This window comes from Massilia jejuensis (genome assembly GCF_042656795.1).
GTDB classification, from domain to species: Bacteria; Pseudomonadota; Gammaproteobacteria; order Burkholderiales; family Burkholderiaceae_D; genus Telluria; species Telluria jejuensis.
On sequence record NZ_JBHSMS010000034.1, the window covers coordinates 1 to 110,867 of the forward strand.

General features: G+C 65.9%; 108 protein-coding genes and 1 pseudogene (1 of these 109 running past the window's edge). 46 read left to right on the forward strand and 63 right to left on the reverse strand.

From position 1 onward, the window contains the following. Nucleotides 1-116: 116 nt before the first annotated feature. Nucleotides 117-416: a hypothetical protein gene (locus ACFPOU_RS09650; protein WP_379719910.1), complete on the reverse strand. Its 300-nt coding sequence runs from the start codon at nt 414-416 to the stop codon at nt 117-119. 433 nt (nt 417-849) lie between these two features. Between ACFPOU_RS09650 and ACFPOU_RS09655 the strand changes: the two genes are divergently transcribed. Beyond that, complete coding sequence (locus ACFPOU_RS09655; protein ID WP_379719913.1) at nt 850-1,875, forward strand: IS1595 family transposase; 1,026 nt, start codon at nt 850-852, stop codon at nt 1,873-1,875. A gap of 18 nt (nt 1,876-1,893) precedes the next feature. Here the strand turns inward: ACFPOU_RS09655 and mtgA are convergent, their stop codons facing one another. The 7 genes from mtgA to mpl form a co-directional block, all read right to left on the reverse strand. After that, complete coding sequence (gene mtgA / locus ACFPOU_RS09660; RefSeq protein ID WP_379719916.1) at nt 1,894-2,616, reverse strand: monofunctional biosynthetic peptidoglycan transglycosylase; 723 nt, start codon at nt 2,614-2,616, stop codon at nt 1,894-1,896. Between the two features lie 9 nt (nt 2,617-2,625). Further along, nucleotides 2,626-3,435 (reverse strand): shikimate dehydrogenase, encoded by an 810-nt coding sequence (gene aroE, locus ACFPOU_RS09665; RefSeq protein WP_379719919.1) that lies wholly within the window; start codon nt 3,433-3,435, stop codon nt 2,626-2,628. After that, entirely contained in the window at nt 3,432-4,283 is an 852-nt protein-coding gene (locus ACFPOU_RS09670) for an energy transducer TonB family protein (protein ID WP_379719922.1), read from the reverse strand. The genes aroE and ACFPOU_RS09670 overlap by 4 nt, the downstream gene beginning before the upstream one ends. Before the next feature lie 167 nt (nt 4,284-4,450). After that, nucleotides 4,451-6,478 carry a ribonuclease catalytic domain-containing protein gene (locus tag ACFPOU_RS09675; protein ID WP_379719925.1) on the reverse strand — a complete coding sequence of 676 codons (2,028 nt, stop codon included), beginning with the start codon at nt 6,476-6,478 and terminating at the stop codon, nt 4,451-4,453. Between the two features lies 1 nt (nt 6,479). After that, the gene (locus ACFPOU_RS09680) at nt 6,480-7,070 is read right to left on the reverse strand and encodes a chorismate--pyruvate lyase family protein (protein ID WP_379719928.1); all 591 of its coding nucleotides are present in this window, start codon (nt 7,068-7,070) and stop codon (nt 6,480-6,482) included. Continuing rightward, nucleotides 7,067-7,678 carry a YqiA/YcfP family alpha/beta fold hydrolase gene (locus ACFPOU_RS09685; RefSeq protein ID WP_379719931.1) on the reverse strand — a complete coding sequence of 204 codons (612 nt, stop codon included), beginning with the start codon at nt 7,676-7,678 and terminating at the stop codon, nt 7,067-7,069. The genes ACFPOU_RS09680 and ACFPOU_RS09685 overlap by 4 nt, the downstream gene beginning before the upstream one ends. Continuing rightward, nucleotides 7,675-9,057, reverse strand: a complete 1,383-nt coding sequence (mpl, locus tag ACFPOU_RS09690; RefSeq protein WP_379719934.1) for a UDP-N-acetylmuramate:L-alanyl-gamma-D-glutamyl-meso-diaminopimelate ligase — start codon at nt 9,055-9,057, stop codon at nt 7,675-7,677. The genes ACFPOU_RS09685 and mpl overlap by 4 nt, the downstream gene beginning before the upstream one ends. A 76-nt stretch (nt 9,058-9,133) precedes the next feature. On the opposite strand from mpl, the gene ACFPOU_RS09695 reads away from it, so the two are divergent. The 8 genes from ACFPOU_RS09695 (at nt 9,134) to ACFPOU_RS09730 (ending at nt 16,255) form a co-directional block, all read left to right on the forward strand. Then, nucleotides 9,134-9,766, forward strand: coding sequence for a hypothetical protein (locus ACFPOU_RS09695; protein WP_379719937.1), 633 nt, complete (start codon nt 9,134-9,136; stop codon nt 9,764-9,766). Next, nucleotides 9,763-10,329, forward strand: a complete 567-nt coding sequence (locus ACFPOU_RS09700; protein WP_379719940.1) for a TlpA family protein disulfide reductase — start codon at nt 9,763-9,765, stop codon at nt 10,327-10,329. The genes ACFPOU_RS09695 and ACFPOU_RS09700 overlap by 4 nt, the downstream gene beginning before the upstream one ends. 130 nt (nt 10,330-10,459) lie before the next feature. Then, the gene (gene aroQ / locus ACFPOU_RS09705) at nt 10,460-10,891 is read left to right on the forward strand and encodes a type II 3-dehydroquinate dehydratase (RefSeq protein WP_379719943.1); all 432 of its coding nucleotides are present in this window, start codon (nt 10,460-10,462) and stop codon (nt 10,889-10,891) included. Nucleotides 10,892-10,990: 99 nt separating this feature from the next. Then, nucleotides 10,991-11,455 (forward strand): acetyl-CoA carboxylase biotin carboxyl carrier protein, encoded by a 465-nt coding sequence (accB, locus tag ACFPOU_RS09710; protein ID WP_379719949.1) that lies wholly within the window; start codon nt 10,991-10,993, stop codon nt 11,453-11,455. 96 nt (nt 11,456-11,551) lie between these two features. After that, nucleotides 11,552-12,940 (forward strand): acetyl-CoA carboxylase biotin carboxylase subunit, encoded by a 1,389-nt coding sequence (accC, locus tag ACFPOU_RS09715; RefSeq protein WP_379719955.1) that lies wholly within the window; start codon nt 11,552-11,554, stop codon nt 12,938-12,940. Continuing rightward, nucleotides 12,937-13,893 carry a 50S ribosomal protein L11 methyltransferase gene (prmA, locus tag ACFPOU_RS09720; RefSeq protein ID WP_379719958.1) on the forward strand — a complete coding sequence of 319 codons (957 nt, stop codon included), beginning with the start codon at nt 12,937-12,939 and terminating at the stop codon, nt 13,891-13,893. Before accC ends, prmA begins: the two co-directional genes overlap by 4 nt. Before the next feature lie 9 nt (nt 13,894-13,902). Beyond that, complete coding sequence (locus ACFPOU_RS09725) at nt 13,903-15,306, forward strand: zinc-ribbon and DUF3426 domain-containing protein (RefSeq protein WP_379719961.1); 1,404 nt, start codon at nt 13,903-13,905, stop codon at nt 15,304-15,306. 7 nt (nt 15,307-15,313) lie between these two features. Then, nucleotides 15,314-16,255: a carbohydrate kinase family protein gene (locus ACFPOU_RS09730; protein ID WP_379719964.1), complete on the forward strand. Its 942-nt coding sequence runs from the start codon at nt 15,314-15,316 to the stop codon at nt 16,253-16,255. Between the two features lie 66 nt (nt 16,256-16,321). On the opposite strand, the gene ACFPOU_RS09735 is transcribed toward ACFPOU_RS09730, so the two are convergent. Next, nucleotides 16,322-16,849: a YggT family protein gene (locus ACFPOU_RS09735; RefSeq protein WP_379719967.1), complete on the reverse strand. Its 528-nt coding sequence runs from the start codon at nt 16,847-16,849 to the stop codon at nt 16,322-16,324. Nucleotides 16,850-16,929: 80 nt separating this feature from the next. Further along, a complete protein-coding gene (locus ACFPOU_RS09740; protein ID WP_379719970.1) occupies nt 16,930-17,478 on the reverse strand; it encodes a histone in 549 nt (182 codons plus the stop codon). Between ACFPOU_RS09740 and ACFPOU_RS09745 the strand changes: the two genes are divergently transcribed. Then, nucleotides 17,462-18,481: a hypothetical protein gene (locus ACFPOU_RS09745; RefSeq protein WP_379719973.1), complete on the forward strand. Its 1,020-nt coding sequence runs from the start codon at nt 17,462-17,464 to the stop codon at nt 18,479-18,481. The two genes, ACFPOU_RS09740 and ACFPOU_RS09745, sit on opposite strands and share 17 nt — an antisense overlap. Nucleotides 18,482-19,162: 681 nt before the next feature. On the opposite strand, the gene ACFPOU_RS09750 is transcribed toward ACFPOU_RS09745, so the two are convergent. The 7 genes from ACFPOU_RS09750 to ACFPOU_RS09780 all read right to left on the reverse strand — a co-directional run bounded on the left by ACFPOU_RS09750 (nt 19,163) and on the right by ACFPOU_RS09780 (nt 28,254). Then, complete coding sequence (locus ACFPOU_RS09750; protein ID WP_379719976.1) at nt 19,163-20,275, reverse strand: ribonucleotide-diphosphate reductase subunit beta; 1,113 nt, start codon at nt 20,273-20,275, stop codon at nt 19,163-19,165. Between the two features lie 128 nt (nt 20,276-20,403). Next, nucleotides 20,404-23,328 (reverse strand): ribonucleoside-diphosphate reductase subunit alpha, encoded by a 2,925-nt coding sequence (locus ACFPOU_RS09755; RefSeq protein ID WP_379719979.1) that lies wholly within the window; start codon nt 23,326-23,328, stop codon nt 20,404-20,406. Between the two features lie 529 nt (nt 23,329-23,857). Then, nucleotides 23,858-24,025 (reverse strand): hypothetical protein, encoded by a 168-nt coding sequence (locus ACFPOU_RS09760; protein ID WP_379719982.1) that lies wholly within the window; start codon nt 24,023-24,025, stop codon nt 23,858-23,860. Between the two features lie 2 nt (nt 24,026-24,027). Further along, nucleotides 24,028-25,440: a sigma-54-dependent transcriptional regulator gene (locus tag ACFPOU_RS09765; RefSeq protein WP_379719985.1), complete on the reverse strand. Its 1,413-nt coding sequence runs from the start codon at nt 25,438-25,440 to the stop codon at nt 24,028-24,030. Further along, nucleotides 25,437-27,194, reverse strand: a complete 1,758-nt coding sequence (locus tag ACFPOU_RS09770) for a sensor histidine kinase (RefSeq protein WP_379719988.1) — start codon at nt 27,192-27,194, stop codon at nt 25,437-25,439. Before ACFPOU_RS09770 ends, ACFPOU_RS09765 begins: the two co-directional genes overlap by 4 nt. Beyond that, entirely contained in the window at nt 27,191-27,448 is a 258-nt protein-coding gene (locus tag ACFPOU_RS09775; protein WP_379719991.1) for a PP0621 family protein, read from the reverse strand. Before ACFPOU_RS09775 ends, ACFPOU_RS09770 begins: the two co-directional genes overlap by 4 nt. Beyond that, a complete protein-coding gene (locus tag ACFPOU_RS09780; protein ID WP_379719994.1) occupies nt 27,445-28,254 on the reverse strand; it encodes a cytochrome C assembly family protein in 810 nt (269 codons plus the stop codon). Before ACFPOU_RS09780 ends, ACFPOU_RS09775 begins: the two co-directional genes overlap by 4 nt. Nucleotides 28,255-28,439: 185 nt before the next feature. Here ACFPOU_RS09780 and ffh point away from each other — a divergent pair, with 185 nt between their 5' ends. Continuing rightward, on the forward strand, nt 28,440-29,810 hold the full coding sequence (gene ffh, locus ACFPOU_RS09785) for a signal recognition particle protein (RefSeq protein WP_379719997.1): 1,371 nt from the start codon (nt 28,440-28,442) through the stop codon (nt 29,808-29,810). A 253-nt stretch (nt 29,811-30,063) separates the two neighbouring features. Then, complete coding sequence (locus ACFPOU_RS09790) at nt 30,064-30,465, forward strand: SWIB/MDM2 domain-containing protein (RefSeq protein ID WP_136221207.1); 402 nt, start codon at nt 30,064-30,066, stop codon at nt 30,463-30,465. Between the two features lie 115 nt (nt 30,466-30,580). Here ACFPOU_RS09790 and ACFPOU_RS09795 read toward each other — a convergent pair whose 3' ends face one another. The 4 genes from ACFPOU_RS09795 to ACFPOU_RS09810 form a co-directional block, all read right to left on the reverse strand. Further along, complete coding sequence (locus tag ACFPOU_RS09795; RefSeq protein ID WP_379720000.1) at nt 30,581-31,975, reverse strand: alkaline phosphatase; 1,395 nt, start codon at nt 31,973-31,975, stop codon at nt 30,581-30,583. A gap of 23 nt (nt 31,976-31,998) precedes the next feature. Beyond that, nucleotides 31,999-33,426 (reverse strand): alkaline phosphatase, encoded by a 1,428-nt coding sequence (locus ACFPOU_RS09800; protein WP_379720003.1) that lies wholly within the window; start codon nt 33,424-33,426, stop codon nt 31,999-32,001. A 96-nt stretch (nt 33,427-33,522) separates the two neighbouring features. Further along, on the reverse strand, nt 33,523-34,170 hold the full coding sequence (locus ACFPOU_RS09805) for a lytic transglycosylase domain-containing protein (protein WP_379720006.1): 648 nt from the start codon (nt 34,168-34,170) through the stop codon (nt 33,523-33,525). Further along, on the reverse strand, nt 34,170-35,900 hold the full coding sequence (locus ACFPOU_RS09810) for a proline--tRNA ligase (RefSeq protein WP_379720008.1): 1,731 nt from the start codon (nt 35,898-35,900) through the stop codon (nt 34,170-34,172). The genes ACFPOU_RS09805 and ACFPOU_RS09810 overlap by 1 nt, the downstream gene beginning before the upstream one ends. 202 nt (nt 35,901-36,102) lie before the next feature. On the opposite strand from ACFPOU_RS09810, the gene ACFPOU_RS09815 reads away from it, so the two are divergent. Further along, nucleotides 36,103-36,723: an RNA pyrophosphohydrolase gene (locus tag ACFPOU_RS09815; protein ID WP_379720011.1), complete on the forward strand. Its 621-nt coding sequence runs from the start codon at nt 36,103-36,105 to the stop codon at nt 36,721-36,723. 141 nt (nt 36,724-36,864) lie between these two features. Next, nucleotides 36,865-37,293 carry a DUF1841 family protein gene (locus ACFPOU_RS09820; RefSeq protein ID WP_379720014.1) on the forward strand — a complete coding sequence of 143 codons (429 nt, stop codon included), beginning with the start codon at nt 36,865-36,867 and terminating at the stop codon, nt 37,291-37,293. A gap of 74 nt (nt 37,294-37,367) precedes the next feature. Here the strand turns inward: ACFPOU_RS09820 and ACFPOU_RS09825 are convergent, their stop codons facing one another. Together ACFPOU_RS09825 and ACFPOU_RS09830 are read right to left on the reverse strand one after the other, a co-directional pair. Further along, nucleotides 37,368-37,709: a c-type cytochrome gene (locus ACFPOU_RS09825; protein WP_379720017.1), complete on the reverse strand. Its 342-nt coding sequence runs from the start codon at nt 37,707-37,709 to the stop codon at nt 37,368-37,370. 13 nt (nt 37,710-37,722) lie between these two features. Continuing rightward, on the reverse strand, nt 37,723-38,073 hold the full coding sequence (locus ACFPOU_RS09830) for a c-type cytochrome (protein ID WP_379720020.1): 351 nt from the start codon (nt 38,071-38,073) through the stop codon (nt 37,723-37,725). Nucleotides 38,074-38,275: 202 nt separating this feature from the next. Here ACFPOU_RS09830 and ACFPOU_RS09835 point away from each other — a divergent pair, with 202 nt between their 5' ends. Further along, a complete protein-coding gene (locus ACFPOU_RS09835; protein ID WP_379720023.1) occupies nt 38,276-39,130 on the forward strand; it encodes an AAA family ATPase in 855 nt (284 codons plus the stop codon). A gap of 91 nt (nt 39,131-39,221) precedes the next feature. Further along, nucleotides 39,222-40,394, forward strand: a complete 1,173-nt coding sequence (locus ACFPOU_RS09840) for a vWA domain-containing protein (protein WP_379720026.1) — start codon at nt 39,222-39,224, stop codon at nt 40,392-40,394. Between the two features lie 27 nt (nt 40,395-40,421). Here ACFPOU_RS09840 and ACFPOU_RS09845 read toward each other — a convergent pair whose 3' ends face one another. Continuing rightward, nucleotides 40,422-41,030, reverse strand: a complete 609-nt coding sequence (locus ACFPOU_RS09845; RefSeq protein ID WP_379720029.1) for a CPBP family intramembrane glutamic endopeptidase — start codon at nt 41,028-41,030, stop codon at nt 40,422-40,424. Nucleotides 41,031-41,261: 231 nt separating this feature from the next. On the opposite strand from ACFPOU_RS09845, the gene ACFPOU_RS09850 reads away from it, so the two are divergent. Together ACFPOU_RS09850 and ACFPOU_RS09855 are read left to right on the forward strand one after the other, a co-directional pair. Next, a complete protein-coding gene (locus ACFPOU_RS09850; protein WP_379720032.1) occupies nt 41,262-42,464 on the forward strand; it encodes a cation:proton antiporter in 1,203 nt (400 codons plus the stop codon). Further along, the gene (locus ACFPOU_RS09855) at nt 42,454-43,590 is read left to right on the forward strand and encodes a YbdK family carboxylate-amine ligase (RefSeq protein WP_379720035.1); all 1,137 of its coding nucleotides are present in this window, start codon (nt 42,454-42,456) and stop codon (nt 43,588-43,590) included. Before ACFPOU_RS09850 ends, ACFPOU_RS09855 begins: the two co-directional genes overlap by 11 nt. 12 nt (nt 43,591-43,602) lie before the next feature. On the opposite strand, the gene ACFPOU_RS09860 is transcribed toward ACFPOU_RS09855, so the two are convergent. The 3 genes from ACFPOU_RS09860 to ACFPOU_RS09870 form a co-directional block, all read right to left on the reverse strand. Further along, a complete protein-coding gene (locus ACFPOU_RS09860; protein ID WP_379720038.1) occupies nt 43,603-43,932 on the reverse strand; it encodes a hypothetical protein in 330 nt (109 codons plus the stop codon). Between the two features lie 112 nt (nt 43,933-44,044). Continuing rightward, nucleotides 44,045-44,998 (reverse strand): gamma-glutamyl-gamma-aminobutyrate hydrolase family protein, encoded by a 954-nt coding sequence (locus tag ACFPOU_RS09865; RefSeq protein WP_379720365.1) that lies wholly within the window; start codon nt 44,996-44,998, stop codon nt 44,045-44,047. A gap of 102 nt (nt 44,999-45,100) precedes the next feature. Beyond that, entirely contained in the window at nt 45,101-45,916 is an 816-nt protein-coding gene (locus ACFPOU_RS09870) for a PleD family two-component system response regulator (protein WP_379720041.1), read from the reverse strand. A 278-nt stretch (nt 45,917-46,194) separates the two neighbouring features. Between ACFPOU_RS09870 and ACFPOU_RS09875 the strand changes: the two genes are divergently transcribed. Continuing rightward, entirely contained in the window at nt 46,195-48,192 is a 1,998-nt protein-coding gene (locus ACFPOU_RS09875) for a DNA topoisomerase IV subunit B (protein WP_379720044.1), read from the forward strand. Nucleotides 48,193-48,235: 43 nt separating this feature from the next. Continuing rightward, nucleotides 48,236-50,578: a DNA topoisomerase IV subunit A gene (gene parC, locus ACFPOU_RS09880; RefSeq protein WP_379720047.1), complete on the forward strand. Its 2,343-nt coding sequence runs from the start codon at nt 48,236-48,238 to the stop codon at nt 50,576-50,578. A gap of 68 nt (nt 50,579-50,646) precedes the next feature. Here parC and ACFPOU_RS09885 read toward each other — a convergent pair whose 3' ends face one another. The 3 genes from ACFPOU_RS09885 to ACFPOU_RS09895 form a co-directional block, all read right to left on the reverse strand. Further along, nucleotides 50,647-51,216, reverse strand: a complete 570-nt coding sequence (locus tag ACFPOU_RS09885; protein WP_379720050.1) for a hypothetical protein — start codon at nt 51,214-51,216, stop codon at nt 50,647-50,649. A gap of 149 nt (nt 51,217-51,365) precedes the next feature. Beyond that, nucleotides 51,366-52,790 (reverse strand): IgA Peptidase M64, encoded by a 1,425-nt coding sequence (locus tag ACFPOU_RS09890; RefSeq protein ID WP_379720053.1) that lies wholly within the window; start codon nt 52,788-52,790, stop codon nt 51,366-51,368. A 59-nt stretch (nt 52,791-52,849) separates the two neighbouring features. Beyond that, entirely contained in the window at nt 52,850-53,059 is a 210-nt protein-coding gene (locus ACFPOU_RS09895; RefSeq protein ID WP_379720056.1) for a hypothetical protein, read from the reverse strand. Between the two features lie 28 nt (nt 53,060-53,087). Here ACFPOU_RS09895 and ACFPOU_RS09900 point away from each other — a divergent pair. After that, a pseudogene (locus tag ACFPOU_RS09900) lies at nt 53,088-53,920 on the forward strand (helix-turn-helix domain-containing protein). Between the two features lie 11 nt (nt 53,921-53,931). Here ACFPOU_RS09900 and ACFPOU_RS09905 read toward each other — a convergent pair. From ACFPOU_RS09905 to ACFPOU_RS09915, 3 genes are all read right to left on the reverse strand, one after another. Continuing rightward, complete coding sequence (locus ACFPOU_RS09905; protein ID WP_379720059.1) at nt 53,932-55,143, reverse strand: cyanophycinase; 1,212 nt, start codon at nt 55,141-55,143, stop codon at nt 53,932-53,934. 70 nt (nt 55,144-55,213) lie between these two features. Next, nucleotides 55,214-55,651: a GNAT family N-acetyltransferase gene (locus ACFPOU_RS09910; protein WP_379720062.1), complete on the reverse strand. Its 438-nt coding sequence runs from the start codon at nt 55,649-55,651 to the stop codon at nt 55,214-55,216. 66 nt (nt 55,652-55,717) lie between these two features. After that, a complete protein-coding gene (locus ACFPOU_RS09915) occupies nt 55,718-56,317 on the reverse strand; it encodes a hypothetical protein (protein WP_379720065.1) in 600 nt (199 codons plus the stop codon). A gap of 135 nt (nt 56,318-56,452) precedes the next feature. Between ACFPOU_RS09915 and argH the strand changes: the two genes are divergently transcribed. After that, complete coding sequence (gene argH / locus ACFPOU_RS09920) at nt 56,453-57,850, forward strand: argininosuccinate lyase (RefSeq protein WP_379720068.1); 1,398 nt, start codon at nt 56,453-56,455, stop codon at nt 57,848-57,850. Nucleotides 57,851-57,905: 55 nt separating this feature from the next. Here the strand turns inward: argH and ACFPOU_RS09925 are convergent, their stop codons facing one another. Both ACFPOU_RS09925 and ACFPOU_RS09930 read right to left on the reverse strand, forming a co-directional pair. After that, complete coding sequence (locus tag ACFPOU_RS09925) at nt 57,906-58,871, reverse strand: TerC family protein (RefSeq protein WP_379720071.1); 966 nt, start codon at nt 58,869-58,871, stop codon at nt 57,906-57,908. Nucleotides 58,872-58,883: 12 nt separating this feature from the next. Beyond that, on the reverse strand, nt 58,884-59,276 hold the full coding sequence (locus tag ACFPOU_RS09930; protein WP_379720074.1) for an HPF/RaiA family ribosome-associated protein: 393 nt from the start codon (nt 59,274-59,276) through the stop codon (nt 58,884-58,886). A 113-nt stretch (nt 59,277-59,389) separates the two neighbouring features. Here ACFPOU_RS09930 and nhaR point away from each other — a divergent pair, with 113 nt between their 5' ends. The 5 genes from nhaR to ACFPOU_RS09955 all read left to right on the forward strand — a co-directional run bounded on the left by nhaR (nt 59,390) and on the right by ACFPOU_RS09955 (nt 62,415). Further along, nucleotides 59,390-60,307 (forward strand): transcriptional activator NhaR, encoded by a 918-nt coding sequence (nhaR, locus tag ACFPOU_RS09935; RefSeq protein ID WP_379720077.1) that lies wholly within the window; start codon nt 59,390-59,392, stop codon nt 60,305-60,307. Nucleotides 60,308-60,392: 85 nt separating this feature from the next. Then, a complete protein-coding gene (locus ACFPOU_RS09940) occupies nt 60,393-60,995 on the forward strand; it encodes a DUF1294 domain-containing protein (protein WP_379720080.1) in 603 nt (200 codons plus the stop codon). A 91-nt stretch (nt 60,996-61,086) separates the two neighbouring features. Then, nucleotides 61,087-61,314 (forward strand): hypothetical protein, encoded by a 228-nt coding sequence (locus ACFPOU_RS09945; protein WP_379720083.1) that lies wholly within the window; start codon nt 61,087-61,089, stop codon nt 61,312-61,314. 85 nt (nt 61,315-61,399) lie between these two features. After that, nucleotides 61,400-61,717, forward strand: coding sequence for an H-NS histone family protein (locus ACFPOU_RS09950; protein ID WP_379720086.1), 318 nt, complete (start codon nt 61,400-61,402; stop codon nt 61,715-61,717). A gap of 29 nt (nt 61,718-61,746) precedes the next feature. After that, nucleotides 61,747-62,415 carry an HAD-IA family hydrolase gene (locus ACFPOU_RS09955; RefSeq protein WP_379720089.1) on the forward strand — a complete coding sequence of 223 codons (669 nt, stop codon included), beginning with the start codon at nt 61,747-61,749 and terminating at the stop codon, nt 62,413-62,415. A gap of 121 nt (nt 62,416-62,536) precedes the next feature. Here the strand turns inward: ACFPOU_RS09955 and ACFPOU_RS09960 are convergent, their stop codons facing one another. The 12 genes from ACFPOU_RS09960 to paaA form a co-directional block, all read right to left on the reverse strand. Then, complete coding sequence (locus tag ACFPOU_RS09960) at nt 62,537-63,073, reverse strand: cupin domain-containing protein (protein WP_379720092.1); 537 nt, start codon at nt 63,071-63,073, stop codon at nt 62,537-62,539. A gap of 111 nt (nt 63,074-63,184) precedes the next feature. Further along, nucleotides 63,185-65,236: a phenylacetic acid degradation bifunctional protein PaaZ gene (gene paaZ, locus ACFPOU_RS09965; protein WP_379720095.1), complete on the reverse strand. Its 2,052-nt coding sequence runs from the start codon at nt 65,234-65,236 to the stop codon at nt 63,185-63,187. Between the two features lie 57 nt (nt 65,237-65,293). Beyond that, entirely contained in the window at nt 65,294-65,893 is a 600-nt protein-coding gene (locus ACFPOU_RS09970) for a phenylacetic acid degradation protein PaaY (protein ID WP_379720098.1), read from the reverse strand. A gap of 13 nt (nt 65,894-65,906) precedes the next feature. Next, complete coding sequence (paaK, locus tag ACFPOU_RS09975) at nt 65,907-67,223, reverse strand: phenylacetate--CoA ligase PaaK (RefSeq protein ID WP_379720101.1); 1,317 nt, start codon at nt 67,221-67,223, stop codon at nt 65,907-65,909. A 14-nt stretch (nt 67,224-67,237) separates the two neighbouring features. Further along, nucleotides 67,238-67,702 (reverse strand): hydroxyphenylacetyl-CoA thioesterase PaaI, encoded by a 465-nt coding sequence (paaI, locus tag ACFPOU_RS09980; protein WP_379720104.1) that lies wholly within the window; start codon nt 67,700-67,702, stop codon nt 67,238-67,240. Beyond that, a complete protein-coding gene (gene paaH / locus ACFPOU_RS09985) occupies nt 67,695-69,257 on the reverse strand; it encodes a 3-hydroxyacyl-CoA dehydrogenase PaaH (RefSeq protein WP_379720107.1) in 1,563 nt (520 codons plus the stop codon). Before paaH ends, paaI begins: the two co-directional genes overlap by 8 nt. A gap of 2 nt (nt 69,258-69,259) precedes the next feature. Then, nucleotides 69,260-70,051 carry a 2-(1,2-epoxy-1,2-dihydrophenyl)acetyl-CoA isomerase PaaG gene (gene paaG / locus ACFPOU_RS09990; RefSeq protein WP_379720110.1) on the reverse strand — a complete coding sequence of 264 codons (792 nt, stop codon included), beginning with the start codon at nt 70,049-70,051 and terminating at the stop codon, nt 69,260-69,262. A 31-nt stretch (nt 70,052-70,082) separates the two neighbouring features. Continuing rightward, complete coding sequence (gene paaE / locus ACFPOU_RS09995; protein ID WP_379720113.1) at nt 70,083-71,159, reverse strand: 1,2-phenylacetyl-CoA epoxidase subunit PaaE; 1,077 nt, start codon at nt 71,157-71,159, stop codon at nt 70,083-70,085. A gap of 20 nt (nt 71,160-71,179) precedes the next feature. Continuing rightward, entirely contained in the window at nt 71,180-71,698 is a 519-nt protein-coding gene (gene paaD, locus ACFPOU_RS10000; protein WP_379720116.1) for a 1,2-phenylacetyl-CoA epoxidase subunit PaaD, read from the reverse strand. Beyond that, entirely contained in the window at nt 71,698-72,450 is a 753-nt protein-coding gene (gene paaC, locus ACFPOU_RS10005) for a 1,2-phenylacetyl-CoA epoxidase subunit PaaC (protein ID WP_379720119.1), read from the reverse strand. The genes paaD and paaC overlap by 1 nt, the downstream gene beginning before the upstream one ends. Nucleotides 72,451-72,471: 21 nt before the next feature. Further along, nucleotides 72,472-72,756, reverse strand: a complete 285-nt coding sequence (paaB, locus tag ACFPOU_RS10010; protein WP_093556464.1) for a 1,2-phenylacetyl-CoA epoxidase subunit PaaB — start codon at nt 72,754-72,756, stop codon at nt 72,472-72,474. A gap of 89 nt (nt 72,757-72,845) precedes the next feature. Beyond that, nucleotides 72,846-73,835: a 1,2-phenylacetyl-CoA epoxidase subunit PaaA gene (paaA, locus tag ACFPOU_RS10015; RefSeq protein WP_379720122.1), complete on the reverse strand. Its 990-nt coding sequence runs from the start codon at nt 73,833-73,835 to the stop codon at nt 72,846-72,848. 105 nt (nt 73,836-73,940) lie between these two features. Here paaA and paaX point away from each other — a divergent pair, with 105 nt between their 5' ends. From paaX to ACFPOU_RS10040, 5 genes are all read left to right on the forward strand, one after another. After that, complete coding sequence (paaX, locus tag ACFPOU_RS10020) at nt 73,941-74,879, forward strand: phenylacetic acid degradation operon negative regulatory protein PaaX (protein WP_379720125.1); 939 nt, start codon at nt 73,941-73,943, stop codon at nt 74,877-74,879. Nucleotides 74,880-74,920: 41 nt separating this feature from the next. After that, the gene (locus ACFPOU_RS10025; RefSeq protein ID WP_379720128.1) at nt 74,921-76,054 is read left to right on the forward strand and encodes a M14 family metallopeptidase; all 1,134 of its coding nucleotides are present in this window, start codon (nt 74,921-74,923) and stop codon (nt 76,052-76,054) included. A 57-nt stretch (nt 76,055-76,111) separates the two neighbouring features. Further along, the gene (locus tag ACFPOU_RS10030; protein WP_379720131.1) at nt 76,112-76,348 is read left to right on the forward strand and encodes a hypothetical protein; all 237 of its coding nucleotides are present in this window, start codon (nt 76,112-76,114) and stop codon (nt 76,346-76,348) included. 153 nt (nt 76,349-76,501) lie between these two features. Further along, on the forward strand, nt 76,502-78,019 hold the full coding sequence (locus ACFPOU_RS10035; RefSeq protein ID WP_379720133.1) for an ATPase domain-containing protein: 1,518 nt from the start codon (nt 76,502-76,504) through the stop codon (nt 78,017-78,019). Beyond that, nucleotides 78,006-79,730 carry a response regulator gene (locus ACFPOU_RS10040; RefSeq protein WP_379720136.1) on the forward strand — a complete coding sequence of 575 codons (1,725 nt, stop codon included), beginning with the start codon at nt 78,006-78,008 and terminating at the stop codon, nt 79,728-79,730. Before ACFPOU_RS10035 ends, ACFPOU_RS10040 begins: the two co-directional genes overlap by 14 nt. 31 nt (nt 79,731-79,761) lie before the next feature. Here the strand turns inward: ACFPOU_RS10040 and ACFPOU_RS10045 are convergent, their stop codons facing one another. After that, nucleotides 79,762-80,001, reverse strand: a complete 240-nt coding sequence (locus ACFPOU_RS10045) for a hypothetical protein (RefSeq protein WP_379720139.1) — start codon at nt 79,999-80,001, stop codon at nt 79,762-79,764. 12 nt (nt 80,002-80,013) lie between these two features. Continuing rightward, a complete protein-coding gene (gene pmbA, locus ACFPOU_RS10050) occupies nt 80,014-81,366 on the reverse strand; it encodes a metalloprotease PmbA (RefSeq protein WP_379720142.1) in 1,353 nt (450 codons plus the stop codon). Between the two features lie 95 nt (nt 81,367-81,461). On the opposite strand from pmbA, the gene yjgA reads away from it, so the two are divergent. Genes yjgA through ACFPOU_RS10070 form a run of 4 tightly spaced genes read left to right on the forward strand, consistent with a single transcriptional unit; the run spans nt 81,462 to nt 83,600 of the window. Beyond that, nucleotides 81,462-82,055, forward strand: a complete 594-nt coding sequence (yjgA, locus tag ACFPOU_RS10055) for a ribosome biogenesis factor YjgA (RefSeq protein ID WP_379720146.1) — start codon at nt 81,462-81,464, stop codon at nt 82,053-82,055. Then, a complete protein-coding gene (gene mog, locus ACFPOU_RS10060) occupies nt 82,036-82,683 on the forward strand; it encodes a molybdopterin adenylyltransferase (protein WP_379720149.1) in 648 nt (215 codons plus the stop codon). Before yjgA ends, mog begins: the two co-directional genes overlap by 20 nt. Further along, on the forward strand, nt 82,680-83,348 hold the full coding sequence (locus ACFPOU_RS10065) for an alpha/beta hydrolase (RefSeq protein ID WP_379720152.1): 669 nt from the start codon (nt 82,680-82,682) through the stop codon (nt 83,346-83,348). The genes mog and ACFPOU_RS10065 overlap by 4 nt, the downstream gene beginning before the upstream one ends. Before the next feature lie 51 nt (nt 83,349-83,399). After that, nucleotides 83,400-83,600 (forward strand): hypothetical protein, encoded by a 201-nt coding sequence (locus ACFPOU_RS10070; RefSeq protein ID WP_379720155.1) that lies wholly within the window; start codon nt 83,400-83,402, stop codon nt 83,598-83,600. A 2-nt stretch (nt 83,601-83,602) separates the two neighbouring features. Here the strand turns inward: ACFPOU_RS10070 and ACFPOU_RS10075 are convergent, their stop codons facing one another. Next, complete coding sequence (locus ACFPOU_RS10075; protein ID WP_379720158.1) at nt 83,603-84,157, reverse strand: carboxymuconolactone decarboxylase family protein; 555 nt, start codon at nt 84,155-84,157, stop codon at nt 83,603-83,605. 120 nt (nt 84,158-84,277) lie between these two features. Between ACFPOU_RS10075 and ACFPOU_RS10080 the strand changes: the two genes are divergently transcribed. After that, nucleotides 84,278-85,603: an aspartate aminotransferase family protein gene (locus ACFPOU_RS10080; RefSeq protein ID WP_379720161.1), complete on the forward strand. Its 1,326-nt coding sequence runs from the start codon at nt 84,278-84,280 to the stop codon at nt 85,601-85,603. Nucleotides 85,604-85,616: 13 nt separating this feature from the next. Here the strand turns inward: ACFPOU_RS10080 and ACFPOU_RS10085 are convergent, their stop codons facing one another. The 3 genes from ACFPOU_RS10085 to ACFPOU_RS10095 form a co-directional block, all read right to left on the reverse strand. Continuing rightward, nucleotides 85,617-86,465 (reverse strand): fumarylacetoacetate hydrolase family protein, encoded by an 849-nt coding sequence (locus ACFPOU_RS10085; RefSeq protein ID WP_379720164.1) that lies wholly within the window; start codon nt 86,463-86,465, stop codon nt 85,617-85,619. Between the two features lie 74 nt (nt 86,466-86,539). After that, nucleotides 86,540-86,905: a c-type cytochrome gene (locus tag ACFPOU_RS10090; protein ID WP_379720167.1), complete on the reverse strand. Its 366-nt coding sequence runs from the start codon at nt 86,903-86,905 to the stop codon at nt 86,540-86,542. Next, nucleotides 86,902-87,486, reverse strand: a complete 585-nt coding sequence (locus tag ACFPOU_RS10095) for a c-type cytochrome (protein WP_379720170.1) — start codon at nt 87,484-87,486, stop codon at nt 86,902-86,904. Before ACFPOU_RS10095 ends, ACFPOU_RS10090 begins: the two co-directional genes overlap by 4 nt. A 91-nt stretch (nt 87,487-87,577) precedes the next feature. Here ACFPOU_RS10095 and ACFPOU_RS10100 point away from each other — a divergent pair, with 91 nt between their 5' ends. From ACFPOU_RS10100 to ACFPOU_RS10115, 4 genes are read left to right on the forward strand one after another with little or no spacing between them, the layout of a single operon-like run. After that, on the forward strand, nt 87,578-87,976 hold the full coding sequence (locus ACFPOU_RS10100) for a c-type cytochrome (RefSeq protein WP_379720173.1): 399 nt from the start codon (nt 87,578-87,580) through the stop codon (nt 87,974-87,976). Next, on the forward strand, nt 87,973-88,914 hold the full coding sequence (locus ACFPOU_RS10105) for a cytochrome c oxidase subunit II (RefSeq protein ID WP_379720176.1): 942 nt from the start codon (nt 87,973-87,975) through the stop codon (nt 88,912-88,914). Before ACFPOU_RS10100 ends, ACFPOU_RS10105 begins: the two co-directional genes overlap by 4 nt. Continuing rightward, nucleotides 88,911-91,439 (forward strand): cytochrome c oxidase subunit I, encoded by a 2,529-nt coding sequence (ctaD, locus tag ACFPOU_RS10110; RefSeq protein ID WP_379720179.1) that lies wholly within the window; start codon nt 88,911-88,913, stop codon nt 91,437-91,439. The genes ACFPOU_RS10105 and ctaD overlap by 4 nt, the downstream gene beginning before the upstream one ends. Before the next feature lie 3 nt (nt 91,440-91,442). Then, nucleotides 91,443-91,775, forward strand: coding sequence for a hypothetical protein (locus ACFPOU_RS10115; RefSeq protein ID WP_379720182.1), 333 nt, complete (start codon nt 91,443-91,445; stop codon nt 91,773-91,775). A gap of 96 nt (nt 91,776-91,871) precedes the next feature. Here the strand turns inward: ACFPOU_RS10115 and ACFPOU_RS10120 are convergent, their stop codons facing one another. The 3 genes from ACFPOU_RS10120 to ACFPOU_RS10130 all read right to left on the reverse strand — a co-directional run bounded on the left by ACFPOU_RS10120 (nt 91,872) and on the right by ACFPOU_RS10130 (nt 95,105). Then, nucleotides 91,872-93,188: a PQQ-dependent sugar dehydrogenase gene (locus tag ACFPOU_RS10120; RefSeq protein WP_379720185.1), complete on the reverse strand. Its 1,317-nt coding sequence runs from the start codon at nt 93,186-93,188 to the stop codon at nt 91,872-91,874. A gap of 97 nt (nt 93,189-93,285) precedes the next feature. Further along, on the reverse strand, nt 93,286-94,575 hold the full coding sequence (locus tag ACFPOU_RS10125; protein WP_379720188.1) for an MFS transporter: 1,290 nt from the start codon (nt 94,573-94,575) through the stop codon (nt 93,286-93,288). Nucleotides 94,576-94,580: 5 nt separating this feature from the next. Further along, entirely contained in the window at nt 94,581-95,105 is a 525-nt protein-coding gene (locus ACFPOU_RS10130; protein ID WP_379720191.1) for a hypothetical protein, read from the reverse strand. Between the two features lie 285 nt (nt 95,106-95,390). Here ACFPOU_RS10130 and ACFPOU_RS10135 point away from each other — a divergent pair, with 285 nt between their 5' ends. The 3 genes from ACFPOU_RS10135 (at nt 95,391) to ACFPOU_RS10145 (ending at nt 98,288) form a co-directional block, all read left to right on the forward strand. After that, the gene (locus ACFPOU_RS10135) at nt 95,391-95,840 is read left to right on the forward strand and encodes a cache domain-containing protein (protein WP_379720194.1); all 450 of its coding nucleotides are present in this window, start codon (nt 95,391-95,393) and stop codon (nt 95,838-95,840) included. Nucleotides 95,841-96,099: 259 nt separating this feature from the next. Further along, a complete protein-coding gene (locus ACFPOU_RS10140; protein ID WP_379720197.1) occupies nt 96,100-96,555 on the forward strand; it encodes a cache domain-containing protein in 456 nt (151 codons plus the stop codon). Nucleotides 96,556-96,608: 53 nt separating this feature from the next. Then, nucleotides 96,609-98,288: a methyl-accepting chemotaxis protein gene (locus ACFPOU_RS10145; RefSeq protein WP_379720200.1), complete on the forward strand. Its 1,680-nt coding sequence runs from the start codon at nt 96,609-96,611 to the stop codon at nt 98,286-98,288. Here the strand turns inward: ACFPOU_RS10145 and ACFPOU_RS10150 are convergent. Beyond that, complete coding sequence (locus ACFPOU_RS10150; protein WP_379720203.1) at nt 98,269-98,838, reverse strand: DNA-3-methyladenine glycosylase; 570 nt, start codon at nt 98,836-98,838, stop codon at nt 98,269-98,271. The two genes, ACFPOU_RS10145 and ACFPOU_RS10150, sit on opposite strands and share 20 nt — an antisense overlap. 158 nt (nt 98,839-98,996) lie before the next feature. On the opposite strand from ACFPOU_RS10150, the gene ACFPOU_RS10155 reads away from it, so the two are divergent. Both ACFPOU_RS10155 and ACFPOU_RS10160 read left to right on the forward strand, forming a co-directional pair. Next, complete coding sequence (locus ACFPOU_RS10155) at nt 98,997-99,896, forward strand: HDOD domain-containing protein (RefSeq protein WP_379720206.1); 900 nt, start codon at nt 98,997-98,999, stop codon at nt 99,894-99,896. A 62-nt stretch (nt 99,897-99,958) separates the two neighbouring features. Further along, the gene (locus ACFPOU_RS10160; protein WP_379720209.1) at nt 99,959-101,128 is read left to right on the forward strand and encodes a tetratricopeptide repeat protein; all 1,170 of its coding nucleotides are present in this window, start codon (nt 99,959-99,961) and stop codon (nt 101,126-101,128) included. A 116-nt stretch (nt 101,129-101,244) separates the two neighbouring features. On the opposite strand, the gene infA is transcribed toward ACFPOU_RS10160, so the two are convergent. From infA to ACFPOU_RS10190, 6 genes are all read right to left on the reverse strand, one after another. Then, nucleotides 101,245-101,514, reverse strand: coding sequence for a translation initiation factor IF-1 (infA, locus tag ACFPOU_RS10165; protein ID WP_193688260.1), 270 nt, complete (start codon nt 101,512-101,514; stop codon nt 101,245-101,247). Nucleotides 101,515-102,091: 577 nt separating this feature from the next. Further along, nucleotides 102,092-104,521: a PAS domain-containing protein gene (locus tag ACFPOU_RS10170; protein ID WP_379720214.1), complete on the reverse strand. Its 2,430-nt coding sequence runs from the start codon at nt 104,519-104,521 to the stop codon at nt 102,092-102,094. 64 nt (nt 104,522-104,585) lie between these two features. Then, nucleotides 104,586-105,098 carry a DNA-deoxyinosine glycosylase gene (locus ACFPOU_RS10175; protein ID WP_379720368.1) on the reverse strand — a complete coding sequence of 171 codons (513 nt, stop codon included), beginning with the start codon at nt 105,096-105,098 and terminating at the stop codon, nt 104,586-104,588. Between the two features lie 362 nt (nt 105,099-105,460). After that, nucleotides 105,461-106,939, reverse strand: coding sequence for an efflux transporter outer membrane subunit (locus ACFPOU_RS10180; RefSeq protein WP_379720217.1), 1,479 nt, complete (start codon nt 106,937-106,939; stop codon nt 105,461-105,463). After that, nucleotides 106,936-110,115, reverse strand: a complete 3,180-nt coding sequence (locus ACFPOU_RS10185) for an efflux RND transporter permease subunit (RefSeq protein WP_379720220.1) — start codon at nt 110,113-110,115, stop codon at nt 106,936-106,938. The genes ACFPOU_RS10180 and ACFPOU_RS10185 overlap by 4 nt, the downstream gene beginning before the upstream one ends. A gap of 3 nt (nt 110,116-110,118) precedes the next feature. After that, nucleotides 110,119-110,867, reverse strand: the 3' portion of a protein-coding gene (locus ACFPOU_RS10190; RefSeq protein WP_379720223.1) for an efflux RND transporter periplasmic adaptor subunit. The gene runs 439 nt beyond the window's last position; the window shows 749 of its 1,188 coding nt (coding positions 440-1,188); its start codon lies off the right edge, out of view; the stop codon is at nt 110,119-110,121.

Consider the following 110,867-nt stretch of genomic DNA (forward strand, 5'->3'; position numbering starts at 1 on the left):
ACGAAGCTCCGGCGTGTATGTTCTCGTTCGTTTCATAAATTCTCCCATCGGTGAAGTTTACCAAATAGGAGTGTCCGAAAAAATCAGGGTACCTCAGTCCATCGTACCGTCTGGCTTCAGCCCGCGTCGGAGAATACAAATTCGAAATGAGTCACCTCAGCAGGCGGATCAAGCACATCTCGCAGCATGGCAGAAAGTGGCGGTAGATCGTCCCATGACCAGCTCGCACTCCATTCCAAGTGCGGCTGAATTCGTCCATCGCTGTGTAAGGTGAAGCTATCGTAGCCGTGCAGGTGGCATTTCTGCTCAATCACCATTCGCAAGCACTCCTCTGCGTTTTCCTTGGCAACGAGCGTTACGCCACCATGAACCAGATGTGGAAAGTTCCACCCATGCAGTAGTTGTCGTCGGTTCATGTTGAGGCAATCCGGAATAAAGCACTGTCTAAGCGACCGCTTCTGGCCGGTAGCAGACCTGCCGGGACGTCTGCTTACGACCCGAAGCGGACTAAGCAAATTTCGGAAACTACCTCACTCGCTTTCCGGATAAAAACTCCAGTGAGGAGATTCAATGCGAATTACGTCCCCAGACTGAAGCTCGATCTCAAAAATTCCTTCTTGCGGCTGCGTCAGAGTATTGATCGATGAAGACGGTCCCCAGCTTTCACGCCTTGGAAACTCAAGGTGCGTGAACCCCTCAAAGACGAGCAGATGTTCTGGCAGGCCGACGGGACGTAGCCGTAAGTCACACCGTGCTGCCTCCCAGCTTATGTAAACGAATGCCAGCAAAGCATCATGAAGTGGGAGGGATGTAAAAGTCATCTACTCTTCCTACGAAATTTGACCGACGATGAAAGGTCCGCTCTTGGCCGATTGCGGACGGTCGGCACGGCTCAGTGTACTCGGCTGTTGCCTGCTGAGCAACCACAGGGTTTTGTTAGGCGTACTAAGGCAATTGAATACATTGACGAGGCGCCAGCATGCGCACCTCGTGCATGCGCTGCGGCCCTCGCTCGGGCTGGACCGGGTTTGCGAGGCGATCGACGGCGCAGCTTGCCTGCCACCGCCTTGCCCTGCTTGCAAGAGCGAGCGCAGCTACCGGCACGGCCACAGCCACGGCCTGCAGCGCTATCGCTGCCGCGCCTGCGGCAAGACCTTCACACGCCTGTCCGGAACACCCCTTTCCCGGCTGCGCCAGCGCGACAAGTGGCTCGACTATCTGGGCCAGATGCTCGAGGCGAAGAGCGTACGCAGGTCGGCAAGGCAGGTCGACGTGCACCGCAACACCAGCTTTCGCTGGCGTCATCGCTTCCTTGAACTGGCCAGGCACGACCGTCCCGCGCGCCTGGCGGGCATCGCCGAGGCCGACGAATTGTTCCTGCTCGAATCGCAGAAGGGCTCACGCCGCTTGAATCGCCCGGCGCGGCGGCGAGGCGGGGTCGCCGCAACGCGCGGCGTCTCCCACGAGCACGATTGCATCCTGGTTGCGCGCGATCGCGCCGGGCAGACCGTCGACGCGGTCACGGGCCGCGGCGCCGTTACCAAGGGACAGTTGCACCGGCATCTGTTGCCTGTGCTTGAGCCCCACGTTCTGCTGGTAACGGACGGGCATCGGGCGTACCGGAGCTTCGCGCGAGAAGCGGGCATCTCGCACCAGTACGTGAACCTGCGCCTGGGCGAGCGGGTCCGCGGCGCCGTCCATGTGCAAAACGTGAACGCCTATCAGCGCCGATTCAGGCAGTGGCTGGCACGCTTCCATGGCGTAGCTTCACGCTACTTGCCGAATTACCTGGGCTGGCGCTGGGCGCTCGATGGCGAGCGCATTGCGTCACCGGAGCGCTTCCTGCGAGCGGCAATGGGACTCGTCCACGCGTAACGGTGACAGCGCCAACAACTAGGGCAACTCGGCGGAGGCCATGCGCCGCTGGATCAGGCCGGTGCGCCTGACCAGGTAATTCGTGCTGCGGTGGCGGTCGTAGTAGCGCGGATTGGGCAGCATCACGGCCAGGCGCGCCGCCTGCGCGGGTGCCAGGTTCGCCGCCGGGGTGCGGAAGTAGTGGCGCGCGGCCGCTTCGGCGCCGAACACGCCGCGTCCGAATTCGACCACGTTGAGATAGACCTCGAGGATGCGCCGCTTGCCCATCACCGTCTCGAGCATGAAGGCGATGATCATTTCCTGCCCCTTGCGCAGGTAGCTGCGCGAGCCCGACAGGAACAGGTTCTTCGCCAGCTGCTGGGTGATGGTGGAGCCGCCGCCGACCACCCTGTGCTTGCGGTTGTTGCGTTCGTAGGCTTTTTCGAGCGCCACGAAGTCGACGCCCGGGTGATCGGCGAAATTCGCGTCTTCCGACGCCACCACCGCGCGTTTCAGGTTGTTCGAGATGCGCTCGTAGGGCACCCACTGGTGCTTCAATTGCGCCTCCGGATTCTTTTCCCGCAGTTCCGACAACTGCTGGCGCATGAAGCTGGTCGAGCCCGGATTGAAGTAGACGAACCAGCACACTTGCACAAAGAAATACAGCTGGATAAGGAAGAAGGCCAGGATCGGGCCCAGGAAGATCCACTTGATCCAGCGCCGCCCGCCCCCTGCCCTGCCGCTGTTGCCCCGTTTTGCCATTGTTATTGTTTATTTACGCAGTTGAGTAAGAACATCCTTCGTCTCCGGCCGCACGCCGCGCCAGGCCAGGAAGGCTTCGGCGGCCTGCTCGACCAGCATGCCGAGTCCGTCGCGCGTGGCGGCGCCCTGTGCTGCCGCGAAGGCCATGAAGGGCGACGGCGCGCTGCCGTACATCATATCCAAAGCCAGCGTGCCCTTGGCGAAAGCCGAGGCCGGCACCGGCGGCAGCGCGGCCGACAGGCTGCTCGACGTGGCATTGATGACGATATCGAACGGGCCCGCGATCTCGTCGACACCGCAGGCGGCCACCGCGGCGCCATGGCCGCCGAAGCCGGCGGCCAGGCTGTCGGCGCTGGCGCGGGTCCGGTTCGCCACCAGGATCGATTCCGGCCCCTGCTCGATAAAGGGCAGCATGATCCCGCGCGCCGCGCCGCCGGCGCCGAGCAGCAGGATGCGCTTGCCCGCCAGCGCCACGCCGGCGTTGCGGACGATGTCGGCCACCAGGCCGGCGCCGTCGGTGTTGTCGCCGACGATGTCGCCGCCGGCCAGGCTCAGGGTATTCACGGCGCCGGCCGCGCGCGCGCGCGCCGTCAGGCGCGTGGCCAGGGTGAACGCTTCGATCTTGAAGGGCACGGTGACGTTCGCCCCCGCGTAGCCCTGGGCGGCCAGGCTGCGCACCGTGTCGGCGAAACCGTCCAGCGGCGCCAGGCAGCGTCCATACTCGATATCCTGCCCGGTCTGGGCCGCGAAGGCCGCATGGATCTCGGGCGACTTGCTGTGGGCAATCGGGTTGCCGATGACGCAATAGCGGTCCGTCATGCCTGCTCCTGGAGTTCGGCCTTGACCTTTTCTTCGCGCGTAAACGTGAAGCGCGTGATCACGATCCAGAGGTCGTCCTTGCCGGCCGAGCGCATGTTCTGCGGGAAGGCGCCGAAGGGCGCGGCGCGGCGCACGATGTCCAATGCCGCCTTGTCGAGCGCCGGATTGCCGGACGAACGCTCGATGCGCGGCCCGCCTTCCTTCTGGTACAGGGTGCCGTCCTGGAAGACCGGGATCGAGATCACCAGTTCGCCATACAGCTTCTTGCCGTTTTGCTGGGGAAAATTGAGCGTGCCCACTTCCTCGACCTGCTTTTGCATCGCCTTGTAGTACAGCGCATAGCCGACCTGGCGCGTGCTGGGCGAAATGTGGGTGCGCTTCGGACGCTTGTTCTGGTCCTCGATGGTCTGCGTGATCTCGGCCGTCATGCGCGCGATCTGGCGCGTGGTGTCGACGTCGTCGGCCCCGGTGCGGGTGGGATCGGGCTTGTCCTTGTCGGTGACGGGCGCGGCGGCGAAAGCCGACTGCTTCACCTTGGTCAGCACGTTCTGCTGCAATTGTTCCAGTTCGACGATGCGCTTTTGCAGCGCCTTGATGCTATCGCCGTTCTCGTTCTTGCGCAAATCGGGCAAGGGCGACTTGGAGCGTCCGGCGTCCGCCGTGCCGCCGCCTTCCAGGTTGGCCTGGGCCAGCGCCTCGGCCTTGGCGGGCGCCTTGGCGTGCTTCGCGTTGACGAGGATGACTTCGAGCCCCGGATCGGCCGGCTCGAAGCGCAAGGCATCGGGCGCCGCGAAACGGATGGCGAGCAGGACCGCATGCGCCGCCACCGAAGCGGCCAGGGCAATCATAAGGGGACGGTTTTCTCGGGAATACTTCACGCGGGCGGCCGGACGGCTGTTGAATCTGGGAATTCAAGCATTCTACCGTGCGCGCGGGCGGCGTGGGAGCTTGGTGGCGCCACGGCAACGGATGGGGTTGCAGGGTGGGCACGCACTACCCACCCTGCCGGTCACGCTCAGCCCGGCGCAGGGTCGTCCGTGCTGACGGCGGCGACGGCACCTTCGGCTTCGACGGCTTCTTCCACCGCCGCCTCGCCGGCATCGCCCTCGTCGTCCGCGATCGCCGCCTCCGCGCCGGGCGCCGCCACCACTTCCAGCAGGCGCGCTTCGAGCGACAGGTCGACTTCGTCCCAGCGCACGATGTCGAGCTTGACCGGCGTGCCGCGCGCCACCTGCGGCATGCCGGCCAGGCGGATCACCAGCGGCACGTCGCTCAAGCGCAGCACGTCGTCCTTCAATACCACGGCGTCGGCCTGCCTGACGCCTTCCTGCCCCAGCCAGCGCAGGCACCAGTAGCGTTCCATCGTTTGCTGGAAATCGTTGTAGGCCGCATACGCCGCATCGAAGGCGGACACGATCGAGAACAGCGTCGCGTCGCGCGGCTTGAAAGGAGCGACCAGCGGGGCCGTCACGCCATGTCCGGCGCAGGCGATGATCTGCCACTGGTTCACCAGGTCCGTGTAGCGGCGCAGCGGCGAGGTGCTCCAGGCGTATTGATCGACGCCGAGGCCCTGGTGCGGCGCCGCGTGCGTGACCATGCGCACCTGCATCTTGGCGGCCCAGCCGGCGCCGCTGCCGGCGCCTTGCGAACGGTAGATGCCCGGCACGCCCGAGTCGTGCAGGAGCTTGCCCCAGGTGCTGTTGGCGAAGATCATCAGCTCGGCGACGATCTTGTCGAGCGGCGCGCCGCGCTTGCGGCGCACGATCGAGACCACGTCGTTGTCGACATAAAAGTTAAAGTCGACGCGGTTGCCCTGCTCCGGCTTCAAGCCGAACGCTTCGCGCTTGAGCATGCGCCCGGCTTCGAGCTTGAGCGCCCATTTCCAGAGCAGCCCCAGCTCCTCCTTGTGCGGATACTCGCCTGCGCCGTTTTCCAGCGTTTCCTCGTTGACCCGCGCGTCGAGGTCGTTGTGGCGCAGGTTGCTCTTGATCGGCACCAGTTCGGCGCGGGTCGTGGTCGAGATGGTCGACCAGTCGTCGCGGTTCAGGGTCGCGTACAGCGACAGGGCCGGGCAGGTCGTGCCTTCGGCCAGGGTGAACGCATTGACGACGTCGTCCGGCAGCATGGTGATCTTGTCGCCCGGCATGTACACGGTCGACATGCGGGCACGCGCGATCTTGTCGATCTCGTCGTCCGGCTTGATGGCCAGGCCCGGCGCGGCGATGTGGATGCCGACGCGCACGGTGCCGTCGGCGAGGTGCTCGACCGAGAAGGCGTCGTCGATCTCGGTGGTGGTCACGTCGTCGATCGAGAAGGCGGCGACGTTCGCCGTCGGCAGCGCCGTCGGCGCGCCCGGCACGGCAACCGGCGCGAACCCGGCGCCGCGCGGGAAGTTCTCGAACAGGAAGCGGCCCATGTGCAAGTCCTTGGGCGAGGCGATCCCCCTGGTGGCCAGCATCAGGCGCGGCGCGGTCGTCTGCAGCTCGTCGGCGGCCGCTTCCAGCGCCTTGTATTCGATCGTGTTCTTGTCCGGCTTGAACAGCAACTGCGCGACGATGGGCTGCATCGAGGCCGGCAGCGTGCCCGCTTTCAATTGCTCGACATAGCCGGCCTGGATCGCGGCCTGCTGCTTCTTCTTTTCGATGCCCGCTTGCGCCGCGCGCAGCGATTGCTCGGGCGCGGCCTTGTAGCGTCCGCGTCCCTTCTTGTAGAAGTAGATCGGGGCGTTGTGCAGCGCCAGCACCAGGCCCGCCGCTTCGGCCGGCAAGGGGGCGTGGCCGAAATACTCGGCGCCCAGTTCGGGAAAGCCGAATTCTTCCGTGCCCGCCACTTCCCACAGGAAGTCGAGGTCGACATCGGCGGCGATCGCCCTGGCTTCGTCGAGCAGCACCTCGGGCGCCGGCTTGTCGAACTGCAGCAGCACGTCCTTGACCTTGACCTTGGTGCGCTTGCCGCTGGCGAGTTCCACCTGATAGGCTTCGCCCGCCGTCGAGAGCACGGTGCCGACCTTGAAGTCGCCCGATTCTTCAAAAAATAGATTCATCTTATGTCGCGTTCTTTGTTGTTGCGGCTGCCAGATCGAGTACCGCCGGCAAGAATACCTCGGTGACCATCAGCAAGCCTTGATGGCGGCGATAGACACAGCGCCGCGCATGGAAAACATGTCCGTCCAGGTCGGCCGCCCGCGCGCCCAGCGCGGCGTGGACACGCGCCAGCAGCGGATGGCTGCCGCGCAGCCGGGCAAACTCGAGCGGCCCGCGCTCCACCTGCGGGTCGTCGAACAGGATGCTGCCGAGCGAGCGTTCGCCCAGCGCCGAAAACAGCGGCCAGTCGCTCTGCGTGGCCGACATCGGCACGACGGTGTGGCCGAAGACGGCCGGCACGCCGTCGCAGCACAGGACGACCTCGCGCTCCCAGACCCGCACGCGGCGCGCCAGCCCGATCGGCGCCGCTTCCTCGAAGGAGCACAGCGCGGCCTTCTGGTGCAGGCGCCGCACGCGCAAGCGCTCGCAGTGGGCCGCCAGGCGCGCCGTCAGCGAGCCCTTCGCGGCCAGCCAGCTGCGCATGGCCGGCTCGGCGCCGACCGCGGCGACCCTGCGATGCCAGTTGGCCAGGCGCAGCGACTGCCCTTTCACGGGGCCCGCGTCGCCGGCCGGTCGAGGTCCGGCTGGCAAAAGGCGAGCACCGCGTCCACATGCTGCGGGTATGCGGACATCGCGTGGTCGCCGCCTTCGATCAAGTGCTGGCGCGCGCCCGGATAGTGGGCCAGCATGTCGCGGTAATCGAGTACTTCGTCGCCCGTCGCGGCGAGCAGGAAATAGCGCTCCGGCCGGGTGATGCGGGCGATCTTCAGCTCGGCCAGCTCGTCGATGTAGTCGCGGCGGAACTCGAAGGGCTCGTCGGAATGCCAGTTGGTGGTCACGCCGACATGCTGTTCGAGGTTCTTCAGGGGATCGACCGCGGGATTGAGCAGGACCGCGCGCACGCCCAGGCGTTCGGCCAGCCAGGTGGCGTAGAAGCCGCCCAGCGAGGAGCCGACGATCGCCAGATTGTGCGGCGCATGGCGCTCGGCCAGCAGCAGGGCCAGTTGCATCGCCGCTTTCGGCGAGGCCGGCAGCTGCGGGCAGATCAGCGCGCCGGCCCGCCCCAGCGCCGTCATCCGCTCCTGCATCACGCGCGCCTTGAAGGACCGGGGCGACGAGCGAAAGCCGTGCAGGTACAGGACGTGCGGGTAACCGGTCATGTCGCCAGCGCCTCGAGCAGCTTCTGGTGCACGCCGCCGAAGCCGCCATTGCTCATCACCAGGATGTGGTCGCCCGGCTGGGCCGCCTGCACGATCGCTTGCACCATGTAGTCGATCTGGTCGAAGCTGTGCGCGATCGTGCCCAGCGGTTTCAGGACATCGGCCAGCGACCAGCCCAGCGCCTGCTGGCTGCCGAAGCCGAACACCAGGTCCGCATCCTTCAGGCTGCCCGGCAGCGCGTCCTTCATGGCGCCCAGCTTCATCGTGTTCGAACGCGGTTCGAGCACGGCCAGGATGCGGCCCTGGGCGCCGATCTTCTGGTGCAGGCCGCCGACCGTGGTGGCGATCGCCGTCGGGTGGTGGGCGAAATCGTCGTACACGGTGATGCCGTTGACCACGCCGCGCACTTCCATGCGCCGCTTGACGCTCTGGAAGCGCGACAGCGCATCGATCGCCTGCGCCACCGGCACGCCGACGTGGCGCGCGGCGGCGATCGCGGCCAGCGCGTTGGAGCGGTTGTGCTTGCCCGTCAAGTCCCAGTGGACCGTGCCTTGGTAAGCGCCATCGAAGACGACGTCGAAGCTGGCGCCGCCCGGATGCTCGACCATCGCCCAGTCGACGCCGTCGGACACGCCGAAGCTTTCCTTCTCGCTCCAGCAGCCGCGCTTGATCACGCGCGCGAGCGAGGTTTCGTCGCCGTTCACGACCAGGCGCCCCACGCCGGGTACGGTGCGCACCAGGTGGTGGAACTGGGTCTCGATGGCGCCGATGTCCGGGAAGATGTCGGCATGGTCGAATTCGAGGTTGTTGAGGACCGCCGTTTTCGCGTGGTAGTGCACGAACTTGCTGCGCTTGTCGAAGAAGGCCGTGTCGTATTCGTCGGCCTCGATCACGAAGAAGTCGGATTGCGCCGTGGAGTCGGTGGCGCCCGACAGGCGCGCCGAAATACCGAAGTTCATCGGCACGCCGCCGATCAGGAAGCCCGGCGCATAGCCGGCGTCTTCCAGGATCCAGGCCAGCATCGACGAGGTCGTCGTCTTGCCGTGGGTACCGGCCACGGCCAGCACCCATTTTTCGCGCAAAATATGTTCGCCGATCCACTGCGGGCCGGAGGTATAGGGCAAGCCGCGGTTCAGGATCTCTTCGATCAGGGGATTACCGCGCGTCATCACGTTGCCGACGACGTACAGGTCGGGATTGAGCGAGACCTGCTCCGGTCCGTAGCCCTGGATCAGTTCGATTCCCTGGGCCTCGAGCTGGGTACTCATCGGGGGATAGACGTTGGCGTCGCAACCGGTGACGCGGTGACCGGCTTCTTTCGCCAAGACCGCCAGGCCGCCCATGAAGGTACCGCAAATGCCGAGGATGTGAATATGCATGATCGTGAGGAAAGAAGCGAATACGCGATTCTACCCGACGCGATGCGCTTTTTCGTTCAAGAGTATGATCGAGGTCATGATGCCCAGCCAGAATTATGACCTCCAACAGTTGCGCGCGCAGATCGCCGCGCTGGCCGCGCGCATGATCGCGCAGGACGGCGCCGACTACGCCACGGCGCGCAAGAAAGCGGCCCGCCAGGTGCTCGGCGTGGACCAGCCGCAACCGAACCTGATGCCCGACAATGCCGAGATCGAGGACGAGGTGCGGCGCTACCTGGCCCTGTTCGGCGGCGCCCTGCACGCCGAACGCTTGCAGGCCTTGCGCGAGACCGCCTTGCAGGTAATGGATGCGCTGGCCGAGTTCCGGCCCTACCTGACCGGCGCCGTGCTCAACGGTACTGCCGGCGAACACGACGATATTCATCTGCAATTGTTTGCCGACAGCGCCAAGGAAGTGGAGATATTCCTCCTGAACCGCAATGTCTCTATAGAGATTTCGGAAACGCCCCATTTCAAGGGCGCCCGCCACGATCCGGTTGAAACGGTGAGCTTCCTGTGGCATAAGGAGGCGGTGCATGCCGAGTTGTACGATTTTCATGATCTGCGCGGCGCACTCAAGCCCCGGGGCGATGGCCGCCTGCAGCGCGTCGATGCCGCCGGCCTGCGCGCCCTGATGACCTCCGATCCCTCCCTGGAACAGGACGAATGAATAAGAAGAAACTGGCCGCCGTCGCGGCCGTGGCTGTGATTTTTGGCGCCCTGGGCGTGGTATTCGGCAGCAAGACCAAGGAGGCCGCGCCGCTGACGACGACCATGGCGCCGACCGGCGGGCCGGCCCATAGCGCCACCACTAATCTATATGCGCGCTCCCTGGACGACCTGTCGGGCAAGCCGCAGGCGCTGAGCCAGTGGCAAGGCAAGCCCCTGCTCGTCAATTTCTGGGCCACCTGGTGCGGCCCCTGCGTGCAAGAAATGCCGGAGCTCTCGGCCATTGCCAACGAAGAGGCCGGCAAGGGAGCCGCACGGCGCTTCAGCATCGTCGGCGTCGGCATCGATGCGCCGACCGCGATGCGCGAATTCGCCGTCAAGCACGACATCAAGTATCCCCTGCTCGTCGGCGGCATGGGCGGCACCGACATCGCGCGCGAATTCGGCAATGCCAACGGCGGCCTGCCCTTCACGGTCCTGATCGGGGCCGATGGGCAGGTACGCAAGACCTACCTCGGCAAGCTGAAATTCGACGAGTTGAAGGCCGACCTGGCAGGGCTGTAAAAAGCCACGCACGGTCGTTCTTTTCCGAGTGCCGCCCGCGTCGCCAATATCCACGGAGAATTTTATCGCTTGCCAATAGCTGACGTTAGCGGCAAAATGCGACACTTTCGAGCAAAGACTCTAAGAAATAATGGCGAAAAAGCTACTGCTGCTCAACGGTCCGAATCTGAATTTATTGGGCACCCGGGAGCCTGCGGTGTATGGCGCGGCAACGCTGGCCGACATCGAAAGCGCTGCCACGACCCAGGTCGCGGCAGCGGGCGGATCGCTTTCCTGCTTTCAAAGCAACCATGAAGGTGCGCTGATCGACCGCATCCATGCCGCCCGCAGCGAGGGCGTGGAGGCGATCGTCATCAATCCCGGCGGGCTGACCCACACGAGCGTGGCCTTGCGCGATGCGCTGGCCGCGGTGGCGATCCCGTTCATCGAGGTCCACATCTCGAATATTTATCAGCGCGAAGAATTCCGCCATCATTCCTACCTGTCGGCGCTGGCCAGCGGCACTATCTGCGGGCTCGGCGTGGACGGGTATCGGTTTGCCATCGACTTCGCGCTTAAATAGCGTTAATCTACGTCAACTTCATGCATCATCCTCGGCTGCGCCCTCTTTTGGCGCGCTGTTTTACTCTCTTACCATCACAATAATTCCAAGGGGTTACACATGGATCTACGTAAACTCAAGACTTTGATCGACCTCGTTGCCGAATCGGACATTGCTGAACTCGAAGTGACCGAAGGCGAAAGCAAGGTTCGCATTGTCAAGTCGTCCGCCGCGCCCCAAGGCCAGATGATGATGATGCCATCAGGCATGCAGCAATACTCCGCGCCCGCGGCCGCCGCCGCGCCGGCCGTCGCGGCCGCGCCGAGCGCACCCGTGCCGGCAGTCGAGACCGGCCATGTCGTCAAGTCGCCGATGGTCGGCACCTTCTACCGTTCGTCCGCGCCGGGCGCCGCGGCCTTCGTCGAAGTCGGTTCCACCATCAAGGAAGGCGACACCCTCTGCATCATCGAAGCGATGAAGCTTCTCAACGAAATCGACGCCGACGTGTCCGGCGTGGTGACTAAAATCCTGGTGGAAAATGGCCAGCCGGTCGAATTCGGCCAGCCGCTGTTCGTGATCGGCTAAGGCGAAACATCCTTCCGGCCGAGTCTCTTCCCGGCCGCATGATCCCGAACCCAGGCCGGCGCACGACGCCGGCTCTCTCACACACCGAAGCTAACCATGTTTGAAAAAATTCTTATCGCCAATCGTGGTGAAATCGCGTTGCGTATCCAGCGCGCATGCCGCGAAATGGGCATCAAGACGGTGGTCGTCCACTCGGAAGCCGACAAGGACGCCAAGTATGTGAAGTTGGCCGACGAGTCCGTCTGCATCGGCCCGGCCGCGTCCTCGCTGAGCTACCTGAACATGCCGGCCATCATCAGCGCCGCCGAAGTGACCGATGCCGAGGCGATCCACCCCGGCTACGGCTTCCTGTCGGAAAACGCCGACTTTGCCGAGCGCGTGGAAAAATCGGGCTTTGTCTTCATCGGCCCGCGTTCCGATTCGATCCGCTTGATGGGCGACAAGGTTTCGGCCAAGCAAGCCATGATCCGCGCCGGCGTGCCCTGCGTGCCCGGTTCGGAAGGCGCGCTGCCGGAAGACCCGAAAGAGATCATCCAGACGGCCCGCAAGGTCGGCTATCCGGTCATCATCAAGGCGGCCGGCGGCGGCGGCGGACGCGGCATGCGCGTCGTCCACACCGAGGCCGCCCTGCTCAATGCCGTGGCGATGACGAAGACCGAAGCCGGTACCGCTTTCGGCAATCCGGAAGTCTATATGGAGAAGTACCTGGAAAATCCGCGTCACGTGGAAATCCAGATCCTGGCCGACGAACACAAGAACGCCGTCTGGCTGGGCGAGCGCGACTGCTCGATGCAGCGCCGCCACCAGAAGGTGATCGAGGAAGCGCCGGCCCCGGGCATCCCGCGCAAGCTCATCGAAAAGATCGGCGACCGCTGCGCCGAAGCCTGCCGCAAGATCGGCTACCGCGGTGCCGGCACCTTCGAGTTCCTGTACGAAAACGGCGAGTTCTATTTCATCGAAATGAATACCCGCGTGCAGGTCGAACACCCGGTCACCGAGATGATCACCGGCATCGACATCGTGCAGGAACAGATCCGCATCGCCTGCGGCGAGAAGCTGCGCTTCCGCCAGCGCGACATCATGCTGGCCGGCCACGCCATCGAATGCCGGATCAATGCCGAAGACCCGTTCAAGTTCACGCCGTCGCCGGGCCGGATCACCAGCTGGCATCCGCCGGGCGGCCCCGGCATCCGCGTCGATTCGCACTCGTATGCGGGATACTATGTGCCACCTCATTACGATTCGATGATCGGCAAGGTAATTTCCTACGGTGCAACTCGGGAACAAGCCATCCGCCGCATGCAAATCGCGCTGTCGGAAATGGTGGTCGAGGGTATCCTCACCAACATCCAGCTGCACCGCGAACTGATGGTCGATGCCCGCTTCATCGAGGGCGGCACCAACATCCATTACCTGGAACAGAAGCTGGCCAACCGCCCCGACACGAAGGTGGTCGTGGCACCGGAAAACAAGGCTGACGCATGAGCTGGACCGAAGTCATCATCGAAATCGCACGCGAGCACGCGGAAGGCTTGTCGGACGCCCTGATGGAAGCGGGCGCGCTGTCGGTTTCGGTGGAAGACGCGGACGAGGGGACGGACCAGGAAAAGCCGCTGTTCGGCGAGCCCGGCATGGAGCCGGCCGAAGCGGCCTGGGACCGCAGCCGGGTCGTGGCCCTGACCGATGTCGACGCCGACCAGGCCGCCATCATCGCCGAAGCCGCCGCCGCCATCGGACTGGCCAGCGTGCCGGGCTTCACCACGCGCGCCGTGGCCGATGCGGACTGGGTGCGCCTGACGCAATCGCAATTCGAGCCGATCCACATCGGCACCAATATCTGGGTCGTGCCGAGCTGGCACGAGGCGCCGGACCCGGACGGCTTGATCCTGGAACTCGATCCGGGCCTGGCCTTCGGCACCGGCAGCCATCCGACCACGCGCCTGTGCATGGAGTGGCTGGAAGCGCACCCGGCGCCGGGAAAATCGGTGCTGGACTACGGCTGCGGTTCCGGCATCCTGGCGATGGTCGCCAAGAAGCTGGGCGCGCTTGACGTGACGGGCGTCGACATCGATCCGCAGGCGATCGAATCGGCGCGCGCCAACGCCGAACGCAATGGCTGCGACATCACTTTCTATGTGCCGGACGAACTGGCCGTATCGGCCGACGAACGCCACCGCGGCGGCAAGTTCGACATCGTGGTGGCCAACATCCTGTCGAGCCCATTGAAGCTGATGGCGCCGATGTTGTCCGGCCGCGTCGCCGCTGGCGGTTCGCTGGTGCTGTCGGGCGTGCTGGCGCGCCAGGCCGAGGAAGTGGCCGCCGCCTATGCACCTTTCATCAAGCTGGGTGTCTGGGCCGAGCAGGACGGCTGGGTTGCCCTTCACGGGACGCTCGGCCAGGACACGGTACCGGCCGCGCGCTCTTCAACGAACGCGTAAGGAGCCGGCATGGCGCTTGCCACTCAATGCCCCCACTGCGGCACGATGTTCCGGGTCGCCTCGGACCAACTCAAGCTGCGTGGGGGGATCGTGCGTTGCGGCTCCTGCCAGGAGATCTTCGACGGCAGCGCCACGCTGGTCGACCTCGATGCGCTGCCGCCCAGGGCGCCTGCCGCGCCTGCTGCACCTGCCGCGCCTGCGTCAGCCCCCGTTCATCCTCCCGCGCCCGCGCCGGAACCTGCGGCGCAGGCCGAGGCGGCCGCCGACGCCCTCCCGGCCGCTCCCGGGGACGAGCCGCTCGCGCCCCTCGAAGTGGCCGTCGACCTGCCGAATTTCGACGACCAGCCGGTCTATACGCTCGACTTCGACCATACCTTCGATCCGTTCGGGATCTTGCCGAAGGTCGATGCGCCGGATGCCACGCTGCCGGCGCACGAGGCGCCCTCGCCCGAACCGGCAAAGCCTGCCCAGCCGGTGCTGCCGCCCTGGTCGCAGCCGCTGAAGCACCCCGGGCCGGCGGCCGGCGCCCCTGGCGCGCAGCCCGAGCCCGAACAGGCCGCTCCCGAAGCGCAGGAAGCGGCGCGCGTCGACCCCGTCCTCGACCTGCCGGTCGACGAAGAGCTGGTGGCCACCGCCCTGCCCGGCCACGAGACCGAGCCCGACCATGAACCCGCCGCCCCCGCCCCGACCGCCCAGCCGGCCGCCGCCGACGCGCCGCCGCTGCTCAAGCGCGAGTCGACCGCCGGCCGCGTCGCTCCGCCCTCGGCCGCGCACGTGCCGCCGGCGGCGCGCACGCCGGCCGCCAAGCGCGCCGACAAGGCCGCGGCGCGCCGTTCCAAGCTGACGCCGACGAAGATCGAATCGCAGCCGAAGCTGCGCGCGGCCGAAATCGACGAGCCTGACTTCGTCAAGCGCGGCCGCCAGCAGGAGCAGAACGGCCACACGCGAAAGATCGCGCTGCTGGCCGGCTCGCTCGCCCTGGCGCTGCTGCTGTCGGCGCAAGGCGCCTTCACCTTCCGCAACGCGCTCGCGGCGCGCTTCCCGGCCGCGAAACCGGCGCTGGTGTCGGGCTGCGCCATGTTCGGCTGCCGCGTCGAGCTGCCGGCGCAAGTCGACAACCTCGCCATCGAAACGGGCGAGTTGACCACCCTCGGCGGCGGCGCCTATTCCTTCACGACCGAACTGCGCAACACGGGCGCCACCGCCCAGGCCTGGCCCAGCCTGGAGCTGGCCCTGACGGACGCCAACGACAAGCCGCTGGCGCGCCGCGTGTTCGGCCCCAGCGACTACCTGGCCGCCGGCAGCGTGCTGGCCAACGGCATCGCTCCGCGCACCGAACAGGCCGTCAAGCTCCACTTCCGGGTCGACGACCTGAAACCTTCCGGCTACCACATCGCCGTCTTCTACCCTTGAATCCCCCATGACCCAACCTATCCTGATCTGCGGATCGCTCGCGTTCGACAAGATCATGCAGTACCACGGCCGCTTCGCCGAAACGCTGCTGGCCGACCAGCTGCACCGCGTGAACGTCTCCTTCCTGGTGCCGACCCTGCGCACCGAATACGGCGGCTGCTCGGCCAACATCGCCTACACCCTGAAGCTGCTGGGCGGCGATCCCTTGATCATGGCGACCATCGGCCAGGACGGCGGCGACTACCTCGAGCGCCTGCGCAACTTCGGCATCGAGACGCGCGCCATCAAGACGATCGAGGACGCCTACACCGCGCAATGCTTCGTCACCGCCGACCAGGACAACAACCAGATCAACGCCTTCCACCCAGGCGCGATGCAGTTCTCGCACGAGAACAGCGTGGCCGGCCAGGGCCCGCTGCGCGTGGCGATCATCGCGCCCGACGGCCGCGACGGCATGCTCAAGCACGCGCGCGACTGCGCCGCCCAGGGCCTGCCCTTCATGTTCGACCCGGGCCAGCAGCTGCCGATGTTCAGCGGCGAAGAACTGCTCACCTTCATCGAGCAAGCCACCTACCTGGCCGCGAACGACTATGAATTCGAGATGGTGATGGACCGCACCGGCCTGTCGCTGGCCCAGATCGCAGCGCGCCTGGACGCGCTGATCGTCACGCGCGGCGAAAAGGGTTCCGAGATCTATGCCGGCGGCGAGCGCCACGACATTCCGGCCGTCCCGGCCGCCGCCGTGGTCGACCCGACCGGTTGCGGCGACGCTTACCGCGCCGGCCTCCTATTCGGCATCGCGCAAGGCTACGACTGGAACACGACCGGCCGCCTGGCCAGCCTGCTCGGCTCCATCAAGATCGCCCACCAGGGCGGCCAGAACCACAGCTTCACCGCGCAAGAGATCGCCGACAGATTCGAAACCGCCTTCGGCTACCGCTTCAAGTAATACCGGCCGGCGCGCCAAAAAAAAATGGGCAGCCGACGCTGCCCATTTTCACATCCGTACCAGCCGTCAAACCGGCACGACCAGCCTCAACAAATACAAGGCAATCTGCAGCAGCAGCACCGCCACCAGCACCGACAGGTCCAGCCCGCCGATCGGCGGCACCACCTTGCGGACCGGCCTAAGCAGCGGATCGTTCAGCGCATGCACGAAGGGCGCCAGCGGCGCATGCGGATTGACCCAGCTGAAGATCGCCTCGATGATCAGGAGCGCGATGAAGCCGTAGATGATCCACTTCACGAAGCGCCCCAGCGCCATCAGGAACACCTGCTCGGCCGATGCCCCGACGATGAACAGCACCGAGGTCGCCAGCAGCACCACCACGAAGGCGCCGATCAGGCTGGCCCAGTCGTAGCCGCCCGCTCCCGGTACGATCCGGCGCAGCGGTTTGACCAGCCAATCGCTCAGCGTGAAGGTAAACTGCGCCACCGATGCCGGCGGACGCACGCGGATGGCCTGCATCCAGAACCGCAACAGGAGCACTGCCCCCAGCACAGTGGCAACGGTATCGACGATCAACTGAAGAATGGGCAGCACGACAACTCCTTGAAATAAAAAAACCGCTGTGTGACAGTCTCACACAGCGGTATTTTGCCCTAAGCGGGCACCACTTGCCGTTACGGACGGCTGCTGGTGGGGAACGGCCAGGCAGCCGCTGGTGCCAGCACGGTCTTGGCGGCCGGCGCCGGCGCAGCCGGCTTGGCTTCGCCCGCTTCCTGCGCGGGCTTGGCTTGCCCTTCCTTGGCAGCCGGCTTGTTCGCCGCAGCCTTCTTCGCTGCCGGCTTGGCCTCCGCCTTCACCGCGGCCACGGCCGGTGCTGCCGCCGTTGCCGACACTGCCGGCTTGGCTTCGGCCTTGTCGCCCTTGGCTTCCGGCTTCGCTTCGGCCTTCATCGCTTCGGGCTTGGCTTCGGCTTTCGCGGCTTCGGGCTTGGCTTCGGCCTTCATCGCTTCCGGCTTGGCTTCGGCCTTGGCGGCTGGCTTCGCGGCCGGCTTGGCCGCAACCGCCTTGACCGGCGCTGCCGCGGCGGCTTTGGTAGCGGCTGCCTTGGCAGGTGCCGGCGTGGTGGTCTTGGTCGCTGCTGGCTTGGCGGCGGTCTTGGTAGCTGCAGCCTTGGCTGGAGCTGGGGTGGCAGTCTTGGCGGCTGACTTGGCCGGCGCCTTCATGGCACTCTTGGCGGCGGCCTTGGCCGGTGCCTTGGCTGCGCTCTTGGCCGGCGACTTGGCTGGCGCCTTCGAGGCGGTCTTGGCCGAGGTCTTGGCGGCGCTCTTGGCTGCGGTCTTGGCCGGTGCCTTGGCCGGACCCTTCGAGGCCGACCTGGCTGCCGACTTGGCTGCGGTCTTCGCCGGCGCTTTTGCTGCCGACTTGCTTGCGGCGGCTTTCGCTACCGGCTTGGCGGCCGACTTGGCTGCGCCTTTGGCGGCTGGCTTGGCAGCCGACTTGGCCGCCGACCTGGCGACCGGCTTGGCGGCTGCGGTCTTCCTTGCAGCCGGCTTGGCAGCGGTCTTGGCTGCGGCTTTTGCCGGCGCCTTCGATGCTGCTTTCGCTGCTGGTTTCGCTGCCGATTTGGCGGCGGCCTTTGCCGGCGCTTTCGCTGCGGACTTCTTCGCAGCCGGCTTGGCTGCCGACCTGGTCGCGGCGGCTTTCGCTACCGGCTTGGCGGCCGCTTTCTTCGCCGCCGGCTTGGCAGCGGACTTCTTCGCAGCCGGCTTGGCTGCCGCTTTCTTCGCAGCCGGCTTGGCTGCCGCTTTCTTCGCAGCCGGCTTGGCTGCCGCTTTCTTCGCCGCCGGCTTGGCAGCGGTTTTCGCCGCCGATTTTGCCGGTGCCTTCGACGCAGCCTTCGCTGCCGGTTTCGCTGCCGACTTGGCAGCGGCTTTCGCCGGCGCCTTCGATGCAGCCTTCGCTGCCGGCTTGGTCGCCGCCTTGGCTGCAGGCTTGGCAGCGGCCTTGGCCGGTGCTTTCGCTGCGCTCTTGGCTGCCGATTTCGCGGCCGGCTTGTCTGCGGCGGCGGATTTCGCTGCCGGTTTTGCTGCTGGTTTCTTCGCGGCTGTTGCCATTTCGTTCTCCTTCTCTGCGATGAGAAAATACGCTACAAGGTTGAAACCCGTCCGTCCCGGATGGCCAGGCGGGTTATTCATCGGCAGCACCGTTTCCGGTAGCTGCCAATGAATCCGGCACCAGCTGAACTGCTGCAACTCCTCACCATTGCAGCGCTTCAGCGGATGACGTCGGGACACTCACCCATTACTTAGCTGCGCTTTCACATCGCTGCCCTTACGAGCACGAAAAGAAAAAGCCGCCTTGCCTGAATACGATCAGGCAGTGCGGCTTGTTCTTTTCGTTACGCTTATGTGCATGCTGGCTTGATCAGCGTCCCATTACGACAGTCCCGGACGATGCGCCGCGCCGCATTTTATTGGCGCCGCGCGTGGTGTCGAGACTCTCTTATTCAATCGGTTTCCTTTGCCCGCGAGCATGCGAAAAAATCCATGTTCACGTTTTGACAAATTCAATCACGTAAAGTACACGAAAACCTTGTCACTCCGCAACCCGTGCACAAGTAAATTCGTTCCTTCACTACGACTACAACAAATCCGCAACCGGAACCGCGGCCCGGACCGCGCCGCTCCATTTCAAAGCGCGCCTGATTCCATCAGGCTTCCCGCGATGTACATGGCTTCCAGGCGCTCGCTGAACCAGCGGCCGGCCGGATCCGGCGGCTGCTCTCCCTTGTGGGGGAAAGGTAAAGGGTTTCGCCTCCAACCGAATGCGTCCTGCCTGGCACATCAAAAAAAATGCCCGATGATTTCTCATCGGGCACTCTTCGCATCGATAGGGAGCGGCCGGGAATCAATCCCAGTTCAGCGCACCGCCGGTCTGGTACTCGGTCACGCGCGTCTCGAAGAAGTTACGTTCCTTCTTCAAGTCGATCATCTCGCTCATCCACGGGAACGGGTTCTCTTCGTTCGGGAACAGCGGCTCCAGGCCGATCTGCACCGCGCGGCGATTCGCGATGAAGCGCAGGTAACCCTTGAACATCGGGGCGTTCAGGCCCAGCACGCCGCGCGGCATGGTGTCTTCGGCGTAGCGGTATTCGAGGTCGACCGCCTGCAGGAACAGCGCCTTGATCTCCTCGCGGAAGGCGGGAGTCCACAGCAGCGGGTTTTCCATCTTGATCGTGTTGATCAGGTCGATGCCGAAGTTCACGTGCATCGACTCGTCGCGCAGGATGTACTGGTACTGCTCGGCGGCGCCCATCATCTTGTTCTGGCGACCGAGCGCCAGGATCTGGGTGAAGCCGACGTAGAAGAACAGGCCTTCCATCAGGCAGGCGAAGACGATGATCGACTTGAGCAGCTTCTGGTCGTTTTCCAGCGTGCCGGTCTCGAATTTCGGGTCCGTCAGGGTCTCGATGAACGGGATCAGGAACTGGTCCTTGTCGTGGATCGAGGCCACTTCGTTGTAGGCATTGAAGATTTCCTGCTCGTCCAGGCCGAGCGACTCGACGATGTACTGGTAGGCGTGGGTGTGGATCGCCTCTTCGAAGGCCTGGCGCAGCAGGTACTGGCGGCATTCCGGGGCCGTGATGTGGCGGTAGGTGCCCAGCACGATGTTGTTCGCCGCCAGCGAGTCGGCGGTGACGAAGAAGCCCAGGTTGCGCTTGACCAGGCGGCGTTCGTCCTCGCTCAAGCCGTTCGGGCTCTTCCACAGCTCGATATCGCGCTGCATGTTCACTTCCTGCGGCATCCAGTGGTTCGCGCAGCCGGCCAGGTATTTGTCCCAGGCCCACTTGTACTTGAAGGGCACGAGCTGGTTGACGTCGGTCTTGCCGTTGATGATGCGCTTGTCGTCGGCATTGACGCGCTTGGCGACCGAGGCTGCATCGACGGTTTCCGGCAGGTCGCCGGCTTGCGGTGGACGCGCAACTTGTGCGCCCGTTGGTTCATCGTCCCATGACAACATGATGGTTCCTCTTCTCTATTCTGTGACAGCAGCGCCCGGCGCGCGGGCCGGGCGTCATTTCATTCACCAAGCGGCTCGTCGGCAGCTTATCGGCACTTATTGGCACTTATTGGCAGCTTATTGACAACTTATTGGCAGGCTTCGCATTCGTCGAAACCGGCATCGCCCGGACGCAGGTAGCACGCCGCGCCGTCGGCCTCGCCGGCCGCCGCCACCGGCGCGGCGGCCGGCGTGGAAGCCGCCGCCGGTGCCGCGTGGCCCGTCAGGCCGCCCGAGACCGACACCGCGTTGAGCGCGCCGGTACGGCTGGTCGACTTCTCCATGTGCGTCGCCGCGATGGTGCGCAGGTAATAGGTCGTCTTCAGGCCGCGCAGCCAGGCCAGCTTGTAGGTCTCGTCGAGCTTCTTGCCCGAGGCGCCGGCCATGTAGATGTTCAGCGACTGGGCCTGGTCGATCCACTTCTGGCGGCGCGAGGCCTGCTCGACCAGCCACTTCGGCTCGACTTCGAAGGCGGTGGCGTAGATGTCGCGCAGGTCTTGCGGCACGCGGTCGATTTTACTCAGCGAACCGTCGAAATACTTCAGGTCGGCGATCATGACTTCGTCCCACAGGTCGCGCGCCTTCAGGTCGCGCACCAGGTAAGAATTGATCTCGGTGAATTCGCCCGACAGGTTCGACTTCACGTACAGGTTCTGGAAGGTCGGCTCGATGCAGGCCGACACGCCGATGATGTTCGAAATCGTCGCGGTCGGGGCGATCGCCACGCAGTTCGAGTTGCGCATGCCGAATTGCTTGATGCGGTTGCGCACCAGCGACCAGTCCATCGACTCGCTCGTATCCTGCTCGAGGTAGCCGCCGCGCTCCTGCGCCAGCAGCTTGATCGAGTCCTGCGGCAGGATGCCGCGGTCCCACAGCGAGCCGCTGTAGGACTCGTAGCGGCCGCGCTCTTCGGCCAGCTCGGTCGAGGCCAGGTAGGCGAAGTAGCAGACCGCTTCCATCGAGCGGTCGGCGAATTCCACCGCTTTGTCCGACGCGAACGGCACGCGCATCATGTGCAGGCAGTCCTGGTGCCCCATGATGCCCATGCCGACCGGACGGTGGCGCAGGTTCGAGTTACGGGCCTTGTCGACGGCGTAGTAGTTGATGTCGATGACGTTGTCGAGCATGCGCATCGCCGTGCGGATCGTCTTTTGCAGTTTCACATGGTCCAGGCCATCGCCCTTCATGTGCTGCGGCATGTTGATCGAACCCAGGTTGCAGACCGCGATTTCGTCGGCGCTGGTATTGAGGGTGATCTCGGTGCACAGGTTCGACGAGTGCACGACGCCGACGTGCTGCTGCGGCGAACGGATGTTGCACGGATCCTTGAAGGTGATCCATGGGTGGCCGGTTTCGAACAGCATCGACAGCATCTTGCGCCACAGGTCGAGCGCTTCGATCTTCTTGAAGACCAGCATCTCGCCGCGCTCGGCTTTCGCTTCATACGCGGTGTAGGCGGTCTCGAAGGCCTTGCCGACCAGGTCGTGCAGGTCCGGCGTCTCGCTCGGGGTGAACAGGGTCCAGTAGCCCTTTTCCATCACGCGCTTCATGAACAGGTCGGGAATCCAGTTGGCCGTGTTCATGTCGTGGGTGCGGCGGCGGTCGTCGCCGGTGTTCTTGCGCAGGTCGAGGAATTCCTCGATGTCCATGTGCCAGGTTTCCAGGTAGGCACACACTGCCCCCTTGCGCTTGCCGCCCTGGTTCACGGCCACGGCCGTGTCGTTGACCACTTTCAGGAAGGGCACCACGCCCTGCGACTTGCCGTTGGTGCCCTTGATGCGCGAGCCGAGCGCGCGCACCGGGGTCCAGTCGTTACCGAGGCCGCCGGCGAACTTCGACAGCAGCGCGTTTTCCTTGATCGCGTCGTAGATGCCTTCGAGGTCGTCGCCCACCGTCGTCAGGTAGCACGACGACAGCTGCGAGCGGCGCGTGCCCGAGTTGAACAGGGTCGGGGTCGAGCTCATGAAATCAAAGCTCGACAGCAGGTGGTAGAACTCGATGGCGCGCGCTTCGCGGTCCGCCTCGCGCAGGGCCAGGCCCATCGCCACGCGCATGTAGAAGGCCTGCGGCATTTCGATGCGGGTTTCGCGCACGTGCAGGAAGTAGCGGTCGTACAGGGTCTGCAGGCCGATATAGCCGAATTGCAGGTCGCGGTCGGCCACCAGGGCCTTGGCCAGGCGCTCGAGGTCGTAGTTGCCCAGTTCAGCGTCGAGGAGTTCGTTGGCGATGCCCTTGGCGATGTATTGCGGGAAATAGGTGATGTATTCGGCGGCCGCTTTCGCTTGCGCGACTTCCTTGCCGAAGACTTCCTTGCGGATCGTGTGCAGCAGGATGCGGGCCGTGACCTGGCTGTAGGCCGGATCGGTTTCCATCAGCGCGCGCGCGGCCAGGATGGCCGACTTGTGCAGCTCTTCGACCGGCACGCCGTCGTACAGGTTTTTCAGGGTCTCGGCGACGATCGCATCGGCGTCGACGTGCTTTTCCAGGCCGACGCAGGCGGCATCGACCAGGCCGCGCACCGCGTTCATGTCGAGCGGCTGGCGCTGGCCGTTGTCGAGCACGTGGATCCGGGGCGCCGCCGCCTGCGTCGTGCCGGCGGCTTCCTTGGCCAGGCGGCGCTCTTCCATCTGCTTGGCGCGGTACAGGACATAAGCGCGCGCGACATCGTGTTCGCCCGAGCGCATCAAGGACAGTTCCACCTGGTCCTGCACATCTTCGATGTGGAAGGTGCCGCCGTTCGGCTGGCGGCGCATCAGGGCGGCCACCACGTTGTTGGTCAGCGCTTCCACCAGCTCGCGGATGCGGGCCGAGGCGGCGCCCTGGCCGCCGGCGACCGCCAGGAATGCCTTGGTCATCGCGACCGAGATCTTGGTCGGCTCGAAGGGCACGACGGCGCCGTTGCGGCGCAGGATGCGGTAGTCGGCGCGCGCGGCCAGTGCGGCCGCGTTCTGCGCGCCGTCAGCCGTTCCCGGAGCCGCGTGCGGGTGGATGGAAATGTCTTGAGAAGTCTGCATGGGGCCTCCAGGAAGGGCAGTCGGACTGCCGCCTATGGTTATCGGTCGATCGCCCGCGGGACGGGCAGCCAGTAAATGTACGAAAAAATGCGAAGCAAAATCCACCCCTGCCAGCCCGTTGGACGGTGCCGGAAAACGTTGCCGCGGATGGATTTAAATTGCTTGAAAAAAATATGAAGCTGTTGAGCTATTGTTGTCCGTGTCAAGCACCAAATTGCGAATACTTGAGTCTGCTACCACTAGATCTAGTGCCTTGGTTTGACAATGGACTAATTGTAGTACTTGGTCAGCGCAAGTCGCAAGTGATTAAATTCTCAATTTCAGGGCTTTTTTGTGCGCGTGACCCTTGACATCGCGCTGTTGAACCCCGAATGCGCCATCGCCGGTAAGTGAGCACTAACCAGCTGCTTAAAGCTTGTTCAGCGCGGCGCGGTGTTGCCCAAAAGCAGTGCAACGCGCGTCATCTTGCACTGGCGAAAAGGCAACGTTTTTTGACAAGACCGCGCTTTGAGATGCGACAAGTTCGGCGTCAAGCCGGACGGCCACCCGCGGGCGCGGCCGGCACGCAGGCACTTGCCGCGTCGTCCCATTGCCCGCCCGCCTTGCGGCAGGCATCGGCATCGCGCTCGTGCTTCATCCACATGAGCGCGGCGACAATCGCAATGGCGAGAACCATGTAACGCAAGCGTTTTGGCATCGTTAATTCTCCGGGGCCTGGATATCGAGTTTCTGCATCTGGTAACGCAGCTGGCGCACGCTGATGCCGAGCAGGCCGGCGGTCTTCGTGCGGTTGAACTGGGTCTGCTGCAAGGCGCGCCCGATGATGTCGCGCTCGACCTGTTCCAGATAGGCCGGCAGGTTGCTCGGCAAGGATGCCGGGCCGGGTCCCGCCGGTTCGGCCACGGCAGAAGCGGCCGGGGCCATCGGCGGCGGGGCCGGCGGCACGGCCGCCACCGGCGGCGGGTCCGCCCGTGCCGCTTTCAAGGAGAGATCCTCGACCTGGATCGCACCGTCGTCGGCAAAGGCCAATGCGCGCTCGAGCACGTTTTCCAGCTCGCGCACGTTGCCGGGGAAGGAATAGGCACGCAAGGCGTCGAGCACGCCGGGCCCGAGCCAAGCACCGCCCGCGCCCGCCAGGCGCGCCAGGATGGCGCTGGCCAGTACCGGCACATCGTCCAGGCGCTCGCGCAGCGGCGGCAGCGCCAGTTCGATCACGTTCAGGCGATAGAACAGATCCTGGCGAAACACGCCGAGCTCGACGCACCTGGCCAGGTCCTTGTGGGTGGCGCTGATGATGCGCACATCGACCGGCTCCTCGGCGGTCGCGCCGATCTTGCGCACGCGCCGCTCCTGGATCGCGCGCAGCAGTTTCACCTGCATGGCCAGCGGCAGGTCGGCCACCTCGTCGAGCATCAGGGTGCCGCCGTTGGCCGCCTGGAAGAAGCCGTCGCGCTCCTCCCCCGCCCCGGTGAAAGCGCCCTTGCGGTGGCCAAAGAATTCCGACTCCATCAGGTTTTCGGGAATGGCGCCGCAGTTCACGGCCACGAAGGGTTTCGAGGCGCGCGAACTCTGGGCGTGGATTTCGCGCGCGGCCAGTTCCTTGCCGGCGCCGGATTCGCCGGTGATCGCGATCGGCGCCATCGAGCGCGCCAGGCGCCCGATCTGGGCGCGCAGCGACTGCATCGCCTGCGAATTGCCGATCAGGCGCGAGCCCGTATCCGCGCCCGCGCCCGCCGCGCCGCTGCCGTCGGAGAGCTTGAGCGCCGAGCGCACCATCACGCGCAATTCGTCCAGTACCACCGGTTTCGAGACGTAATCGAAGGCGCCGGCCTTCAGCGCGATGACCGCGTTCTCGGCGCTGCCGAAGGCGGTGATGACGGCGATCGGGGTCTTGCTGGCGCTCGACACTTCGCGCACCAGTTCCAGGCCCAGGCCGTCGGGCAGGCGCATGTCGGTCAGCACCAGGGCGTAATCGTTGTCCTCGACCAGGCGGCGCGCTTCGCGCAGCGTGGCCGCGCAGTCGACGTCCAGGCCCATCTTCAGGAGCGTGATCTCGAGCAGCTCGCGCAAATCGGCTTCATCGTCGACGACCAGGATGCGGGGTGAACTCATGGACTACCTCTTTGCTGAACCTGCGCGCCGCCGGCCGCCGGCTGGGCGAAGGTGATGACGAAACGGCCGCTGGCCTTGCGCGGCCCCGGCGCGGCGCGCTCCAAACCTGCATTGAAACGCGATTCGTAATCGAGTTTAGCGCCGTTATTCAGGCACAGCTCGCGCGCCAGGTACAGGCCCAGGCCGGTGCCCTTGCTCGAGGTCGTGTAGAACGGCTCGAACAGGTGGGCGCGCACCTCGGGCGTGATGCCGGGGCCGTCGTCCTGCACGTGCAGTTCGAGTGTACCGAAAGCGTCGAGCTCGGGCCAGATGCGGATGCTGGCGGGCGCGCGGCTGGCGTAGCGGATCGCGTTGCCCAGCAAATTGACCAGCACTTCGCGCAGGTGCAGCGCGTCGAACCGCACCTCGATCGCGCCGGCGCCGCCCAGCCAGACCATCTCGTCCGGCAAGGCCTGGGTTTCGCAGAACTCGTTCTTGAGTTCGAGCAGGAAGGCGGCCAGCTGCACCGGCTCGGCATACGGCTGGGCCTTGCGCGAGAGCTGCAGGATGTCCTCGACCATGCGGTTCACGCGCGTCACGTTGTCGCCGATAATTTTCAATAGACGCACTTCGGCCTTGCCGTGCAGGTCCTCGGCCAGCAAGGCCGTGGCGTGGCCGATCGCCGACAAGGGGTTGCGCACCTCGTGCGCGATGCTCGCCGTCAGGCGGCCCATCGACGCCAGTTTCAGTTGCTGCGCCTGGTTTTCGATGGCGCTCACGTCCTGCAGGAAGATCACGCTGCGCGCCGGCGTCGCGCCGCCGCCGGCCACGCGCGCAAAGCGCAGCTTCAGGTGCGCCGGCTGGTCGCGCCGGGCACGCGGGCCGGCTTCGCCGACCGCAGCTTCCTGGTAGGGCTTGAGGATCACATAAGCGGCATCGGGCCCGGCTTCGCCCGGCACCGGCTCGACCGCGGCCAGGGTCGGCGGCGCGGCCGCCGTGCCCATCCAGCCGGCAAAGGCGTGCGCCACCGGTTCCAGGCCGGGCAGGCCGTCGAGCTGCAACCCGGCCGCCGCGTCCATACCGAGCATGCGCCGCGCAGCCGGATTGGCCGTGTGGATACAGCCGTCGCCGCCCACCACCAGCACGCCGTCGCCCACGTCGGCGATGACGATCTCGTTGATCGCCTGCTGCACCTGCAGGTCGACGCCGCGCTGGGCCGCCAGTTCTTCCTGGCCGATCAGGCGCGCCGCCAGCCGGTTGACCAGCCAGACCACGGCGAAAAAGGCGATGCCGACCATCCCGGCCTGCATCAGGGCCGGTTCGCCCTCGCGCATGACGAAGCGCCAGGCAGCGTCGGAGAGGACGAACAGGGTGGCCAGCGCGGCCGAGAACAGGGCCGGCACCAGCGGCGCCAGGATGGCCGCGCCGGCCAGCGGAAACAGGTAGAGGATGCCCAGGCCGCTGCGCACGCCGCCGGCGGCCAGGTAGAGCAGCGAGATCACGGCCAGGTCGAGCGCGATCTGGGCGGTCAGCTGGAGCGCGAAGCGGCGCCGCCAGAACAGGGTCAGCGCGCCGAAGCAGAACGCGGCGCCGAGGTAGAAGAGGCAGATGCGCGCATAGGCCGGCGCAGGCTGGACGCCGCCGTCGCGCACCTCGAAGGCCAGGTACAGCATGAGTACCAGGGCGATCACGATGCGGGTGGCGGTCAGCGCCTGCAGCGAGCGCCAGAAGGTCGCGCGCGACTGCGTCGAGAGTACTTTCCAGCTCGTCTTCAAAGCTGCGCCGGCGGCCGGCGCACGTGGGCCGGGCTGCAGTAATCGCGCCCGTCGGCGTGCACCGCTTCCGAAACCGGGAAATGCAGGCCGCAGTGGGCGCAGCTGGTCATGTTTTCGATGGCCACCGGCGGCGCCGTGCCCGGCCCCTGCGGCGGCACCTGCATCCGGCTGTCGCGGGCGGCGGCGCGCAGCTTCGCGCGCACCGCGAAATAGACCAGCACGGCCAGCAGGATCCAGAATATTGCGCGGCTCATGCGCCCCCCCTGTGCAGCACCACTTCCAGTACAAAACGGCTGCCGACATAGGCCAGCGCCAGCGTCGCGAACCCGGCCAGCGTGAAGCGCAGCGCGGTCTTGCCGCGCCAGCCGCGCCAGCGCCGTCCGGCCAGCAAGGCGGCGAACAACAGCCAGGACAGCAGCGCGAACACGTTCTTGTGGTCCCAACGCAGCGCCCGGCCGAACAGCTGTTCCGAGAACACGACCCCCGACAGCACGGTCAGGCTGAGCAGGACAAAGCCGATCCAGATCAGGCGAAACAGCAGCTTTTCCATCGTCAGCAGGGCCGGCAGCTGGTCGAGCGCGCCGCCGAACCAGCCGCCCGTGGACGGCACGGTGCGCGCATGCAGGCGCGTTTCCTGCAGCGCCATCAGCACCGCGTGGAAGGCGGCGATGGTCAGCGTGCTGTAGGCCAGCACGGCCACGGCCACGTGCCAGCCGAAGGCGCTCGACTGGTCGTGCAGCGCCATGACCGAGCCCGGGAATACCATCGGCAGCAGGGCGGCGGCGCAGGCGCAGGGCATGATCAGGCGGCGCAGGCCGTCGAGCGCGAAGTTGCGGTTTTCAAACCAGTAGGCGGCCACCGAGACCCACAGCGCGGCCGAGAGCATGATGGCGAAACCGATGCGCAGGCTGCCCGGCGCGAACGCGTCGCTCCACAGGGCGACCCCGTGCACCGCCCAGGCCAGCGCGGTGACGCCGGAAATGACGGCACCCTGGCGCAGCGGCAGCAGGGCGCAAGCCGCGTACAGGATGGCAGCGGCAAAAAAGAGGGTGTTTTGCATAGCGCGAGTCTACACTATTGGACCGCGGCAGGCGTAGCGCCCCTCCCCGTTCGCGATGCGCGCCAGGCCGCGCGCGGTGCAATTGAAAATTCGCATTTTGCGCACCGCATTGCCCGGCCAGGCGCCCCGGCGCAGGGTAAAATGGCGGATTCCGAATGCCGTCCCTCCATATAGTCAGGTAGAACATGCTAGATAACCTTACCCAACGCCTTGCCAAGGTCGTCAAGACGATGCGCGGCGAGGCCCGTCTGACCGAGGCCAACACCGCCGAGATGCTGCGCGAAGTGCGCATGGCCCTGCTCGAGGCCGACGTGGCTCTGCCGGCGGTGCGCGAATTCATTGCCAAGGTCAAGGAAAAAGCGCTGGGCGAAGAAGTCATCGGTTCGCTCAGCCCGGGCCAGGCCCTGGTCGGCGTGGTCCAGCGCGAGATGGCGGCCCTGATGGGCGCCGACCTCGGTCCCGAAGCGACCCAGCTGTCGTTCGCGCAGCAGCCGCCGGCGATCATCCTGATGGCCGGCCTGCAGGGCGTGGGTAAAACCACGACCGTTGGCAAGCTGGCCAAGTACCTGAAGGAACAGAAGAAGAAAAAGGTCTTGACCGTCTCGGCCGACGTCTACCGTCCCGCCGCGATCGCCCAGCTCGAATCGGTGACCAAACAGGTCGGCGCCGACTTCTTCCCGTCGACCTCGACCGACAAGCCGGTCGACATCGCGCTGGCCGCGCTCGACTGGGCCAGGAAGCACTACCACGACGTCCTGATCATCGACACCGCCGGCCGCCTCGGTATCGACGAAGCGATGATGCAGGAGATCAGGGCCGTCCACGGCGCCGTCAAGCCGATCGAAACCCTGTTCGTGGTCGATGCCATGCTGGGCCAGGATGCGATCAACACGGCCAAGGCCTTCAACGACGCGCTGCCGCTAACGGGCATCGTGCTGACCAAGCTCGATGGCGATTCACGCGGCGGCGCGGCCCTGTCGGTGCGCCACGTGACCGGCAAGCCGATCAAGTTCGCCGGCGTGTCCGAGAAGCTCGATGGCCTGGAGGCCTTCGATCCGACCCGCATGGCCAGCCGCGTGCTGGGCATGGGCGACATCCTGGCGCTGGTCGAAGAGGCGCGCAAGGGCGTCGACGAGAAAGCCGCCGCCGACATGGCCAGCAAGATCAAGGCGGGCGGGCGCTTCGACATGAACGATTTCAAGTCGCAGTTGGCGCAGATGAAGAAGATGGGCGGCATGTCGGGACTGCTGGACAAGCTGCCGGCGCAGTTCCAGCAAGCCGCGGCGGGCGCCAACATGGACCAGGCCGAGAAGCAGGTCAAGCGCATGTGCGGCATCATCGATTCGATGACGCCGCTGGAGCGCGCCAAGCCGGAGCTGATCAAGGCCAACCGCAAGCGCCGCATCGCCGCCGGCGCCGGCGTGCAGGTGCAGGAAGTCAATCGCATGCTGACGCAGTACGACCAGATGCAGACGATGATGAAAAAGCTGAAGGGCGGCGGCCTGATGAAGATGATGCGGGGAATGAAGGGGATGATGCCGGGCGGGATGCGTTAAGGCCTGCGCCGTTTCCGGACCCTTTTGTTCGCTTGGAACGCCGCGTCCGCCACAACGGCGGCGCGGCGTTTTTTATCGCGTTTTCCGGCGCTTTTTCACTCTATGAAGAAGAGTTACGAATATTCCCTGTTTTTTGGGCTTGTCAGAGTGAAAAAATGGCGAAAAAGACTTGCAGGAACAGTAAAACGCCACCAATATAAGCTGTGCGATGTATAGCGCAATTTCCAATATTGTTCGTTTAGGAGGCTCGAAGATGGCAACAGCCAAGAAATCCCCAGCAGCGCCGGCAAAGAAGGCAGCCGCCAAACCGGCCGCCGCGGCCAAGCCTGCAGCGAAGAAGGCGGCAGCTCCTGCCAAGGCAGCAGCCCCGAAAGCCGCGGCAGCAAAGAAACCGGCCGCAGCACGCAAGCCGAATGCAGCGTTCATGAAAGAGCTGACGCCGTCGGCCGAACTGGCTGCAGTGGTCGGCAACAAGCCGCTGCCACGCACCGAAGTGACGAAGAAAGTCTGGGAATACATCAAGAAAGCGGACCTGCAAGCTGCCGACAACCGCCAGATGATCAATGCCGACGACAAGCTCAAGGCCGTTTTCGGTGGCAAGGCCCAAGTCTCGATGTTCGAAATGACCAAACTCATTTCGAACCACCTGAAATAAGAATACCTGGCTCCTGGCCGAACGTTGAAAAGCCCCGCTCGCAAGACCGGGGCTTTTGTTTTATGGGCGTGCGGCAGGCCGGGTGGCCGCCTACCTGGCGCCGCCCGCATCCTCCCTACAACCCGAACGCCGCCTTCATCAGCGTGAACACCTGCGTATTCTCGATCGTCCCGCGAAACGGCGCCGAGCCGGCCCCTGCCGCATGGAGCTTGACGTCGCCGCCGCCGTGCGACTCGCTCGACCATTTCACGCCCGCCTCCTGGCGGTAGTCCGGCGCCAGCGCCTGGGCGCTGTCGACATCGAGGCGCAGGTCCGGGCGGTTCGGGCCGTTGCCGAAGACGAGTGTCGTATACGTCTTGCCGTCGGCGTCGCGGGCCGGTTCGCCGTCGGCGTAACCGCGCACGATGTCGAGCACCGGGTTGCCGCGCCTCGGGTAGCCGTTCATGACCATCGTGTGGTCGTGGTCGGCGGTGACGACGACCAGGGTGTTGTCCAGGCCCGGGTCGATGGCGCGCATGCGCGCGAGCGCGGTCTGGACCGCTTCGTCGAAGGCCACCGTCTCGCGCATGGCGTTGCGCGCGTTCGTGTCGTGCAGCGCGTGGTCGATCCTGCCGCCTTCGACCATCAGGAAGAAGCCCTTCGGATTGGCCGACAGCAGCTCGATCGCCTTGGCCGTCATCTCGGCCAGCGTCGGCTGCTCGGGATGGCGCCTGGCCGCGTAATCGAGGTGGCCCTCGGCGCTGAACAGGCCGAGCAATTTCCGGCCCGGACGGCTGGAGGCCATGTCGGCACGCGTGCCGGCGATGAAATAGCCTTGCCGTTCGAGTTCGGCCACCAGGTCGCGCCCGTCGCCGCGGCCCTTCGGGTTGCGCTTCGCGTCGAAGGACGTGAAGTGGTTGCGCCCTCCTCCCATCAGCACGTCGACGCCGTCGCCGAGGCGCGTATTGAAGCCGGCGCCGCCGGGCACGACCTGCTGCGCGATGGCATAGGCCATGTCGCGGTCGCAGACGTGCGCGAAGGTCGCCGCCGGCGTGGCATGCGTCAGTTCGGTGTTGGTGACGGCGCCGACCGACTTGCCGGCCGCCTTGGCCAATTCCAGGATCGTCGGCGGCGCGCTGCCGTTGCCGGCGCCGCAGCGGTCGATGCTCAAGTTGCCGTTGGCGTCCTTGCCAGGCGCGACAGGCCTGGCGTCCTTCAGCGAAACGACGTCGTTATTGATCTTCACGCCGGTCATGTAGGCGCCCATCGAGGGCGCGCTGTCGGTCACCTGCGCGTCGGCCGAATAAGTCTTGATGCGCGCGGTGCGGTCGAGGCGCTCGAAGTCGAGCAGGCCGTCCTCGCCGGCCTTGAAAATGCGGGCGGCGGTGATCGTGGTCGGGCCCATGCCGTCGCCGAGGAAGAAGAGGATGTTCTTCGCCTGCGGCCTGGCGGCCGGGACGGCGGGCGCGGCCTGGACGGCGAAGCTGCAGCACGCTGCCAGCAGCAGCGCGGTCAATGGAATGCGGGTCATCGGATGCTTTCTGGCGGCGTGCTTCACAGGCCCGCCGCGGTCTTGATCAGGTCGAAAACGCGGGTATTGTCGATCGTCCCGCGAAACAGTTCGGCACCGGCGCCGGCGGCGCCCAGGTAGACGTCGGTGCCGCCGTGGGTCTCGGCCCCGGCGCGCGTGCGCACCACGGCTTCCTGGTGGTAGCCGTCGCCGGCGGCGATGTCGTCGGTCAGCGTCACGCCCTTGCGGCTGCCCTGGATGCGGTGCTCGCCCGTGCCGAACCCGAGGATCGTGAACGGCGCGCCATCCTTGTCGAGACGGACTTTTCCGTCCGGCAGGCTGCGTACCAGGCCCAGCACCCCGGCATTGGCCGGCGTGGTCTTGCCGGTGCGCGGCGAATAGCCGTTGATCAGCAAGGTGTGGTCGTGGTCGGCGGTGGCGACGATCAGGGTGTTCTTCAGGCCCGGATCGATCTTGTTCATCTTGTCGAGCGCGGTCTTGACGGCGGCGTCGTAGCCGACCGTCTCCTGCAGCGCGCGCTTGGCGAGCGTGGCGTGCAGCGCGTGGTCGATCAGGCCGCCCTCGACCATCAGGAAGAAGCCCTTCGGATTGTTGGCCAGGATGTCGATCGCCTTGGCCGTCATCTCCGACAGCAGCGGCTGCCGCGCCGGGTCGCGCGCGGCCTCGTAGGCGAAGTGGTGCTGGGCGAACAGGCCGATGGCCGGCTGCGCGGTCGGGGCCAGCGCCTGCAGCTGCGCCGTGTTCGACGCGACGCGCCAGCCCCTCGCTTGCAGTTCGCCGAGCAGGTTGCGGCCGTCGGCGCGCTTGCCGCCCGCGGCGCTCGCCGTGAACTGCTGGGCGCCGCCGCCGAACACCAGGTCCAGGCCGGCGCCGCCGAGGGCCTTGTTGTAGCCGGCACCGCCCGGCACCAGCGCGGCGGCGATGTCCTGCTCGAGCCTGCGGGTGCAGGCGTGGGCGTAGGTGGCGGCCGGCGTGGCGTCGGTGACGCTGGTGGTGGTGACGACGCCGGCGGCCATGCCGCGTGCCTTCGCCAGTTCCAGCAGGGTCGGCACCGCGCGGCCGTTGTTGCAGCGGCTGACGCTGCGCGTGCCCTCGACGGCCGGCGCGACCGCCAGGGTGTCGGCCGACATCGACAGCACGCCGTTGTTCGGTTTTACGCCGGTCATGTAGGCCGACATCGCCGCGGCGCTGTCGGTGACCTGGGCGTCGTTCGAGAACGTCTTCACGAAGGCCGACTCGGGCAGCGTGTCGAGCGCCAGCTCGCCGTCTTCGCCAACGGCGTAGATGCGGGCGGCGGTGAGCGTGTTGATGCCCATGCCGTCGCCGAGGAGGAAAATGATGTTCCTGGCCTGTCCGTCGACGGCGGCACGCGGGACGGTGGCCGGGCCGGTCGAGGCGCAACCGGCGAGCGCCGCCAGCATGCACGCGGCGGCGAGAGTCTTGATTCGCATAGTGGAGTGTGGAGCGGAGAAAACGACGAGTCTACACCGCAAAGCGGGGCCGTGGTGCGCCCGGCATGGCGGGCTGCCGCGGGGCCGGCGCCGGCCCTAGCGCGACGCCACCGCCACCGGACTGAACTCCCATTTCTTCCACGCCGCCAGCACCGCGTTCGGATACTGCGGCCTGCCGCGGCTGCCGTTGTAGCGCCCCAGCGCCAGGTACAGGTTGCCGCGCTCCATGTCGATGTACATGCGCAGGATCGAGCAGCCGTAGCGCAGGTTGGTCTGCATGTGGAAGAGCTTGCGGCGGTCGCTGTCGCCGATGACCTTGGTCCAGAACGGCATCACTTGCATGTAGCCGCGCGCGCCGGCGATCGAGACCGCGTACTTGCGGTAGGCCGATTCGACCTGGATCAGCCCCAGCACCAGGCCCGGATCGAGTCCGGCGCGGGTCGATTCGTACCAGGCGGACTCGAGGAACTCGGTGCGCGACTGGTCGTCCGGCAAGCGCTTTTTCAGGCGCGCCGACATTTCGGTGAACCACTGCTGGTAGCGCACGCGCGCCGCCTCGTCGCGAAAGGCCGGTTTCGGCGGACGGGTATCGGCGATGGCGTTCGACAGCGCGACGCGCACGGCGTCGGCCATCGCCTCTTCCTTCTGGTTACCGGCGTGCGCACCCGTGCCCGCGGCCAGCGCGGCCGCGAGTACGATGCCGCCCAGCCAGGAGCCGGCGCGGCTGCCGAAGCCAGCGGACATCACCGGCCCAGCTTGCCCTTGATGAAGCCGACCATCTCGGCCACCGGCACGGCGGTGGCCGCGGCGTCGCGGCGGCCCTGGTATTCGAGCTTGCCTTCCTTCAGGCCGCGCTCGCCGATGACGACGCGGTGCGGCACGCCGATCAGTTCCCAGTCGGCGAACATCGCGCCCGGACGCAGGCCGCGGTCGTCGACGATCACGTCCACGCCGGCTGCCTTCAGCTCGGCGTAGAGCTGCTCGGCCTGCGTCTTGACGGCTTCGCTGCGGTCCATGCCCATCGGGCACAGCACGAGCTCGAAGGGCGCCAGCGCGTCCGGCCAGACGATGCCCTTGTCGTCGAAGTTCTGCTCGATCGCCGCGCCCAGGATGCGGGTCACGCCGATGCCGTAGCAGCCCATCTGCAGCGGCGCCGGCTTGCCGTTCTCGTCGAGGAAGGTCGCCCCCATCGACGCCGAGTAGGCCGTGCCGAGCTGGAACACGTGGCCCACTTCGATGCCGCGCTCGATCGCCAGCACGCCCTTGCCGTCGGGCGAAGCGTCGCCCTCGACCACGTTGCGCAGGTCGGCCACGACCGGCTCGGGCAGGTCGCGGCCCCAGTTCACGCCCGTCAAGTGGTAGTCGCGCTCGTTCGCCCCGCAGACGAAGTCTGCCATGTTGGCGGCGGTGCGGTCGGCAACGACGGTGACCGGCAGCCGCGGCGCGACCGGACCGAGATAGCCCGGCACGGTGCCGTAGACTTCCTCGATCTCGGCTTCGGTCGAGAACCGGTGGCCGGCCAGGCCCGCCACCTTGCCGACCTTGACTTCGTTGAGCTCATGGTCGCCACGCAGCAGCAGCATGAAGTACTGCTTGGAAACCTTGCCCTCTTCTTCCTTTTCGACCGTCAGCGCGATCGTCTTCACCGTCCGCGACAGCGGCAGGCCCAGCAGTTCGGCCACGCTGTCGCACTTGGTCTTGCCGGGCGTCGGCACTTTTTCCATCGCTTGCGCGGCCGCGCCGCGCGTCCCGATGGCCAGCGCCTCGGCCGCTTCCATGTTGGCCGCGAAATCCGAGCTCGGGCAGTAGACCAGCGCGTCTTCGCCGGTGCTGGCGATGACGTGGAATTCGTGCGAACCGGTGCCGCCGATGGCGCCGTTATCGGCGGCGACGGCGCGGAACTTCAGGCCGAAGCGGTTGAAAATGCGCACGTAGGCGTCGAACATGACCCCGTAGGACTTCTGCATGCCGGCGACGTCGCGGTCGAACGAATAGGCATCCTTCATCGTGAACTCGCGCCCGCGCATCAGGCCGAAGCGCGGCCGGCGCTCGTCGCGGAACTTGGTCTGGATGTGATAGAAGTTCAGGGGCAGCTGGCGGTAGGACTTGATCTCGCTGCGCACGACGTCGGTGACGACTTCCTCCGACGTCGGCTGGATCGCGTAGTCGCGGCCATGGCGGTCTTTCACGCGCATGAGTTCGGCGCCCATCTTGTCCCAGCGGCCCGTTTCCTGCCACAGCTCGGCCGGCTGGACGACCGGCATCAAGAGTTCGAGGGCGCCCGACTTGTTCATTTCTTCACGGATGATGGCCTCGACCTTGCGGATGACGCGCAGGCCGGTGGGCATGTACGTATAGATGCCGGAACCCAGACGCTTGATCATCCCGGCGCGCATCATCAGCTGGTGACTGACGATCTCGGCATCGGACGGCGCTTCCTTGAGCGTTGAAATAAAAAATCGTGAGGCGCGCATATCGATGAATTCTTTTAAAAAGAGAGAGTTATAATCGACCTAATTTTAAAGGATTAGCTGGCTGATGCGTCCAATCTTTGTACAAATGGGTCCGGAACACGCAGCGTCCGCCGTTTTCGTCGTGCACGAGGGAAGCTGACGTGTGGATTTGTAAGTAAAAATGTAAGGGACCAGAAGCCGGCAGAAAGTTTCGAGGTGCTTTATGCTCGATCGGGAAGGGTTCCGCCCCAACGTCGGCATCATCCTGCTTAACGCCAATAACGAGGTGTGGTGGGGCAAGCGGGTGCGCGAGCACTCATGGCAATTTCCGCAAGGGGGTATCAAATACGGCGAGACGCCGGAACAGGCGATGTACCGCGAGCTCGAGGAGGAAATCGGTTTGCGCCAGGAGCATGTCAGGATCGTGGGGCGTACCCGCGACTGGCTGCGCTATGAGGTGCCCGACCATTTCATCAAGCGCGAGATCCGCGGCCATTACCGCGGCCAGAAGCAGATCTGGTTCCTGTTGCGCATGGTTGCGCGCGACAACGACGTGAACCTGCGCCTGACCGACCATCCGGAGTTCGACGCCTGGCGCTGGCACGACTACTGGGTTCCGCTGGACGTGGTCATCGAGTTCAAGCGCGACGTCTACCAGCGGGCCTTGCAGGAGCTGTCGCGGTTTCTCACCATCCCGCCCAACGGCGGACATGGCGAGCGCCGCCACAGCGCGCGCTACCTGCGCCAGCCGCGTACCAGCAGCGCGGCCGCGGCCAGCCAACCGGCTGCGAAAACGCCGCTCATCATCGCCGAACCGCAGTTGATGCTGGCGCCGGACAAGTAAACGCAATGGGCCGGAAAGCAGGCCCGCCACCCAGGTGGCGGGCCTGCTTTTTTTCGCCCTGGCATCCTCTCGCCGCGGCACATGCGGTCGCGGGCGCGGCGCGCTACAATGGCGGCCACTTCAACGTCCGGCCTTCTTCCCATGTTCACGCCCTCCTCGCACGACGTGCGCCGCTTCTTCTGCGAAGCCCTGCGCAAGCAGCGCGCCGGCGAGATCCTGACGCCGATGGACGCCATCGCCGCCGACTGGATCGTCCAGCACCCCGAATACCACGACGCCCTGGCCGACGCCGAGGCCGCCGTCGCGCGCGACTATTCGGTCGAAGCCGGCCAGGCCAATCCTTTCCTGCACCTGTCGATGCACCTGTCGATCGCCGAACAGGTCTCGATCGACCAGCCGCGCGGCATCAAGGCCGCGCACGACCTGCTGGCGGCGCGCATCGGCGCACACGAGGCCCACCACGAGATCATGGAATGCCTGGGCGAGATGATCTGGACATCGCAGAGAAACGGCATGCCGCCCGATACCGAGGCGTATATCGACTGCGTGCGGCGGCGCGCGGCCCGTTGATGACACCTTGATAAAATGATACAAAAAAGGCGGCCGAGGCCGCCTTTTCGTATCATGTCGCCTGCGTCGCCGCCTTACTTGCGCACCACCAGCTGCGACGGCAGGCTGGCCAGGTAGGCGCCGATGTCGGCCATGTCCTGGTTCGACAGCGGCTTGGCGAAGCCGGCCATGATCGGGTTGCTGCGGCCGTTGGCCTTGTCGCCGCCGCGCTTGTAGGCCGACAGCGCATGCTTCAGGTAGTCGGCATGCTGGCCGGCCAGCTTCGGATAGCTCGGGTCGATCGGCGTGTTGTAGTCGGCGCCGTGGCAGGACGCGCAGTTGTACTTCTTGGCCAGCTCTTCGCCGCGCTTGATGTCGGCCGCGGAGGCAGTGAAGGAAACGGCGCCGAGGGCCAGCGCGATGATCAGTGTTTTCATGGCGTCGGCTTTCTTATTTCGGGTTCTGGGCGGTCTGCTGCGCATAATAGGCGGCGACATCGGCGATGTCCTGGTCCGACAGGCTGGCGGCGACGCCGCGCATCGACGGATGCTTGCGCTCGCCCTTCTTGTAGGCGTGCAGCGCCGATTCGATGTACCTGGCCGACTGGCCGCCGATCATCGGCACCGGGTAGACCTCGGGGAAGCTGGCCTTATAGCCGGGAATGCCGTGGCAACCGATGCACATCTCGACCTTGCTCTGCGCGGCCTTCGGATTGCCGACGACCTCGGCGGCAAGCGCCGCTGTCGACGTAACAGCAGCGGCGCAGGCGCCCAGAACGAGTACTGCCAAAAGTTTTTTCATGGTGGGAATCGCAAAATATTTTTAATCGAATACCGCTACCGTACAAAAAGCCAGCCTGGAGTGCTATATGAATACTAACCTGTTGATTCTAGCCCAACAAAAGGTTGCAGTCTACCAACCTCGTGCGCCCCTGCCGTGGTAGCAACGCCATGCCCGGCGTTCTGGCATATACTCGCCATTTCCCTCTTTCCGATTGACGCGTATGCAAGCCCAACACCGTTTCGAAGGCACCGAGCGCTATGTCGCCACCGACGACCTGAAGCTGGCCGTGAATGCCGCCCTGACGCTGCAGCGTCCCCTGCTCATCAAGGGCGAGCCGGGCACCGGCAAGACCATGCTGGCCGAGGAAGTGGCGGCGGCGCTGGACATGCCGCTGATGCAGTGGCACGTCAAATCGACCACCAAGGCCCAGCAAGGCCTGTACGAGTACGACGCCGTCTCGCGCCTGCGCGATTCGCAGCTGGGCGACGAGCGCGTGCGCGACATCCACAACTACATCGTCAAGGGCGTGCTGTGGCAAGCCTTCACGGCGCCGGAACCGGTGGTGCTGCTCATCGACGAGATCGACAAGGCCGACATCGAATTTCCGAACGACTTGCTGCGTGAACTCGACCGCATGGAGTTCTACGTCTACGAGACGCGCGAAATGGTCGTGGCCAGGCACCGTCCCTTGGTGATCATTACCTCGAACAACGAGAAGGAATTGCCGGACGCCTTCCTGCGCCGCTGCTTTTTCCACTACATCAAGTTCCCGGACCGCGAGACGATGGCCGACATCGTGCAGGTGCACTACCCGCGCCTGAAACAGGCGCTCCTCGGCGCCGCGCTCGAGCGTTTTTACGCGGTGCGCGACATCCCCGGCATCAAGAAGAAGCCGTCGACCTCGGAATTCCTCGACTGGCTCAAGCTCCTGATGGCCGAGGATATCCCGGCCGAAGCCCTCGCCGGCGGCGACAACAAGGCGCTCGTGCCGCCGCTGCATGGCGCCCTGCTGAAAAACGAGCAGGACGTGCACCTGTTCGAGCGCCTGCTGTCGATGTCGAGGATGAACCGATGAGCCACGGGCGCCGGCTGCGTCCGGCGCAGCCATCCGGACGTCGAGCCCCGCCTGCCCTTTCCACTGACCCGCCACGCCGCGCCTTGACCACATGCTGATCGATTTTTTCTTCGCGCTGCGTCATGCCAGGGTCCCGGTCTCGATCAAGGAATTCCTGACCCTGCTCGAAGCGCTGCAAAAGAGCGTGATCGCCCCCTCGCTCGACGAGTTTTATTATCTGGCGCGCCTGGTGATGGTCAAGGACGAGGCCCATTTCGACAGGTTCGACCGCGCCTTCGGCAGCCATTTCAAGGGCATCGACGCCGTGTTCGACACGACGAAAGGCGAGATCCCGCTCGACTGGCTGATCAAGCGCATGGAGCGCGAACTGACGCCCGAACAGAAGGCGGCGCTGGAAAAATTCGGCTACGAGAAGCTGATGGACCGCCTCAACGAGCTGCTCAAGGAACAGAAAGAGCGCCACGAAGGCGGCAGCAAGTGGATCGGCACCGGCGGCACCTCGCCCTTCGGCCATGGCGGCGCCAACCCGGAAGGCATCCGCATCGGCGGCGCCGGCCGCAATCGCAGCGCCGTCAAGGTCTGGGAGCAGCGCGCGTACAAGGATTACGACGACGAGCGCGAACTGGGCACCCGCAACATCAAGGTGGCATTGCGCCGCCTGCGCCGTTTCGCCCGCACCGGCGCGGCCGATGAATTCGCGCTCGACGAGACGGTGCGCGCGACAGCCAGCAATGCCGGCTACCTCGACATCCGCATGCAGCCCGAGCGCAAGAACCGGATCAAGGTGGTGATGCTGCTCGACGTGGGCGGCAGCATGGACGACCATATCGAGCGCGCCGAGGAGTTGTTTTCGGCGGCGAAGAGCGAATTCAAGAACATGGAGTTCTACTACTTCCACAATTGCATCTACGACTACCTGTGGAAGAACAACCGGCGCCGCCACGCCGAGCGCTTCGATACCTGGGACGTGCTGCGCAAATACCCGCCCGACACCCGCATCATCTTCGTCGGCGACGCCACCATGAGCCCCTATGAAGTGCTGGCGCCGGGCGGCTCGGTCGAGTACAACAACGAGGAAGCCGGCGCCGAATGGCTGGCGCGCTTCTGCAAGGCCTTTCCCAAGTTCGCCTGGCTCAATCCGGAGCCGGAACATCTCTGGCAATACCGGCAGTCGATCTCGGTGATCCGCCAGATCATGAACAACCGCATGTTCCCGGTCACGCTCGAGGGCCTGGAACGGGCGATGCGTTTGCTGAGTAAATAAGCGAGCGCCGGCCGGCCGCCTGGGAACCTAGGTATTCGCGCGCAATGCATTGCGCACGACATACAGCCCGACCACGTCGAGCGCCGCATGCATCATCACTGCCGCCAGCAAGCCCGCATACTGGTAGATGAACCCGAGCGCGACACTGGCCCCGAACACCCCCGCCGCCTGCACCAGCGTCGCCCCATCGCGCCTGCGGAACTGGTACACCGGCGTGTGGGTTACCAGGAAGATCGCCGAGGTGATCCACACCCCCAGCAGCGGCTGCAGCGCCGCCCGGAACAGCAGTTCTTCGCCGATCGCCGCGGCCAGGCTGATCCAGACCGGATTGAAGCCTGACAAATCCAGCCGCCCGTAGGCCGTGATGGTGTTGCGGGTCGCCTCGGACTGCGAGGTCATCCGGAAACTGACATACGAACCCAGCGCCGCCAGGACCGCCAGGCCGAGGCCGACCAGCAGTTGCGCACCCGTCGCCAGCGGCCCGCGCAACACGGACTGCGGTTCCTCCTGTGCCACGAAAATAATCAGGAGCGCGACCAGGCAAAACACGACGCAGGTCAACACCTGGGCGCTCAGGCGGATCGGCGCGCGCGGTGGCTGCGACTGCGATTGCGGCGGGGTGGGTGCTTGGGGCATGGGAAGCGTCGGGACAAAGCGACGAATGGGGAATCGAAAAGACCGTTTGGCCGCGCAAGGCGCGCCGTGGCGGCGAACCGCCCGCCATTCTAGCCAGTGCCGGGCGTGCTGACAACGAAGGCGCCCGGATACGCGGCCAATCGTGCGCGGGAAGAGGGATGCCCGTCTTGTAGAATCGGCAGAAGACCAGTCCGCCCGGACGGTGCGTTCGTCGTTTTTCAAGGAGCCTGCATGCAAGCGCTGTTGCCGATCCTGACCAGCCTCGCGTGGCCGTTCGCGATCGCCGTCGCCTGGATCGCCGGCGAATTCGGACAGCGCTGGACCGGGCTGCCGCGCATCAGCTTCTATGGCCTGGTCGGCTTCGCGCTGGCCGGCCCCCAGCTCGGCATCCTGCCGAGCGCCGACGGCGGCGCCGTGCCGATGCTGGCCGACGTCGCCTTCGGCCTGATCCTGTTCGAGCTCGGCTACCGCATCAACCTGCGCTGGCTGCGCACCAATCCCTGGATCGGCATCAGCGGCCTGGTCGAATCGCTCGCCACCTTCCTTGCCGTCTACCTGGTCGCGACCGCCTTCGGCACCCCGCAACTGACCGCGCTGATGCTGGCCTCGCTCTCGATGGCGACCTCGCCCGCCACCGTGGTGCGCGTGATTAACGAGCAGCGCAGCTCGGGCCAGGTGACCGAGCGCGTGCTGCATCTGACGGCCCAGAACTGCGTGCTGGCCGTGTTCGCGTTCAATGTCGTCGTCGGCTTCTGGATCTTCCGCACCTTCGACAACCTGGGCGACGCCATCTGGAACAGCCTGGTCGTGCTGGCCGTGTCGCTCTTGAGCGGCGCCGTGTTCGGCCTGGCCGTGCCGGCGCTGCTGCGCGCGATCGGCAACCCGCGCCAGGATGCGACCGTGGCCTTTGCCCTGGCGGTGATTCTACTGGTGGCCATCTCGTACGCGGGCGGCTTGTCGCCGGTGGTCGCGACCCTGGCCTTCGGGCTGGTGGCGCGCCACCGGCGCGTCGCCTTCAGCCAGGCCCAGCGCGGCTTCGGGGCGCTCGGCGAACTCCTCACCGTGCTGTTGTTCGTCTTCGCCGCCTCCACCCTCGACTGGCAAAAGGTCGCCGCCGGCGGCTTGCTGGCCGTGGTGATCGTGCTGGTGCGGCTGCTGACCAAGACCGCCGGCGTGATGGCCTTTGCCCACCTGTCCGGCATCACCTGGCGCAAGGGCGCGCTGGCCGGAGTGGCGCTGGCGCCCCTGTCGGTGTTCGTCATCCTGCTGCTCGAACACGCGCGCATGGCCGGCGTGCACGTGGTCGAACAATTGCGCTCGGTGGCAGCGGTCACGATGCTGCTGGAAGTGTTCGGCCCGATCATCCTCCAGCGCGCCCTGGTCCGGGCCCGCGAGGTTACCAGGCCCGCACCGGAGGTCAAGCATGCCGCTTGAACCGTTCACCCGGTCGACGCCGCTGACCTTCGGCGTCGAACTCGAACTGCAGCTGGTCAGCCTGTCCGACTTCGACCTCACCGCCGCCAGCCCGGACTTGCTGCACCTGCTGGCGCGCAAACCCTTCCCCGGCAACGTCACGCCCGAGATCACCGAGAGCATGATCGAGATTAATTCGAGCGTGCATGCGGCCTATTCCCCGCTGCTGGCCGAGCTGCAGGAGATCCGCGACACCCTGGTCGCGGCCGGCGACCAGCTCAATATCGGCATTGCCGGCGGCGGCACCCACCCTTTCCAGCACTGGTCGGACCAGAAGATTTTCCCGAAGTCGCGCTTCGAGCACCTGTCGTCCCTGTACGGCTACCTGGCCAAGCAATTCACCGTCTTCGGCCAGCATGTGCACATCGGCTGCGACAATGGCGACGACGCCATGTACTTGCTGCATGCACTGAACCGCTACATCCCCCATTTCATCGCCCTGTCCGCCTCGTCCCCATTCGTCCAGGGCCACGACAGCCTGTTCGATTCGGCGCGCCTGAATTCCGTATTCGCCTTCCCGATGAGCGGCCGCGCGCCCTTCACGCTCGGCTGGGCCGAATTCGAATCGAGTTATTACGCGAAGATGGAGCGCACCGGCATCGTCAAGAGCATGAAGGATTTTTACTGGGACCTGCGCCCGAAACCCGAGTACGGCACGATCGAGCTGCGCGTGTGCGACACGCCGCTCACGGTCGAACGCGCGGCGAGCCTGGCGGCCTATTTGCAGGCGCTGTGCAGCTACCTGCTCGAGCGCACCGAGGCGCCGCCGGCCGAGGACGATTACCTGGTCTATAACTACAACCGCTTCCAGGCTTGCCGCTTCGGGCTGGAGGGAACGATCACGCATCCGAAAAGCTACGACAACGTGTCGATTCGCGAAGACATCCTGGCGACGCTGGCCAGGATGGCGCCGTATGCGGAAAAGCTCGGGAGCCTCGATGGCTTGCATCACCTGGCCGTGGCCGCCGCCGGCGGCAGCGACGCGGCCTTGCTGCGCCAGCAGTACGAGCGCCAGGGGAGCGTCGAGGGGATGGTGCATGCGGCGATCCACTGGTTCCGCGGCGAGCGAAGATTCCAGCGCAGGTGAGGGCGAGGCTTCCTAGACCGGACTCGTCCCCACCCTGCTCGAGCGCATGATGCGCTCGATGAAGTTGCGCTTCACCGGCCGCGGCATCCCCGCGTCGACCAGTGCCGCCCAGCGCTCGCACAGGTGCTCGCAGGTCGCGCGCAGCACCGGATCGAGCTCGGGCAGCCGGGCCAGCGCGCACAGGTGGCGCTCGATCACCGACGCCAGGCGCACGCAGGGCTTGTCTTGCTCGTCGCGCGCGGTGTAGTGCGACATCAAGTGCAGCAGGGAAGCGAGCATGACGGCCTCGCGCTGCTGCATGCCATGGGTCGGGATGGCGATGTCTGCGAATGGATCTTTCATGGCGGTCCTTTTGATCGGTCGTGAATGAGAATGATTCTCATTCATTATGATCAAAGGGCCGACCGGATGCAAGCGGTTTTGCGCCTGCGTGCGAGGGTCGCGTGCCCGGGTCCTATAACCGGGTCTCGCGCGCCGCCCTCAGGAATTCATCCAGCACCGGCGTGCAGTCGAGCAGGTCCGTCCCGCCCGCCCGGTGAAACTCCGGGTGCCATTGCAGGCCCATCACGAAGTCCGCCTTGTCGTAGCGGATCGCCTCGACGATCCCGTCGGGATACGACATCGCCTCGACCCGGATGTCGCGCCCGAGTTCCTTGACCGCCTGGTGGTGGATCGAATTGACGATCGGCCGCCCGGCATGCGGGAACATGCGGCCCAGGGATGAACCCGGCGGGAATTCGATCGCATGCCGGTGCGCGTCGTAGTCGGTGTGCACGTGGGCCAGCGCGGCCGGCACGTTGGTCGCCACGTCCTGGTACAGCGTGCCGCCGAAGGCGACGTTGATCAGCTGGCAGCCGCGGCACACGCCCAGAACCGGCTTGCCGGCCTCGACGAATTCGTGCAGCAGTTCGAGTTCGTACAGGTCGCGCGCGCGGTCGCCGTTCCATTCAGGGCGCGTGGGCGACTCGGAATAGGTTTGCGGCGACACGTCCGCCCCGCCCTGCAAGACCAGGCCGTCGAGGTGGCGCGCATAATGGCGCAGGGTGATGTTGCTGGGATGGAGCAGGCCGTTCGTGTTGACTGTCGGGATCATGAACACGAGCACGTCGCGCGACATCACCCACTGGGCGATCGATTCTTCGAGATATTGCAGGTTCTTGCTGCGCAGGCCGGTGGAGCCCGGTTCGGGATGGAAGATGCGCGCCGAGACGCCGATGCGCAGGGTGCGGCGCATGAAGTCGCGGCTGAAGCGGTCGCGCAGCGCACGCCAGCGCGAGCGCAGCACGCGCCCGGCCAGGGCGAAGGGCGTATCGCCCGGGCGCTGGTAGCGCGGCGTGCCGCTGGCCGCGCGGCGGTCGGGAATGCGCTGCGGTGCATCCTCACGGTTTTCCAGCGGCGGGCCGGGCATCTCGCCGCCGCGCTGTGGTTGGTCGTCTGCCATGGCCCAAATATAGCCCTGCCATTGCCGCGCACGATTCGAAGTTGTAACAAAATGACACCGGCTGAGCGCTCAAGCCGGCAGCTCGGCCAGGGACGTCAGGCGCTGCAGCATGCAGACCAGGCTGCGGTCGCCCACCGGCTTGTCGAGCAAGCCGCGCACCCCGGCGCCGCGCGCCAGTTCGCCGTCGTAGGCGAAGGTGCGGCCGACCAGCAGCACGACGGCCGTGCGCCCGGCCCCGGCCTGGGCCTTGATGGTCCGGCTCAGGTCGTACGGATCGATGCCGGGGGCGGCGGTATTGATCATCGCCACCGCGACCGGCGTTTCGTCGCACAGGCGCACCGCCATTGGCGCGCTGTCGGTCCAGGCGATCGCCAGGCGGCGCGGCCCGACCAGGCCGGCCAGGTGGTCGCGGAAGGCGCCGCCCTTGTCGACGATCAGCACCTTGCCCTCGCGCGGCGGCTGGCGTTCGGCGGCGCAGCCGGCGTCGGGGCCGAGGCGCGGACGGCGCCGCCGTTCGGCCAGCAGCGGCTCGCCGCGCGCACTGAGCAGCGCCAGCGCGCGGCGCCGTTCGGCCAGCAGCCGGATCAGGCTCTCGTAGAGCAGCGCCGGCTCCGGCGGCGCGGGCAAGTGCTCGTAGCCGCCATGGGCCGGGCCGCCGATCACCAGCGCGGGCGGGGCGCAGCGCATGTTGTCCAGCCAGGCCAGGGCCGCGGGATTGGTGCCGTCGGCCAGGACGATGTCCGGCTCTTGCAGGCTGTCCTCATGCAGGCACAGGTACGAGGGCCCGGCAGGCGGGGCCGATCCGAGCAGCGCCGCCATGCGTGCGGCATCGGCCGTGGCAAATCCGAGCAGGCGCACGGCGGTCGGGATTTTATGTGCATGCATGATGTCCACCAGAACGTGCGACGCCGCGCACCGGGGCTGTTGCGCAAATGCCGGCCGGCTTGCAAGAAATACTGTACACATGTACAGTATGCCTGCGGGCCAGCGCCTTTTTTGCTCAACGGTTTCTCGGGGCCGCTTGACGTGGCAACCTTGCGTACCAATCTAGTCACGTTTCCCCACGTTGACAAGAACAATCCGTTACGCCCTTCCTGCTTTTTCCCTCCGACAAGATAACGACAAAGTAAAATACGCAGGCTTCCGAAAAAACACTGATCAGCATGGCAACCAAGAAACCCGCACCCGACTACAGCGAATCCTCCATCCGTGTCCTCAAGGGACTCGAACCCGTGAAGCAGCGCCCGGGGATGTACACCCGGACCGAGAATCCGCTGCACATCATCCAGGAAGTGATCGACAACGCCTCGGACGAAGCGCTCGGTGGCTACTGCAGCAACATCGGCGTCACCCTGAACGTCGACGGCTCCGTGACCGTCGAGGACGACGGGCGCGGGATTCCGGTCGGCATCCACCCGGAAGAAGGCGTCTCCACGGTCGAGATCGTGTTCACGCGCCTGCACGCCGGCGGCAAGTTCGACAAGGGTTCCGGCGGCGCCTACGCGTTCTCGGGCGGCCTGCACGGCGTCGGCGTCTCCGTCACCAACGCGCTCTCGACGCGCCTGGAAATCACGGTCTGGCGCAAGACGGACGACGGCAACGGCGTGCACAGCCTGGTCTTTGCCGACGGCGAAGTGATCGCACCGCTGACCTCGGCGCCCTTCGAGCGCGGCGGCAAGAAGAACGGCACCCGCGTCACTGCCTGGCCGGACCCGAAGTACTTCGATTCGCCGAACATCCCGATGGCCGACCTCGTGCGCCTGCTGCGCTCGAAAGCGGTGCTGCTGCCGGGCGTGACCGTCACGCTGACGGTCGCCAGGACCGGCGACGTGCAGACCTGGCGCTACGACGAAGGCCTGCGCGGCTACCTGGTCGAAGCCATGAACCAGGGCGCGAGCGGCCAGACCGTGATTCCGCTGTTCGAGGGCGCCGGTTACGCCTCCGCCGGCGACGAGAACTTCGCCGAAGGCGAAGGCGCGGCCTGGGTCGTGGCCTGGAACGAGGAAGGCGGCGTGGTGCGCGAATCCTACGTCAACCTGATCCCGACGCCCTCGGGCGGCTCGCACGAGTCCGGCCTGCGCGACGGCCTGTACGGCGCCGTGAAAGGATTCGTCGAACTGCACGGCCTGCTGCCGAAAGGCGTCAAGCTGCTGCCGGAAGACGTGTTCGCACGCGTCTCGTTCGTGCTGTCGGCCAAGGTGCTGGACCCGCAATTCCAGGGCCAGACCAAGGAACGCCTGAATTCGCGCGACGCCGTGAAACTCGTCTCGACGTTTACCAAGCCGCCGCTTGAACTGTGGCTGAACCAGCACGTCGAATACGGCAAGAAGCTGGCCGAACTCGTCATCAAGCAGGCGCAGTCGCGCATGCGCTCGCTGCAAAAAGTCGAAAAGAAAAAGTCTTCGGGCGTGGCCGTGTTGCCGGGCAAGCTCACCGACTGCGAATCGACCGACCTCACGCGTAACGAGATTTTCCTGGTCGAGGGCGACTCGGCCGGCGGCTCGGCCAAGATGGGCCGCGACAAGGAATACCAGGCCATCCTGCCGCTGCGCGGCAAGGTCTTGAACACCTGGGAAACCGACCGCGACCGCCTGTTCGCGAACAACGAGATCCACGACATTTCGGTCGCCATCGGGGTCGACCCGCACGCGCACGGCGACTCGCCGGACCTGTCGGGTCTGCGCTACGGCAAGATCTGCATCCTGTCGGACGCCGACGTCGACGGCTCGCATATCCAGGTATTGCTGCTGACGCTGTTCTTCAAGCATTTCCCGGCCCTGTTCAGGCATGGCCACATCTGCGTCGCGCGTCCGCCCCTGTACCGGGTCGACGTGCCGCCGCGCGGCAAGAAGCCGCTGCAAAAGCTGTACGCCCTGGACGACGGCGAACTGCTGGCGATCGAGGACAAGCTGAAAAAGGACGGCCTCAAGGAAGGCAGCTGGAACATCTCCCGCTTCAAGGGCCTGGGCGAGATGAACGCCGAGCAGCTGTGGGAAACCACGATGAATCCGGATACCCGGCGCCTGCTGCCGGTGGCCCTGGGCGGCTTCGATCATGGTGAATCGAGCGCGCGCTTCAACATGTTGATGGGCAAAGGCGAAGCCGCCGCGCGCCGCGCCTGGATCGAAGAACACGGGAACGAGACGGAAGCGGATATTTGATGGGCTGGCAGTCCGCCACCGAACCAATCGAACACACTCAATCATGACGATCCAAGCAAATCTCTTCGAACAAGCCGCCGAGCCGGCCGACGACATCGAAACACTGACCCTGTCGACCTTCGCCGAGCGCGCCTATCTCGACTACGCGGTCTCGGTCGTCAAGGGCCGCGCCCTGCCCGACGTCGCCGACGGCCAGAAGCCGGTGCAGCGCCGCATCCTGTACGCGATGAACGAACTCGGTCTCGGCCCGACGGCGAAACCGCGCAAGTCGGCCGCCGTGGTCGGCGACGTGCTCGGCAAGCTCCACCCGCACGGCGACCAGTCGGTGTACGACGCCCTGGTGCGCATGGCCCAGGACTTTTCCCTGCGCTATCCGCTGATCGACGGCCAGGGCAATTTCGGCTCGCGCGACGGCGACGGCGCGGCGGCGATGCGCTACACCGAAGCGCGCCTGACCCCGATCTCGCGCCTGCTCATGGACGAGATCGACCAGGGCACGGTCGACTTCCAGCCGAACTACGACGGCTCGACCCTGGAGCCGCGCACGCTGCCGGCGCGCCTGCCGATGGTGCTGCTCAACGGCGCCTCGGGCATCGCCGTCGGCCTGGCCACCGAGATCCCCTCGCACAACCTGCGCGAAGTGGCCGATGCGGCAGTGGCCATGATCCGCAACCCGAAGATCGCGCATGCCGAGCTGATGACGCTGGTGCCCGGCCCGGACTTCCCGGGCGGCGGCCAGATCATCACCCCGGCCGCGCACATCGCCGACATGTACGCCAGCGGCCGCGGTTCGATGAAGGTGCGCGCGCGCTGGAAGATCGAGGAACTCGCGCGCGGCCAGTGGCAGGCGGTGGTGACGGAGCTGCCGCCCGGGACCTCGGCGGCCAGGGTGCAGCAGGAGATCGAAGAGATCACCAACCCCAAGGTCAAGCTGGGCAAGAAGACGCTCACGCCGGAACAGATCGCGCTCAAGCAGACCGTCCTCAATGCGCTCGACACGATGCGCGACGAATCGGGCCGCGACGCGCCGGTGCGCCTGGTGTTCGAACCGAAGTCGAAGAACCAGGACCAGAACGAATTCATGCTGCTGCTGCTGGCGCATACCTCGCTCGAAACCTCGGCCCCGATCAACCTGGTGATGATCGGCGGCGACGGCCGTCCGCGCCAGAAGGGGCTGGCCGACATCCTGCAGGAGTGGATCGACTACCGCTTCGTCACCGTGCGCCGCCGTACCGAGCACAAGCTGGGCAAGGTCAACGACCGCATCCACATCCTGGAAGGGCGCGAGATCGTCCTGCTCAACATCGACAAGGTGATCGCCATCATCCGCAATGCGGATGAACCGAAGGCGGCGCTGATGGACGAGTTCAAGCTGTCGGAACGCCAGGCCGAGGACATCCTCGAGATCCGCCTGCGCCAGCTGGCGCGCCTGGAAGCGATCAAGATCGAGCAGGAGCTTGCGCAGCTGCGCGGCGAGAAGGAAAAGCTGGAAGACATCCTGGCCAATCCGTCGACCATGAAGCGCACCATCATTCGCGAGATCGAGGCGGACGCCAAGCAGTTCGGCGACGCGCGCCGCACCGTGATCGAGGAAGCGCAAAAGGCCGTGGCCGAGCAGAAGATCGTCGACGAGCCGGTGACCGTGATCATCTCGGAAAAAGGCTGGGTGCGCGCGCGTACCGGCATCGGGCACGACCCGGCCCAGTTCACCTTCAAGGCGGGCGACTCGCTGTACGGCGCCTTCGAGTGCCGCACGGTCGATTCGCTGGTGGGCATCGGCGACAACGGCAAGACCTATTCGGTGCCGGTGGCCGTGCTGCCGGGCGCGCGCGGCGACGGCGTGCCGATCACGACGCTGGTGGATTTGTCGGGCGGCGTGCCTGGACGCGCCGTGCGCATCCTGCACTATTTCGCCGGCCCCGCCGACACGCGCCTGCTGCTGGCGGCCTCGAACGGCTTCGGCTTCATCTCGAAGGCGGGCGACATGGTCAGCCGCCTGAAAGGCGGCAAGTCCTTCATCACCCTGGACGACGGCGCCGTGCCGCTGCCGCCGCGGATCGTCCCGGACGCCGCCGGCGCGATCGCCTGCCTGTCCGGCAATGGCCGCGTGCTGGTGTTCGGCATCGACGAGATGAAGGTACTGACCAACGGCGGGCGCGGCGTGACGCTGATGGAGCTCGATCCGAAAGAGAAGCTGCTGGCGGCGCAACCAATCAGCCAGAAGGGCCTGAACGTGATCGGAACCTGGGCCGGCTCCAAGCCGCGCACGGTGGAGCTGTTCGCCTCGGGGCTGGAGCCGCACTTCGGCAAGCGGGCACGCAAGGGCAAGCCGCTGTCGCAGAAGTTGAAGGCGACCGACCTGGCGATGCGCGCGACCGGGGAATAAACCGCCGATCGTATCGCTGAAACGAAAAATGCCGGCTCGCGCCGGCATTTCCTTTGACAGCGACCCGATTACTTCTTGGCCGCTGCCTTGTGCACGTCGGCCATCGCTTCGGCACGCACCTGCTCGGTCTTGGCCGAAGCGGTCGCCTTGTCGGCGGCAGCGCCCACCTGCACCTTGAGCGCCTTCTCGTCGGCCTTGATCATGGTCTTCTCGGCCTTCAGGTTCGCTTCCGACACCTTCTCTTCGGCCTTGGCGATCTCCTTGGCGCGGTCTTCCGGATCGGCCTTGGTGACCTTCTCGGCCGCGTTCGCGTGCACCTTCACGGCCTTGGCATGCGCCTTGGCCTTCTTTTCCTGCGCATCGGCGACGGCCTTGGCGGCCTTTTCGTCGGCCTTGGCCACCACCTTCATTTCCTTCGCTTCGGCCTTGGCGACATCGACTTCGGCGCGCGCTTCGGCCTTGACGATGGCCTTGGCGTTGTCCGCGTCGACCGTCGTCGCAGTCGTCGCGGTCGTGGCCGGGGCCGGGGCAGTGACCGCTACCGGGGCGGTGGTCGTCGTGGTGGTCGTGGTGGCGGTCTGCGCACAGGCGCTGGTGGCGACGACACCGGCGACCAGGGTGAGGATCAGTTTGTTCATGATGGGTCCTTTCAAAGCGGTGGTGGTGCGCGGGTCTGTTGCCCGCACTTGCTTCATTTTTTAATACTTCTGACCCTAGAATAGGCGTGCCCGAAGGACCGGTCTGTTCGCCACCACACAAACCACTGCCGAGCGACACCGAGCCGGTTTCACGGGCGTGCCGGCCCCGCGTACAGGTCGATGACGTCGGCGATGCCGTCCTGGCATACCGGGCAAAACGCCTCGCTGCGGTCGAACATGATGCACTGCATCGCCGGCCGGTAGTAGCCGCTCGCCTCGTAGTTCGCGCCCTCGAAGGCGCCGATCGTGTGGCGGTGCGCCTGCTTCGCGAACAAGGCATTGGTACGCGCCAGGTCCTCGCGGAACAAGGCATTCATTTCGCTCTCGGGACGGTTCTGGGCGCGCAGCGCGGCGCGCCGCTTCTGGTAGGCGCGCGAGGCTTCCTCGTAGGCTGCCTTCGGCCAGGGCGTGGGCAGCGACGTGCCCGCCTTCACATGGCGCTTCCATTTCAGCTGGTTCGGGTCGCGCAGCGCCGTGACGTTCGGCTCCCACGGCTCCATGCGTGCGCTGCTGGCCGCATACGCCACCGGCGAGGTGTAGTACTCGTCGGCCAGTCCCGCGAAATGGTGGCCGAATTCGTGCACGAACAGATACGGCGCCCACTCGTTGCCCGCCGCGGCCGTGCTGAACTGGCCGAAGATGCCGCCGCCGCCATAGGTTTCGTTGTTCACCAGGATCTCGATGAATTCATAGGGCGCATGCTGGGCGATCTCGCGCAGGGCGCGGTTGTCGAGCGTGAGCACATAGCGCTCGCTGCCGAAGATATCGTAGCGGGTGCCGAGTTTCGAGGCGCGGTGCACCCCGGCGGACGGGCGCGACACGCCCGACTCGCTCGTCGCCACGGCCAGCGCCCAGACGTTGAAATCGGCGGCGCGCTCCTTGAAGGGCGAGACCGTGAACAGGTGCGCGGCCAGGCGCCGCGCATCGAGCTCGAACTTCTTCATCTCCGCTTGCGTATAGCCGTCGCCCAGCACCAGCAAGTCGACCTTCCGTGGCGACGGTCCGCTCACGTGGATCGGGATCGGCGCGGCGGGCGCCGGCGGCTGCTTCCTGGCGACGTCCGGCGCATCGGTGTCGACCTCGACGCTCCAGGCCACCGAAAAGGCATTCCGATCGTCGCGTTTCAAGATGCGGACCTTGACCGGGCGGTCCGGTTTCGGAAAGCGGACCGATTCGCTGAAGCTGCGGCTGATCCTGCTGGCTTCTTCGGTGGTGCGCCACTCGCCGAAGATGGTCGAGAAATCGCGCGAATACAGTAGATCTCCCGTCTTCGCGTCGGCCACCTCGACCCGGTTCTGGCCGCGGTTGGTGTTGTCCAGGCTGCGCGCGGTGTCGCCCGGCCAGGGCAGCGGCTCGATCAGCACCTGTTCCAGCGCATAGGTATCGGAGAGCGCGTTGCCGCTATGGGTGTAGTCGACGCGCACGGTGGCCGGCCGCGCCTGGGTCTGCGCATGCGCAGCGCAGTGAATCAGGACGCTCGCGGCGACCAGCCAGCGGAAAAGGAGCGAAAGCATCGGTTATCCTTGCAACGTGGGAACGCCGGGATTGTAATACCAACCCTGGGCCTGAGAAGCTACTGACGACGCACCGTGGGAGCGCCACACACCGATGACTGATCGTGAAGCTGATGGCTGGCAAGCGCGGGCAAGGCACCAGCACCGGCGACCAGCGTAAACCCTTCGGCGGATGCGGCGGGAATGGCACTGACCAATGAGTTCATCTCTTTCTCCGCTTTGATAGCGATGCCAGTCTGCGCCGCGCCGCCCCCGGACGGCAGCGGCATGCATGCCAGAACCTGCTAACGTCGCGCCATGCCCCACCACGTCGCCATCCTCGCCTACGACGGCTTGTGCACCTTCGAATTCGGCTGTGCCATCCAACTGTTCGCGCTCGATCGCCCGGAGCTGGGCGTCGCCTGGTACAGCCATGCCGTCTGCGCCGCCGAGCCCGGGCCCTTGCGCGCGATGGGCGGCCTGACCGTGCATGCGCCGCATGGGCTGGAGGAACTGGCCACGGCCGCTACCATCGCCGTCCCGACGGCCGCAGGGCCACCACCCACTGGCGCCACCTGGAGCGCCTCGGTGCCCGATTTCCGCAGGTCGCCATCGAAGCGGGCGTGCTGTATATCGACGACGATGGCACGATCACCTCGGCCGGCTCGGCCGCCGGCCTGGACATGCTGCTGCATGGGGTGCGCGGCGATTACGGGCCGGAAGTGACGAAGCGGGTGGCGCAGCGGCTGGTGATGCCGGCGCACCGCGACGGCGACCAGCGGCAACTGGTGCTGCGCCCCCTGCCCGACGCGGATGCCAACCGGATCGCGCCGGCCATGGACTGGGTACGCGAGCATATCCGCTCGAATCGCAAGGGTGGCCTCGGCGGCGGCCCGCGCGCGCATTGGCACGCGCACCTTCCAGCGCCGCTTCAGGGAGGCCACCGGCTTGCCGCCGCTGGCCTGGCTGGTACGCGAACGCATCGCACTTGCGGCGCGGTTGCTGGCAACGCGCCCGGCGCTCGGTGTCGAGGCGGTGGCCGACCTGGCGGGGCTGGTTCGGCCGGATCGCTGCGGCGCCACTTCCACGCGCATGGCATGCAGGCGCCGGGCCGCTACCGCAAGACAGGCGCGCGGGTGCACGCTGCCTGAACGATGCCGCCTTACTTGTACTGGTACAGCGGCCGCTTGACCACGATCGGCCGGATATCGAGCCGCACGTTGTAGACCGAATAGGCTTCGGTCGTGGCCGACATGTAGCCGACGCTCTCGCCCGTGCGCGAGAACTTGAATTCGAAGCCCAGGTCCGGCTGCACGCCGTGCGGGCTGTCGAGGGTGAGGCCGATGGCTTCCGGCTGGTCGCTGTCGATGAGCTTTCCCATCAGGTCGACCACCGTGCTGTTGCCGAGGATGTCGGCCGAGAACAGCGGCTCGCGGTAGTACGGCCGAGCCGGGTCGAGGCGGCCGTCGGCCTTGTCGGGCGCGGGCGTGAAACTGTGGGTGGCGATGTTGAAGCGGTCGCCGTTGTCGAGGTAGCTGAGGCGCACGTTGCTGACGTTGAAGGGCCCTTGGCGGGCATTCGCGCCGGAGAGATCGACCACCAGCGCGCCCTTGTAGCCGAGCACCTCGACCTCGCGGTTGGGACCGACCACCATCGCCGTGTTCTCGTCGATGCCCAGGCCCAGCTTGTAGCCCTTTTGCAGCATGGCCGGCAGCATGCGCGCGAAGCGCCCGCGCACCAGCAGGTGCTGGTCGACGAACACGTCGTCGCCGATGAAGCCGAGCCCGGGCGTGATTTCCTGGCCGTCGGTCAGGCCCAGCTTCAAGGTGGCGAGCACGGGCTTCGGATAGCCGAACATGGTGCTGCTCATGATGGCCGCGCCGGCGCTGGTGCCGGCGATGACGCCGCCGCGCCGGTACAGGTCCCACAGCGCGTCGAGCATGCGCGTGTTGCTGCCGTCGGGACGGCGCAGTGCGCGCGTGATGCGGGCCTGGTCGCCGCCGGCGAAGTAGGCGCCGCCTGCGGAGCGGACCGCCATCGCCAGTTCGGGATTGTCGGCCGCCGCCTGGTAGTCGGTGCCGGTCAGGCGCACGGCGACCGGGACGAAGAAGGCATTGGCGCCGTATTTGTTGAGGCGTTCGACCAGGGCGGCGCCGGCGCGTTCGGGATTGGCGGAAGCGGACGCGAAGACCGCGATCCGGGCGCCCTGCCCGCCCGCGAGCTGGACGATGCGCTCCCAGACGGCGGCGTTATCGGGACGCAGGGCGCCGCCGATGATGACGAGGGAACCCTTTGCGGCCGGCACTTCGGCGGCCTGGGCCGCGGCGGTCAGCAAGGAAACGGCAAGCGCAACACAACCGGCGATGGGCCACATAGGGCGCTCCTTCTCGAACACGACAAATCATAAGCCTGTGTCGGGAAAGACGTCGCCGTATTGATGCTTCTCAGGATAAATAAATGTTGGGGAAGTAACGCTCCATCAGCGTTTCCGGATTGCGCGGCGTAGTGAAACCGAAGCGTTCATACAAGCCTTGCGCGTCGTTCGTCGCCAGCATGAAGCGCCGCAAGCGCTGCAGGCTCGGATGGCGCAGCACGGCCGCCACCAGTTGCTTGCCGTAGCCGTGGCCGCGGTATTCGGGCAACACGAACACATCGACCAGGTTGGCGAAGGTGGCGAAGTCGGTGATCACGCGGGCAAAGGCGATCTGGCGGCCGTCGAGGTAGCCGCCGAAACACAAGGAATTCTCGATGGCGCGCTCGACGACGGGCCGCGAGATCCCTACCGCCCAGCTCGACTGTTCGCTGAGGAAGCGGTAGATCATCGGGATGTCGAGCCGCGACTGGTCGGTGCTGACCTCGAAGCTGGAATCGTTGGTAGTCATCTGACTGGCCGATCTGGCTAAAACACCAATTCTAGCGCCGTTTGCACAAACGACAAGTACGATTCGCTAAGGCTTCACCACCGTTTCTGGGCGGCTTTGCAGATAGCGTTCCGGCAGCGCAAGGCCGGCGTCTTCGGCGCGCCAGACAAGGTTGGCGATCCACCAGCGCTTGCCGTCGTGCGCCAGCTGGATGCTGTTGATGCCGCGCATGAAGGGCTTCGGATCGTTCGGCGAGCGCAGCAATTCATAGGTGCTGAACACGTGCGCCAGCTGGCCGAAGGCCTCGGTCGTGCGCGCGATTTCGCGCTCGTAGAAGCCATTCCTGCTGAAGGCGCTCATGTTGCGGCTGATATAGTCCTCCACCGTCAGCGCGCGCAGGGCGTAGCCGCCCTCGCGGTTCGGGGTGACGACCATCAGTTTCGCATCGGGCGCGAACAGGGCGCGCATCCGGTTCCAGTTGCGCGGTGCGCCGGCCGGCCCGGAAATGACGTCGTACAAGGCGGCCACCAGGCTGTCGACCGACGCGCCGTCGGCTTCCTTCGCCGGTGCCGGCTGGGCGGGCGCGGCCGGCACCGGCGCCGCCGGCTGGGCCTGCTGGGCCGCCATGCCGGCGCCCGGGCCGGCCGTGAGTGCCGCGGCAAGGCAAAGGCTGCGCCATCGTGTCATCGTCTGCTCCTTCGGTTCGCACATGTTAATAGTTGAATAATTGTCTATTTTAATCGTCTTTGTCCGGCGCCGCCGGCGCCGGCAAGCGCTTCCGTGCTGGGGTTTATAATCGAATAAATCCCACTGGAACCCACCATGAACGAACAATTCTCCAAAAAAGCCGAAGCCTGGTCGGCGCGCTTCTCCGAACCCGTATCGGACCTCGTCAAACGCTACACGGCCTCGGTCTTCTTCGACAAGCGCCTGGCCATGTTCGACATCCAGGGCTCGCTCGCGCACGCCGAGATGCTGGCCGCGCAAGGCATCATCAGCGAAGCCGACCGCGCCGAGATCGAGCGCGGCATGGCGCAGATCAAAAGCGAGATCGAGGCCGGCAGCTTCGAGTGGCTGCTTGACCTGGAAGACGTGCACCTGAATATCGAAAAGCGCCTGACCGAATTGGTGGGCGACGCCGGCAAGCGCCTGCACACGGGCCGGTCGCGCAACGACCAGGTCGCCACCGACATCCGCCTGTACGTGCGCGCGGCGATCGACGACGTGATCGCCCTGTTGAACACGCTGCGCGGCGCGCTGACCGACCTGGCCGAGCGCCACCATGACACCATCCTGCCGGGCTTTACCCACCTGCAAGTGGCGCAGCCGATCACCTTCGGCCACCACATGCTGGCCTATGTCGAGATGTTCGGGCGCGATTGCGAGCGCATGCGCGATGCGCGCCGCCGCGTGAACCGCCTGCCGCTGGGCGCGGCGGCACTGGCCGGCACCACCTTTCCGATCGACCGCCTGCGCGTGGCGAACAAGCTCGGCTTCGAGGACGTTTGCCACAACTCGCTCGACGCCGTCTCCGACCGCGATTTCGCGATCGAGTTCACGGCAGCGGCTTCCCTCATCATGATGCACATCTCGCGCATGTCGGAAGAACTGGTCATGTGGATCAGCCCGCGTATCGGCTTCATCGACATCGCCGACCGCTTCTGCACTGGTTCCTCGATCATGCCGCAAAAGAAAAACCCGGACGTGCCGGAACTGGCGCGCGGCAAAACCGGCCGCGTGTATGGCCACCTGACCGCCCTGCTGACCCTGATGAAAGGCCAGCCGCTGGCCTACAACAAGGACAACCAGGAAGACAAGGAACCGCTGTTCGACACCGTCGACACCGTCCTCGACACCTTGCGCATCTTCACCGACATGGCCACCGGCATCACCGTCAACGCCGGGAACATGCGCGCCGCCGCCTTGCAGGGCTATGCCACCGCCACCGACCTGGCCGATTACCTGGTGAAAAAGGGCTTGCCTTTCCGCGACGCCCACGAAGCCGTGGCGCATGCGGTGCGCGCCTGCGACAGCGCGCGCTGCGATCTGTCGGAGATGTCGCTGGAAACGCTGCGCACGTTCTCGCCGCTGATCGGCGAGGACGTGTTCGCCGTGCTGACGCTGGAGGGTTCGGTCGCCGCGCGCGACCACGTCGGCGGTACCGCGCCGAACCAGGTGCGCAAGGCGATCGAACGCGTGCGCGGACAACTGAAGGACTGAGCGCCTGTTCCACCGGCGCGGCGGCAGGCCCGGTACCGGGCCTGCCGCATGGCGCTTACTTCGCTCCCTCCTTTTTCGCGATGAACAGGCTGGCGATGCAGCTGCCGGCGATCAGCACGGCCACCGTCGTCAGCGACGCCTGCACCGGCACGTGATACCACGGCATGATCAGCATCTTGGTACCGATGAAGGTCAGCACCATCGCCAGGCCATACTTGAGCAAGTGGAAGCGGTCGGCCACGTCCACCAGCAGGAAGTACAGCGCACGCAGGCCCAGGATCGCGAACATGTTCGAGGTGAACACGATGAACGGGTCGGTCGTGATCGCGAAAATGGCCGGGATCGAATCGACCGCGAACACCAGGTCGGTGACCTCGATCAGGATCAGCACCAGGAACAGCGGCGTCACGTAGCGCGCCCCGCCCCTGGTGACGAAGAAGCGCTCGCCATGGTCGCCCTCGGCCACCTTCAAGTGCCTGCGCGCGAAACGCAGCACCGGGTTGTTGGCCACGTCCGGCTCCTGGTCGACCGCCACCAGCATGCGCAGGCCGGTATAGAGCAGGAAGGCGCCGAACAGGTAGAGCACCCAGCTGAATTCGCTCACTACCCACGCGCCCGCGCTGATCATGATGGCGCGCATCACGATGGCGCCCAGCACGCCGTAGATCAGGACCCGGCGCTGGTATTGCTGCGGCACCTGGAACGCGGTGAAAATGAGCAGGAAGACAAACACGTTGTCGACCGACAGGGCCTTCTCGATCAGGTAGCCCGAAAAGAACTCGAGCGCCTTCTGGTCGGCGATGTCGGCGCCCACCGTGCCCTTCAAGTACCACCACAGGCCGCCGTTGAACAGCAGCGCCAGGCTGACCCAGACCAGCGACCAGATGCCGGCCTCCTTGACGCTGACCTTGTGCGCCTTGTTGCCGCCAAAGACGAACAGGTCGAGGGCCAGCATGACGATGACAAAGCCGACGAACGCGGCCCACATCGGGCCGCTTGCAATGCTTTCCAATCCATTCATGGTGCGCTCCTATCAGGCGTCAGGCACGTTGCGGGACGGCGGCGGCGGCGGCTGCGTGAGCGCCGCGGTGCCCATGTTGTCGTGCTGGGCCGGCATGCGCTCGCGGGGGAAATCGCGGGTGCGCTCGACCTGGCGCACCAGGGCGCGGTCGGCACGGCCGGCGGCGCGGTCGATGGCCGCATACAGGTCGGCCCCGGTATCCTCGACGATGACGTCGCGGCTGCCGAGCCGCACCTGGATCTTGCAGCGCTTGTCGACGCCGCCGCGCGGGCCGTTGATATCGGACAGCGACACGACCAGCTTGCGCATGTGCGTGCGGGCCCAGCCCAGCGCGGTCGCCAGGCGCTGCTCGGTGTAGGCGCGCAGGGCGCCCGTCAGCGCGAAGCCATTTGCTTGAATCGTCATACGCATGATTGTTCTCCTGTAAGTGGGTATCTCGACTATAGGCATGCCACTCGCCTCGCACAAATCGAATATGATTCCATCAGACATCGATTTTTACGATGTATGGAAATCCCATGTCCACCCTCAACTATAAGCATTTGCGCTATTTCTGGATGGTCGGCAAGACCGGCAGCATTGCCAAGGCCGCCGCCCAGTTGCACCTGACGCCGCATGCGATTTCCGGGCAGCTGTCCGAATTCGCCCAGAGCCTCGACGTGGAGTTGTTCCGCCGCGCCGGGCGCAACCTGGAACTGACCGATGCCGGCCGGCGCATCATGCGCTACGCCGAAGACATCTTCACGACCGGCGACGAGCTGCTCGAACTGGTGCGCGACAAGCGCCTGGCCACGACGGTGTCGTTCCGGGTCGGCTGCGCCGATTCCGTTTCCAAGCTGATCGCCTGCCGCCTGGTGGAACCGGCCTTGACGCTGCCCGAGCCGGTGCGCCTGATCTGCCGCGAGGGCAGGCTCGACAACCTGGTGGCGGAGCTGGCCGTGCACCGCCTCGACCTGGTGATTGCCGACCGGCCGATCCCGCCTCACTTCAGTGTCCGCGCCTACAACCACCTGCTCGGCGAAAGCCCGATGACGGTCTTCGCCAGCGTTGCGCTGGCCGCCGCGCTGGGGCCGCGATTCCCCGCCTGCCTGCATGAGGCGCCGATGCTGCTGCCCGGCGAGGATTTCGCGATTCGGCAGCGCCTGCTGCAGTGGCTCGAACAGCAGGCGGTGCACCCGCGCGTGGTTGGCGAGTTCGACGACAGCGCCATGATGAAAGCCTTCGGCCAGTCCGGCGCCGGCGTCTTTTTTGCGCCGACGGCCATCGCCGCGCAAGTCATCGGCCAGTACGGCGTCGTCGCGCTCGGCCGGATCGACGTGGTGGTGGAACAGGTGTACGCGATCACGACCGAGCGGCGCCTGCGTCATCCGGCGACGCTGGCAATCAGCACCAATGCGCGCACGACCTTGTTCGCGGAAGGGGCAGGCGCCGGCTAAAAGTCGATCCCAGAAAAATCTTTTATCATATTCTTTTCACCAGAGCGGGAGTCGGACAGTGAGCGCACGGAAACCGCCCCGCCACATGGGGAAAATCACTTCCTGGAAAGACGAACAAGGATTCGGGTTCATCACGCCGAATGGGGGGGGACCGGCCGTCTTCGTTCATGTGACCTCGTTTTCCAGCCGGAGAATCCGTCCTGCCGAGGACATGCTCGTCACCTACGAACTGGACACCAACGAACAAGGCCAGCGGCGCGCCGGGCAGGTCGCCGTCGCTCACGGCCGGGCTGCACGGCCGGCGGCCCTGGCGACAGGAACGTGCGCGATCGCCGTCGCGGGAGGCTTCCTCGCGCTGGTCGCCATGCTGGTATTTGCCGGCAAACTGCCGCGTCTCGTTTTCGGTCTCTATCTCGGCCTGAGCGCGGTTGCATTCGTCGCCTATGCGCTCGACAAATCCGCGGCCCGGCACAATCGGTGGCGCACCCGGGAAAGTACCCTGCACATGCTCGGACTGTTCGGCGGCTGGCCGGGCGCGCTCCTGGCCAGGCATCTGCTGCGCCACAAATCGAAGAAGGAAGCGTTTCGTACGGTCTTGTGGGGCACGGTCGTCATCAACTGCGGCGCGTTGGCCTGGCTCCTGACGCCCTGGGGGGCGACCGGCTTGCTCCTGCTCGGCGCAGGCTGATTCGCATCCGGCAAGCCGCGCACGCTTGAAAATCCCTGCATGCGCGCATCCCCATAGAATTGGGGTATCCACTCATGACGGGAGAACGGGCATGCAGCGCTACAAGAACCTGAGCGGCGAGTCGGGCGTACTGGCCTACGAGATCGGCGACCGTTCGATCGCGGTGCGATTTACCGGGGGCGAACGCTATCTCTATACCGACGGCAGCGCCGGCGCCGACAACATCGCCGAGATGCAGCGCCTGGCGACGCTGGGCAGCGGCTTGTCGACGTTCATCAGCCAGGTGGTCAAGGACCGCTACGAGCGCAAGCTCGATTGAGTCCGCCTGGAAAGCGTCGGCCTCCGCCGATTCCCGTATCCTGTCAGGGTACAACCTTCGTCTGTCAAACCAACCAGGGACAAGCATGCAGGATTTATCCAAATATTCGATCACCCAGCTGCGCGCGCTGGAAGCCCAGGTCATCGACGAGTTGAAGACGCGTCACTTCCTCGGCATCAGCAAGGCGCGCGAGCAGATTCTTCACATCGCCCGCAACGCCGGCATATCGGTCGACAAACTCCTCGCGACCAAGATGCCGAAGACACCGAAGGAAGGCGCCGCTCCGGCCAAGTACCGCAATCCCGACGATCCTGCCCAGCAATGGAGCGGACGCGGACGCCAGCCGGCGTGGATCAAGACATGGATTGCCTCGGGAAAGTCGATCGAGGACGCCAAGGCCTGATCGCCGCGCCCATGCATCAAGATGCTTCCATGACTGCCGCACCCCTGCCCGAGCGCGCCTTCGCCGCCTTCCTGTTCGATATGGACGGCACCATCCTCACCTCGATCAAGGCGGCCGAACGCGTCTGGGGCAACTGGGCCGAGGGGCATGGACTCGATGTCGCCGCCTTCCTGCCGACGATCCACGGCAAGCGGACCGAGGAAACGGTGCGCGGGGTCGGCCTGCCCGGGATCGATCCGGTGGCGGAAGCGGCGCGCATCACGGCGGCCGAGATCGAGGACGTCGGGGGAGTCGAGGCGGTTGCCGGGGTGGCGGCCTTCCTGGCCACGCTGCCGAATGAGCGCTGGGCGATCGTGACCTCGGCGCCACGGGCGCTGGCGCTGGCGCGCATTGCGGCGGCGGGCTTGCCCTTGCCACGGGTACTGGTGGCGGCCGAGGATGTCGAGCGCGGCAAGCCGGCGCCGGATCCGTTCCTGCTGGGCGCGCGCAGGCTGGGCTGTGCGCCGCAGGCATGCCTGGTATTCGAGGATACGCTGGCGGGCTTGCAGTCGGCGGCCGCTGCCGGGATGGAGAGCGTGGTGGTGACGGTGACGCATGGGCAGCCGCTGGAGACCGATGTGGTGGCTGTGCTCGATTACGCGGCGCTGCGGGTGGTGCGCACGCCGGAGGGCTGGCTGCGGCTGGCAAGGTCCGGGTAGGCAGGCCTGGCCGGCCGCGTTCGGGCGATCGACGCGCATGGGCCCCTGCGCGTCGATGTCCAGCTGCGAAAGCGGGCAAGGGCGATGCGCCACCGGCCCACGCCGCGTGACGCGGGCTGATTCACTCGTGGCGATAAACGCGCGGCGTCAGCGTGTGCTGCTCGGTCGGCGGCTGCGGTGCGGCTGCCGCGGCGGCGTCGCGCTGCGGATACGGCGTGCCGTCCTTGTGCGTGTAGCGCTCGGTTGCGCCGTCGTACATCAGGTCGATATCGGGATAGGTGGCGCGGTCTTCGGCCAGCTGCGGGCCGACGGCAATGAACAGGGCGTTGCCCCAGCTGCGGTTGACGAGGTGGTGGCCGTTCGGGCGGCCGGCGGGAAAGGCGGCGCAATCGCCGGCGCGCATCAGGGTTTCGCCCTCGTCGGTGACCAGGGTCAGCTCGCCCGATACGACCATGACGAACTCGTCCTCATGGGTATGCCAGTGGCGCTGCGAGGAAGCGGCGCCGGGCTTGAGTTCGACCAGGTTGACGCCGAACTGCGTGAGGCCGCCGGCTTCGCCCAGCGCTTGCCGGCTGCGCCCGTTGACGATCTCGGCAAAGGGGTCCGGATACGCGGTTCCGGTCAGTACGGGGATACTGCTCAGGTCTAGCCGTGACATGCTCAATCCTTCCTGGTTGGCGGGCCGCGAAGGCGGCGCGCGGCACGCCCTCGTGGTTTCCGGTTGTGGGACCGCTCCTGCTCACCCCGCCTTCCCGCGGCGGGCCGTGCCTCAAGCGCGTTTCTGTACCAGCGTCAGGATATCGTAACTTGCCACCAGGTCGCCGTTCTGGTTCGTCACCTGCACATCCCAGGCCACCACGCCCTGCCCGCGGCCCTGCTCGTCCGTGCGATTGCGGTCGACCTTGCGCTTGCAGGTGAGCCTTGCACGAATCGTGTCGCCGATCGCCACCGGGGCCACGAAACGCAGGTTGTCGAGGCCGTAGTTGGCCAGCACCGGACCCGGCGCCGGCGACACGAACAGGCCGGCCGCGGCCGACAGCACGAAGTAACCGTGCGCGATGCGCTTGCCGAATTGCGTGTCCTTCGCGGCGATCTCGTCGAAGTGCATGTAGAAATAGTCGCCCGAAACGCCGCCGAAGTTGACGATGTCCGCCTCGCTCACGGTGCGCCGGTGCGTCAGGAGGGAATGGCCGATTTCGAGCTCTTCGAAATGGCGGCGGAACGGGTGGATGTCCGATTCCTTGACCACGGCGCCGCGCACGTATTCGCCCGTCACGGCCGCGAGCATCGTCGGCGAACCCTGCACCGCCGCGCGCTGCAGGAAGTGTTTGACGGCGCGGATGCCGCCCAGCTCCTCGCCGCCGCCGGCGCGCCCCGGGCCGCCGTGCTTGAGTTGCGGCAGCGGCGAGCCGTGGCCGGTGGAGTCGACCGCCGCTTCGCGCTCCAGGATCAGCACGCGGCCATGCGAGGCGGCCGCCACCGGCACCGCATGCGCCGCGATCGCCGGGTCTTTCGTGGCCAGCGTGGTGACCAGGCTGCCTTTGCCGAGCGCGGCCAGGTGCAGCGCTTCGTCGATGTCCCGGTAGCTCATCATGGTGCTGACCGGGCCGAAGGCTTCGATGTCGTGCACCGCCGTGTTGACGGCCGCGTTGCGGCACAGGAGCAGGGTCGGCGCGAAGAAGGCGCCGTTCGCCGCGCCCTCGCCCACCGGGTTGAAGCCGTCGCGGGCGCCGAAGATGACTTCGTTGCCGCGCGCGAGCATCCCGACCCGTTCGCTGACGTCGCGGTGCTGGTCCATCGAGGCCAGCGCGCCCATGCGCACGCCTTCCATCTTCGGATTGCCGACCACGATCTTCGAGAGGCGCTCGCGCAGGCGTTCGCCCAATGCCTCGACCCGGGTTTCGGGAACGATGATGCGGCGGATGGCCGTGCACTTCTGGCCGGCCTTGCCGGTCATCTCGCGCGCGACTTCCTTCACGAACAGGTCGAACTCGGGGTCGCCCGGGGTGACGTCCGGGGCCAGGATCGCGCAGTTGAGCGAGTCCGCCTCGGCCGTGAAGGGCACCGATTCGCGGATCAGGTTCGGGTTGGCGCGCAGCTTGGCGGCGGTGTCGGCCGAACCGGTGAAGGTGACGGCATCGAAACCGCCCAGGCGGTCGAGCAGGTCGCCGGTCGAGCCGATCACCAGTTGCAGGGCGCCTTCCGGCAGCAGCGCCGATTCCTGCATCATTTTCACGACCGCATGGGTCAGGTAGCTCGTTGCCGTGGCGGGCTTGCCGATGCAGGGCATGGCGGCGAGAAAACTCGGCGCGAACTTTTCCAGCAAACCCCAGATCGGGAAGTTGAAGGCGTTGATGTGCACCGCGACGCCGCCGCGCGGCACCAGGATGTGGGTGCCGGCGAAGCCGCCGCGCTTGCCGAGGGCGATGGCCGGGCCTTCGTGCAGCACGTTCGAGGACGGCAGTTCGCGCCCGCCCATGCTGGCGTAGGCGAACAGGGTGCCGATGCCGCCTTCGATGTCGACCCAGCTGTCGGCGCGCGTGGCGCCGGTCAGGTGCGAGATCTCGTACAGCGCTTCCTTGCGCTCCATCAGGTACATGGCGAGCGCTTTCAGGCGCTGGGCACGGGTCTGGAAGTCGAGCTTCATCAGGCCCGGCACGCCCGTCTTGCGGGCGTAGGCGAGGGCTTCGCCGAAGTCGATTTTCTCGGCGTGGGTATGGCAGACCAGGCGGCCGTCCAGGGCGCCGTGCAGGGGCGCGGCGGCTTCCTGGCCGATCCAGCGGCCGGCGATCCAGCTTTGCAGGGTACTTGCTTGGGACATGTCGTTTCCTCGGGATGTGTGGACAGGCGGGCGGCGCGGGCCGCAACCGCGTACCGATTATTTTTTTGGCGCGTGGCCGCCGGTGGCACTGAAATCGAAAGCGGGACGGTTCGGCTCGACCTCCGTATAGGCCTCCACTTCGCGCATGGTGGCGAGCGAGCGCGTCGTCAGCTGGTGGTACTGGCGCGTCCCGAAGCTCTTCCACTCGACGTCGTCGTCGGTCAGCGCGCGCATCACCCTGGCGGGGGTGCCCATCGCCATGCTGCGCGGCGGGATCACCATGCCGGCCTTCACGAAACTCATGGCGGCGACGATCGATTCCGCGCCGACCACGGCGCCGTCCATCACGACCGCGTTCATGCCGACCATGGCGTTGCGGCCCACGCGGCAGCCATGCAGCACGGCGCCGTGGCCGATGTGGCCGTCGGCCTCGATGACCGTCTCGCCATCCTCGAAGCCGTGCATGACGCAGCAATCCTGGACGTTGGCGCCCTCTTCCAGGATCAGGCGGCCGAAGTCGCCGCGCAGCGAGGCCAGCGGACCGATGTAACAGCGCGGGCCGACGATGACGTCGCCGATCAGCACCGCCGTCGGGTGCACATAACTGGTGGGGTGCACGACCGGGCGCACGCCGTCGATTTCATAGACCTTGACCATGCCTGGATTCCTCTCACGTATTCTTCGGACGCTTGTCGAGCACGCGCCGGGCCTTGCCGGTCAGCGTGCGTTCGATGCCCATCGGCGGCATCAGGGTGACCTTGGCCGTCACGCCGACATAGGTCTTGATGCTGTGCCGTAGTTCTCTCGCCAGTGCATCGATGCTGTCTTGTGTGTGCGTGTCCTCGCGCAGCTCGCCGAACACTTCCAGCGCGTCGAGATGGCCGTCGCGCGTGACGACCAGCTGGTACTGGGGCGCCAGTGCCGGCATCTTCAGCACGCGTTCCTCGATCTGGCTCGGGAACACGTTCACGCCGCGAATGATCAGCATGTCGTCCGAGCGGCCCGTGATGCGGCCCATGCGGCGCATCGCGCGCGAGGTCGGCGCCAGGAGGCGCGTCAGGTCGCGCGTGCGGTAGCGGATGACCGGCAGCGCTTCCTTGGTGAGCGAGGTGAAAACCAGTTCGCCTTCCGCGCCGTCGGGCAGCACTTCGCCCGTGTCCGGGTCGACGATCTCGGGATAGAAATGGTCTTCCCAGATGACGGGGCCGTCCTTGCTCTCGATGCATTCGCTGGCCACGCCCGGGCCCATCACTTCGGACAGGCCGTAGATGTCGACCGCATCGAGCCCCGCCTCGGTCTCGATCGTGCGCCGCATCTCCTCCGTCCAGGGTTCGGCCCCGAAGATGCCGACCTTCAGCGAGGACGCGGCCGGATCGAGCCCCTGGCGCTTGAATTCCTCGACAATATTGAGCATGTAGGAAGGCGTGACCATGATGATCGACGGCTCGAAGTCGCAAATGAGCTGCACCTGCTTTTCGGTCTGCCCGCCCGACATCGGCACCACGGTGCAGCCCAGGCGCTCGGCGCCGTAGTGGGCGCCCAGGCCGCCGGTAAACAAGCCGTAGCCGTAGGCGATATGGACCATGTCGCCGGCCCGCCCGCCGGCGGCGCGGATCGAGCGTGCGACCAGGCCGGCCCAGGTATCGATGTCCTTCCTGGTGTAGCCGACCACGGTCGGGCGCCCGGTGGTGCCGGAGGAGGCGTGCACCCGCACCACCTGCTCGCGCGGCACGGCGAACAGGCCGAACGGATAGTTCTCGCGCAGGGTCTTCTTCTCGGTGAACGGGAATCTGGCCAGGTCGGCCAGCGACTTCAGATCGCTCGGGTGGACACCTGCTGCATCGAAGGCCTTGCGGTAGTGCGGCACGTTGTCGTACGCGTGCTGCAGCGACCATTGCAGGCGCTCGAGCTGCAGTGCCTGCAATTGGTCGCGGCTGGCGCGTTCGACCGGTTCCAGCTCGCCGGGCGCGGGAGTGCGTTGGACCATCTGAAGCTCCTTCTCTAGCTTTGGATTGATGCTGCGGCGAGGTCGGCCACCATCCCGCCGACGCGGTGCGACTTGCCGCGGAACAGGGCGATCGTGCGCCCCTCCCCGTTCTTCACCGTGACGTCGTAGACGCCGGTCTTGCCCGCCAGCGCCTGCTCGGCGGCCTCGGCGATCAGCAGGTCGCCTTCGCGCCCGGGCGCCAGGTAGTCGATCGTGCAGCCGGCGCCGACCGTGTTGAAGTTGTGCGAGTTGCAGGCAAAGGCAAAGGCGCTGTCGGCCAGCATGAAGATGAAGCCGCCGTGGCAGGTCTGGTGCCCGTTGAGCATGTCGGCGCGCACGCGCATCGACATGCGCGCATGGCCCGGACCGATGGCGTCGAGCTTCATGCCCAGCGCCTGGCTGGCCGGATCGCGCTCGTACATGGTCTTGCCGGCCAGTTCGGCCAGGGCCTGGGGGTCGCCGTGCTGGGCGCTATGCATGAAAACGGGCTCCATTCGGGTTGGCGGCGAGCTTGCGGCGCAGTAGCGGCGAGACGCGGTAGCGGTCCTCGCCATAGGCCAGGGCGAGCTTGTCCAGGACGGTAACGACCTGATGCAGGCCGATGGCGTCGGCCCAGGCCAGCGGCCCGCGCGGATAGTTCACGCCCTTGCGCATGGCGATGTCGACCGCGGCCGCGCTGCACACGCCCTGGTGCACGACATCGGCCGCTTCGTTGGCGAGCATGGCGACGGTGCGCATGACGGCCATGCCGGGAATGTCGTCGAGGCGCGTGACGGCGAAGCCGGCCGCCTGGAACAGGCCGACGGCGGCCTGGTAGGCTTCCTCGCCGCACTGGTCGGCGCGCGCCAGGGCGATGCGCGTGGCTTTCGCATGGTCGAACAGGAGGTCGTAGACGACCGTGTTCGGGTGGTCGTTGGCGGCCGCGCGCTCGGTGGCGCTGCGCCCGTCGGTGAGGAAAATGGCCGCGCCATTGGTGTGGAAGGCCGGCGCCTCGTGCATTTCGGCGCCCTGCAAGGGCTCGCGGTGGGTGACCGTGAAGCCGGCGGCGAGCAGGCGCGCTTCCATCGGCGCCAGGACGCTGGGGCCCGCTTCGCGCGCGACGCTGATGCCCACCGTGTGCGGGCGAACTGCGTGCGGCTCGGTCTGCGCCACCGCCTGGGGCGCATCCTCGCCGTAGCGGTAGAAGCCGCGGCCGGATTTGCGGCCGAGGAAGCCGGCATTCACCATTTCCTGCTGCAGCACCGAGGGCGTGAAGCGCTGGTCGCCGAAATAGGCGGCGTGCACCGACTGCGTGACCGAGAAATTGACATCGTGGCCGATCAGGTCCATCAGTTCGAAGGGACCCATGCGGAAACCGCCGCAGTCGCGCATGACCGCGTCCAGCGTCGGCGCGTCGGCGGCGTTTTCCTGCAGCAGGCGCAGGGCCTCGGCGTAGAAAGGACGGGCCACGCGGTTGACGATGAAGCCGGGCGACGACTTGGCGTGCACCGGGTCCTTGCCCCAGTCCTGCGCCGTGGCGTAGACGGTGGCGGCCACTTCCCGGTCCGTGGCCAGGCCGCTGACCACCTCGACCAGCGCCATCAGCGGCACGGGGTTGAAGAAGTGCATGCCGACCAGGCGTTCCGGGTGGCGCAGTCCCGCCGCGATCGCCGTGACCGAGATCGAGGAGGTGTTCGTCGCCAGGATGCAGCCGGCGTCGACGATGCCTTCCAGCTCGGCGAAGAGGCGGCGCTTGGCCTCCAGGTTCTCGACGATGGCCTCCACCGCCAGCGCCGCGTCCTTGAGTTCCGCCAGCGACGCGACGGCCCGCAGGCGCTCGCGTGCGGGACCGGCTTGCGCCGCGTCCATGCGTCCCTTGCCGACCAATGTCGCGAACACCTTGCCGATCGCATCGACGGCGTCGGCGGCCGCATCCGGCCGCGTGTCGAAGATGCGCACCTCGTGGCCGCTGCTTGCCGCCACTTGTGCGATGCCGCGACCCATGGCGCCGCCGCCGATGACGGCAACGACGCTGCCCTTGGCCAGTGCGCGCATGCTCATTCTCCCTTGAACTGCGCCGGGCGCTTGGCGATAAAGGCGGCGACGCCTTCGCGGTAGTCGTGGCTGTAGCCGAGTTCGCGCATCATCTCGCCTTCCAGTTTCAGCTGCTCCGGCAGGGTGTTGGCGTAGCTTGCCTGCAGCGCCTTCTTGGTGAAGGCCAGGCCCTTGGTCGGGGCGCTGGCGAAGTGGGTGGCCATGACCATCGCTTCGGTCATCAGGGTTTCATCCTCGACCGCGCGCCAGATCAGGCCCCATTGCTCGGCTTTTTCGGCCGGGAGTTTCTCGCCCAGCATGGCCAGGCCCGTGGCGCGCGCCTGGCCGACCAGGCGCGGCAAATGCCAGGTGCCGCCGGTGTCGGGGATCAGGCCGAGCTTGCAGAAGGCTTCGATGAAGCTGGCCGATTTCGCGGCCAGCACGATGTCGCAGGCCAGCGCCAGATTGGCGCCGGCGCCGGCGGCCACGCCGTTGACGGCGCAGATGACGGGCATCGGCAGCGACCGCAGCATCAGCACCAGCGGCGCGTAGAATTTTTCGACCGATTCGCCCAGGTCGACGCCGGGCGCGCCGGGGGTGACCGCGCGGTCGCCCAGGTCCTGGCCGGCGCAGAAGGCGCGGCCGGCGCCGGTCAGCACCAGCACGCGCACCGACCGGTCCGCTTGCAGCGTGTCGAGCGCGTCGCGCACTTCCAGGTGCATGGCCTGGGTAAAGCTGTTCAGGCGCTCGGGGCGGTTCAGGGTCAGCACGGCGACCCCGTTTTCAATCGCGAACAGGATCGATTCGTAGCGCATGGTGTCTCCTCCGGCTTGGTTGGTTGATGCGTTATTCGTGCTGGTCGAAATCGACGACGACGGTGTCGGTGATCGGGAAGGCCTGGCAGGAAAGGACGAAACCGCGCGCGACTTCATAGTCTTCCAGCGCGTAGTTCACGTCCATCTCGACATTGCCTTCGACGACCTTGCAGCGGCAGGTCGAGCAGACGCCGCCCTTGCAGGCGTAGCGCATGTCGATGCCGGCGCGCAGGCCTGCGTCGAGGATCGATTCCTTGTCCTTGTCCATCGTGAAGCTGGCGGCGCTGCCGTCCATGATCACCGTCACTTCCGTCTGCCGGTGGGCGCCCTCGGCCACCGGGCGCGGCTTGTGCTCGCCCGTCGGGATGCTGGCGGCGAACAGCTCGATGCGGATCTTTTCCTTGGCCATGCCGGCCTCCTGCAGCGACCTGGAGACCCCGTGCATCATCTCTTCCGGGCCGCAGATGAAGGCGATGTCGATGTCCGCGGCGTCGATCCAGTGCTTCAGGAAGGCGCTGCACTTCTCGCCGGTGATGCGGCCGTTGAACAGGTCGATGTCCTGCTGCTCGCGGCTCATCACGTAGACGAGTTTCAGACGGCCCATGTAGACGTCTTTCAGTTCGCTCAGCTCGTCGCGGAAGATGACGGACGAGGAGGCGCGGTTGCCGTAGACGAGCGTGAAACGGCTCTTCGGCTCGGCCAGCAAGGTGGTCTTGACGATCGACAGGATCGGGGTGATGCCGCTGCCGGCGGCAAAGGCCAGGTAGTGGCGCTCGCTGTCCGGGTCGAGCGGCACGTTGAAGTGGCCCATCGGCGGCATCACGTCGAGCGTGGCGCCGGGCGCCAGGTGCGCGTTGGCCCAGCTCGAGAACAGGCCGCCGGGCGTGCGCTTGATGGCCACGCGCAGCAAGTCGTCCTGCACGGCCGAGCAAATCGAGTAGGAGCGGCGCACATCCTCGCCGTCGATCATGGCGCGCAGCGTCAGGTGCTGGCCCTGCTGGTAGGCGAAGGTCGATTTCAGTTCCGGCGGCACGGCAAACGTCAGGGAAACGGCGTCGCGCGTCTCGTGCTTCACCTTGGCCACGGTGAGTGGATAGAATTTGCTCATGGTCTGCTCATACGGTCTGCTCAATGGCACTTGAAGTAATCGAAGGGTTCGCGGCAGTCCAGGCATTTGTAGAGCGCCTTGCACGGGGTCGAGCCGAACTGGCTGGTCAGTTGCGTGTGCTGCGAGCCGCAGTTCGGGCAGCGCACTTGCGGCTCGACGAAGCTGCCGCGCTTGACGCCGTTGCGCAGGCCGCTGACATCGATCGCCTGCTGCACCGGCGGCGCGATGCCGTAGCCGGTCAAGGCCGCCTTGCCGCTCTGGCTCATCCAGTCGGTGGTCCAGGCGGGAGAAAGCCGGTTCACCAGCCGCACCCTGGCGAGGCCATGCGCGTGCAGGGCTGCGAGGACGGCTTCGCCGATGACCTGCATCGCCGGGCAGCCGGAATAGGTCGGCGTGATCGTCACCACGCACTCCTCGCCCTCGAAGGCGACGTCGCGCACGATGCCCAGGTCGACCACCGAGATCACCGGGATCTCGGGGTCCGGCACTTCGGCGAGCCAGGACCAGACCTGCTCGAGCGTGGCCTGCGTGGCCTTCATTACCACTCGGCGCCGGGATAGGCGCGCTGCAGGAACTGCATCTCGGCCAGGATGAAGCCGAGGTGTTCGCTGTGGCGTCCCGCCTTGCCGCCGCGCTGCATCCAGGCGTCCGGCGACGGCATCGTCAAGGTCGCCTCGGCCAGGATCTCGCCGACGTGCTCGAGGAAGGCGGCGCGCAGGTCTTCCGAGCGCGGGGCGACGCCCTGTTCGACCATCGCATTGTCGATGTCGTCGTAGAGGAACACTTCGCCGCTGTACATCCAGAGGTCGTCCAGGGCCGCCTGCATTTTCGCGTGGCTGACATCGGTGCCGTCGCCCAGGCGCACCATCAGGTCGCCGCTGCGGCGCAGGTGGTACGTGACTTCCTTGAACGATTTTTCGGCGATGTCCGCGATGCGCGGGTCGCTCGACTTCAGCAGGCCCTGCATCAGGAAGTAATGCCAGGTATCGAACAGGAACTGGCGCGTCATCGTCTCGGCATAGCTGCCGTTGGGCTGCTCGACCAGCAGGACATTGCGCCATTGGCCGGCGTCGCGGTGGTAGGCCAGCTTGTCTTCGTCGCGGCCCTTGCCTTCCAGTTCGCCCGCATAGGCCAGCCACATGCGCGTCTGGCCGAGCAGGTCGAGGGCGACGTTGGTCAGGGCCATGTCTTCTTCCAGCGCCGGGCCCTTGCCGCACAGCTGACTGAGCTGTTGCGAGAGGATCAGGGCGTTGTCGCCCTGGCGCAGAAGGTAGTCGATGTTCGCGTCCACGAGTTCAATCTCCACCTTGGCTTACAGGTTCTTGACTTCTTCCGGCATCGGGAAGAAGGTCGGGTGGCGGTAGACCTTGCTGTTGGCGGGCTCGAACAGGGCTTCCTTGTCGGACGGGCTGGAAGCGACGATGTCGGCGGCGCGCACGACCCAGATCGAGACGCCTTCGTTGCGGCGCGTGTAGACGTCGCGCGCGTTGTTGACGGCCATTGCGGCGTCAGGGGCGTGCAGGCTGCCGACATGCTTGTGGGCCAGGCCGTGCTGGCTGCGGATGAATACTTCCCACAGGGGCCATTCTTTGCTCATGGTGCTTCTCCGGTGTGTCGGTTTTTTTATCGGCGTGCGCGTGCCGCCGGCTGTCGCTGCGTGCGTACCACGCTGCGTGCGTACCACGTTCACGCAGCCGCTTTCTTGGCGGCCTGCTTGTCGGCGTGGGCGACCAGCGCGTCGCGGAACCATGCGCCGTCGTCCCAGGCCTTGACCCGGGTGCGCAGGCGCTCGCGGTTGCAGGGGCCGTTGCCCTTGAGGACGTCGTGGAATTCGCTCCAGTCGATCTCGCCGAATACGTAGTGGCCGGTCTCGGCATTGAACTTCAGGTCCGGGTCGGGCACCGTCAGGCCGAGGTATTCGGCTTGCGGCACGGTCTGGTCGACCATGCGCTGGCGCAGCTCGTCGTTCGAGAACAGCTTGATGCGCCATTTGCTCGACTGCGCGCTGTTGACCGATTCGGCGTCCGAGGGGCCGAACATCATCAGCGACGGCCACCACCAGCGGTTCAGCGCATCCTGGGCCATCGCCTTCTGTTCCGGCGTGCCCTTCGCCAGGCTCATCATGATGTCGTAGCCCTGGCGTGCGTGGAAGGACTCTTCCTTGCAGACGCGGATCATGGCGCGCGCGTAGGGGCCATAGGAGCAGCGGCAAAGCGGAATCTGGTTGATGATGGCCGAGCCGTCGACCAGCCAGCCGATGGCGCCCATGTCGGCCCAGCTCAGGGTCGGGTAGTTGAAGATGCTCGAATACTTGGCCTTGCCCGCGTGCAGGGCCGCGAGCAGTTCGTCGCGCGACACGCCCAGGGTTTCGGCGGCGCTGTACAGGTAGAGGCCGTGGCCGGCTTCGTCCTGGATTTTCGCCAGCAGCACCGACTTGCGCTTGAGGGTCGGCGCACGCGTGACCCAGTTGCCTTCCGGCAGTTGGCCGACGATTTCCGAATGCGCGTGCTGGGAGATCTGGCGCACCAGCGTCTTGCGGTAGGCGTCCGGCATCCAGTCCTTCGCTTCGATCTTCACGCCGGCATCGATCCGGGCCTGGAAGGCTTGCTCCTCGGCACTCATGTCTTCGGCTGTCTGTACCTTTTTCAGGCCCGTCTCCACCAATTGCGCGTACATGGTCAGTCCCCCATTGCAAACATCGTCCAACAATAATACGATACAGAAAACGAGATGTACACCATAATTTTGAATCATATCGATTGCCCTCGACGACGGGATTACATGGACCATTTGACTGGCGACGCGTGGATAGCCGACGCCCTCGCCCAGGAGCCGCCGCGCTCGAAATCGCTGGTGATGACGGTCATGGGCGACGCCATCGCGCCCCATGGCGGCGCGGCCTGGCTGGGCAGCCTGATCGAGTTGCTGGCCCCGCTCGGCGTGACCGACCGCCTGGTGCGCACGAGCGTGTTCCGGCTAGTGCAGGAGGGCTGGCTGGCGGCCAGCCGCGAGGGCCGGCGCAGCCGCTACGGCTTCGATGCGACCTCGCTGCCGCGTTTCCAGCGCGCCGACCGCCGCATCTATGCCCCGCCCGGCCTGCACTGGGACGGCCGCTGGACGCTGGCGCTGGCGCTGGCGCCCAACGGCAGCATCGACGGCGACGTGCGCACCGCGGTGCGCAAGGAGCTGGAGTGGGAAGGCTTCGCGATGCTGGGGCCGGGCCTGCTGGCCCATCCGGGCGCCGACGCCGACGGCTTGCGCGACGCCTTGCAGCGCACCGGCGCGGCCGGGCGCGTGTTCGTGCTCAGCGCGGCCGAGCTGCCCCAGGTCGGTTCGCGGCCCTTGCAGGAACTCGTCGGTGAAGCCTGGGACTTGCGCACGGTGGCGCGCAGTTACCAGGGGTTCATCGCGCAGTACACGCCGTTGCTGGACTTGCTGCGCGCCTCGCCCGCGCCGGCGCCGGCGGACGCGTTCGCGATCCGCTCGTTGCTGATTCATGCGTACCGGCGGCTGCAGCTGCACGATCCGATGCTGCCGCTCGAGCTGCTGCCCGATCCGTGGCCGGGGTCGGATGCGTACGCGCTCGCGCGTGCCGTGTATTTGATGGTGTACGCGCAGGCCGAGGTGCACATCGATGCGGTATTGCGGCGCGAGGATCCGGCCGCGCCCGCGGCCGATGACGCGTTTTATCGGCGTTTCGGGGGATTGCGGGTCGCATAAGTTGGTATGATCTCGGCTTTACGCCTTCTACGGGACACACCATGTCTATCAAGATCAGCAGCCAGTTCGACGCTGGCGCCATCGAGATCGTGAACGCCACGAGCGCCAGCGCTATCGACCTGAACATCCGCAAGGATTCGCACGCCGACATCACCCAGTGGTTCTACTTCCGCCTGCAGGGCGCGCAAGGCCAGGCCTGTACGATGCGCCTGCTCAACGCCGGCCAGGCGGCCTACCCGGCCGGCTGGGAAGACTACAACGCGATGGCCAGCTACGACCGCGTCAACTGGTTCCGGGTGCCGACTTCGTTCGACGGCCAAGTCATGACGATCGCGCACACGCCGGGCATGGACAGCGTCTACTACGCTTATTTCGAGCCGTATTCGTGGGAACGCCACCTGGAACTGCTCGACCGCGCCCAGATGAGCGAGCACGTGCGCATGCTCGACCTGGGCTCGACCGTGGACGGGCGCGACCTGAACATGCTCGTCATCGGCGAGCCGGCCGAGCACAAGAAGAAGGTCTGGGTCATCGCGCGCCAGCATCCGGGCGAGACGATGGCCGAGTGGTTCGTCGAAGGCATGCTCGACGCCCTGCTCGATCCGGCCCATCCGTTCGGCCGCCAGTTGCTCAAGGAAACGGTGTTCTACGTGGTCCCGAACATGAACCCGGACGGCTCGGTGCGCGGCAACCTGCGCACGAATGCCGCCGGCGCCAACCTGAACCGCGAGTGGCTGAACCCGACCATGGAACGCAGCCCGGAAGTGTTCCTCGTCAGGCAGAAGATGCACGAGACCGGCGTCGACCTGTGCCTGGACGTGCACGGCGACGAGGGCCTGCCCTATGTGTTCGTGGCCGGCAGCGAGTCGCTCCCGAACTTCACGCCCGAGCAGGCCGCCGCGCAGAAGCGCTTCAGCGACGATTTCAAAATTGCCAGTCCGGACTTCCAGGACGTGCACGGCTACGGCGCCTCGCCCTACACCGAAGAGACGCTGACCATGGGTTCGCCCCACGTCACGCACGCCTTCGGCTGCCTGTCGCTCACGCTGGAGCTGCCGTTCAAGGACAACGCCAACGACCCGGACCCGCAGGTGGGCTGGGATGGCGCGCGCAGCGCCCGCCTCGGCGCGGCGGTGCTGCAGCCGGTGCTGCAGTCGATCCGCGCGATCAAGTAAGCTCGCAACGCATGCCGGGGCCGGCATGCGTGACCTCATTTTGAAAGAACACGCACCATGACCGTCTTTGCCGCCTCCGTCTTCGACGCCACCGTCATCTATAACGGCCAGGAACTCTTCAAGGGCCAGGGCTCGGCCAGCATGTGGGCCGAAAAGGTGGCCAAGGAACTCGGCACCCCCATCACCGTCGAGAAAATCGGCACCGGCTGGGCCCTGCGCGGCCGGGTCGACGGCGTCGATTGCACTTGGGGAATTTACGGCCAGCGCTTGAAACGGTTCGATGTGTCCGGATGAGCGGGTGCGCCAGCGGCGCAACGGCAAATCGTTTTATAATCGCGTCATCAGCACTGCCGAACACGTCGGCAACGCTAACACCCCGGTCGGGCTTGCGGCGGCGTCCGCCGGCAGGCAGCAGCAACCGCCCCGGTCAATCGATAGGCCGTGTCCATGAATTCCCCAGCTTCCCTGCGCACCGCAGAGCCCACTCCCTCCCTTCGCCTGTCGACCGGAATCGCCGGCCTCGACAACATCCTCGGCGGCGGGCTGACGCCGCAGCGCGTGTACCTGGTGGAAGGTTCGCCGGGCGCCGGCAAGACCACGCTCGGCCTGCAGTTCCTGCTCGACGGCGCCGCCAAGGGCGAGCACGGCCTGTACATCACGCTGTCGGAAACCTCGGACGAATTGCGGGCCGTCGCGGCCAGTCACGGCTGGTCGATCGAGGCGCTGACCCTGTTCGAACTGGCCAGCGACATGGCGCTCGACATCGACGCCCAGCAGTCGGTATTCCACCCGTCCGAAGTCGAACTGGGCGAAACGACCCGCAACGTGATGGCCGAAGTCGACCGCGTGAAACCGGTGCGCGTCGTCTTCGACAGCCTGTCGGAGATGCGCCTGCTGGCCCAGAACGCGCTGCGCTACCGGCGCCAGATCCTGGCCCTGAAGCAATTCTTCGCGGCGCGCAACTGCACCGTGCTGCTCCTGGACGACAAGACCAGCCAGGCCGACCAGCACCTGCACAGCATCGCCCACGGCGTCATCAGCCTCGAGCAGATCGCCAAGGAATTCGGCAAGGAGCGCCGCCGCGTCAACATCCTCAAGATGCGCGGCATCCGCTTCCGTGGCGGCTACCACGACTACACGCTCGATACCGGCGGCATCACCATGTACCCGCGCCTAGTGGCGGCCGAGCACATGCTCGACTTCACGCCGGAGGTACGCTCGACCGGGTCGACAGGCCTCGACAAGCTGCTCGGCGGCGGCCTGGTCAGCGGCACGAATACCCTGATCGTCGGCCCTTCCGGCATCGGCAAGACCACGCTGACGGCGCGCTGCCTGCTGTCGGCGCTCGGGCGCGGCGAGGCGGCCTCGTTCTACCTGTTCGACGAAGGTCTCGGCACCTTCTTCGCGCGCAGCCTGGCGCTCGGGATGGACTTGCGTCCCTTCGTCGATAACGGCCAGTTGCGCATCCACCACATCGACCCGGCCGAGCTGTCGCCGGGCGAATTCGCCCAGATGCTGCGCGACGCCGTCGAGCAGCATGGCGTCAGCTTCCTCGCCATCGACAGTCTGAACGCCTACCTGCAAGCGATGCCGGGCGAGCAGTACCTGACGCTGCAGATGCACGAACTGCTGTCCTATTTGAACCAGCAGGGCGTGACCACGCTGCTGGTGCTGGGCCAGCACGGCCTGATCGGCGAAGTGCGGTCCGACGTCGACCTGAGCTACCTCTCGGACACCACCGTGCTGCTGCGCTTTTTCGAGTCGAGCGGGCGCCTGCGCCGCGCGATCACGGTCATCAAGAGCCGCACCGCGAGCCATGCGCTGACCATCCACGAACTCCAGCTCGGCCGCGACGGCGTGCGCGTCGGCGAGCCGCTCGAGGGCTTCGAGGGGGTGCTCAGCGGCCTGCCGAGCTACCACGGCTCGACGCCGATGATGGCATCGATCCCGCATGCAGGCGCGTGACGACCGCGACGAGCGCATCGTCATCTTCGCGCCGCACGGGCGCGATGCCGAGGTCATGTGCTCGGTGCTGGCGCGCGACGCCTTCGCCTGCGCAACGGTCGACAGCTTCGACGCCTTCGTCGACGCCATCGGCGCCGGCGCCGGCGCGGCCATCGTCGCCGAGGAAGCCTTGCAAGGCATCGACACGGCGCGCCTGCGCGCCTGGCTGGAGGCGCAGGAGCACTGGTCCGACTTTCCCTTCGTCGTCCTGCTCACCCGGGTGATCGGCCTGCCGGCCGACGGCGCCCGGGCGCGCCTGGGAGAGCTCGGCAACGTGATCCTGCTCGAGCGCCCCCTGAATGCGCAGACCCTGCGCAGCGCCGCCATGTCGGTGCTGCGCGCGCGCCGCCGCCAGTACCAGGCGCGCGACGTGCTGCTCGACCGCGAGCGCACCGCCGAGAGCCTGCGCCAGAGCCAGGAAGCGCTGGTACACCTGAACGAAACGCTGGAAGCGCGCATCGAGGAGCGCACGCGCGCGCTGGCCCAGGCCAACGACCGCCTGATGAACGAAGTCATCGAGCGTGAACGCGTGCAGCAGGCGATGGTCCAGTTCCAGAAGATGGAAGCGGTCGGCCGCCTGACCGGCGGCATCGCCCACGATTTCAACAACCTGCTCAACGTCGTCCAGGGCAGCATGGACCTGATCCTGCTGATGTCGAAGGACGAGGTGGCCAAGGGCCGCGCCGAGGTGGCGCGCCGCGCCTGCCAGCGCGGCGGCAAGCTTACCAGCCAGCTGCTGGCCTTCTCACGCAACCAGAGCCTCGACCTGCGTCCGCTCGAGGTAGGCACCCTGTTCGACGGCGTGCGCGAACTGGTGGCCACCTCGCTCGGTTCGAGCATTCGCCTGGGCTTTGCCGTCGAGGCCGAGTCGGCCAGCGTGATGGCCGACATGAACCAGATGGAGATGGCGCTGCTGAACCTGGCGATCAATGCGCGCGACGCCATGAGCAATGGCGGCGAGCTGCGCTTCAGCGCCGGCCCGGCCTGCCCGCCCGAGGGCTTGCTGCCGCCGGGCGACTATGTACGCATCGCCGTCACCGACAGCGGCGAAGGCATGCCGCCGGAAGTGGCGGCGCGCGTGTTCGAGCCCTTCTTCACCACCAAGGGCGTCGGCAAGGGCACCGGCCTGGGCCTGTCCCAGGTCTACGGCATGGCCCAGCAGTCCGGCGGCGCGGCGCGCATCCTGAGCGAGCAGGGCGTCGGCACGACGGTCGAGATCTGGCTGCGCGCGGCCGGCGGCGCCGGCGACGCCCTGCCCGTAATCGCATCCGCGGCTGCCGCCACGCCGCGCCCCGGCGTGCGCATCCTGGTGGTCGAGGACGACGATTTCGTGCGCGAATCGATGGTCGAATCGCTCGAAGCGCTCGGCCACACGGTAGCGCAGGCGCCGAACGGCGAAGCGGGCTTGCAGGAACTCAAGCGCGCGGCGCCCGACCTGATCATCACCGACTACCTGATGCCCGGCATTACCGGCGCCGAGCTGGTGATGCGCGCCCGCGAAACGCTGCCCGGCGTACCGATGATCATCGCCACCGGCTACGCCGACATGAAGGCGATCGAGCAGGTGATCGGGGACGATATGCTGCTGCGCAAACCCTTCCAGCTGGCCGAGCTGGCGGCGACGGTGGAGCGCGCCTTGTACAAGGTCGGCAGCGAAACGGCGGCCGGTTAAACACCGGGTCCAGGTATCCGCCGCGACGGTCCTACAGTTGTACGCCCAGGTTCTTTTCCAGCCATGCATGCGCATCGTCGACGGTGTCGAAGTGGACGGTGGCGATCACGGTCTTGTCGTGCGCCAGGCAGCTGGCATAGACGCGCTTTTCGTCGGCTGAGCTGAGCAGGTCGGACTGGGGGGACAGCTCGACCGAGGCCACCAGGTCGAGGTTCAGCAGCACGGCCTTTTTCGGGTTGTTGTCTTTGTCGATGCGGATGAAACGGCTCATGGAAATCCTTGTTTAATTACCTGCGACGACCATCTTTTCGATGAGGATCGAGCCTGTGGACTTGTTGCCGCGCGCGAGCACGTCGTTGCCGACGCCGACGATCTGGCCGAACATCTCGCGCATGTTGCCCGCGATCGTGATCTCCTCGACCGGGTACTGGATGACGCCGTTCTCGACCCAGTAGCCCGAGGCGCCGCGCGAATAGTCGCCGGTGACGTAGTTCACGCCCTGCCCCATCAGTTCCGTGACCAGCAAGCCCGTGCCCATCTTGCGCAGCATGCCTTCGAAGTCGTCGGCCAGCGTGGTCTCGCTCGATGTGAAGCTGAGGTTGTGCGCGCCGCCGGCGTTGCCGGTGGTTTGCATGCCGAGCTTGCGGGCCGAGTACGAACCGAGGAAGTAGCCCTGCAGCACGCCGCTGTCGATGACCTTGCGGCGCACGGTGCGCACGCCTTCTTCGTCGAAGGGAGACGAGCCGACCTCGCCGATCACGTGCGGGTCTTCCATGACCTGGATATGGCGCGGGAAGACCTGCTTGCCGAGCGTATCGAGGAGAAAACTCGATTTGCGGTAGAGCGCGCCGCCCGATACGGCCTGCACGAAGGCGCCCACCAGGCCGGCGGCCAGGGGCGCCTCGAACAGCACCGGGCAGGTGAGCGTATCGAGCTTGCGGGCGTTCAGGCGCGCCAGCGCGCGCTCGGCGGCGTAGCGGCCCACCGCTTCAGGCTTGGCCAGTTTCGCCGGGTCGCGCGCCGACGTGTACCAGTCGTCGCGCTGCATCTTGCTGCCCTTGCCGGCGATCGGCGCGATCGACATCGTGTGGCGCGAGAACGGATAGCCGCCGATGAAGCCGCGCGTGTTGGCGGCGACGAAATGCGACTGCTGCACGTAGACGCTGGCGCCTTCGCTGTTGGTGATGCGGCGATCGACTTCGAAGGCCGCGTTCTCGCAGCGCTGCGCCAGTTCCACGGCTTCTTCGGTGGAGATCTGCCACGGGTAGCACAGGCGCAGGTCGCGCGGGTTCATCTCGAGCATGTCGGCGTCGGGCAGGCCGGCCGCGTCGTCCTCGGCGGTGAAACGGGCGATGTTCCAGGCCGCCTCCACCGTGGCGCGCAGGGAGGTTTCGGAGAAGTCGGAGGTGCTCGCGTTGCCGCGCCGCTGGCCGGCGTAGACGGTGACGCCGATGCCCTTGTCCTTGTTCTGTTCGATGGTCTCGATCTTGCCGCGACGTACAGACACCGACAGCCCGCTCCCCTCGCTGATTTCGACCGACGCATCGGTCGCGCCCTGTTCCTGGGCAAAGGCGAGTACGCTCTTGGCCAGCGCTTTCAACTGGTCCTGGGTGTGGGTGAATACGGAGCTGTTCATATCGTGTTTTTTTGTGCGAGCCCTAAAACAGTTATCATAGCAGCCGTTTACTGTTTTTACTGATCGGCTCAGCGCCAATCGGATCAATCCATATCATGCCAAATCCAAACCGCGGCTCGGTGGGCTTCCAGTCCAACGAGTTCGAGCAAGAATACGAACGCCCTTCCAAATCTGAGCTCAAGCGCCAGATGGACGAGTTGCAGAAACTCGGCGCGCAACTCGTTGCCGAGCCGCGCGACCGCGTCAAGCGGGTGCCGATGCCGGAAGACGTCAAGGACGCGATCCTGATGTGCCAGACCATCACCAACCACGAAGGACGGCGCCGCCAGTTGCAGTTCGTCGGCAAGAAGATGCGTACCCTGACCGAAGAGGAAGTGGCCGTCATCCAGCGCACCATCGACAGCTGGAAAGGCGCCTCGAAGGCCGAAACGGCCGCGCTGCACGCGCTCGAACGCCGCCGCGACAAGCTCCTTTCCGACGACAAGGCACTGACCCAGCTGCTGGAAGAGAATCCCGAACTCGACGTGCAGCACCTGCGCACGCTGATCCGCAACGCGCGCAAGGAGCAGCTCGAGTCGAAGCCGCCGAAGGCTTTCCGCGAGCTGTTCCAGATTTTGAAGGACTTGAGCAAGAAGAAGGCCGCCCCAAGCGAGGAAGAACTGGACGACGATGAGCCTGCAGACGAGTAACGAAGTGGAACTGGTGATCGGCCTGGTCTCGGTCTCGGACCGCGCCAGCGGCGGCGTCTACGAGGACCAGGGCATCCCTGCGCTGCAGGACTGGATCGCCTCGGCCATTACGACGCCCTACCGGATCGAGCCGCGCCTGATTCCGGACGAGCGCACGCAGATCGAAAAGACCCTGGTCGAACTGGTCGACGTGACCGGCTGCCACCTGGTGCTGACCACCGGTGGCACGGGACCGGCGCGGCGCGACGTCACTCCCGAGGCCACGCTGGCCGTCGGCACCAAGGAAATGCCGGGCTTCGGCGAGCAGATGCGCCAGATCAGCCTGCGCTTCGTGCCGACCGCCATCCTGTCGCGCCAGGTCGCCGTGATCCGCGAAACGCCGGACCACGCGGCGCTGATCATGAACCTGCCCGGCCAGCCGAAGGCGATCAAGGAAACGCTGGAAGGGTTGAAAGACGCCGACGGCAAGGTCGTCGCCGGCGGCATTTTCGCGGCCGTCCCCTATTGCATCGACCTGATAGGCGGCCCCTACATGGAAACCAATCCGGCCGTGACGACCGCCTGGCGCCCGAAATCGGCCCAGGGCGCGGCCCGGCGTCCGGCCCCTTCACCCCAGGACAACGCATGAGCGATCTGCTGCAAAACATCGAAATCGAAACCGCGCCGAATCCGACGGTCGCGGTCATCTGGCTGCACGGCCTGGGCGCCGACGGCAACGACTTCGTGCCGCTGGTGCGCGAGCTCGATCTGAAAGGCCTGCCCGGCATCCGCTTCGTGTTCCCGCACGCGAAGCAGATTCCGGTGACGATCAACGGCGGCTACGTCATGCGCGCCTGGTACGACATCAGCGTCGCCGACCTCACGCGCCGCGAGGACGAAGGCGGCCTGCGCGACTCGCAGCGCGACGTCGAGGCCCTGATCGCGCGCGAAAAATCGCGCGGCATTCCCGCCTCGCGCATCATCCTGGCCGGCTTCTCGCAAGGCTGCGCGATGACGCTGCAGACCGGCCTGCGCCACCCGGAAAAGCTGGCCGGCATGCTCTGCCTGTCGGGCTACCTGCCGCTCAACGAAAAAGTACTGCACGAGCGCACCGAGGAAAGCATCGACACCCCGATCTTCATGGCGCACGGCCGCCAGGACCACGTGGTGCCGTTCATCCGCGCGCAGCAGTCGCGCGACATCCTCGAAAGCCTTGGCTATACCATCGAGTGGCACGAATACCCGATGCAGCATTCGCTCTGCTTCGAGGAAGTACAGGACATCTCGGCGTGGCTGAAGAAGGTACTGGCTTAAGAAGCCTCACCCGCGGGAGCTTCGGCTCCCGTTCATTTTTGGAGGTCCATCATGGCCAAGAAAGAAGAAGCGCTCGATGAAGAAACGATGGCGCTGATTAACTGGTGCATCGAAGTCGAAGCGCACCTGGTTGCCGGCGGCGCCACGCAGGAACAGGCGCAGGACCATATCGAGGAAGAGGTCGAGTGGTTCACCGACCTGTTCTATGACGGCTTGACGCCGGAACAGGCAGCGAAGGAAGCGCTGGCCTGAGGCTAGTCCGGCAGCGGCGCGGCGCTCGACACCGGAATCTCGGTGCGCGCCGTGTTCATCACCATCGCCAGGAACGTGTAGTAACCGTTCAATCCCATCAAATCGACCACGCCCTGCTCGCCGAACAGCGCCACCGCGTCGGCATAGGTGCGGTCCGAGACTTCCTTGCGCTGGTGCAGTTCGATGCAGAAGTCGTGCACCACCGATTCGTCCACCAGCATCCCCGCGGGCCGCTCGCGCCGCGCGATCGCATCGATCACGTTCGGCGGCACGCCCACCTGGGCCGCGATCGGCGCATGGATCGCCCATTCGACCCCCTGGTTCCACTGGCGCGCCGTGACCAGGATCGCCAGTTCCGACAACCTGATCCCGATCGCGCTGCGGTAGCGCAGGTATTCGCCCATGCGCTGCGCGTTTTCCAATAGTTCGGGACTGCGCAGCAAGGGCACGAAAGGGCCGTAGAGCGCGCCGCGCGGGCCTTCGATCACGGCCTGGGCGGCGCGGCGCTGGGCCTCGGTCATCTCGTGCGGGGGAATCGGGCGGAGGCGGTCGGTCATGGTCGGCGTCGCAGAAGTGTCTGACTGGAAAAATATTCGCACAGCTTCCGTCAAAGATCAAAGGAATCCGGCGCCGGCAAGCTTATTGTCAACCGTCAACTTTTTGCCGGAGGGAAAGTCATGAGCCACATCATCCACCGCAGTTTGCGCCAGACGCCGCCGCATGCCGTCAGCGCATCGGGCATCACGGTCGTCGACAGCGCCGGGCGTGCCTATCTCGACGCCAGCGGCGGCGCGGCCGTCTCCTCGCTCGGCCATGGCCATCCCGACGTGCTCGCCGCCATGCACCGCCAGATCGACCGCTGCGCCTACGCGCATACGGCCTTCTTCACCACCGACGTGGCCGAGGAGCTGGCCGAGACCCTGGTCGCGCGCGCCCCGGCCGGCATCGACGCGGTCTACCTGGTGTCGGGCGGGTCGGAAGCAATGGAGACGGCCCTCAAGCTGGCCCGCCAGTATTTCGTCGAGGGCGGCGACGAACGGCGCTCGGTGTTCATCGCGCGGCGCCAGAGCTATCACGGCAACACCCTCGGCGCCCTGGCCGTCGGCGGCAACGAGTGGCGCCGCAAGCCCTTCGCGCCGCTCCTGATGCAGGTGCCGCGCGTGGCGCCCTGCTACGCCTACCGCGACCGCCGCGACAGCCAGAGCGTCGACGAATACACCGCCGCGCTGCTGGACGAACTGGAAACGGCGATCATCAAGGCCGGACCGGACAAGGTGATCGGCTTCGTGGCCGAGCCGGTGGTGGGCGCCACCGGCGGCGCCATTCCCCCGACACCCGGCTATTTCAAGGGCGTGCGCGCGCTCTGCGACCGTTACGGCATCCTCTTCATCGCCGACGAGGTGATGTGCGGGATGGGCCGCACCGGCACCATGTTCGCGATCGAGCAGGATGGCGTGGCGCCCGACATCGTCGCCGTGGCCAAGGGGCTGGGCGCGGGCTACCAGCCCGTCGGCGCGGTGCTGGCCCAGGGCGCGATCGTCGAACGCCTGCGCCATGGCAGCGGCAGCTTCCTGCACGGCCACACCTGTATCGGCCATCCGGTGGCGGCCGCCGCTGCCCTGGCGGTGCAGCGGGTGATCGCGCGCGATGGCCTGCTGGCGCAGGTGCAGCAGCGCGGCGCGACCCTGAAACGCATGCTGGGCAACGTCTTCGGCAAGCACGAGCACGTGGGCGATATCCGCGGGCGCGGGCTGCTTCTCGGGATCGAGCTGGTGCAGGACCGCGCGACCAAGGAACCGTTCGCGCCGGAGCGCAAACTCCATGCGGCGATCAAGCAGGAAGCCATGGCGCGCGGATTGATGGTCTATCCGATGGGCGGCACGATCGACGGCCGGCGCGGCGACCACGTCCTGCTGGCGCCGCCGTTCATCGTCACGGCCAGCGAATTGTCGGAGATCGTGGCGCGGCTGGCCGACGCGGTCGACGCCGCGCTGGCGCCATGACCGGCGCCAGCATCTAGTTCGGAAACGCCACCACCTCGGCCTGCTGCTCGCCCAGCCCCGCAATCCCCAGGCGCAGCGTATCGCCCTTCTTCAGGAAGCGCTGCGGCGTGCGCCCCAGGCCCACGCCGGGCGGGGTGCCGGTGGTGATGATGTCGCCCGGCTCCAGGGTCATGAAGCGCGAGACATAGCTGACGATCTGCGCCACGCTGAAAATCATGCTCGAGGTATTCCCGGTCTGCATGCGCTTGCCGTTCAGCTCCAGGTACAGGTCGAGGTCCTGCACGTCATGGACGTCGTCGCGCGTGACCAGGAAGGGGCCGACCGGGCCGAAGGTGTCGCAGCCCTTGCCCTTGTCCCATTGCGAGCCCATCTCGAACTGGTAGGCGCGTTCGGTGACATCGTTGACGACGCAGTAGCCGGCCACGAAGTCGAGGGCCTCGTCCTCGCTCACGTACTGGGCACGGGTGCCGATCACGACGCCGAGTTCGACTTCCCAATCGGTTTTCCTGGACCCTTTCGGCAGCCGGATCGGGTCGTCCGGGCCGTTCAGGCAGCTGACGGCCTTGGTGAAGAACACCGGTTCCGTCGGCAGTTCGGCGCCGGTTTCGGCCACGTGGTCGGCGTAGTTCATGCCGATGCCGATGAATTTGCCGATGCCCTTGACCGGCACGCCCAGGCGCGGATTGCCGCGCACCAGCGGCAGCGTCTTGACGTCGACCTTGGCCAGCTTGCGCAGCGCGCGCGCGCCCAGCAGCGTGGCGTCGATATCCTGGACCACGCCGGACAGGTCGCGCAGGCGGCCTTCATCGTCGAACAGGCCCGGCTTTTCCTTGCCCGGACGGCCATAGCGCACCAATCTCATGTTGTCTCCTGTTGATCTGCCCTGGGAGCGCGCCACTATGGCGCGCCCGGCAGGGCTCGCATGATACCAGTGCCTTAGCGTTCGGGCGCCAGCAGCCAGGCACTCATGTCGAGCGCGTCGCGTTCGCTCACGCCCATCGCCGGCATCGCGGTACCGGGGTCGATCGATTGCGGATCGCGGATCCAGCGCACCAGGTTGGCCTGGTTGTTCGGCAGCCTGCCGGCGATGAAGCGCTGCTCGGCCAGGTCGACCAGGGGCCGGCCGACATAGGTCTCGGGACCGGTGATCCCGGGGATCATGTGGCAGGCGCGGCAGGCATGCTGGGCCAGCGCGACGCGGCCGCGCGCGGCGTCGCCCTGCACGCCGGCGGGCGCCGGCTTGTCCTGGCAGCCGGCCAGCAGGACCAGCAGCAGGCCGGCAGCGAGGCGGCGCGCGCTCATTGCACCGCTCCCGCCGTGGTCGGCGCCGTGGCCGGCGTTTCCGTCACGTTCGGCCTGCCGGTCGCCTGCGCATAATCGCGCGCCGACAAGCTCGGCAGAACGCCCATGAACGCCACCACCGCCCACAGGTCGGCGTCGCTCATGTGGAACTGCCAGGCCGGCATCCCGCTCATCTTGATGCCGTGTTTCGTGATCCAGTACAGCTCGCGCGGCTGCCAGCGCGCGCCGGCATCGATCAGGGGACCGGGCAGCGGCTGCATGCTCTGCCCGAGCTTGGCCTGGGCCGAACCCGGCCCGCCATGGCACTGGGCGCAATGGGCGGCGTACACGAGCGCGCCGCGCGCGACCTGCTGCGGCGCGCCCAGCGGCGGCACTTTCACCTCGCTCGAATGATTGCGCACCGAGTAGCGCATGCCCAGTTCCAGCACTGAATGGACCGGCTGCAGGTGCTGCGACGTGGCGGTGGTGTCGTACCAGCCGGCGCGCAGCACGAGCGCGCCGCCGGCGGCGGCCGCCAGTCCGGCCAGCACCAGGGTGGCGGCGGCGGTTTTCAGGATCAGGCGGGTACGGTTCGAAGGCATCGGGTTTCGCTGGCGGGGGCGCGCACTATTGAAAAAATGATATTGTTTCTCTTGTATTATATAGACCCATCGCTTCTGTCGGAATTCAATTGTGCGCAATCACTTCCTTTCCCCCGCATTGCCCCGTGTCCGCCGCCTGTGCCTGGCCGGCCTGTGCCTGGCATCGCTGGCCGCCTGCAGCGAACGCGAGGCGCCACGGCAAGTGAGCGGCGGCGATCCGGCCCGGGGCCAGCGCCTGATGGCGCAGTACCAGTGCACGGCCTGCCATGCGGTGCCGGAAGTGCCGGGCGCGGCGGGCAATGCCGGACCGCCGCTCGAACTGTTCGGCCGGCGCAACTACATCGCCGGCGGCATTCCCAACATCGCGCCCAACCTGGTCCGCTGGCTCGACAACCCGCAAGCGGTCAAACCCGGCACCGCCATGCCGGACCTGGGCGTCTCGCCCGACGAAGCGCGCCACATGGCCGCCTACCTGTACACGCTGCGATGAGCGCGCCGCTTCAATCCGCCCTGCACCCGGCCGGTCCCGACGCGGCGATCATCGCGCAGCTGTCCTGGGTGCTGTTCGGCGGCGGCGCGGTCATCTTCGTCGCCGTCATGGCGCTGATGGCGCTCAGTTTGCGCCCCGCCGCGCGGCCGGTCTCGACGCGCTGGTGGATCGCCGGCGCCGGCATCGCCTTCCCGTCCGCCGTCCTCACCGCCCTGCTGGTCTGGAGCACCTGGCGCAGCGCCGAACTGACGCCGCAGACCTCGCGCGGCGCGATGTCGATCGGGGTCACGGCGAAAATGTGGTGGTGGGAGGTGCGCTACCACGACCCGGCGAGCGGACGCGAAGTCGTCAGCGCCAACGAAATCCGGATCCCGGCAGGCAGGCCGGTCTACCTGGGACTGACGTCCCAGGACGTGATCCACAGCCTGTGGGTGCCCGCCCTGAACGGCAAGATGGACATGGTGCCGGGGCGCGTGAGCGGCCTGACCCTGCATGCCGACAAGCCCGGCGTCTACCGCGGCCAGTGCGCCGAATACTGCGGCGAGCAGCATGCGCGCATGGCCTTGCACGTGATCGCGATGGCGCCCGCGGACTTCGCGCGCTGGCTGGCGAACGAGGCGCAGCCGGCCGCGGCGCCGGCGCAGGGACCTGACACTGCCCTGATCGCGCGCGGCCGCGCCGCCTTCCTCGAACAACGCTGCCAGCACTGCCATACGGTGCGCGGCGTGGCCGAGGGCGCGCGCCTGGGGCCGGACCTGACCCACGTCGGCGGGCGTACGCACATCGCCGCCGGCACCCTGCGCAACCACCGCGGCACCCTGGCCGGCTGGATCGCCGATCCGCAAGCCATCAAACCGGGCGCGCGCATGCCGGCCGCCACTGACATCGACGGGGCCACGCTGCAAGCCCTGGCCGCCTACCTCGAACAGCTGAAATGACGACCACCATCATCCGCGACGACCTGTCCGGCACCCTGCCCAGCTCCCTGCCGCGTCCGCCGGACGAGTTGGAGCGGCTGGAAAAACCCTGGCGCAGGCCGACCGGCTGGCGCTTCCTCACCCGCGTCGACAACACCAGCATCGGCTTGCTCTACATCGGCACCGCGCTGCTGTTCTTCCTGCTGGCCGGCATCCTCGGCCTGATGATGCGCACCCAGTTGGCCGTGCCCGACAACACGCTGCTGTCGGCCGGCAGCTACAACCAGATCTTCACCATGCACGGCACGGTGATGATGTTCCTGTTCGCCATTCCCATCGTCGAAGCGATCGCCGTCTTCCTGCTGCCGAACATGCTGGGCGCGCGCGACCTGCCCTTCCCGCGCCTGTCGGCCTATGCCTACTGGGCGTATGCGATCGGCGGCCTGGCCTTCTTCTGCACCCTGTTCTTCGGCCTGGCGCCCGACGGCGGCTGGTTCATGTATCCGCCGCTGACCGGCAAGCAGTATTCGCCCGGGCTGAACGCCGACTTCTGGCTGCTGGGGATCGGCTTCATCGAGATCTCGGCCATTGCCGGCGCCATCGAACTGATCGTCGGCATCCTGTTCACGCGCGCGCCCGGCATGAGCCTGTCCCGCATGCCGGTATATGCCTGGGCGATGCTGGTGGTGGCCGTGATGATCGTGTTCGCCTTCCCGGCCATCATCGCCGGCACCACCCTGCTGGAGATGGAGCGCGCCTTCGACTGGCCTTTCTTCATCGCCGAGCGCGGGGGCGATCCGATCCTCTGGCAGCACCTGTTCTGGTTCTTCGGCCACCCCGAGGTCTACATCATCTTCCTGCCGGCGGCCGGCATGGTCTCGACCATGATCCCGACGATCGCCGGCACCCCGCTGGTGGGCCGCAAGGCGATCATCGTCGCGCTGGTGATCGTCTGCTTCTTCAGCTTCGCGCTGTGGGCGCACCACATGTTCACGGCGGGCCTGGGCGTGATGACGATGAGTTTCGTGTCGGCCGCCAGCATGGCCGTGGCCGTGCCGACCGCGATCCAGGTCTTCGGCTGGATCGCCACCCTCTGGCGCGGCAAGGTGACGATGACGGCGCCCGCGCTGTTCCTGGGCGGCTTCATGTTCATCTTCGTGCTCGGCGGGCTGACCGGGGTGATGGTGGCGCTGCTGCCTTTCGACTGGCAGGCGCACGACACGTATTTCATCGTCGCCCACCTGCATTACGTGCTGGTCGGCGGCATGGTGTTCCCGGTGTTCGCGGCCCTGTACTACTGGATCCCGCTGATCAAGGGCCAGCGCCTGTCCGAGCGCGTGGCGAAGTGGGCGTTCTGGATGATGTTCGGCGGCTTTAACATTGCCTTCTTCCCGATGCACGTCACCGGCCTGCTCGGCATGCCGCGCCGGGTCTATACCTATCCGTCCGAAATGGGCTGGGATGGGCTGAACCTGGTCTCGACACTGGGCGCTTTCGTGCTGGCGGCAGGCGTGCTGCTGTTCCTGATCGATACCGTGCGCACGCTGCGCCGGCCCGAGCAGCCGGTCGGCAATCCCTGGAACGCCTCGACCCTCGAGTGGCTGCCGACCGAAGACTACGGCACCCGCAGCATCCCGCAAGTGCGCTCGGCCGACCCGCTCTGGGACCAGCCGGGCCTTGCCGGCCAGGTCGAAGCGGGCCAGCACTACCTGCCCGGCACCGCCAGCGGCGGCCGCGAGACGATCGCCACCAGCCCGGTGGCGGGCAAGCCGGCCTACCTGCTGATCCTGCCGGGCGACAGCTGGCTGCCGTTCATCGCGGCGGCCGGCACGGCGGGCTTCTTCCTGCTGCTGACCATCAAGATGAACGTGACGGCCTGGGCCTGCGGCATCGCGGCCATCGTCTCGACCGTCGCCTGGCTGTGGGGCTCGGACCGCAAGCACGCGATCAGCGAGGCGCGCGTCTCCGATACGCTGGTGCTGCCGGTCGGCGCGCGCGGCACCGCTTCGCACTCGTGGTGGGCGACGATCATCATGCTGGTGGTCGACGCGACCATCTTCGCGTCCTTCGTCTTCGCCTACATCCACATCTCGATGCGGCTGGAAGTGTGCCCGCCGCCCTCGGCCAGCCTGCCGGACCTGCGCTGGCCGCTGATCGCCGGCGCGCTGCTGGCGGCCGGCTCGGGAGCGATGCTGTGGGCCGTGCGCAGCATCGGCAAGCGCCGCCTGCCCTGGCTGGCGCTGGCGGCGACCGGCTGCGTGGTCGCCTCCTTCCTGGTCGACCTGCATGGCTACCAGCTGGCCGGCCTCGCGCCGCGCACGCTCGCATGGAGCGCGACGATCGGGGCATTGCTAAGCTACCAGGGCCTGCACGTGATCATCCTGGCCATTGCCGGCCCCTACCTGGCGGCGCGCGCCTGGAGCGGCCGCCTGAGCCCGAGCAGCCGTGCCACGCTCGACAATACGGCACTGCTCTGGCATTACACGACGCTGCAGGGCATCGTGCTGGCGCTGGCGGTCCATATCGTCCCTTTGCTGATGGAGTGATCGATGCGCGAACGGTTTTTCAGAAAGCTGGTCCGAGGTACCCTGCCGCTGCTGGTGTGGGCCGCGCATTTCGCCGCCAGCTACGTGCTGGTGGCGGCCCAGTGCAGCCCGGCCGGCTTCGCGCCCGGCAATCCGCACCGCTTGCCGCTGGCCTTGATGACGCTCGTCGCGCTGGCGCTCTGCGCGGCGCTGGCCTGGCACGGCCGGCATACGCTCAGCGGGGGAAACGAGGAGACGGCACTGCTGGACTGGGCGGCGGCGCTGACGGCGCTGCTGGCGCTGGCGGGGATTGCGTGGACGTCGGTGCCGCTGTGGTTCGTGGACAGTTGCGCGTAGGGTGAGCCGGCCGGTGCCGCGCATGAGCCGATGGTGGCCGAACGCGCGGGCGGGCGCTGCGCCCCCGCGTTCGACCTCCGTCCGCGCGCAATAAAATTAACGCGCCGCCGGACGCACGCGCCAGATTACATTGCCGACGTCGTCCGCCACCAGCAGCGCTCCCGCCTTGTCGATCGCCACGCCCACCGGACGTCCGAGCGCGTCGCCGTTCTTGTCGACGAAACCGGTCAGCACCTCGACCGGCTTGCCGTTCGGCCTGCCGTCGGCGAAAGGCACGTACACGACGTTGTAGCCGGCCAGCGGCTTGCGGTTCCAGGAGCCGTGCTGGCCGATGAAGGCGCCGTTCGTGAACAAGGGGCCCAGTTTCGCGCCTTCGGCGAAGGTCAGGCCGAGGGCGGCGACGTGGGAGCCCAGCGCATAATCGGGCGAAATCGCCTTCGCCACCAGGTCGGGACGCGGCGGCTTGACGCGCTCGTCGACGTTCTGGCCGTAGTAGCTGTATGGCCAGCCATAGAAGCCGCCGTCCTTGACCGAGGTGAGATAGTCGGGCACCAGGTCGCTGCCGATCTCGTCGCGCTCGTTGACGACGGTCCAGAGGACGCCGGTTTGCGGTTCCCAGGCCATGCCGTTCGGATTGCGCAGGCCGCCGGCGAACAGGCGCGTGGCGCCGCTCTTGAGGTCGACCTCGAGGATGGCCGCGCGGTTGACCTCGATGTCCATGCCATTTTCGCCGACGTTGCTGTTCGAGCCGACGGTGGCGTAGAGCTTGCTGCCGTCCTTGCTGGCGATGATGTTCTTGGTCCAGTGGTGGTTCAATCCGGCCGGCAGCGGCGCGACTTTCTGCGGCGCGTCGGCGATCTCGGTGGCGCCCGTCTTGTAGGGGAAGCGCACGATGCCGTCGGCGTTGGCCACGTACAGCGTCTCGCCCACCAGCGCCATGCCGAAGGGCGAATGCAGGCCCTTGAGGAAGACCGTGCGCACTTCGGCCGCACCGTCGCCGTCGGCGTCGCGCAGCAGGGTGATGCGGTCGGCGCTCGGCACGGCCGCTCCCGCCTTTTTCATCACCTTGCCCATGACCCAGGCCTTGATGCCCGACTTCTTGGTCTCGGGCGTCTGCGGCTTGTTCGATTCGGCCACCAGCACGTCGCCGTTGGGCAGCACGTGCAGCCAGCGCGGGTGATCCAGGCCCGAAGCCAGGGCACTGACTTCGAGTCCCTGGGCCGCCATCGGCTTGCCGCCGTTCCAGCCCTTGGCCGGCGCGATGTCGACCGTCGGGATCAGGCTTTTCTTCGGTTGCGGCAGCGTCGGCGAGGGACCGACGCCGGCGCCCACGGGCAGGCTGGACCTGTCGCCGCAGGCGGCAAGCGTGAGCAGCACGGCGGCGGCAAGGATGGGGGTCGAACGAAGGCGCATGATTTCTCCTGGACGGAATCGGGCAAAGTGATGGACCGATTGTAGCGAAAACGACAATACCGCCTCGCTCGATTCCGTTAAGAAATTTATGCGCTACTCATACGGCCGTTTGCGCCTCGTCGACATCGACCTTCGTGCGGACCGGCGCCCTCCGTCGCCGTGCCCATGCCAGCAGGCCCGGCAGCTGCAGCAGCACCAGCAGCCCGAACGCGGTCTGGTAGGCCGCCACCGGATAGCGCCCGCTGCCGTCCGGGTGCCACAGCCCGATCACCAGGCCAAACCCGGCCTGCACCAGGAAGGCGCCGACAAAGATCAGCAGGTTCAGGCAGGTAGAGGCACGCCCGGTCAGTTCGCGCGGCACCGACTGTGCGACGATGGCATATTCCATGCCGGTGATGGTGCCCACCAGCGTAAACATCACCGCCAGCAGCTGGTAACTGGGAGCATAGTTCAATACAATCATACACTGGACCCCGACAAATGCGGCTACCCCCACCCCAGCCAGGTCGAGTGGCTTGATGCCGCGCCGCGCCGCCCGCTCGGTCCCGATGCCCACGGCAATGGCACCGAATATCACCGCAGCCATGCTCAGGTACAGCAGGTAGGCCACGGCGGCGCTGGGAAAGCGCGCCACGTCGGTCAGCCAGCGTCCGATCCATAAGCCCTGGATACCGAAGAAAATCGTGTGCGGGATCAGGATCAGTGAAATGGTCTTGCGAAACGCGGGCTCGCGGTAGACGTCCAGCACCGACTTCAGGGTCGGCATCTTTGCATGACGCGGCGGTGCATCACGCGGGGCCACCATCCAGATCAAGACACCGGCGCAGGCCGTCAGCGCGGCAAGCGCAACAAACATGCTGCGCCAGTCCGTATGCTCGAGGGCCATGCGCACCGGCATGGTCGCCGAGGCCGAACCAAGTCCGCCAACGGCAAGCAAGTAGCCGTGCACCGACGGTACCTTGCCTGGCGCGATCCAGGTCGAGATCACCTTCACCGCCGACATGAAGCAGGCGCCCAGACCGAGTCCGATCAGGGCGCGCGCACATACCAGCTGGGCGAAGCTTTCCCCTCTGGCGAACAGCAGCGTGCCCATTGCCGCCACCAGCATCAGCACGAGTTGCACCTGGCGCGGACCGTAGCGGTCCAGCGCGATTCCGACTGGCAGCTGTACCAAGGCATACGACAGGAAAAATACACTGGTGAGCACGCCAAGCTGGCCGGGGCTCAGTGACAGGGCACTGACCAGGTCGTGCGCCAGCAGCGAGTTCACGTTGCGCAGCAGCAGCGAAAGGTAATGCCCGAATGCGAATGGCAGGAACACATAGAAAAATACCGCGACGCCGGAAAGCCGGTTCGACTGCAGGTCGCGGTCAATAGTGGTGTCCATGATCGTCAGGCCAGCTCAAGCCGCGCGTCGGACGCGCGAACGTCATGGCGGGCCGGCGGGACGATCGGGATCACGTTGCCGCAACAGGCGGCGCCGGGGTCGAACCTGGCGAAGAACGTCCAGTGCGTCCAGTCTGCATTGCGGGCAGCGAGGAACCGCAGCGCGAACAGTTGTTCGCCATTGGTGCGGGTGATTCCTTCGATCGCCATCTTGCCGGAAGCCAGGCTCAGCGATAGGCCTTTCACGAGGCCCATCAGCTTGAAGAGAACCAGTTTCCGCAATTGTGCATATTCATCGGCTGGCAACAAATCGCGCTGGCGAAACGTGAGCCGGAAAATCGGGTTGTCGGGAATAGTGCGCCAGTCGATCAACCGGTCGAGGACGAACTGGTTCGCACGAAACGGCAGGACATGGGACACCACCTGCACAGTTTCCTGTCGATGGGCACTCATCCACTGCCATTGGCGGGCCAAAAATATCGTCTGGCGGATAGAAGGCTTGCACTGGGAAGGCGTCGGTCCGGTGATCACGGCATTCTCCAACTAGAGAGCGATTCGGAAAAGAAACTGGAGTTTCTTGTAAGAACAAATAGTAAAACTTGCCCTCAGATAACAATTTGCCTGACGTCAACTAGTCGCGACCGGAATAAGTTACCTTTCAGAAATTAAATTCCCGTTTTGCCGTGGTGGTGGCCGTTCTTCGCCCACCTGCGTCAAGCTTGCGCTGTCGCAATTGAATTCCTGCTGGAAAGGATAAATTACGCATGCGTAGAGGAAACAAACTTCACCCGTGATGACCCTCAATCAGGAGATGACATGAAACGAGTATTGACCGCCACCCTGCTCGGCCTTGCCATCGGAAGCGCCAGCGCTTCCGAGCCAACCGCCAAGGATGCAATCGCGATGGTCGAGCGTGGCGCCGCTTTTGCCAAGGCGAACGGCAAAGAGGCCTTGATCAAGAAAATTACTGCCAAGGATCCGGATTTCGTACAGGGATCGATGTACATCTACGTGCGCGACTTCCCGGCCGGCGTCAACATCGCCCATCCCTATAACCAGTCGATCGTCGGCAAGGACCTCAACGATGTTCCGGATGTCAATGGAAAAATGTACCGTCGCGACATCATGGACATTGCGAAGAAGGAAGGCAAAGGCTGGGTCGACTATATGTACAAGAATCCCGACAACGGCAAGGTCGAGGCCAAGACCAGCTACCTGATGCGGGTCGACGATGTGGTTCTGGTCGCGGGCATTTACAAGAAATAAGCAGCCAGCCGCCGCCGGCGGCGCGTTTTTCGACTCAGCTTCGCCCGGGCCTGACTGGACACCCTCATCGGCAACGACTGCAAAAGCACGAGGCCGATCCCATGCGGCTGACTGCGCCGGCCAGGTACCCGATCCTGACCAACGCCCATCGCAAGATCATCGAACGTGCCGGGGCTGCGTTCAATGGATCGCGCAAGAGCGTGCAGTTCACGATCGACGTGGCCCGGCACGGTATGTCTTATCGAAAGGATTGCCTCTCATGAAGCTGCTTGCCACTGCTAGCGCCCTGTGTCTCGGATTTGCCTGCTGCAGCGCGATGGCCAACGGACCCACCGAAAAAGACGCCGTCGCGATGGTCGAGCGGGGCGCTGCCTTCATCAAGGCCAAGGGCAAAATTGAAATGATGAAACGCCTACAGGCCAGGGACCAGGCATTCGCCCAGGGCGCGCTGCATATCGACCTGCGCGACGTCAAGACCGGTATCGTACTAGCGCATCCATACAATCCGTCGATCGTCGGTCTGGACCTGACCGATGTACCGGACGCAAACGGCAAGAAGTACCGCCGCGCGATCATCGAACTCGCGACCGCCAAGGGCAAGGGCTGGGTCGACTACCAGTACAAGGACCCGGCCACCGGCAAGATCGAGCAAAAGAGCACGTATATCCTGCTCGTTGACGGCGTCGTGCTGGAAGCGGGCATCTACAAGCAGTAAGCGCGGTTTTTATCAGAGGCGGCTTCGGCCGCCTTTTTATTTGGGGAACAGGCATGCTCAAAAAACTACGGATTGGCCCGAAGCTGCTGCTGGCGCCGGGATTGGTGCTGGTGCTGCTGACGCTGCTTTCCGGCGCCGCCTATTACGGCATGGTGCGCCAGCATGCCTCGCTCGAGAACATGGTGCAGGTACGCACGGCCCACCTGCAGGAGGCGGCCGACGTCGCCGGCGACGCAAAATACGCGCATGCCAACATCTACCAACTACTGGCCTGGGTCAGCGGCAGCTTCGCCAAGAACCGGCTGGACGTCCTGATCGGCGACATCGACAAGAAGCACATCACGATCGGCGCGCGCCTGGCAGCGCTGGCGAAGGTGGCCAACCCGGCCGAGCGCAAGCTGATCGATGCATCCAGCACGGCGCTGGCGGCCTACCGCAAGGCGGTGCGGGAAACCATCGAGATGGCCCAGGTCGATCAGTCGCTCGGCACCAACTCGATGCAAAAGGCGGAAAAGGAATTTGTCACCCTGAATACCCAGCTGGCCCAGCTGGCGGCGCTGGAGACGCGCCTGAGCGAAGAAGCCTATGCCGCGGCCGGCGCCGAGTTCCGTACGCTGGGGCTGTCGATGGCGGTGCTGGTCGTGCTCTCGATCGCGCTGTCGCTGGCCGTCACGATGCTGGTGCGGCGCGCCATGCTGCGCGACATCCGTGCCATCTCCGAGGTCGTGTCCGAACTGGCCGAAGGGCGCCTGGCGGCTGCCACCGGCAGCGACGGCCGCGACGAGATCGCCGACACCTCGCGCGCGCTGGACCACACGGTCGAGACCCTGAACACGACCCTGCATGCGATCCTGACCTCGGTGCGCTCGATCGACACGGCCTCGAAGGAGATCGCCACCGGCAACCTGGACCTGTCGACCCGCACCGAGATGCAGGCCAGCTCGCTCGAGCAGACCGCCAGCGCGATGGAAACGCTGACCGTGGCCGTGAAGGACAATGCGAACAATGCGCGCCTGGCTACCGATCTGGCGGCCGAAGCGGCGCGCTTGGCCAGCCACGGAGGCCTGGCGGTCGACCGCGCGGTGACGACGATGGAATCGATCCGTGCCAGTTCGCGCAAGATCGTCGAGATCATCGGGGTCATCGACGGCATCTCGTTCCAGACGAATATTCTGGCGCTGAACGCGGCGGTGGAAGCGGCGCGCGCCGGCGAACAGGGACGCGGTTTCGCGGTGGTGGCCTCCGAGGTGCGCACGCTGGCGCAGCGCTCGGCGGCGGCGGCGAAAGAGATCAAGGCCCTGATCGCCGACTCGGTGTCGATCATCGACGGCGGCGCCGCGTCGGTCAACGAAGCGGGCAGCAGCATGGGCCACATCGTCGCCTCGGTGCGCCAGGTAAACGACATCATCGAGCGCATCAGCATTGCCAGTACCGAGCAGGCCGACGGCATCGCCGAGGTCAACCGCGCGGTCGGGCAGATGGACGACATGACCCAGCAGAACGCGGCCCTGGTCGAGGAAGCGGCGGCGGCCGCCGAAAGCCTGCACGAGCAGACCGTCAACCTGGCGCGCGCCGTGTCGGTCTTCCAGATCGAAGGCATCGAAGCGCCGGCGCAGTTCCAGGACCCGCGCGAGCGGCGCTCGCCGACGAGCCCGATGCGCGGCGCGCCACCGGCGCTGCCGGACCCGGGCGCCGCGGCCCGGCGCGTACGCGCTAGCGGAACGGACGGCTGAGAAAGCGCGAGCCGGCCAGGCCGAAGCGCCAGGGCACTTCCATCGCCTTCGAGATACCGATGCGCGCGCCTTCGACGATCTCGATTCCCGGCGCCGCCGCTTCCAGCAGGAACGGCGGCAGCGCCAGCGACCTGCCGTTGAAGGCGCGCGTCACCTCCAGCGCCTGGCACAGTTTCCCCGGACCGGAACACAGCGCCGTGATGTCGTCGGCGTCGCGGCGGCGGCGCATGAGGTCCAGGCCCGCCAGCGGTTCGATCGCACGGATCAGCACCCCGGCGCCATGTCCCTCTTCGCGGCAGACGAAATTCAGGCACCAGTGGATGCCGTAGGATCGATACACGTAGGCATGCGCCGGTGGCCCGAACATCGCGGCATTGCGTTCGGTCGGACCGGAAAAGGCGTGCGAAGCCGGATCCTCGCGGTCGTAGGCCTCGGTCTCGACGATGCGCCCGCCGACCCCGTCGACCAGCACCACCACCCCGATCAGCTGGCGGGCAACGATGTCGGCTGATGCACAAAAATCAATTCCTGCAAGTTTGGCTGGGTTCATCCGGCAGATCGTAGACCTTCCGACAGCACCGTTCTGTCTGTTTCGCCACACACGATACAATGTTGCTGCATGGAAATGCTGCTTCGTTTATAGTGGCGGTCTCCGCACTCATTTCCCGTAAACACTCTTATCCCATGAGTACTGTTGCCGCAACAGCAATGCCAACGCGTGCCACAGCGCGCTTTGCCGGCACGCGCGCCGCCGCGCCGGCCGCCCTCGGCGCCGTACCCGCCGACCCGGTCGACGAGCTGATCAAGTCGATCCGGATTCCGCCGCGTCCCAGCCTGCTGGCCGACTTGCAGGCGGAACTGGCCGCGAGCCATCCCGACCCCGAACGCATCGCACGCATCGTCGCGCGCGACGCCGGCATGGCCGGCGCCCTCTTGAAGCTCGCCAACTCATCACTGTTCGGCGGACGCCGCGCCAAGTCGATCGAGCAAGCCATCCTGTTCCTCGGTATCAACCAGGTGGCGGCCCTGATGACGGGCCTGCTGGCGCGCCAGGCAATTCCCGTCGAAAGCGCGGCGCTGGCCAATTTCTGGGACGTCTCGACCAAGCGCTCGCATGCGATGGTCTTCCTGTCGCGCCGCCTGCGCATCGGCGCGCCCGACATCGCCCATACCTTCGGCCTGTTCTGCGATACCGGCATGCCGCTGCTGGTCAATCGTTTCCCCGACTACGAGGCCACCTTCCTGGACGCCGAGACCGAGCAGGAACGCGGGTTCACGGCGCTCGAGGACGAGCGCCACAACACCAACCATGCCGCCGTCGGCACCCTGCTGGCGCGCAACTGGGGCTTGTCGAGCGAGGTGTCGTGGGCCATCCTGCACCACCACGATTACGCGGTGCTGGAAGACGAGAGCACCGACGACGCGGTGCGCTCCCTGGTCGCCCTGTCGCTGCTGGCCGAGCGCGCGATCCGCCGCTACCAGGGCCATGCCGGCTCGCCCGAGTGGGACAAGGGCGGCGAACGCGCGCGCGCCTATCTCTCGCTCGACGAGGACGAAACGGCCGAACTGCTCGATGAACTCGAGGAAGCGCTGCACGACGATCACTGAGCTTTGACAAGCTGCCTGGCCAGGACGATACTGAAGCTGCCGCTACCGGCTTCGGAGGCATGATGAGAACCTGGATTCTGTCGCTGCTCGTTCTGCTGTCCGGCTGCGCCCAGCTGGACCCGGATCAGGCAGGCATCGGCCGGGTCGCTCCCCTCCTCGAGGACACCGCCTTCCCGCCTCCCGCGGCGCCCATCGATACGAGCGAGCTGTTCGCCCTCAGCCCCGACATGCGGCGCCATCTCAACAGCACGCCGTTCCGTACCCTGATGCGCGAACATGGCCAGCCCTCCGGCCTGCTGCGCGCGCTCTACGACCGCCGCGAACTGGCCCTCGACTACGATGCCACCCATACCGGCACGGCCGCCGAGACCTATGCCGGGCGCAAGGGAAACTGCCTGTCACTGGTCATCATGACGGCCGCCTTTGCGCGCGAACTGGGCATGAGCGTGCAATTTCGCGAGGTGCAGGTCGAGGACACCTGGAGCCGCGAGCGCGCCATTTACCTGGTCAGCTCGCACGTCAACCTGAGCCTGGCGCCGGCCGGCCCGCGCGGCGACGACGCTGGCACCGGCACGCTGACGGTCGATTTCGTGCAGCTGCCGCCCGACACGCAAGAGCGGGTCCGCTTTCTCGACGAAGCCGACATCGTGGTGCGCTACATGAACAACCGCGCGGCCGAGGAACTGGTACGGGGCCGCCATGTCGACGCCTACTGGTGGGTGCGCGGCGCACTGCTGAAAAAACCGTCGTTCAGCGCCGCCCTCAACACCCTGTCCGTCGTCTACCAGCGCGCCGGGCAGCCGCTGCTGGCCGAGCAGGTGTACCGCGCCGCACTCGAGCGCGAGCCCGATAGCCTGGTCGTGATGCAGAACCTGCAACCCCTGCTGGCCGCCAACGGCAAGGCAGCCGAAGCGCAGGCGCTGGCGCAGCAGCTGGCGCGCCTGTATCCGGCGCCGCCCTATCACTATTTCCACCAGGCGATGCAAGCCTACCAGGCAGGCGACTTCGCCAACGCACGCACGCTGTTCGCGCGCGAAGTGGCGCGCGCGCCGCACAATGACGAGTTCCATTTCTGGCTCGGCCTGGCCAGTCTGCAACTGGGCGAATGGAAGAAGGCGGAAAAGCAGCTGCTGCTGGCGCGCGATACCAGCGTGCGGCCCGAGGCGCGCGCGCGCTATTCGGCCAAGCTGATGCACTTGCGCGCTATCGCGGCAGGGCCAGGGCGTCACTGAATGATGGGAAACGTGCAAGGGAAGATGCGGGCGGACCGAATGGCCGCGCCGCGGCGTGCTGGCGTTACCGGTCGCGATGGCGGCATGCGCCGATCGCGGCCTGGAGCAGGAACGGCTTAACGGCGGCGCTGGAAGCCGCCGGTGCGTGGCGCCGGGGCGCCGCGCGTTTCAATGTGACGGAACACGATACGGCCCTTGTTCAGGTCGTAAGGCGACAGTTCCAGCGTGACCTTGTCGCCGGCCAGGATACGGATATGGTTCTTCTTCATCCGGCCCGAGGTATAGGCGATCAGCTTGTGGCCGTTGTCGAGGTCGACGCGAAAACGCAGTTCCGGCAGCACTTCGGTCACGAGGCCATTCATTTCGATGAGTTCTTCTTTTGCCATGGTGGTTTCCTTTGGATTGATTGACTGCGAGCCGGCGCATGAACACGGCGCCACGACGATGCTGCCGGTGCACAGCGCCCGCGGGGACTGGACCGGACAAAAATTAAACGGGCCGCCCTGGCGGCGGAAAGAGAATGGCGGCGGCTGTGTTCCGGGCCTGCAACCGGACGCCGACCTGCGTAGAGAGAGAAAAAAAAGCCCGCTTGCTGCGGGCTTCGTTTCAATGTATTGCCAATGCTTGTATCGCTGCTCCAGCCGATGCTATCTGCAAGGTGCGGAGCCCTGGACGCCCATGCTATCTGCAAGGTGCCTCCATCGGTGTAAGTCGACCAACGTATCTCGAATCACAATCCCGCCTGGCTGGTCGCTGGCGACATTACACATATCGCGTTGCGGGCTCGTACGGAATGTCATGCAGGCCTCAAGACCTTCACGACTGACGCCAGTGTACCACGGATCGGCCAGGCGTGTATGGATGGGCCAAGATTGCCTGTTCCTGCGCAACAGTCGTCCGGCCCCCGGCGGCCATCGGGATGCCGCACTCTTGCCTTTGATAAGAGGCGTCAGACTCTACCAGTCAGAAGTAGCTGACTTCTGCAAGTATCGTCAAGAGCTGTCTGATATCGACCGGTTTGACCAGATGATGATCAAATCCAGCAGCCAGCGCTTGCTGACGATCGCTCGCCTGCCCGTATCCGGTCACTGCAATCAGCAGTGCGTCCGCCGTCTGCGGCGATGCCCGGAGGCGCTTTGCCAGTTCATAGCCATCCATTTCCGCTAAACCAATGTCGAGAATGCAGACTTGTGGTGGGTCAGATTTGACACGTTCGAGCGCACGATGCGATCCATGTTCGATCAGTACTTGGTACCCGCTCGCTTCCAGCAGCATACCCAGCATGGAAGCAGCATCGGTATTGTCGTCGACCACCAGAATACGCAGCGGACTGCTGTTGTTGGGCATTGCCGGATGAGCCTGTTGCACGCTCTCTTCCTGATCCTGACCGGATAGGCGCGGCAAGCAGACTGTGAACGTACTGCCCCTTCCGACGCCTGGACTTTCGCAGGCAACCATCCCATGATGCAATTCTATCAAGCTCTTGACCAGGGCGAGCCCTAGTCCCAGTCCTCCCGAGGATCGGTCAGAAGTGCGCTCCCCTTGAGCGAACAGATCGAATGCACGGGACACCAAGTCGGGAGTCATGCCGATGCCGTTGTCAGTCACTTGGATGAGCACATGCTGATTGCGCACTTCGGTTTTGAGCAGGATTTGCCCGCCCTCGCGGGTATATTTGGCCGAATTGGTCAGAAGATTGACTATCACCTGGACCAGCCGCTTCCTGTCACCCATCACCAGAGGCGGTTCCGGCGTTAACTGTACGCCGAGGCGATGGCGGCGCGAACGGATCAACGGGGTCACCTGCTCGATGGCATCCGCCACGACATGATTGATATCGATTCTGGCTCTTTCAAGCTCGATTAGCCCTCGGGTAACTCGCGACACGTCCAGTAAATCGTCCACTAGACTGGTCATGTGCCTTACCTGGCGGTCAATTATCTGACTCGTTTGCCGCACGCGGGCCTCATCGATTTTTACCAGCTGCAGCAGCTCGGCCGCTGCGCGAATCGGCGCAAGGGGATTTCTTAGTTCATGGGCCAGCATTGCCAGGAATTCATCCTTGCGCCGGTCGGTGTCCTGCAGCTTTTCCTCGCTGAGCTTGCGGTCAGTGATATCACGGAAAAAGAACGCAATGCCGCCGTCGAGTGAACGATGAACCCGAACCTCCATCCACGATCGCGTATTGTCGGGCAAGACGTGCACATTTTCGATAATCTCTGTCTTCCCGGTTTCCATTACGCGGCGGTAAACGACTTCGCTCTTGGTTCCCTTCAGATAGGGCCAGACATCCCAATGGCTGCGCCCAATGACTTCGCTGGCGCGACATCGCGTCAGCCGCAATCCCTCCGCATTCATGCGCAGAATGGTCCAGTGGCGATCCAGAACGGCGAAGCCTTCAAGCATGTTGTCGAAGATGTATTGGCTCTGATCGCGTTCGTAGCGCAAGTTTGACTGCGCGCGCGCGCTTTCCAATGCGGACCAGGTTCGGTCTACCATGTCCTCGGCCATTGCAACTTCAGTATTGTTCCAATAATGTACTTCTGAATCATGCACACTCAGGATGGACTTTAGTCGACCGTCCTTTAATAGCGGAATGGCGATGAAGGACCGCACGCCCTTCGCCAAAAACGCATCGGCATAGGAGGCGCAATGTTCGTTCGTGGTGACATCATCGACGGAGATTGTCCGCCCTCCACGCACGATATCGATGACTTGGGGACCAAACTCGTCCAGCACCAGTCGCATGCCGGCCATTGAGGCCATTGAACCGTCGGCCCAATCGCGCGTCAGGTCAAGAAATTCTTCGGAATCGTCCACCTCACCGTAAAACACCCGCTCCGCATTCAAAAATCTTCCAAGCAACTCGCTCGCAGCGGCGGTTACTTCATCTGGGGCGGTCAGCGGGCGGATTCGATCAGCGAGCTGGAGTTGAAACGTTTGCCTCGCGATGTATTCTTTTCTTGCCGCTTCCGCGCGTTCGCGTTGTGTCACGTCGACCGTGCGGTGCGAGATGCAGATCAGCTTGCCGTCGTTATCGAAAATTGGTGTATTGGAAACGCTCCAAAACCGTTCTTCATAACCTACACTTCCGTCAGGCATTTGCACGGGGATCGGATAGCGCTGTACTGGAAGCCTGTCAGGTTTTCCAGTGGCGATGACCTTGATAAGCGATTGATGAAGTGCAAGCGTTCCCGTGTCCTGTGGATCTTCAGGATTCCCTGGAAAGGCCTCGAACAGGGGTTTTCCCACTACATCATCGCGCTCGCGCGAGACTGCCTCCAAGCCTCTATTGTTGACTGCAAGAATCGTTAAGGAGGGATTTGCAGAGAACAGGAATTCGCCGTCCGGTGAATTGTTGAAAACAGACTGAAAAATATTGAAATCTATCATCTTGGTGCTTCGGCAGGAAGACAGATGACATCATATCCGTATTGCGCCTATCTAACTAAGGTGTTCACATCTCCGGGCTAGCGGACAGTGGGACGCTGGTCTTTGGGTCTACGATCTTTTTCCAGACAGCCAGCTTATCTTCAAAGGACATATGAGCGTAGGCTGGCGATGACGAGGGCAATAAGAGGGTTTCGAAACCTGCCATGCTAAAGCGTTGCTCGGATTTGCCGGAGGTCTTACCGTTGAAGCAGACGCGGAAAAGGTGCGGGCTGTGACGTAGCAGAACGCCAAATTCGTTAGCCCGTGCCTGACGAATGGCGGCGTCCAAGCTTCCTTCACGTTCGCAAGCGGCGATGGTGTCCCATAAGCCGATCTGATGAGCAAGCAAGCGAGCCAGTCGCTCGTCATACTCCATATCTGCAAGAGGCTCATTTGTCACTGCTGACATAAGCCGCCAGAACTGATTCCTCGGATAGGCATAGTATCGCTTTGCCGAAAGCGAAGCCTCACCAGGAAAACTCCCAAGAATGACAATCCGGGTGTGTCGATCAAGAACGGGAGACAAGCCAACGAGCATAGGCAGAACTTTCATTTTCGCAAGTTATGAGGCAGCGTTCGAAATGAACGCTTCGTCCCCAGATTCCGACTGTGTCAATGGGCTGAAACCTAGCGCCATGTGGGTTCTGGGCGCATTTTACATACACACTGAACAAACCCCGTCACGCATAAACACGTGCGCGTAGTACCGGTCCGCGGCGAGCGACTGCGCTTGGGCAGCTACCCAGGATCAGGGATGCGGGTGTCGGTATCGAGCACCGGCGCCAGGCCGGTCAGCAGGGTGGAGTCGGGGGGTGCCGGAGTCGTCATCCGAGGATTGTAACCGCGCATGAAACCGGCGGACCCGGTGGGATCCGCCGCAAGGGGTCCACGTAATCGGGCTTAGCGCATCGCCAGCGGCGCGGCGTCGGGCGTCGGCGCATCCCAGCCGCCACCCAATGCGCGGATCAGGGCGACGGTGGTGAGCGCCTGGTTGCCGCGCACCTGCACCGCGCTGCGTTCGACGGCGGCCAGGTTGCGCTGGGCGTCGAGCAGGTCGAGATAGCTGGAACGGCCGGCGTCGTACAGCTTGCGCGCCAGTTCGGCCGAGCGCCGTGCCGAACGCACCGCGTCGTCGACCTGCGCACCTTGCTCGGCCAGGATGCGCACGCCGGCCAGGTTGTCCTCGACTTCGGCAAACGCCGCCAGCACCCGTTCGCGGTAGGCCGCCACCGATTCCTCCAGGGCCGCCTCGCTGCGCGCCACGTTCGCCTTGTTGCGCCCGCCATCGACGATCGGCAGCGCCAGCAGCGCGCCCAGCACCCAGGAGCGGCTGCTCCAGGTGAAGACCTCGGCCACCGTGCCGCCGATGCCGCCGCCGCTTGCATTGATGTTCAGCGCCGGGAACATGGCGGCGCGCGCCACGCCGATGCGGGCATTGGCCGCCTCCATCGCGCGCTGGGCGGCGGCGATGTCGGGCCGGCGTTCGAGCAGGGTCGAAGGCAGGCCGGCGGGAATCGCCGGCAGCGCGCCGCCTTCCGGCAAAGGGCTGGTGCTCGCCGTGAAGCGCGCGGCCGGCCGGCCCAGCAGCACCGCCAGCGCGTGTTCGGCATGCGTGCGCTGGCGCTGCAGGCCGATGGCGTCGGCGCGCGTGGCCGACAGCTCGGTCCTGGCGCGCGACAGGTCGAATTCGCCGATGTCGCCCACATCGAAACGGCGCTGGTTCACGCGCACGCTTTCCTCTCGCAGGCGCACCGCGGCGTCGACGGTGGCCAGCTCCGCGTCCAGCGCGCGCAGCCGGAACCAGGTCTGGGCCACGTCCGCCTGCAGCGAGAGCAGCACCGAACGGTAGCTGGCATCGACGGCGCCCGCATCCTGGCGCGCCGCCTCCACGTTCGCACTCACGCGGCCGAACAGGTCGAGCTCGTAACTGGCGCTCAGCCTGGCGCTATAGCCCGTTTGCGGCGCGACCGCACTGCCCTGCGGCAGGCCCGGGTCCAGGGCGGATGGCCGGGCGCGCTGGGCCCCGACCCCGACGCCCACCTGGGGCGTGCGGTCCGCTTGCGCGATCCCCGCGATCGCCCTGGCCTGCTTGACGCGCGCCGCGGCCACGGCCAGGCCGGCGTTGTTGCGGGTCGCCTCGTCGACCAGTTCGGTCAGGCGCGGCTCCTGGAAGGCCAGCCACCACTGGCCGCGCGCCTGCTGTTCGGCCGGCCGCGCCTCACGCCAGCGGCTGCCGTCGGCCGCGGTGCGCACCCCAGGCGCTGCCTTGAAGGCGCTCGGCGTATCGATGGCGGGCTGCTTGAAGACGGGCGCCGCGCAGGCGCTGAGCAGCAGGGCCGCCAGCAAGGGCGCAACGCCGCGTGCAATCATCGTTCTCATTGGCGTACTCCTTCGGCGCGCACCGCGACAGCGGTGACGGCGGGTTTTTCGAAGCGCTTGGCGAACGTGCGCAGCAGGACGTAGAACAGGGGCGTCAGGAACAGGCCGAAGAAGGTCACGCCCAGCATGCCGGCGAACACAGCGACACCCATCGCATGGCGCATCTCGGCGCCGGCGCCGGTCGAGAACACCAGCGGCACCACACCCATGATGAAGGCGATCGAGGTCATCAGGATCGGACGCAGGCGCAGGCGGCTCGCTTCCAGCGCGGCGTCGACCACGCTGCGGCCATGGTGTTCGAGCTCGCGGGCGAATTCCACGATCAGGATCGCGTTCTTCGAGGCCAGGCCGACCAGGACGAACAGCGCGATCTGGGTAAAGATGTTGTTGTCGCCGCCGCTCAGCTTGACGCCGACCAGCGCGCACAGGATCGACATCGGCACGATCAGGATCACGGCCAGCGGCAGCGTCCAGCTTTCGTACTGGGCGGCCAGCACCAGGAACACCAGCAGCACGCACAGCGGGAAGACGAAGACCATGGTGTTCCCCGACAGGATGTCCTGGTAGGCCAGGTCGGTCCATTCGTAGGCGATCCCCTTCGGCAGCGTCTCCTTCGCGATCTGCTCGAAGATGGCTTGCGCCTGGCCCGACGACACGCCGGCCGCCGGGCCGCCGTTCATGTCGGCCGACACGTAGGCGTTGTAGCGCTGCACGCGGTCCGGGCCATAGGTGTCCTTCACCTGCATCAGCGAGGACAGCGGAATCATCTCGCCTTTCGTGCTGCGCACCTTCAGCTGCGCGATCTGGTCAGGCTGCGAGCGGAACTGGGCGTCCGCCTGCACGCGCACCTGGTAGGTGCGGCCGAACTGGTTGAAGTCGTTCACGTACAGCGAGCCGAGATTCACTTGCAGCGTCTGGTAAATCGTCTGCAGCGGCACGCCCAGCTGCTTGGCTTTTACCCGATCGACGTCGGCGAACAGCTGCGGCACGTTGATCTGGTAGCTCGAGAACACGCCGGCCAGGCGCGGATCGGCCCAGGCCTTGGCCTGCATCGCCTGCGCCGCCTTGTACAGCGCGTCGTAGCCGAGATTGCCGCGGTCTTCCAGCATCATCTTGAAGCCGCCGGTGGTGCCCAGGCCGTTCACCGGGGGCGGCTGCAGCACCATTACGAAAGCGTCTTCCACGGCACCCATGCGCTTGTTGATTTCAAGCGCGATGGCTTCTGCCGACTGGTCCTTGCCTTTGCGTTCGCTGAATGGCTTCAGGCCCGTGAAGACGATGCCGGCGTTGGGCGCATTGGTGAAGCCGTTGATCGACAGGCCGGGGAACGCGATCGACGATTCGACGCCCGGGATTTCCCTGGCGATGGCCGACATGCGGCGGATCACGGCGTCGGTGCGATCGAGCGAGGCGGCGTCCGGCAGTTGGGCGAAGCCGATCAGATAGGCTTTGTCTTGCTGCGGCACGAAGCCCGGCGGCACCACCTTGAACATGAACACGGCCGCGATACCGAGGATCGCATACACGCCGAGCGACAGGGTCTTGCGGCGCAGGACCGTCTGCACGCCGCCCTCGTAGCGCTGCGAGGAACGCCCGAAGAAGCGGTTGAAGGCGGCGAAGAAGCGGCCGAAGACGGCATCGATGCCACGCGTGAGGCGGTCCTTCGGCGCATCGTGCGGCTTCAGGAGCGCCGCCGACAAGGCCGGGGCCAGCGTGAGCGAGGCAAACGCCGAGATCACGGTGGAGATCGCGATCGTCAGCGCGAACTGGCGGTAGAACTGGCCCGTGAGGCCCGAGACAAAGGCAATCGGGACGAACACGGCGCACAGCACCAGGGCAATGGCCACGATCGGACCGGACACTTCCTTCATCGCCTGGATCGTTGCGTCATGCGGATTCAGGCCGTTGCCGATGTTGCGCTCGACGTTCTCTACCACGACGATGGCGTCGTCGACCACGATGCCGATCGCCAGCACCAGGCCGAAGAGTGACAGGGTGTTGATCGAGAAGCCGAACATCAGCATCACGGCGAAGGTGCCGACCACGGATACGGGAACGGCCAGCAGCGCAATGGCGGAGGCGCGCCAGCTTTGCAGGAACACGATCACGACAATCGCAACGAGCACGATCGCTTCGAACAGGGTCTTGATGACGGAGTCGATCGACTCGCGCACGAATTGGGTCGGGTCGTACACAATGCTGTATTCGACGCCTTCCGGAAACTCTTCCGACAGTTCGGCCATGGTGGCGCGCACGTCGGTGGACAGCTGCAGGGCATTCGCGTTCGGCGCCTCGAAGATCGGAATCGCGACCGCCGACTTGTTGTTCAGGAGCGAACGCAGCGCATACGAATTGGCCCCCATCTCCAGGCGCGCCACGTCCTTCAACAAGGTGGTCGAGCCGTCCCCGCCGACCTTGACGATGATGGCGCCGAATTCCTCGACGCTCGACAGGCGGCCTTGCGTATTCACGGTGAGCTGGAAATCGGCGCCTTTGGCCGGTCCCTGGCCGATGACGCCGGCCGCGACCTGCACGTTCTGCTCGCGGATGGCGTCGACGATGTCGCCCGCCACCAGGCCGCGCGCGGCGACCTTCTGCGGATCGAGCCAGACGCGCATCGCGTAGTCGCCGGAGCCGAACAGCTGCACTTCGCCCATGCCCTCGATGCGCGCCAGGCGGTCCTTGATGTTCAGGGTCGCGTAGTTGCGCAGGTAGAGGTCGTCGTAGCGGCCGTCCGGGGAATTGAGGTGCACGACCATGGTCAGGTTGGGCGAACTCTTGACGGTGGTGACGCCGATCTGGCGCACCTCTTCCGGCAAGCGCGGCAGCGCGCGCTGGACGCGGTTCTGGACCTGGGTTTCGGCCTGCTCGACATTCGTGCCGATGGCGAAGGTAACGGTCAGCATCAGGGCGCCGTCCGAGGTGTTTTGCGAGGACATGTACAGCATGTTCTCGACCCCGTTGATCTGCTCTTCCAGCGGCGCGGCCACCGTCTCGGCGATCACCTTTGGATTGGCGCCCGGATACTGGGCGCGCACCACGATCGAGGGCGGCACCACGTCCGGGTATTCGGAGATCGGCAGCTGGAAGATGGCGATCAGGCCCGACACGAGGACGAGCACCGACAGCACGACCGCGAAGATCGGCTTGTCGACAAAGAAGCGGGAGAAATTCATGGCTTACTCCTTGGCGCTGGTGGCGGCGGCCAGCGCCAGCGGCGCGGCGCTGCCCATCGGGACGATCTGCGGCGCCACCGGCGCGCCCGGACGCACGCGCTGCAAGCCGTTGACGACGATTTTTTCGCCGGCCTTGACGCCGCTGCGCACGACGCGCAGGCCGTCGACGACGGGGCCGAGCGTCACGGGACGGTATTCGGCCTTGCCGTCGGCGCCCACGACGAACACGAACTTGCGGCTCTGGTCCGTGCCCACCGCGCGTTCGTTGATCAGGACGGCATTGCGGCTGTCGGCCGCGCCCAGCTGGACGCGGGCGAACAGGCCGGGCACGAGTGCGCCATCCTTGTTCTCGAAGGCTGCGCGCATGCGCACGCTGCCGGTGCGGGCATCGAGCTGGTTATCGACGAATTCGAGCGTGCCCTCGTGCGGGAAGCCTTCTTCGTTGGCCAGGCCCACCCGCACCGCCACCGGCGCGCCGTCGCGGGCCTTGGCGCCGACGCGCAGATAGGTCTCTTCGTCGCCGTCGAAACTGGCGTAGATGCGCTCGATCGACACGACGGAAGTGAGCACCGCCGTGGAGTCGACCAGGTTACCGAGGGTGATTTCGGCTTTCGAGACGCGGCCGTCGATCGGCGAGACGACGCGGGTGTAGGACAGATTCAGGCGCGCCGCTTCGTATTGGGCCTGGGCGGCGCCGGCATTGGCTTCGAGTTCCTTCTGGCTGGCGGCGGCTTCGTCGAATTCGCGGCGGG

Coding starts and splice junctions, on each gene's coding strand:
- ACFPOU_RS09650 (WP_379719910.1), bottom strand. CDS start 416: ATGAACCGACGACAACTACTGCATGGGTGGAACTTTCCACATCTGGTT.
- ACFPOU_RS09655 (WP_379719913.1), top strand. CDS start 850: ATGAAAGGTCCGCTCTTGGCCGATTGCGGACGGTCGGCACGGCTCAGT.
- mtgA (WP_379719916.1), bottom strand. CDS start 2,616: ATGGCAAAACGGGGCAACAGCGGCAGGGCAGGGGGCGGGCGGCGCTGG.
- aroE (WP_379719919.1), bottom strand. CDS start 3,435: ATGACGGACCGCTATTGCGTCATCGGCAACCCGATTGCCCACAGCAAG.
- ACFPOU_RS09670 (WP_379719922.1), bottom strand. CDS start 4,283: ATGATTGCCCTGGCCGCTTCGGTGGCGGCGCATGCGGTCCTGCTCGCC.
- ACFPOU_RS09675 (WP_379719925.1), bottom strand. CDS start 6,478: ATGAATCTATTTTTTGAAGAATCGGGCGACTTCAAGGTCGGCACCGTG.
- ACFPOU_RS09685 (WP_379719931.1), bottom strand. CDS start 7,678: ATGACCGGTTACCCGCACGTCCTGTACCTGCACGGCTTTCGCTCGTCG.
- mpl (WP_379719934.1), bottom strand. CDS start 9,057: ATGCATATTCACATCCTCGGCATTTGCGGTACCTTCATGGGCGGCCTG.
- ACFPOU_RS09695 (WP_379719937.1), top strand. CDS start 9,134: ATGATGCCCAGCCAGAATTATGACCTCCAACAGTTGCGCGCGCAGATC.
- ACFPOU_RS09700 (WP_379719940.1), top strand. CDS start 9,763: ATGAATAAGAAGAAACTGGCCGCCGTCGCGGCCGTGGCTGTGATTTTT.
- aroQ (WP_379719943.1), top strand. CDS start 10,460: ATGGCGAAAAAGCTACTGCTGCTCAACGGTCCGAATCTGAATTTATTG.
- accB (WP_379719949.1), top strand. CDS start 10,991: ATGGATCTACGTAAACTCAAGACTTTGATCGACCTCGTTGCCGAATCG.
- accC (WP_379719955.1), top strand. CDS start 11,552: ATGTTTGAAAAAATTCTTATCGCCAATCGTGGTGAAATCGCGTTGCGT.
- prmA (WP_379719958.1), top strand. CDS start 12,937: ATGAGCTGGACCGAAGTCATCATCGAAATCGCACGCGAGCACGCGGAA.
- ACFPOU_RS09725 (WP_379719961.1), top strand. CDS start 13,903: ATGGCGCTTGCCACTCAATGCCCCCACTGCGGCACGATGTTCCGGGTC.
- ACFPOU_RS09730 (WP_379719964.1), top strand. CDS start 15,314: ATGACCCAACCTATCCTGATCTGCGGATCGCTCGCGTTCGACAAGATC.
- ACFPOU_RS09740 (WP_379719970.1), bottom strand. CDS start 17,478: ATGAAGGCGCCGGCCAAGTCAGCCGCCAAGACTGCCACCCCAGCTCCA.
- ACFPOU_RS09750 (WP_379719976.1), bottom strand. CDS start 20,275: ATGTTGTCATGGGACGATGAACCAACGGGCGCACAAGTTGCGCGTCCA.
- ACFPOU_RS09755 (WP_379719979.1), bottom strand. CDS start 23,328: ATGCAGACTTCTCAAGACATTTCCATCCACCCGCACGCGGCTCCGGGA.
- ACFPOU_RS09760 (WP_379719982.1), bottom strand. CDS start 24,025: ATGCCAAAACGCTTGCGTTACATGGTTCTCGCCATTGCGATTGTCGCC.
- ACFPOU_RS09765 (WP_379719985.1), bottom strand. CDS start 25,440: ATGAGTTCACCCCGCATCCTGGTCGTCGACGATGAAGCCGATTTGCGC.
- ACFPOU_RS09775 (WP_379719991.1), bottom strand. CDS start 27,448: ATGAGCCGCGCAATATTCTGGATCCTGCTGGCCGTGCTGGTCTATTTC.
- ACFPOU_RS09780 (WP_379719994.1), bottom strand. CDS start 28,254: ATGCAAAACACCCTCTTTTTTGCCGCTGCCATCCTGTACGCGGCTTGC.
- ffh (WP_379719997.1), top strand. CDS start 28,440: ATGCTAGATAACCTTACCCAACGCCTTGCCAAGGTCGTCAAGACGATG.
- ACFPOU_RS09790 (WP_136221207.1), top strand. CDS start 30,064: ATGGCAACAGCCAAGAAATCCCCAGCAGCGCCGGCAAAGAAGGCAGCC.
- ACFPOU_RS09795 (WP_379720000.1), bottom strand. CDS start 31,975: ATGACCCGCATTCCATTGACCGCGCTGCTGCTGGCAGCGTGCTGCAGC.
- ACFPOU_RS09800 (WP_379720003.1), bottom strand. CDS start 33,426: ATGCGAATCAAGACTCTCGCCGCCGCGTGCATGCTGGCGGCGCTCGCC.
- ACFPOU_RS09805 (WP_379720006.1), bottom strand. CDS start 34,170: ATGTCCGCTGGCTTCGGCAGCCGCGCCGGCTCCTGGCTGGGCGGCATC.
- ACFPOU_RS09810 (WP_379720008.1), bottom strand. CDS start 35,900: ATGCGCGCCTCACGATTTTTTATTTCAACGCTCAAGGAAGCGCCGTCC.
- ACFPOU_RS09815 (WP_379720011.1), top strand. CDS start 36,103: ATGCTCGATCGGGAAGGGTTCCGCCCCAACGTCGGCATCATCCTGCTT.
- ACFPOU_RS09820 (WP_379720014.1), top strand. CDS start 36,865: ATGTTCACGCCCTCCTCGCACGACGTGCGCCGCTTCTTCTGCGAAGCC.
- ACFPOU_RS09825 (WP_379720017.1), bottom strand. CDS start 37,709: ATGAAAACACTGATCATCGCGCTGGCCCTCGGCGCCGTTTCCTTCACT.
- ACFPOU_RS09830 (WP_379720020.1), bottom strand. CDS start 38,073: ATGAAAAAACTTTTGGCAGTACTCGTTCTGGGCGCCTGCGCCGCTGCT.
- ACFPOU_RS09835 (WP_379720023.1), top strand. CDS start 38,276: ATGCAAGCCCAACACCGTTTCGAAGGCACCGAGCGCTATGTCGCCACC.
- ACFPOU_RS09840 (WP_379720026.1), top strand. CDS start 39,222: ATGCTGATCGATTTTTTCTTCGCGCTGCGTCATGCCAGGGTCCCGGTC.
- ACFPOU_RS09845 (WP_379720029.1), bottom strand. CDS start 41,030: ATGCCCCAAGCACCCACCCCGCCGCAATCGCAGTCGCAGCCACCGCGC.
- ACFPOU_RS09850 (WP_379720032.1), top strand. CDS start 41,262: ATGCAAGCGCTGTTGCCGATCCTGACCAGCCTCGCGTGGCCGTTCGCG.
- ACFPOU_RS09855 (WP_379720035.1), top strand. CDS start 42,454: ATGCCGCTTGAACCGTTCACCCGGTCGACGCCGCTGACCTTCGGCGTC.
- ACFPOU_RS09860 (WP_379720038.1), bottom strand. CDS start 43,932: ATGAAAGATCCATTCGCAGACATCGCCATCCCGACCCATGGCATGCAG.
- ACFPOU_RS09865 (WP_379720365.1), bottom strand. CDS start 44,998: ATGCCCGGCCCGCCGCTGGAAAACCGTGAGGATGCACCGCAGCGCATT.
- ACFPOU_RS09870 (WP_379720041.1), bottom strand. CDS start 45,916: ATGCATGCACATAAAATCCCGACCGCCGTGCGCCTGCTCGGATTTGCC.
- ACFPOU_RS09875 (WP_379720044.1), top strand. CDS start 46,195: ATGGCAACCAAGAAACCCGCACCCGACTACAGCGAATCCTCCATCCGT.
- parC (WP_379720047.1), top strand. CDS start 48,236: ATGACGATCCAAGCAAATCTCTTCGAACAAGCCGCCGAGCCGGCCGAC.
- ACFPOU_RS09885 (WP_379720050.1), bottom strand. CDS start 51,216: ATGAACAAACTGATCCTCACCCTGGTCGCCGGTGTCGTCGCCACCAGC.
- ACFPOU_RS09890 (WP_379720053.1), bottom strand. CDS start 52,790: ATGCTTTCGCTCCTTTTCCGCTGGCTGGTCGCCGCGAGCGTCCTGATT.
- ACFPOU_RS09895 (WP_379720056.1), bottom strand. CDS start 53,059: ATGCCGCTGCCGTCCGGGGGCGGCGCGGCGCAGACTGGCATCGCTATC.
- ACFPOU_RS09905 (WP_379720059.1), bottom strand. CDS start 55,143: ATGTGGCCCATCGCCGGTTGTGTTGCGCTTGCCGTTTCCTTGCTGACC.
- ACFPOU_RS09910 (WP_379720062.1), bottom strand. CDS start 55,651: ATGACTACCAACGATTCCAGCTTCGAGGTCAGCACCGACCAGTCGCGG.
- ACFPOU_RS09915 (WP_379720065.1), bottom strand. CDS start 56,317: ATGACACGATGGCGCAGCCTTTGCCTTGCCGCGGCACTCACGGCCGGC.
- argH (WP_379720068.1), top strand. CDS start 56,453: ATGAACGAACAATTCTCCAAAAAAGCCGAAGCCTGGTCGGCGCGCTTC.
- ACFPOU_RS09925 (WP_379720071.1), bottom strand. CDS start 58,871: ATGAATGGATTGGAAAGCATTGCAAGCGGCCCGATGTGGGCCGCGTTC.
- ACFPOU_RS09930 (WP_379720074.1), bottom strand. CDS start 59,276: ATGACGATTCAAGCAAATGGCTTCGCGCTGACGGGCGCCCTGCGCGCC.
- nhaR (WP_379720077.1), top strand. CDS start 59,390: ATGTCCACCCTCAACTATAAGCATTTGCGCTATTTCTGGATGGTCGGC.
- ACFPOU_RS09940 (WP_379720080.1), top strand. CDS start 60,393: ATGGGGAAAATCACTTCCTGGAAAGACGAACAAGGATTCGGGTTCATC.
- ACFPOU_RS09945 (WP_379720083.1), top strand. CDS start 61,087: ATGCAGCGCTACAAGAACCTGAGCGGCGAGTCGGGCGTACTGGCCTAC.
- ACFPOU_RS09950 (WP_379720086.1), top strand. CDS start 61,400: ATGCAGGATTTATCCAAATATTCGATCACCCAGCTGCGCGCGCTGGAA.
- ACFPOU_RS09955 (WP_379720089.1), top strand. CDS start 61,747: ATGACTGCCGCACCCCTGCCCGAGCGCGCCTTCGCCGCCTTCCTGTTC.
- ACFPOU_RS09960 (WP_379720092.1), bottom strand. CDS start 63,073: ATGTCACGGCTAGACCTGAGCAGTATCCCCGTACTGACCGGAACCGCG.
- paaZ (WP_379720095.1), bottom strand. CDS start 65,236: ATGTCCCAAGCAAGTACCCTGCAAAGCTGGATCGCCGGCCGCTGGATC.
- ACFPOU_RS09970 (WP_379720098.1), bottom strand. CDS start 65,893: ATGGTCAAGGTCTATGAAATCGACGGCGTGCGCCCGGTCGTGCACCCC.
- paaK (WP_379720101.1), bottom strand. CDS start 67,223: ATGGTCCAACGCACTCCCGCGCCCGGCGAGCTGGAACCGGTCGAACGC.
- paaI (WP_379720104.1), bottom strand. CDS start 67,702: ATGCATAGCGCCCAGCACGGCGACCCCCAGGCCCTGGCCGAACTGGCC.
- paaH (WP_379720107.1), bottom strand. CDS start 69,257: ATGCGCGCACTGGCCAAGGGCAGCGTCGTTGCCGTCATCGGCGGCGGC.
- paaG (WP_379720110.1), bottom strand. CDS start 70,051: ATGCGCTACGAATCGATCCTGTTCGCGATTGAAAACGGGGTCGCCGTG.
- paaE (WP_379720113.1), bottom strand. CDS start 71,159: ATGAGCAAATTCTATCCACTCACCGTGGCCAAGGTGAAGCACGAGACG.
- paaD (WP_379720116.1), bottom strand. CDS start 71,698: ATGAAGGCCACGCAGGCCACGCTCGAGCAGGTCTGGTCCTGGCTCGCC.
- paaB (WP_093556464.1), bottom strand. CDS start 72,756: ATGAGCAAAGAATGGCCCCTGTGGGAAGTATTCATCCGCAGCCAGCAC.
- paaA (WP_379720122.1), bottom strand. CDS start 73,835: ATGTACGCGCAATTGGTGGAGACGGGCCTGAAAAAGGTACAGACAGCC.
- paaX (WP_379720125.1), top strand. CDS start 73,941: ATGGACCATTTGACTGGCGACGCGTGGATAGCCGACGCCCTCGCCCAG.
- ACFPOU_RS10025 (WP_379720128.1), top strand. CDS start 74,921: ATGTCTATCAAGATCAGCAGCCAGTTCGACGCTGGCGCCATCGAGATC.
- ACFPOU_RS10030 (WP_379720131.1), top strand. CDS start 76,112: ATGACCGTCTTTGCCGCCTCCGTCTTCGACGCCACCGTCATCTATAAC.
- ACFPOU_RS10035 (WP_379720133.1), top strand. CDS start 76,502: ATGAATTCCCCAGCTTCCCTGCGCACCGCAGAGCCCACTCCCTCCCTT.
- ACFPOU_RS10040 (WP_379720136.1), top strand. CDS start 78,006: ATGCAGGCGCGTGACGACCGCGACGAGCGCATCGTCATCTTCGCGCCG.
- ACFPOU_RS10045 (WP_379720139.1), bottom strand. CDS start 80,001: ATGAGCCGTTTCATCCGCATCGACAAAGACAACAACCCGAAAAAGGCC.
- pmbA (WP_379720142.1), bottom strand. CDS start 81,366: ATGAACAGCTCCGTATTCACCCACACCCAGGACCAGTTGAAAGCGCTG.
- yjgA (WP_379720146.1), top strand. CDS start 81,462: ATGCCAAATCCAAACCGCGGCTCGGTGGGCTTCCAGTCCAACGAGTTC.
- mog (WP_379720149.1), top strand. CDS start 82,036: ATGAGCCTGCAGACGAGTAACGAAGTGGAACTGGTGATCGGCCTGGTC.
- ACFPOU_RS10065 (WP_379720152.1), top strand. CDS start 82,680: ATGAGCGATCTGCTGCAAAACATCGAAATCGAAACCGCGCCGAATCCG.
- ACFPOU_RS10070 (WP_379720155.1), top strand. CDS start 83,400: ATGGCCAAGAAAGAAGAAGCGCTCGATGAAGAAACGATGGCGCTGATT.
- ACFPOU_RS10075 (WP_379720158.1), bottom strand. CDS start 84,157: ATGACCGACCGCCTCCGCCCGATTCCCCCGCACGAGATGACCGAGGCC.
- ACFPOU_RS10080 (WP_379720161.1), top strand. CDS start 84,278: ATGAGCCACATCATCCACCGCAGTTTGCGCCAGACGCCGCCGCATGCC.
- ACFPOU_RS10085 (WP_379720164.1), bottom strand. CDS start 86,465: ATGAGATTGGTGCGCTATGGCCGTCCGGGCAAGGAAAAGCCGGGCCTG.
- ACFPOU_RS10090 (WP_379720167.1), bottom strand. CDS start 86,905: ATGAGCGCGCGCCGCCTCGCTGCCGGCCTGCTGCTGGTCCTGCTGGCC.
- ACFPOU_RS10095 (WP_379720170.1), bottom strand. CDS start 87,486: ATGCCTTCGAACCGTACCCGCCTGATCCTGAAAACCGCCGCCGCCACC.
- ACFPOU_RS10105 (WP_379720176.1), top strand. CDS start 87,973: ATGAGCGCGCCGCTTCAATCCGCCCTGCACCCGGCCGGTCCCGACGCG.
- ctaD (WP_379720179.1), top strand. CDS start 88,911: ATGACGACCACCATCATCCGCGACGACCTGTCCGGCACCCTGCCCAGC.
- ACFPOU_RS10115 (WP_379720182.1), top strand. CDS start 91,443: ATGCGCGAACGGTTTTTCAGAAAGCTGGTCCGAGGTACCCTGCCGCTG.
- ACFPOU_RS10120 (WP_379720185.1), bottom strand. CDS start 93,188: ATGCGCCTTCGTTCGACCCCCATCCTTGCCGCCGCCGTGCTGCTCACG.
- ACFPOU_RS10125 (WP_379720188.1), bottom strand. CDS start 94,575: ATGGACACCACTATTGACCGCGACCTGCAGTCGAACCGGCTTTCCGGC.
- ACFPOU_RS10135 (WP_379720194.1), top strand. CDS start 95,391: ATGAAACGAGTATTGACCGCCACCCTGCTCGGCCTTGCCATCGGAAGC.
- ACFPOU_RS10140 (WP_379720197.1), top strand. CDS start 96,100: ATGAAGCTGCTTGCCACTGCTAGCGCCCTGTGTCTCGGATTTGCCTGC.
- ACFPOU_RS10145 (WP_379720200.1), top strand. CDS start 96,609: ATGCTCAAAAAACTACGGATTGGCCCGAAGCTGCTGCTGGCGCCGGGA.
- ACFPOU_RS10150 (WP_379720203.1), bottom strand. CDS start 98,838: ATGAACCCAGCCAAACTTGCAGGAATTGATTTTTGTGCATCAGCCGAC.
- ACFPOU_RS10155 (WP_379720206.1), top strand. CDS start 98,997: ATGCCAACGCGTGCCACAGCGCGCTTTGCCGGCACGCGCGCCGCCGCG.
- ACFPOU_RS10160 (WP_379720209.1), top strand. CDS start 99,959: ATGAGAACCTGGATTCTGTCGCTGCTCGTTCTGCTGTCCGGCTGCGCC.
- infA (WP_193688260.1), bottom strand. CDS start 101,514: ATGGCAAAAGAAGAACTCATCGAAATGAATGGCCTCGTGACCGAAGTG.
- ACFPOU_RS10170 (WP_379720214.1), bottom strand. CDS start 104,521: ATGATAGATTTCAATATTTTTCAGTCTGTTTTCAACAATTCACCGGAC.
- ACFPOU_RS10175 (WP_379720368.1), bottom strand. CDS start 105,098: ATGCTCGTTGGCTTGTCTCCCGTTCTTGATCGACACACCCGGATTGTC.
- ACFPOU_RS10180 (WP_379720217.1), bottom strand. CDS start 106,939: ATGAGAACGATGATTGCACGCGGCGTTGCGCCCTTGCTGGCGGCCCTG.
- ACFPOU_RS10185 (WP_379720220.1), bottom strand. CDS start 110,115: ATGAATTTCTCCCGCTTCTTTGTCGACAAGCCGATCTTCGCGGTCGTG.